106 protein-coding genes, 1 tRNA gene and 2 pseudogenes (1 of these 109 cut by a window edge) are annotated in these 111,766 nt (G+C 63.7%); 47 read left to right on the top strand and 62 right to left on the bottom strand.

Annotation, left to right across the window (positions count from 1 at the left end; all coding sequences use genetic code 11):
- Positions 1-748 precede the first annotated feature (748 nt).
- Positions 749-1,693, bottom strand: a complete 945-nt coding sequence (locus ACR65N_RS20810; protein WP_440458554.1) for a D-alanyl-D-alanine carboxypeptidase family protein — start codon at positions 1,691-1,693, stop codon at positions 749-751.
- 155 nt (positions 1,694-1,848) lie between these two features.
- On the opposite strand from ACR65N_RS20810, the gene ACR65N_RS20805 reads away from it, so the two are divergent.
- The 6 genes from ACR65N_RS20805 to ACR65N_RS20780 all read left to right on the top strand — a co-directional run bounded on the left by ACR65N_RS20805 (position 1,849) and on the right by ACR65N_RS20780 (position 10,369).
- Positions 1,849-2,100 carry an acyl carrier protein gene (locus ACR65N_RS20805; protein ID WP_430307934.1) on the top strand — a complete coding sequence of 84 codons (252 nt, stop codon included), beginning with the start codon at positions 1,849-1,851 and terminating at the stop codon, positions 2,098-2,100.
- On the top strand, positions 2,100-3,284 hold the full coding sequence (locus ACR65N_RS20800; RefSeq protein ID WP_440458574.1) for an acyl-CoA dehydrogenase family protein: 1,185 nt from the start codon (positions 2,100-2,102) through the stop codon (positions 3,282-3,284). Before ACR65N_RS20805 ends, ACR65N_RS20800 begins: the two co-directional genes overlap by 1 nt.
- A gap of 5 nt (positions 3,285-3,289) precedes the next feature.
- Positions 3,290-4,198 carry an amino acid--[acyl-carrier-protein] ligase gene (locus ACR65N_RS20795; protein ID WP_440458553.1) on the top strand — a complete coding sequence of 303 codons (909 nt, stop codon included), beginning with the start codon at positions 3,290-3,292 and terminating at the stop codon, positions 4,196-4,198.
- Between the two features lie 4 nt (positions 4,199-4,202).
- Entirely contained in the window at positions 4,203-5,189 is a 987-nt protein-coding gene (locus tag ACR65N_RS20790) for a DUF1839 family protein (protein WP_440458552.1), read from the top strand.
- Between the two features lie 2 nt (positions 5,190-5,191).
- Complete coding sequence (locus ACR65N_RS20785) at positions 5,192-7,660, top strand: glycoside hydrolase family 2 protein (RefSeq protein ID WP_440458573.1); 2,469 nt, start codon at positions 5,192-5,194, stop codon at positions 7,658-7,660.
- A 111-nt stretch (positions 7,661-7,771) separates the two neighbouring features.
- Entirely contained in the window at positions 7,772-10,369 is a 2,598-nt protein-coding gene (locus ACR65N_RS20780) for an aminotransferase class III-fold pyridoxal phosphate-dependent enzyme (protein ID WP_440458551.1), read from the top strand.
- Between the two features lie 128 nt (positions 10,370-10,497).
- Here the strand turns inward: ACR65N_RS20780 and ACR65N_RS20775 are convergent, their stop codons facing one another.
- The 3 genes from ACR65N_RS20775 to ACR65N_RS20765 are packed head-to-tail and all read right to left on the bottom strand — an operon-like array spanning position 10,498 to position 16,311.
- Positions 10,498-13,923: an error-prone DNA polymerase gene (locus ACR65N_RS20775; RefSeq protein ID WP_440458550.1), complete on the bottom strand. Its 3,426-nt coding sequence runs from the start codon at positions 13,921-13,923 to the stop codon at positions 10,498-10,500.
- Positions 13,920-15,431, bottom strand: coding sequence for a Y-family DNA polymerase (locus ACR65N_RS20770; RefSeq protein WP_440458572.1), 1,512 nt, complete (start codon positions 15,429-15,431; stop codon positions 13,920-13,922). The genes ACR65N_RS20775 and ACR65N_RS20770 overlap by 4 nt, the downstream gene beginning before the upstream one ends.
- Complete coding sequence (locus ACR65N_RS20765; protein WP_440458549.1) at positions 15,385-16,311, bottom strand: ImuA family protein; 927 nt, start codon at positions 16,309-16,311, stop codon at positions 15,385-15,387. Before ACR65N_RS20765 ends, ACR65N_RS20770 begins: the two co-directional genes overlap by 47 nt.
- Before the next feature lie 168 nt (positions 16,312-16,479).
- Here ACR65N_RS20765 and ACR65N_RS20760 point away from each other — a divergent pair, with 168 nt between their 5' ends.
- A complete protein-coding gene (locus ACR65N_RS20760) occupies positions 16,480-16,926 on the top strand; it encodes a metallopeptidase family protein (protein WP_430307928.1) in 447 nt (148 codons plus the stop codon).
- 41 nt (positions 16,927-16,967) lie between these two features.
- On the opposite strand, the gene ACR65N_RS20755 is transcribed toward ACR65N_RS20760, so the two are convergent.
- Positions 16,968-17,795, bottom strand: coding sequence for a helix-turn-helix transcriptional regulator (locus ACR65N_RS20755; protein WP_440458548.1), 828 nt, complete (start codon positions 17,793-17,795; stop codon positions 16,968-16,970).
- Between the two features lie 96 nt (positions 17,796-17,891).
- On the opposite strand from ACR65N_RS20755, the gene ACR65N_RS20750 reads away from it, so the two are divergent.
- Entirely contained in the window at positions 17,892-18,785 is an 894-nt protein-coding gene (locus ACR65N_RS20750) for an SDR family oxidoreductase (protein WP_440458547.1), read from the top strand.
- A gap of 96 nt (positions 18,786-18,881) precedes the next feature.
- Here ACR65N_RS20750 and ACR65N_RS20745 read toward each other — a convergent pair whose 3' ends face one another.
- A complete protein-coding gene (locus tag ACR65N_RS20745; RefSeq protein WP_430307925.1) occupies positions 18,882-19,088 on the bottom strand; it encodes a DUF1737 domain-containing protein in 207 nt (68 codons plus the stop codon).
- Entirely contained in the window at positions 19,085-19,990 is a 906-nt protein-coding gene (locus ACR65N_RS20740; RefSeq protein ID WP_440458546.1) for an HpcH/HpaI aldolase/citrate lyase family protein, read from the bottom strand. The genes ACR65N_RS20745 and ACR65N_RS20740 overlap by 4 nt, the downstream gene beginning before the upstream one ends.
- Positions 19,991-20,102: 112 nt before the next feature.
- Between ACR65N_RS20740 and ACR65N_RS20735 the strand changes: the two genes are divergently transcribed.
- From ACR65N_RS20735 to leuB, 3 genes are all read left to right on the top strand, one after another.
- A complete protein-coding gene (locus ACR65N_RS20735; RefSeq protein WP_440458545.1) occupies positions 20,103-20,351 on the top strand; it encodes a hypothetical protein in 249 nt (82 codons plus the stop codon).
- 128 nt (positions 20,352-20,479) lie between these two features.
- Positions 20,480-21,085, top strand: coding sequence for a 3-isopropylmalate dehydratase small subunit (gene leuD / locus ACR65N_RS20730; RefSeq protein ID WP_440458544.1), 606 nt, complete (start codon positions 20,480-20,482; stop codon positions 21,083-21,085).
- A 165-nt stretch (positions 21,086-21,250) separates the two neighbouring features.
- Positions 21,251-22,360, top strand: a complete 1,110-nt coding sequence (leuB, locus tag ACR65N_RS20725) for a 3-isopropylmalate dehydrogenase (RefSeq protein ID WP_440458543.1) — start codon at positions 21,251-21,253, stop codon at positions 22,358-22,360.
- Positions 22,361-22,469: 109 nt separating this feature from the next.
- Here the strand turns inward: leuB and ACR65N_RS20720 are convergent, their stop codons facing one another.
- The 3 genes from ACR65N_RS20720 to ACR65N_RS20710 form a co-directional block, all read right to left on the bottom strand.
- Entirely contained in the window at positions 22,470-24,362 is a 1,893-nt protein-coding gene (locus ACR65N_RS20720; RefSeq protein WP_440458542.1) for a polysaccharide biosynthesis protein, read from the bottom strand.
- An 81-nt stretch (positions 24,363-24,443) separates the two neighbouring features.
- Positions 24,444-25,376, bottom strand: coding sequence for a UDP-glucose 4-epimerase family protein (locus ACR65N_RS20715; protein ID WP_440458541.1), 933 nt, complete (start codon positions 25,374-25,376; stop codon positions 24,444-24,446).
- A gap of 11 nt (positions 25,377-25,387) precedes the next feature.
- Positions 25,388-26,449, bottom strand: coding sequence for an MraY family glycosyltransferase (locus ACR65N_RS20710; RefSeq protein WP_440458540.1), 1,062 nt, complete (start codon positions 26,447-26,449; stop codon positions 25,388-25,390).
- A gap of 383 nt (positions 26,450-26,832) precedes the next feature.
- Here ACR65N_RS20710 and ACR65N_RS20705 point away from each other — a divergent pair, with 383 nt between their 5' ends.
- The gene (locus ACR65N_RS20705; RefSeq protein ID WP_440458539.1) at positions 26,833-27,867 is read left to right on the top strand and encodes an aspartate-semialdehyde dehydrogenase; all 1,035 of its coding nucleotides are present in this window, start codon (positions 26,833-26,835) and stop codon (positions 27,865-27,867) included.
- A 195-nt stretch (positions 27,868-28,062) separates the two neighbouring features.
- Positions 28,063-28,875, top strand: a complete 813-nt coding sequence (locus ACR65N_RS20700) for a lytic murein transglycosylase (protein WP_430307916.1) — start codon at positions 28,063-28,065, stop codon at positions 28,873-28,875.
- A gap of 33 nt (positions 28,876-28,908) precedes the next feature.
- Here ACR65N_RS20700 and ACR65N_RS20695 read toward each other — a convergent pair whose 3' ends face one another.
- Both ACR65N_RS20695 and pdxY read right to left on the bottom strand, forming a co-directional pair.
- A complete protein-coding gene (locus ACR65N_RS20695; protein ID WP_440458538.1) occupies positions 28,909-29,550 on the bottom strand; it encodes a carbonic anhydrase in 642 nt (213 codons plus the stop codon).
- Between the two features lie 59 nt (positions 29,551-29,609).
- Positions 29,610-30,479, bottom strand: coding sequence for a pyridoxal kinase PdxY (gene pdxY, locus ACR65N_RS20690; protein WP_440458537.1), 870 nt, complete (start codon positions 30,477-30,479; stop codon positions 29,610-29,612).
- 151 nt (positions 30,480-30,630) lie between these two features.
- Here pdxY and ACR65N_RS20685 point away from each other — a divergent pair, with 151 nt between their 5' ends.
- Both ACR65N_RS20685 and ACR65N_RS20680 read left to right on the top strand, forming a co-directional pair.
- On the top strand, positions 30,631-35,376 hold the full coding sequence (locus ACR65N_RS20685) for an NAD-glutamate dehydrogenase (protein ID WP_440458536.1): 4,746 nt from the start codon (positions 30,631-30,633) through the stop codon (positions 35,374-35,376).
- 29 nt (positions 35,377-35,405) lie between these two features.
- On the top strand, positions 35,406-36,794 hold the full coding sequence (locus tag ACR65N_RS20680; RefSeq protein WP_440458535.1) for an MFS transporter: 1,389 nt from the start codon (positions 35,406-35,408) through the stop codon (positions 36,792-36,794).
- 29 nt (positions 36,795-36,823) lie between these two features.
- Here ACR65N_RS20680 and purH read toward each other — a convergent pair whose 3' ends face one another.
- The 4 genes from purH to htpX all read right to left on the bottom strand — a co-directional run bounded on the left by purH (position 36,824) and on the right by htpX (position 42,695).
- On the bottom strand, positions 36,824-38,440 hold the full coding sequence (gene purH, locus ACR65N_RS20675; protein ID WP_440458534.1) for a bifunctional phosphoribosylaminoimidazolecarboxamide formyltransferase/IMP cyclohydrolase: 1,617 nt from the start codon (positions 38,438-38,440) through the stop codon (positions 36,824-36,826).
- 95 nt (positions 38,441-38,535) lie between these two features.
- The gene (locus ACR65N_RS20670) at positions 38,536-40,224 is read right to left on the bottom strand and encodes a heparinase II/III family protein (RefSeq protein ID WP_440458533.1); all 1,689 of its coding nucleotides are present in this window, start codon (positions 40,222-40,224) and stop codon (positions 38,536-38,538) included.
- A 105-nt stretch (positions 40,225-40,329) separates the two neighbouring features.
- On the bottom strand, positions 40,330-41,745 hold the full coding sequence (locus tag ACR65N_RS20665) for an RsmB/NOP family class I SAM-dependent RNA methyltransferase (protein ID WP_440458571.1): 1,416 nt from the start codon (positions 41,743-41,745) through the stop codon (positions 40,330-40,332).
- Positions 41,736-42,695 carry a zinc metalloprotease HtpX gene (gene htpX, locus ACR65N_RS20660; protein ID WP_440458532.1) on the bottom strand — a complete coding sequence of 320 codons (960 nt, stop codon included), beginning with the start codon at positions 42,693-42,695 and terminating at the stop codon, positions 41,736-41,738. Before htpX ends, ACR65N_RS20665 begins: the two co-directional genes overlap by 10 nt.
- 114 nt (positions 42,696-42,809) lie before the next feature.
- Between htpX and ACR65N_RS20655 the strand changes: the two genes are divergently transcribed.
- Positions 42,810-43,040: a DUF1674 domain-containing protein gene (locus tag ACR65N_RS20655; RefSeq protein WP_440458570.1), complete on the top strand. Its 231-nt coding sequence runs from the start codon at positions 42,810-42,812 to the stop codon at positions 43,038-43,040.
- On the opposite strand, the gene ACR65N_RS20650 is transcribed toward ACR65N_RS20655, so the two are convergent.
- Both ACR65N_RS20650 and ACR65N_RS20645 read right to left on the bottom strand, forming a co-directional pair.
- The gene (locus ACR65N_RS20650; RefSeq protein ID WP_440458531.1) at positions 43,037-43,435 is read right to left on the bottom strand and encodes a hypothetical protein; all 399 of its coding nucleotides are present in this window, start codon (positions 43,433-43,435) and stop codon (positions 43,037-43,039) included. The genes ACR65N_RS20655 and ACR65N_RS20650 overlap by 4 nt on opposite strands.
- A gap of 134 nt (positions 43,436-43,569) precedes the next feature.
- The gene (locus ACR65N_RS20645) at positions 43,570-43,788 is read right to left on the bottom strand and encodes a hypothetical protein (protein WP_440458530.1); all 219 of its coding nucleotides are present in this window, start codon (positions 43,786-43,788) and stop codon (positions 43,570-43,572) included.
- Between the two features lie 289 nt (positions 43,789-44,077).
- Between ACR65N_RS20645 and ACR65N_RS20640 the strand changes: the two genes are divergently transcribed.
- Together ACR65N_RS20640 and ACR65N_RS20635 are read left to right on the top strand one after the other, a co-directional pair.
- A complete protein-coding gene (locus ACR65N_RS20640) occupies positions 44,078-46,228 on the top strand; it encodes an EAL domain-containing response regulator (RefSeq protein ID WP_440458529.1) in 2,151 nt (716 codons plus the stop codon).
- On the top strand, positions 46,225-48,723 hold the full coding sequence (locus tag ACR65N_RS20635) for an ATP-binding protein (RefSeq protein WP_440458528.1): 2,499 nt from the start codon (positions 46,225-46,227) through the stop codon (positions 48,721-48,723). Before ACR65N_RS20640 ends, ACR65N_RS20635 begins: the two co-directional genes overlap by 4 nt.
- 14 nt (positions 48,724-48,737) lie before the next feature.
- Here the strand turns inward: ACR65N_RS20635 and ACR65N_RS20630 are convergent, their stop codons facing one another.
- The gene (locus ACR65N_RS20630; protein ID WP_440458527.1) at positions 48,738-49,715 is read right to left on the bottom strand and encodes a crotonase/enoyl-CoA hydratase family protein; all 978 of its coding nucleotides are present in this window, start codon (positions 49,713-49,715) and stop codon (positions 48,738-48,740) included.
- Positions 49,716-49,897: 182 nt separating this feature from the next.
- Here ACR65N_RS20630 and ACR65N_RS20625 point away from each other — a divergent pair, with 182 nt between their 5' ends.
- On the top strand, positions 49,898-50,404 hold the full coding sequence (locus ACR65N_RS20625) for a ferritin-like domain-containing protein (RefSeq protein WP_430307903.1): 507 nt from the start codon (positions 49,898-49,900) through the stop codon (positions 50,402-50,404).
- A gap of 54 nt (positions 50,405-50,458) precedes the next feature.
- Complete coding sequence (locus ACR65N_RS20620; RefSeq protein WP_440458526.1) at positions 50,459-51,337, top strand: MBL fold metallo-hydrolase; 879 nt, start codon at positions 50,459-50,461, stop codon at positions 51,335-51,337.
- 78 nt (positions 51,338-51,415) lie between these two features.
- On the opposite strand, the gene ACR65N_RS20615 is transcribed toward ACR65N_RS20620, so the two are convergent.
- Positions 51,416-53,137 carry a catalase gene (locus ACR65N_RS20615; protein ID WP_440458525.1) on the bottom strand — a complete coding sequence of 574 codons (1,722 nt, stop codon included), beginning with the start codon at positions 53,135-53,137 and terminating at the stop codon, positions 51,416-51,418.
- A 196-nt stretch (positions 53,138-53,333) separates the two neighbouring features.
- Here ACR65N_RS20615 and ACR65N_RS20610 point away from each other — a divergent pair, with 196 nt between their 5' ends.
- A complete protein-coding gene (locus ACR65N_RS20610) occupies positions 53,334-54,683 on the top strand; it encodes an APC family permease (RefSeq protein ID WP_440458524.1) in 1,350 nt (449 codons plus the stop codon).
- A gap of 6 nt (positions 54,684-54,689) precedes the next feature.
- Here the strand turns inward: ACR65N_RS20610 and ACR65N_RS20605 are convergent, their stop codons facing one another.
- From ACR65N_RS20605 to ACR65N_RS20595, 3 genes are all read right to left on the bottom strand, one after another.
- Positions 54,690-55,685, bottom strand: a complete 996-nt coding sequence (locus tag ACR65N_RS20605; protein WP_440458523.1) for a P1 family peptidase — start codon at positions 55,683-55,685, stop codon at positions 54,690-54,692.
- 82 nt (positions 55,686-55,767) lie between these two features.
- Positions 55,768-57,309 (bottom strand): L-piperidine-6-carboxylate dehydrogenase, encoded by a 1,542-nt coding sequence (gene amaB / locus ACR65N_RS20600; protein WP_440458522.1) that lies wholly within the window; start codon positions 57,307-57,309, stop codon positions 55,768-55,770.
- 43 nt (positions 57,310-57,352) lie between these two features.
- Positions 57,353-58,636, bottom strand: a complete 1,284-nt coding sequence (locus ACR65N_RS20595) for an NAD(P)/FAD-dependent oxidoreductase (RefSeq protein WP_440458521.1) — start codon at positions 58,634-58,636, stop codon at positions 57,353-57,355.
- Positions 58,637-58,736: 100 nt separating this feature from the next.
- On the opposite strand from ACR65N_RS20595, the gene ACR65N_RS20590 reads away from it, so the two are divergent.
- Both ACR65N_RS20590 and ACR65N_RS20585 read left to right on the top strand, forming a co-directional pair.
- Positions 58,737-59,660: a LysR family transcriptional regulator gene (locus ACR65N_RS20590; RefSeq protein WP_440458569.1), complete on the top strand. Its 924-nt coding sequence runs from the start codon at positions 58,737-58,739 to the stop codon at positions 59,658-59,660.
- 56 nt (positions 59,661-59,716) lie between these two features.
- A complete protein-coding gene (locus ACR65N_RS20585) occupies positions 59,717-59,953 on the top strand; it encodes an Lrp/AsnC ligand binding domain-containing protein (RefSeq protein ID WP_430307896.1) in 237 nt (78 codons plus the stop codon).
- Positions 59,954-60,046: 93 nt separating this feature from the next.
- On the opposite strand, the gene ACR65N_RS20580 is transcribed toward ACR65N_RS20585, so the two are convergent.
- Positions 60,047-60,250: a hypothetical protein gene (locus ACR65N_RS20580; RefSeq protein WP_430307895.1), complete on the bottom strand. Its 204-nt coding sequence runs from the start codon at positions 60,248-60,250 to the stop codon at positions 60,047-60,049.
- A gap of 516 nt (positions 60,251-60,766) precedes the next feature.
- Here ACR65N_RS20580 and ACR65N_RS20575 point away from each other — a divergent pair.
- Complete coding sequence (locus ACR65N_RS20575) at positions 60,767-61,078, top strand: (2Fe-2S)-binding protein (protein ID WP_440458520.1); 312 nt, start codon at positions 60,767-60,769, stop codon at positions 61,076-61,078.
- Complete coding sequence (gene bfr / locus ACR65N_RS20570; protein WP_430307893.1) at positions 61,044-61,529, top strand: bacterioferritin; 486 nt, start codon at positions 61,044-61,046, stop codon at positions 61,527-61,529. The genes ACR65N_RS20575 and bfr overlap by 35 nt, the downstream gene beginning before the upstream one ends.
- Positions 61,530-61,608: 79 nt before the next feature.
- On the opposite strand, the gene ACR65N_RS20565 is transcribed toward bfr, so the two are convergent.
- The 14 genes from ACR65N_RS20565 to rplU form a co-directional block, all read right to left on the bottom strand.
- Positions 61,609-62,145 (bottom strand): RNA pyrophosphohydrolase, encoded by a 537-nt coding sequence (locus ACR65N_RS20565; protein ID WP_440458519.1) that lies wholly within the window; start codon positions 62,143-62,145, stop codon positions 61,609-61,611.
- A gap of 11 nt (positions 62,146-62,156) precedes the next feature.
- Entirely contained in the window at positions 62,157-63,356 is a 1,200-nt protein-coding gene (locus ACR65N_RS20560; RefSeq protein ID WP_440458518.1) for a divergent polysaccharide deacetylase family protein, read from the bottom strand.
- 78 nt (positions 63,357-63,434) lie between these two features.
- A complete protein-coding gene (locus ACR65N_RS20555) occupies positions 63,435-64,766 on the bottom strand; it encodes a S41 family peptidase (protein ID WP_430307890.1) in 1,332 nt (443 codons plus the stop codon).
- Positions 64,756-66,180 (bottom strand): murein hydrolase activator EnvC family protein, encoded by a 1,425-nt coding sequence (locus ACR65N_RS20550; protein ID WP_440458517.1) that lies wholly within the window; start codon positions 66,178-66,180, stop codon positions 64,756-64,758. The genes ACR65N_RS20555 and ACR65N_RS20550 overlap by 11 nt, the downstream gene beginning before the upstream one ends.
- Positions 66,181-66,280: 100 nt before the next feature.
- On the bottom strand, positions 66,281-66,763 hold the full coding sequence (rlmH, locus tag ACR65N_RS20545; RefSeq protein WP_440458516.1) for a 23S rRNA (pseudouridine(1915)-N(3))-methyltransferase RlmH: 483 nt from the start codon (positions 66,761-66,763) through the stop codon (positions 66,281-66,283).
- Positions 66,764-66,874: 111 nt separating this feature from the next.
- Positions 66,875-67,315 (bottom strand): ribosome silencing factor, encoded by a 441-nt coding sequence (rsfS, locus tag ACR65N_RS20540; RefSeq protein WP_430307951.1) that lies wholly within the window; start codon positions 67,313-67,315, stop codon positions 66,875-66,877.
- Between the two features lie 57 nt (positions 67,316-67,372).
- The gene (locus ACR65N_RS20535; RefSeq protein ID WP_440458568.1) at positions 67,373-68,017 is read right to left on the bottom strand and encodes a nicotinate-nucleotide adenylyltransferase; all 645 of its coding nucleotides are present in this window, start codon (positions 68,015-68,017) and stop codon (positions 67,373-67,375) included.
- 39 nt (positions 68,018-68,056) lie between these two features.
- A complete protein-coding gene (locus ACR65N_RS20530; protein ID WP_440458567.1) occupies positions 68,057-69,349 on the bottom strand; it encodes a glutamate-5-semialdehyde dehydrogenase in 1,293 nt (430 codons plus the stop codon).
- Positions 69,350-69,353: 4 nt separating this feature from the next.
- Positions 69,354-70,535: a glutamate 5-kinase gene (proB, locus tag ACR65N_RS20525; RefSeq protein ID WP_440458515.1), complete on the bottom strand. Its 1,182-nt coding sequence runs from the start codon at positions 70,533-70,535 to the stop codon at positions 69,354-69,356.
- 1 nt (position 70,536) lies between these two features.
- Positions 70,537-71,586: a GTPase ObgE gene (gene obgE, locus ACR65N_RS20520; protein ID WP_440458514.1), complete on the bottom strand. Its 1,050-nt coding sequence runs from the start codon at positions 71,584-71,586 to the stop codon at positions 70,537-70,539.
- A 177-nt stretch (positions 71,587-71,763) separates the two neighbouring features.
- A complete protein-coding gene (locus ACR65N_RS20515; RefSeq protein ID WP_440458513.1) occupies positions 71,764-72,339 on the bottom strand; it encodes a GNAT family N-acetyltransferase in 576 nt (191 codons plus the stop codon).
- Positions 72,336-72,971, bottom strand: coding sequence for a GNAT family N-acetyltransferase (locus ACR65N_RS20510; RefSeq protein ID WP_440458512.1), 636 nt, complete (start codon positions 72,969-72,971; stop codon positions 72,336-72,338). Before ACR65N_RS20510 ends, ACR65N_RS20515 begins: the two co-directional genes overlap by 4 nt.
- Before the next feature lie 128 nt (positions 72,972-73,099).
- The gene (gene rpmA, locus ACR65N_RS20505; RefSeq protein ID WP_133318160.1) at positions 73,100-73,369 is read right to left on the bottom strand and encodes a 50S ribosomal protein L27; all 270 of its coding nucleotides are present in this window, start codon (positions 73,367-73,369) and stop codon (positions 73,100-73,102) included.
- Between the two features lie 32 nt (positions 73,370-73,401).
- Positions 73,402-73,713 (bottom strand): 50S ribosomal protein L21, encoded by a 312-nt coding sequence (gene rplU / locus ACR65N_RS20500; protein WP_430307883.1) that lies wholly within the window; start codon positions 73,711-73,713, stop codon positions 73,402-73,404.
- A gap of 305 nt (positions 73,714-74,018) precedes the next feature.
- On the opposite strand from rplU, the gene ACR65N_RS20495 reads away from it, so the two are divergent.
- Positions 74,019-74,108, top strand: a tRNA-Ser gene (locus ACR65N_RS20495).
- A 104-nt stretch (positions 74,109-74,212) separates the two neighbouring features.
- Here the strand turns inward: ACR65N_RS20495 and ACR65N_RS20490 are convergent.
- The 4 genes from ACR65N_RS20490 to ACR65N_RS20475 are packed head-to-tail and all read right to left on the bottom strand — an operon-like array spanning position 74,213 to position 76,123.
- The gene (locus ACR65N_RS20490; RefSeq protein WP_440458511.1) at positions 74,213-75,106 is read right to left on the bottom strand and encodes a VOC family protein; all 894 of its coding nucleotides are present in this window, start codon (positions 75,104-75,106) and stop codon (positions 74,213-74,215) included.
- Positions 75,069-75,476: a DoxX family protein gene (locus ACR65N_RS20485; RefSeq protein ID WP_440458510.1), complete on the bottom strand. Its 408-nt coding sequence runs from the start codon at positions 75,474-75,476 to the stop codon at positions 75,069-75,071. The genes ACR65N_RS20490 and ACR65N_RS20485 overlap by 38 nt, the downstream gene beginning before the upstream one ends.
- 30 nt (positions 75,477-75,506) lie before the next feature.
- Positions 75,507-75,866: an FMN-dependent NADH-azoreductase gene (locus ACR65N_RS20480; protein ID WP_440458509.1), complete on the bottom strand. Its 360-nt coding sequence runs from the start codon at positions 75,864-75,866 to the stop codon at positions 75,507-75,509.
- 23 nt (positions 75,867-75,889) lie between these two features.
- Positions 75,890-76,123 (bottom strand): NAD(P)H-dependent oxidoreductase, encoded by a 234-nt coding sequence (locus ACR65N_RS20475; RefSeq protein ID WP_440458508.1) that lies wholly within the window; start codon positions 76,121-76,123, stop codon positions 75,890-75,892.
- A gap of 91 nt (positions 76,124-76,214) precedes the next feature.
- Here ACR65N_RS20475 and ACR65N_RS20470 point away from each other — a divergent pair, with 91 nt between their 5' ends.
- The 8 genes from ACR65N_RS20470 to ACR65N_RS20435 all read left to right on the top strand — a co-directional run bounded on the left by ACR65N_RS20470 (position 76,215) and on the right by ACR65N_RS20435 (position 81,790).
- Positions 76,215-76,586 carry a winged helix-turn-helix transcriptional regulator gene (locus ACR65N_RS20470; protein ID WP_440458507.1) on the top strand — a complete coding sequence of 124 codons (372 nt, stop codon included), beginning with the start codon at positions 76,215-76,217 and terminating at the stop codon, positions 76,584-76,586.
- A 568-nt stretch (positions 76,587-77,154) separates the two neighbouring features.
- Positions 77,155-77,526 carry a copper resistance CopC family protein gene (locus ACR65N_RS20465; protein ID WP_440458506.1) on the top strand — a complete coding sequence of 124 codons (372 nt, stop codon included), beginning with the start codon at positions 77,155-77,157 and terminating at the stop codon, positions 77,524-77,526.
- On the top strand, positions 77,457-78,131 hold the full coding sequence (locus ACR65N_RS20460; protein WP_495065921.1) for a hypothetical protein: 675 nt from the start codon (positions 77,457-77,459) through the stop codon (positions 78,129-78,131). Before ACR65N_RS20465 ends, ACR65N_RS20460 begins: the two co-directional genes overlap by 70 nt.
- Positions 78,013-78,399, top strand: coding sequence for a CopD family protein (locus ACR65N_RS20455; protein WP_440458505.1), 387 nt, complete (start codon positions 78,013-78,015; stop codon positions 78,397-78,399). Before ACR65N_RS20460 ends, ACR65N_RS20455 begins: the two co-directional genes overlap by 119 nt.
- Positions 78,400-78,470: 71 nt before the next feature.
- Positions 78,471-78,971 (top strand): DUF305 domain-containing protein, encoded by a 501-nt coding sequence (locus ACR65N_RS20450; protein WP_440458504.1) that lies wholly within the window; start codon positions 78,471-78,473, stop codon positions 78,969-78,971.
- 17 nt (positions 78,972-78,988) lie between these two features.
- Positions 78,989-80,446 (top strand): YncE family protein, encoded by a 1,458-nt coding sequence (locus ACR65N_RS20445; protein WP_440458503.1) that lies wholly within the window; start codon positions 78,989-78,991, stop codon positions 80,444-80,446.
- Between the two features lie 52 nt (positions 80,447-80,498).
- Complete coding sequence (locus ACR65N_RS20440; RefSeq protein ID WP_440458502.1) at positions 80,499-81,026, top strand: RNA polymerase sigma factor; 528 nt, start codon at positions 80,499-80,501, stop codon at positions 81,024-81,026.
- Positions 81,023-81,790: an anti-sigma factor family protein gene (locus ACR65N_RS20435; protein ID WP_440458501.1), complete on the top strand. Its 768-nt coding sequence runs from the start codon at positions 81,023-81,025 to the stop codon at positions 81,788-81,790. Before ACR65N_RS20440 ends, ACR65N_RS20435 begins: the two co-directional genes overlap by 4 nt.
- 241 nt (positions 81,791-82,031) lie before the next feature.
- Here ACR65N_RS20435 and ACR65N_RS20430 read toward each other — a convergent pair whose 3' ends face one another.
- The 4 genes and pseudogenes from ACR65N_RS20430 to ACR65N_RS20415 all read right to left on the bottom strand — a co-directional run bounded on the left by ACR65N_RS20430 (position 82,032) and on the right by ACR65N_RS20415 (position 84,913).
- The gene (locus ACR65N_RS20430; protein ID WP_440458500.1) at positions 82,032-82,493 is read right to left on the bottom strand and encodes a hypothetical protein; all 462 of its coding nucleotides are present in this window, start codon (positions 82,491-82,493) and stop codon (positions 82,032-82,034) included.
- 24 nt (positions 82,494-82,517) lie between these two features.
- Positions 82,518-83,309 carry an SDR family NAD(P)-dependent oxidoreductase gene (locus tag ACR65N_RS20425; RefSeq protein ID WP_440458499.1) on the bottom strand — a complete coding sequence of 264 codons (792 nt, stop codon included), beginning with the start codon at positions 83,307-83,309 and terminating at the stop codon, positions 82,518-82,520.
- Between the two features lie 11 nt (positions 83,310-83,320).
- Positions 83,321-83,812, bottom strand: a pseudogene (locus ACR65N_RS20420) (isochorismatase family protein); the annotation flags it as partial.
- A 171-nt stretch (positions 83,813-83,983) separates the two neighbouring features.
- Positions 83,984-84,913 (bottom strand): alpha/beta fold hydrolase, encoded by a 930-nt coding sequence (locus tag ACR65N_RS20415; RefSeq protein WP_440458498.1) that lies wholly within the window; start codon positions 84,911-84,913, stop codon positions 83,984-83,986.
- A 474-nt stretch (positions 84,914-85,387) separates the two neighbouring features.
- Here ACR65N_RS20415 and ACR65N_RS20410 point away from each other — a divergent pair, with 474 nt between their 5' ends.
- The gene (locus ACR65N_RS20410) at positions 85,388-86,077 is read left to right on the top strand and encodes a helix-turn-helix domain-containing protein (protein ID WP_440458497.1); all 690 of its coding nucleotides are present in this window, start codon (positions 85,388-85,390) and stop codon (positions 86,075-86,077) included.
- Between the two features lie 73 nt (positions 86,078-86,150).
- Here the strand turns inward: ACR65N_RS20410 and ACR65N_RS20405 are convergent, their stop codons facing one another.
- The 7 genes from ACR65N_RS20405 to ACR65N_RS20375 all read right to left on the bottom strand — a co-directional run bounded on the left by ACR65N_RS20405 (position 86,151) and on the right by ACR65N_RS20375 (position 93,634).
- Positions 86,151-87,749: an MFS transporter gene (locus tag ACR65N_RS20405; RefSeq protein ID WP_440458496.1), complete on the bottom strand. Its 1,599-nt coding sequence runs from the start codon at positions 87,747-87,749 to the stop codon at positions 86,151-86,153.
- Positions 87,746-88,189, bottom strand: coding sequence for a DoxX family protein (locus tag ACR65N_RS20400; protein ID WP_440458495.1), 444 nt, complete (start codon positions 88,187-88,189; stop codon positions 87,746-87,748). The genes ACR65N_RS20405 and ACR65N_RS20400 overlap by 4 nt, the downstream gene beginning before the upstream one ends.
- Before the next feature lie 164 nt (positions 88,190-88,353).
- A complete protein-coding gene (locus ACR65N_RS20395) occupies positions 88,354-90,336 on the bottom strand; it encodes an amidohydrolase (protein ID WP_440458494.1) in 1,983 nt (660 codons plus the stop codon).
- Positions 90,336-90,623: a XapX domain-containing protein gene (locus ACR65N_RS20390; RefSeq protein ID WP_440458493.1), complete on the bottom strand. Its 288-nt coding sequence runs from the start codon at positions 90,621-90,623 to the stop codon at positions 90,336-90,338. The genes ACR65N_RS20395 and ACR65N_RS20390 overlap by 1 nt, the downstream gene beginning before the upstream one ends.
- 60 nt (positions 90,624-90,683) lie before the next feature.
- A complete protein-coding gene (locus ACR65N_RS20385) occupies positions 90,684-91,373 on the bottom strand; it encodes a hydrolase (protein ID WP_440458492.1) in 690 nt (229 codons plus the stop codon).
- Positions 91,374-91,797: 424 nt separating this feature from the next.
- Complete coding sequence (locus ACR65N_RS20380; protein ID WP_440458566.1) at positions 91,798-92,517, bottom strand: alpha/beta hydrolase; 720 nt, start codon at positions 92,515-92,517, stop codon at positions 91,798-91,800.
- A gap of 184 nt (positions 92,518-92,701) precedes the next feature.
- Complete coding sequence (locus ACR65N_RS20375) at positions 92,702-93,634, bottom strand: VOC family protein (RefSeq protein WP_440458491.1); 933 nt, start codon at positions 93,632-93,634, stop codon at positions 92,702-92,704.
- 118 nt (positions 93,635-93,752) lie between these two features.
- Here ACR65N_RS20375 and ACR65N_RS20370 point away from each other — a divergent pair, with 118 nt between their 5' ends.
- A complete protein-coding gene (locus tag ACR65N_RS20370) occupies positions 93,753-94,652 on the top strand; it encodes a LysR family transcriptional regulator (protein WP_440458490.1) in 900 nt (299 codons plus the stop codon).
- 45 nt (positions 94,653-94,697) lie between these two features.
- Here the strand turns inward: ACR65N_RS20370 and ACR65N_RS20365 are convergent, their stop codons facing one another.
- From ACR65N_RS20365 to ACR65N_RS20350, 4 genes are all read right to left on the bottom strand, one after another.
- On the bottom strand, positions 94,698-95,375 hold the full coding sequence (locus ACR65N_RS20365) for a gamma-glutamylcyclotransferase (RefSeq protein ID WP_440458565.1): 678 nt from the start codon (positions 95,373-95,375) through the stop codon (positions 94,698-94,700).
- Positions 95,376-95,452: 77 nt separating this feature from the next.
- Positions 95,453-96,289 carry an alpha/beta fold hydrolase gene (locus tag ACR65N_RS20360; protein WP_440458489.1) on the bottom strand — a complete coding sequence of 279 codons (837 nt, stop codon included), beginning with the start codon at positions 96,287-96,289 and terminating at the stop codon, positions 95,453-95,455.
- A gap of 408 nt (positions 96,290-96,697) precedes the next feature.
- Positions 96,698-97,087 (bottom strand): limonene-1,2-epoxide hydrolase family protein, encoded by a 390-nt coding sequence (locus ACR65N_RS20355; protein ID WP_440458488.1) that lies wholly within the window; start codon positions 97,085-97,087, stop codon positions 96,698-96,700.
- A gap of 23 nt (positions 97,088-97,110) precedes the next feature.
- Positions 97,111-97,713, bottom strand: a complete 603-nt coding sequence (locus tag ACR65N_RS20350; RefSeq protein WP_440458487.1) for an NADPH-dependent F420 reductase — start codon at positions 97,711-97,713, stop codon at positions 97,111-97,113.
- 296 nt (positions 97,714-98,009) lie between these two features.
- Between ACR65N_RS20350 and ACR65N_RS20345 the strand changes: the two genes are divergently transcribed.
- Entirely contained in the window at positions 98,010-98,939 is a 930-nt protein-coding gene (locus ACR65N_RS20345; protein ID WP_440458486.1) for a LysR family transcriptional regulator, read from the top strand.
- A gap of 37 nt (positions 98,940-98,976) precedes the next feature.
- Here ACR65N_RS20345 and ACR65N_RS20340 read toward each other — a convergent pair whose 3' ends face one another.
- Positions 98,977-99,900, bottom strand: coding sequence for a LysR family transcriptional regulator (locus ACR65N_RS20340; protein ID WP_440458485.1), 924 nt, complete (start codon positions 99,898-99,900; stop codon positions 98,977-98,979).
- A 115-nt stretch (positions 99,901-100,015) separates the two neighbouring features.
- Here ACR65N_RS20340 and ACR65N_RS20335 point away from each other — a divergent pair, with 115 nt between their 5' ends.
- Positions 100,016-100,708, top strand: coding sequence for a type 1 glutamine amidotransferase domain-containing protein (locus tag ACR65N_RS20335; protein ID WP_440458484.1), 693 nt, complete (start codon positions 100,016-100,018; stop codon positions 100,706-100,708).
- Positions 100,709-100,778: 70 nt separating this feature from the next.
- Here ACR65N_RS20335 and ACR65N_RS20330 read toward each other — a convergent pair whose 3' ends face one another.
- Both ACR65N_RS20330 and ACR65N_RS20325 read right to left on the bottom strand, forming a co-directional pair.
- Entirely contained in the window at positions 100,779-102,476 is a 1,698-nt protein-coding gene (locus ACR65N_RS20330) for an FAD-dependent monooxygenase (RefSeq protein WP_440458483.1), read from the bottom strand.
- Positions 102,454-102,969, bottom strand: coding sequence for a MarR family winged helix-turn-helix transcriptional regulator (locus ACR65N_RS20325; RefSeq protein WP_440458482.1), 516 nt, complete (start codon positions 102,967-102,969; stop codon positions 102,454-102,456). Before ACR65N_RS20325 ends, ACR65N_RS20330 begins: the two co-directional genes overlap by 23 nt.
- 236 nt (positions 102,970-103,205) lie before the next feature.
- On the opposite strand from ACR65N_RS20325, the gene ACR65N_RS20320 reads away from it, so the two are divergent.
- Both ACR65N_RS20320 and ACR65N_RS20315 read left to right on the top strand, forming a co-directional pair.
- Complete coding sequence (locus ACR65N_RS20320) at positions 103,206-103,694, top strand: peptidase associated/transthyretin-like domain-containing protein (RefSeq protein ID WP_440458481.1); 489 nt, start codon at positions 103,206-103,208, stop codon at positions 103,692-103,694.
- A 9-nt stretch (positions 103,695-103,703) separates the two neighbouring features.
- Positions 103,704-104,312, top strand: a complete 609-nt coding sequence (locus tag ACR65N_RS20315; protein WP_440458480.1) for a ferric reductase-like transmembrane domain-containing protein — start codon at positions 103,704-103,706, stop codon at positions 104,310-104,312.
- 49 nt (positions 104,313-104,361) lie between these two features.
- Here ACR65N_RS20315 and ACR65N_RS20310 read toward each other — a convergent pair whose 3' ends face one another.
- Complete coding sequence (locus tag ACR65N_RS20310) at positions 104,362-104,865, bottom strand: inositol monophosphatase family protein (RefSeq protein WP_440458479.1); 504 nt, start codon at positions 104,863-104,865, stop codon at positions 104,362-104,364.
- Between the two features lie 48 nt (positions 104,866-104,913).
- On the opposite strand from ACR65N_RS20310, the pseudogene ACR65N_RS20305 reads away from it, so the two are divergent.
- The 3 genes and pseudogenes from ACR65N_RS20305 to ACR65N_RS20295 all read left to right on the top strand — a co-directional run.
- Positions 104,914-105,153 (top strand): annotated as a pseudogene (locus ACR65N_RS20305) (CobW C-terminal domain-containing protein); the annotation flags it as partial.
- Between the two features lie 44 nt (positions 105,154-105,197).
- Positions 105,198-106,436 (top strand): zinc metallochaperone AztD, encoded by a 1,239-nt coding sequence (aztD, locus tag ACR65N_RS20300; protein ID WP_440458478.1) that lies wholly within the window; start codon positions 105,198-105,200, stop codon positions 106,434-106,436.
- 24 nt (positions 106,437-106,460) lie between these two features.
- Positions 106,461-106,589 carry a hypothetical protein gene (locus ACR65N_RS20295; protein WP_440458477.1) on the top strand — a complete coding sequence of 43 codons (129 nt, stop codon included), beginning with the start codon at positions 106,461-106,463 and terminating at the stop codon, positions 106,587-106,589.
- Positions 106,590-106,730: 141 nt separating this feature from the next.
- Here the strand turns inward: ACR65N_RS20295 and ACR65N_RS20290 are convergent, their stop codons facing one another.
- Positions 106,731-107,639, bottom strand: coding sequence for a LysR substrate-binding domain-containing protein (locus ACR65N_RS20290; RefSeq protein WP_440458476.1), 909 nt, complete (start codon positions 107,637-107,639; stop codon positions 106,731-106,733).
- Between the two features lie 98 nt (positions 107,640-107,737).
- On the opposite strand from ACR65N_RS20290, the gene ACR65N_RS20285 reads away from it, so the two are divergent.
- The 4 genes in view from ACR65N_RS20285 to ACR65N_RS20270 are tightly spaced (at most 41 nt apart) and all read left to right on the top strand, a layout consistent with a single transcriptional unit that may run on beyond the window.
- Positions 107,738-108,919 carry a trans-sulfuration enzyme family protein gene (locus ACR65N_RS20285; protein WP_440458475.1) on the top strand — a complete coding sequence of 394 codons (1,182 nt, stop codon included), beginning with the start codon at positions 107,738-107,740 and terminating at the stop codon, positions 108,917-108,919.
- A 41-nt stretch (positions 108,920-108,960) separates the two neighbouring features.
- Complete coding sequence (locus ACR65N_RS20280) at positions 108,961-109,977, top strand: amino acid ABC transporter substrate-binding protein (RefSeq protein WP_440458474.1); 1,017 nt, start codon at positions 108,961-108,963, stop codon at positions 109,975-109,977.
- A 14-nt stretch (positions 109,978-109,991) separates the two neighbouring features.
- The gene (locus ACR65N_RS20275; protein WP_440458473.1) at positions 109,992-111,143 is read left to right on the top strand and encodes an amino acid ABC transporter permease; all 1,152 of its coding nucleotides are present in this window, start codon (positions 109,992-109,994) and stop codon (positions 111,141-111,143) included.
- Positions 111,140-111,766, top strand: the 5' portion of a protein-coding gene (locus tag ACR65N_RS20270; protein ID WP_440458472.1) for an amino acid ABC transporter permease. The gene runs 471 nt beyond the window's last position; only the first 627 of its 1,098 coding nucleotides appear in the window; its start codon is at positions 111,140-111,142; the stop codon falls past the right edge of the window. Before ACR65N_RS20275 ends, ACR65N_RS20270 begins: the two co-directional genes overlap by 4 nt.

The following is a 111,766-nucleotide window of genomic DNA, read 5'->3' as shown; positions in this document are numbered from 1 at the left end:
GGTGGCTGGTGGCTGGTGGCTGAAGGCTGAAGGCAGGTAGCGAATTCTTAGGCGTTGCATCAAGCTACCCGGCCACTGGCGTCACCCCACTGACGCTCATGAGCGTCATCCCGCCGATGCTGCGCAACGACGCCTAGTCAAGCAGCGGTGGAAGTGCGGACCAGCCGTCGCCCCAGCGGGTGCGGGAACGATTGGTGGCCGATACAGGCTGCTTCGCATGCCCTCCGCCGTCAACCTGGGGACGAGCCTCCCGCTCTACGCCGTCATCCTCGGGCCTGTCCCCGAGGATCTACTGCGCGTCGCTGTGTGTACAGACGCCGCGGACTGTTGCTCGTGGCTGACCCCAACCGTCCATGGTCCGCTGTCACGGATCCTCGGAACAGGCCCGAGGATGACGGAGTGTGCGGTTAAGGCTGGTGGCTGAAGGCAGGTAGCGAACTCGTAGGCGTTGTCATCAAGCTACCCCGGCCACTGGCGTCACCCAACTGACGCTCATGAGCGTCATCCCGCCGATGCTGCGCAACGACGACTAGTCAAGCAGCGGTGGAAGTGCGGGTCAGCCGTCGCCCCGGCGGCTGCGGGAATGATTGGTGGCAGATGCAGGCTGCTTCGCATGCCCTCCGCCGTCGACCTAGGGAGAAGCCTTCCGCTCTGACGCCGTCATCCTCGGGCCTGTCCCCGAGGATCTACCAGCGGTCGAATGTTTCCCTGAGTGTCAGCCTGACGATGCGCCGCATCGGGTGGGTGATCAATACAATCCGACCGCGCCAGATCTCACGCCGGCAGCACCGGTCGCGACCCCTGCACCGGCACCACCGGCTCCCATTCCCGCGCCTGCGCCAGCGCTGGCACCCCCACCCAGGTACTGGCGGAACAGCTGCACCATCTGCTGGTCGCGCGCCTTGTCGGTCGGATAACCCATCACCACGCCGACATAGCGCCGGCCGCCCTGACGCACCGAGGTCACGACATTGTAGCCCGAGGCGCTTGTATAGCCGGTCTTCAGCCCATCGACGCCGGGATAGAGGTCGAGCATGTAGTTGTGCCCCTTCAGCGGCTTGCCGCGGAACTGCGCCGTGCGGGTGGAAAACAGCGCGAACTGGCGCGGAAAATGATGCATCAGCGCCATGCCCAGCACCGCCATGTCGCGGGCGGTGGTGAGCTGTCCGTCGGCGGTAAGCCCCGTCGCATTGCGGAAGGTGGTGTTCGGCATCTGCAGCTGGCGGGCTTTGGCCGTCATCATCTTTGCAAACGCCTCTTCGCTGCCGCCAAGCCGCTCGCCCACGGCGATTGCCGCATCATTGGCCGACAGCACGATCATTCCGGTGATCGCCTCGCGCACGCTGACCGTGCCACCCGGCGCAACGCCGAGCTTGTAGGGCACCGTGCCCGCCGCACGCGCCGAGACCGGGATCTGCTCGTCGAGGCTGAGCCTGCCCTTCGCCAGCGCCTCGAAGGCGAGGTAGAGCGTCATCATCTTGGTGAGCGAGGCCGGCCGGTTGAGGACGTCGGCATGGTCGCCCTGGATGACCGTCCCGGTCGCTGCATCGACGAGGATCGTCGCCTGGCGCGCTTCGGCCATGCCGGCACCGGCAATCAGCAGGATCGCCACCAGCGTCGCAAGCTTCGGCACACCGATCATCTTCTTCATCCCCGTATAGCTTGAACCAGGACCGGCCAGTGCCATGCACATGGGGCGGTTTTTCGGCACGTCGCGAAGTCGGACGGGGCCTTCGCTCAAATTCGAACGAGTCCCGCTAAGACTTCTTCACCACCCTATTTAGCGCTTCCTTATGCTTTCTCGACTAAGGATTGTCCCGTCAACACGAATTACAGCGGGAGAGGCCGATGAGCGAAACCATACGCGAGATCCTGAGCAAGGTCGGCGGGCTGCCGGTACCGGTGAGCGACCTGGCGGATGATGCCGATCTCTACGCGGCAGGTCTTTCGTCCTTCGCCTCCGTGCAGGTAATGCTGGCGATCGAGGAGAAGTTTGACATCGAGTTTCCCGACAACCTCCTCAACCGCAAGTCTTTTGCCAGCATTGCCGCGATCGACACGACGGTCGGCCAGATCCTTAAGGCGCAAGAGGCGGCATGATGAGCCTCGTCGCCTTCGCCCCGCAGGCCGAGAGCCTGACACAAAGGGCACAGCGTGTCGCGGCAATCGCCGCACGCTCCGCCGATGATGTGGATCGCGCCGGACGTTTCCCGCGCGAGGCGGTGGAGGCGATGAAGGCAGAGCGGCTCCTCGGCATCCAGGTTCCCGCAAGCCATGGCGGCGAAAGCGCGACCCTGGTAGAGATCGCCGAGGTCTGCACCATCCTCGGACAGGCCTGCGCCGCCTCGGCCATGGTCTTTGCCATGCACCAGATCAAGGCATCGAGCCTCGTCGAGCACGGCGAGGAGAGCGCCTGGCACGGCGCCTTCATGCGCGACGTCGCCGAGCGCCAGCTGCTGCTCGCATCGGCAACCACCGAAGGCGGGATCGGCGGCAACCTGCGCAGTTCGATCTGCGCCATAGACATCGACGGCGACACCTGCCGGCTGGAAAAGGACGCCACCGTCATTTCCTATGCGACCGAGGCTGACGCCATCCTCATCACCTCGCGGGCACACGCGAATGCGGCTCCAAGCGACCAGGTGATGACGGTGTTCCTGAAGCACCAGTATACGCTGGAAAAGACCACCGACTGGGACACGATCGGCATGCGCGGCACCTGCTCGGAAGGTTTCCGGTTTCGGGGCGTAGCGCCTGCCGAGCAGATTTTCCAGAAGCCGTTTGCCGAGATTGCCGCCCAGAGCATGCTCGCCACCTCGCACCTGTTGTGGAGCGGCGTGTGGTACGGCATCGCCGCCGATGCGGTGGCCCGCGCCCAGAGCTTCGTCCGCGCCGCAGCGCGCAAATCGGCCGGCACCGTGCCGCCGGGTGCCGCCCATCTTGCGGAAGCCGTGAACCTGCTGCAGCTCGTGCGCGCCAACTTGCTGGCGGGGCTCAAGACCTATGCGGATGCCCGCACCAACCCCGACCGGCTGTCATCGATGGCGTTTGCGATCGCCATGAACAACGTCAAGATCGCCTCCTCCGAGACCATCCTCGACATCATCAATCGGGCGCTGATGGTGTGCGGCATCATGGGCTACAAGAATGGCACGCCGTTCTCACTTGGCCGCCACCTGCGCGACGCCCACTCGGCGCGGCTGATGATCTCCAACGACCGCATACTCGGCAATACAGCCACGATGCTCCTGGTGCAGAAACCAGAGATCAGCCTTTTGGGGTGACCACGATGGACATGCAGACCAGCTTTCTCGACCGCCTGTTCGACACGGGCCTTCTGATCGAAACCGGCGTCGACGGTCTTTACGGCCGCAGCGGCGAGTTCGAGGACGTCATCGCCGCCTTCGAGCGGTTGATCGACCGCTTCGGCGGACAAGACGGGGCCGAGGCCATGCGCTTTCCGCCCGGCATGAACCGCGCCTTCTTCGAGACCAGCGCCTACATGAAGAGTTTTCCGCAGCTCGCCGGCACCGTGCATTCGTTCTGCGGCAACGATCTCGACCATATGAGCCTGCTGAAGTGCATGGAGGTCGGCGAGGACTGGACCAAGGGCCAGGAAGCCACCGATATCGTGCTGACGCCGGCGGCCTGCTATCCGCTCTACCCGACGGTGGCGCGGCGGGGCGCCCTGCCGATGGGTGGCAGACTGTTCGATCTGCAGAGCTACTGCTTCCGCCACGAGCCTTCCAAGGATCCGGCCCGCCAGCAGCTGTTCCGCATGCGCGAATATGTCTGCATGGGCACCGAGGCTCACGTGACCGATTTCCGCCAGAGCTGGATGGATCGTGGCGTCGAGATGATGAAGCAGGTCGGCCTCGACGTGACGATCGACGTCGCCAACGATCCGTTCTTCGGTCGCGCCGGCAAGATGATGGCCAACAACCAGCGTGACCAGAACCTGAAGTTCGAGCTGCTGATCCCGATCACCTCGGTCGCCAACCCGACCGCCTGCATGAGCTTCAACTACCACCAGGACGCGTTCGGCACCAAATGGGGCCTCAACCTCGAAGACGGCAGCGTGGCGCATACCGCCTGCGTCGGTTTCGGGCTGGAGCGCATCGCGCTGGCGCTGTTCCACACCCACGGTCTGGACGTGAAGGAATGGCCAGAGGCAGTCCGCAAGGTGCTCTGGGGCTGAACACATGACACGCGTCTTCGACGGCCTTGAGCCGGCTAACCATGTATCGCACGACCTGCATGCCGGCGATCGCATCTGGCCGGAGACAAATTGCTACGTCGATCTGTGGATCGAGGTTCTGAAGGCACATGGCGTGGAGCCGCTTGCGATGCTGGGCTTCACCCTGACGCAGGCCTTCGAGGGCGACCAGTTCACCTTCTTCAAGGTGCCGCTGGAGGATCTGGAAAGCCTCTACGACATCCGTGTCACCGAACTGGCGATCTTTGACCGGGTCGAGGCGCATGTGGCGACCCAGATCGCCCGCGGCCGCCTGTGCCTGGTGGAGATGGACAGCTTCCACATGCCGGACACCCGCGGCGTTGCCTACCGCATCGAACACGGCAAGACCACCATCGGCATCAACCGTCTGGACCTTGACGCCGAGGAACTCGACTATTTCCACAATGGCGGCTTCTTCCGGCTGTCGGGCGAGGATTTTCGCGGCCTGCTGCAACTCGATGCCGGTGCCGACGCCCTGCCATTCCTGCCCTATGCAGAGTTCGCCAAATTCCCGGCCGAGCGGACGAGCCAGGCGCATCAGCGCCGGATGGCGGAGACCCTGCTAGGGCGGCATTTCGGCCGCCGTCCGGACGAAAATCCGGTTCGCGCCTTCGCTGGGGTGTTTCCCGAGCAGGCGCAGAGACTGGGGGAGCGTGACTTCGCCTTCTTCCACAAATACGCCTTCAACACGCTGCGACAGCTGGGTGCCAATTTCGAGCTTCTGGCGGCGCATCTCGCCTGGCTTGGCGAAGGGAACCGTTCTGCCCTCGCCACAGTGGAGGCGTTGAAGATCGCCGAAACGGCAAAAAGCGTGCAGTTCCAGCTGGCCCGGGCACTGACCCGCAAGAAATTCGAGGCTCTGGCGACCGCGATGGATCCGGCCATCGACGCTTGGGAGCGGTTGATGACGGAGCTTGAGAGCGCGTTGCAGGATTTGCGGGACGCGGCGTGACCCTGATTTCTGCCATCGGCGCGGACGTTGTGAGGCTCAGTGACGGCTGGACGGTATCGACCACGCCGCCCGGCCTTCATGCCGTTCCGCCCGATGATGACAGTGTGCGGGACGCGCTGCCGGCAATGGTGCCGGGAACGCTCGCCGGTGCCCTGGAGCGTGTCGGACTGTTCGACCGCACACGACCCGAAAGCCTCGAAAATCTGGATGCCTGGTACCGCGTGACGCTGAGTGAACCGCCGGGCGCGGCGATCCTGCGCTTCGAGGGACTGGCGACCATTGCCGAGGTTTTCCTCAACGGCGAACGGATCCTCGAAAGCCAAAGCATGTTCGAAAGCCATGATGTGCCGGTCGTGCTGACCGGCGCGGATCGACTGGTCATCTGTTTTCGCGCGATCGGACCGCATCTGGAGCGAAAGGGACCGCGTGCCCGCTGGCGGCCGAAGATGATGCGCAGCCAGGGTCTTCGCATGCTGCGCACCACGGCGCTGGGCTTCATGCCGGGCTGGTGTCCGGACGTGGTGGCGGTGGGTCCCTGGCGGCCGGTCTCGCTGATCCGGCCGGCTCCCTTTCGCATCGGTGATCTGGTTCTGCACAGCCGGCTCGACTCTGATGGAACCGGGCAGCTGTCACTGTCCTTCAGCACCGACCGCCTCCCGGACCAGCCGATGCTGCTTGCCTGCGCAGGCCGAACCGCGGAGCTGGAGCGTCATCCGGATGGCCGGTGGACGGCGGACTTGCGCCTGCCCGGCATCGCACCCTGGTGGCCGCTCAGCCATGGCACCCCGGCGCTGCATGCAGTGACGCTGACGATCGACGGGGTGGTGCACGACCTCGGGCGCACGGGCTTTCGCCGCATCGACATCGACCGCGGCAGGGACGGCCGCGATTTCGCGCTCATCGTCAACGGCGAGCGGATCTTCTGCCGCGGCGCCGTCTGGACGACGGCCGACATCGTCGACCTGCCCGGCACCCGCGCCGCCTACGAACCGCTGCTGCGCCAGGTCGCCGAGGCGGGCATGAACATGATCCGTGTCGGCGGGACGATGGCCTACGAGACCCGGGACTTCTTCGAGCTTTGCGACGAGCTGGGCATCCTCGTCTGGCAGGACCTGATGCTTGCCAATTTCGATTATTCGGTGGCCGACGAGCCGCTGATGATTCACGTGAAAACTGAGCTAAGCCAATTGCTTGCGCGCCACGCCGCCTCGCCGTCGCTGGCTATCCTCTGCGGCGGCAGCGAGATGCACCAGCAGGCCGCCATGCTCGGCCTGCCGGAGCGGATCTGGCGCACGGAGCTGACCCGTGACCTTCTGCCCGAGCTTTGCGCCGCCATGCTGCCGGGGCTTGCCTATGTCGAAAATTCGCCGAGCGGCGGCGCCCAGCCGTTTTTCCCCAGCGAGGGCGTTGCCCACTATTACGGCGTTGGCGCCTATCTGCGGCCATTGGAGGATGCCCGCCGGGCAAACCTACGGTTCGCGGCCGAGTGCCTTGCCTTCTCCAATGTTCCTGACACCGAAACCCTCGACGCGCATCTGCCGGTACCGGCCGTTCACGATCCGCGCTGGAAGGCGCGGGTGCCGCGCGACCCCGGCGCCAGCTGGGATTTCGAGGATGTGCGCGACCATTACCTGGCGCTGCTTTGCGGCGAGGATCCGGCGCGCCTGCGCCGCGAGGACGTCGCTCGCTACCTTGCCCTGTCGCGCGCCGCGAGTGCCGAGGTGATGGAGGCGACACTCGGCGAATGGCGGCGGCCGGGCTCGACCGCCAACGGCGCCCTGGTCTGGACGCTCAAGGATCTGCTGCCGGGCGCCGGATGGGGCCTGATTGATGCAACGGGGCGGCCGAAATCGGTATGGTATGCGCTGAAGCGGGCATTCCGACCGGTGCAGGTGCTGCTGTCGGACGAAGGCACCAATGGCCTCGACGTCCATGTGATCAACGAGACGGCAGTGCCAAAGAGCCTGGTGCTCGACCTCGCCTGCCTGCGCGACGGGCGCACCAGTGTCGTCTCCGGTCGCCGCGAACTGACGCTTGCACCACGCACCAGCCAGACGCTTGCCACCACCGACCTGTTCGGCGCTTTCTTCGACACGACCTACGCCTATCGGTTCGGCCCGCCGGCGCATGACGTGACCGTCGCATGGCTGAAAGATGCCGCAACCGGGGCCGTCCTTGCCGAGGCCTTCGACTTCCCCGCTGGCCGTACGGCAGCGCTCCACGATGCAGAGATAGAAGTGACGCTCGAACGACTGGATGCCGGCATCTGGGCGCTGGACCTCTTCACCGATCGCCTTGCCCAAAGCATATCCATCGCCTGCGATGGATACCGCAAAAGCGATGACGGCTTTCACCTGGCGCCGGGCATGAAGAAGCGGGTGGTGCTTGAGCCCATAGCGCAGAACGGAGCCGATCGCCTGCCCGAGGGCAGTGTCGCTAGCATCGGAAGCCGACGGAATATGCGGTTCTGATCGCGAATAGTTCCTGTTCCTCGGCCGAAGCGACGTCAGATTGTGTCGAGACTATGGACGCAGCCGGCTAACGCGCTACTCTCACAGGGAAATTCTTGAGCGGGGACTGAAATGGCCGACGTCGACACCGACGAGATGCAAGAGGTAGCCAAGCCGACGGCCTGGCCGGGTGCGGACGTCTTCCTTGCCGATCACTACGGTCTGTCCGGTGATCTGGAGCCGTTGGAAACAGATCCGCCGTCCTTCCTGCTGCGCTATGAGGAGGTGACGTGCCGGCTGCAATTCGGTCGTGAACCCGATGAGCTCGAACAGTTCCAGACGCGGACGGAGCTTCTCAGCCATATCCATGCCGAGTTCGGGCGGGTGCAGGCACCGCGACCGCTGGAGGCCATCGACGGCTCTTCGATCGTCTTCTATGAGGCGACTGCCGACCATGATGCCGGCTTTGCCATCGTCTATGCCCATCCGCCGGGCGAGGCGCCGAACCGTGGCGCCACCCGGGACACAGCAGCTCGCCAGCAGCTCGGCCTGTTTGCGGCGCGGCTCATTCGCGACCTGACGGCGGCGCAGGACGCTGTTGGCCGGGAGGAAGACGAAGAGGACGACGCCAGGGTGGAACAGCCGCCGCTGATCGCCGCAAGCGATCTGCGGCAGGCAGGCCCGGTCGTCGTCAGGCTGTTGCGCGACGTGTCCGATCCTGCAGTGCGTGATCCGATCGCAAAGGCGATGGTGACGGCGCTGCGCCAGGTCCAGCCGATCGGGGCCGATCTGCGCGTCCAGCTGATCCACCACCACCCGGCGGGCAGGGATCTTGTCGGTGAGGCTGAGGACGGCCCCTGGGCGCCGACCGGGTTTTCCGATCCGGCAGCCCTCGGTGATGGCTGGATCGTCGCCTCGCTTGCCGCACTCTGCGCCGATCTGGTCGACGAAGACGGTGACGGGGCGCTGGCGATCCTGCCGGCGGTTGCAGCCTTCCATGCCGAGCTGCCGCTGCAGGAGACCGAACTCAAGGCGCTCTGGCCGCTGACAATCGTCCAGATGGGCCTGAACCTGGCGGCGATCGAGCGCTGGGAAGCGATGGCGCCTGGTGAGGCGACAAGCCAAGCCCTGCTGCAGGCCAGACGGCTGTTCGAGGTGGCGCTTGGCGTGCACCCGGCCTTCATGCATGCGGCCATTCTGGACTGCCTCGACTGGCCGCTGGCCGATGAGCCAGCGCTTGAACGGCTGCTGCCGGAGATCGATCCGGACCTCATCCGGCTCGTCGATTTGTCGGCAACCAGCAGCCTGCTGACGGAAGGCAACTGGGAAGATCCGGAGGTCGACTGGCGACTGCTGGCGCGCATCGCCTGGGACACCAAGATGGGCGCAACGCGCTACGGCGAGTACCGGATGTCGCGCGCCTTTGCGGCCACCGGCCCGGAGGCCGACAATCTCGCTTTGCATGTCGATCTCTGCGTCCCGGCCGGAACCGTGGCAGTGGCACCGTTTGGCGGCATGGTGCGCCATACCGGCGGCAGGCTGTTGCTGACCGGCAAGGAGGCAAGCCTGCACCTGGAGGGTTTGGACACCATTCTGGCGGACGGAACGGCACTTTTTGCGGGAGACCGGCTGGGCGTGGTGGCGGGTGCCGACGGCTCGATCGGTGGCCTGCGCATCCGGCTCGGGCGGGAGGCGGAGCTTTTGCCGCCACTGTTTGCAACGCCGGCGACGGGCAGGCTGTGGAAGCGTCTGTCGCTGTCTCCGTCGCTGATCCTCGGGCTTGACGTCGATGCTCCGGAAGCCGGCAGCACCGCCTATGTCCGCGGCTGGCGGGAGCACGTGTTCGACCCGCTCGGTTTCGGATCCATCGATCTGTCGGGTGCCGCCGGGCTTCTGGGCCACGGCCACCCGGCGCTTGCCGAGGCGGCCTACCGGCAATGGCTGATGATCAACGGGCTTTCCGGCACGCCGGCGGAAATGGAATTCCAGGCAGCGCTGCAGCAGCGCATGCCGGGCGAGCTGGACACGATCATTGCCCTCACCGACGAGGGGCAGGCGCTGGAGCTGGCGGTGCAGCTGGGCGACAGGCTGTATCCGCAGGACGAGCCGCCGATCATCGCCGACGAGCGGCGCACCGGGTTTGGTCGCACGGGCGACGTGTACTGGGCCTTCGAGCGCGACGGTGTGGCGCCGGATATCGTTGTCACTGGCTCTCCTGTCGCCGACGAGCGGCTGGCAGCCGTCATTCTGCGCCGGTCGGTGCTGCCGGAAGATCTGCAACTGCCGCGGCCGGATGCGAGTGCGGTGGCCTGCCGTATCGGCACGGCGGTGATCGATGCGCTGGAGGAGCCCCAACTGCGGGAGGCCGCACGGCAAGCCTCCGCCGAATTCATGGAGCGGTTGCGGGAGCTTCAGGTGCGGGCATCGGACGCTTTCGTCATCGAGGGCGAGGGATTGTCGCTAGATCTCGTCTTCGAGGCCGGGGATACCCGTGCCGTGGCAGACGGGTTGGCCGGGCGCCGGGTTCTCGTTCAGTCCATCGCTGGCGATCGGTTGCGGCTGACCGGGCCGCTCTGCCTGTCGTTGGCCAGCATAGACCGGGTGGCGACTGCTCTGGCGCAGGTGCTTGGGCTTCCCGAGCCGGAGCCCGAGGAACCGCCCGAGGAACCGGACGCGGCGGACGAGCCGCCGACTGCACCGTCCGACGAAGTGTCTCCCGCCGTGGTCTGACGGCAGAGGCATAGGCGGACAACAACCGGTGCGTCGGGCGGATCGGCGGGCTCCGGCAGTCAAGCCTGGAGTGCCCGGAGATCGAATCGTGTTCCCGGCTTCCCGCCACATGTCGAGCATGGTTCGGCCTAGTGAAAATTGCGGCCCTTCGGCAGCACCCGGGCATTTTCCGTGAAGCCGGCCGAGCGGCTGGGTGGGCTCTGCAGCGCTGGAGGCGGTGGCGCCTCAGTCGGCGGTAAACTGGTGGGTACTGCACGGCCCTTCTGCCGCTCCTTGCGCTCGCGCGCATCGAACCCGCCTTTCAGAACCTCGTCGGCTCTTTCGCAAAGACCGAAGCGACGCTCGTCCTGCTGTAACAGCCCGAGCATCGGCGTCAGGTCCTCGATGTGATCGACGATGACGTGGATGACCTCGTTCTCGCGTTGCAGGAGGCCTCGGATGCGCACCAGGCGGGCGGCCATCACCACCGGCCGGTAGGCGGCAAACACCTTTGGCTTGACGATGGCGTTGGCGACGCCCGTCTCGTCCTCCAGCGTCATGAAGATCACCTTGGCGGTGCCCGGACGCTGGCGGATCAGCACCAGGCCGGCGATCTCCACCCTGCGGTTCTTCGGCGCCGTGCGCAGCGTTTCCGCCGTCACGATGCGTCGCGCCGCAAGCTCCTGACGCAGAAATGACAGGGGATGCGCCTTCAAGGACAGCGACAGGCTGCGGTAATCCTCGATCACCTGCTCGCCGGGCGGCATGTCCGGCAGGCTGACCGCCGGCTCCTTCTGCAGGTCGTCATGGCCCGCGCGTTCGAACAGCGGCAGGCTTTCCGTGGCATTGCGGACATCCAGCGCCCGCACCTCCCACAGTGCCTGGCGCCGGTCAATGCCCATCGACCGAAAGGCGTCGGCCTCCGCGAGCCGCTCGATCGCCGCCCGGTTGAGGCCCGACCGCAGCCAGAGCTCACGGATCGACCGGTAGCCTGAGCCGCGATGGGCCACCAGCTTGTCGCGGATCTCCTTCTCCGGCAGGCCCTTGATCAGCCGGAAGCCGAGACGCACCGACCGGTTGGAGCGGATGACGCCCCGCATCTGCCGATGCTGACCGGACATCGCCCGCGGGTTAAAGCCGCGCCCCGCCTCCAGCAGCGCATCCCAATCGGAATGATTGACATCGACGGGCAACACCTCGACCCCATGCTCGCGCGCATCGCGCACCAGCTGCGACGGGGCATAGAAACCCATCGGCTGGGCGTTCAGGATCGCTGCCAGAAAGACATCCGGATAGAGGGCCTTGAACCAGCAGGAGGCATAGACCAGCAGCGCGAACGAGGCGGCATGGCTTTCCGGAAAGCCGTATTCGCCGAACCCTTCGATCTGGCTGAAGCAGCGTTGCGCGAATTCCGGATCGTAACCCCGTTCGATCATCGTGTTGACCATCTTATCGCGGAAATGATGGATGGTGCCGGTGCGCCGGAAGGTCGCCATCGCTCGGCGCAGCATGTCGGCCTCGCTCGACGAGAACTTGGCGGCGGTGATGGCGATCTGCATCGCCTGCTCCTGGAACAGCGGCACGCCGAGCGTGCGCTCCAGCACCAGCTTCAACTCCTCGCTCGGATACTCGATCTTGACGCCGTTGCGTCGCTCCTCGCGCCGCTTGAGATAAGGATGCACCATATCGCCCTGGATCGGCCCGGGACGGACGATCGCCACCTCGATCACCAGGTCATAGAAGACCCGCGGGCGAAGGCGCGGCAGCATGCTCATCTGCGCCCGGCTCTCGATCTGGAAGACGCCCACCGTATCGGCCCGACAGATCATGTCGTAGACATCATCCCTATGGTCGGCGAGGATCGACGGCAGGGTCGCTTGCACCCCGTAATGCCGCTCCAGCAGGCGAAACGCCTTGGCAAGGCAGGTCAGCATGCCAAGCGCCAGGATATCCACCTTCAAGAGGCCGATGGTATCCAGATCGTCCTTGTTCCACTCGATCATGAAGCGATCGGGCATGGCCGTCGGCATGATCGGCACGATCTCGTCGAGACGATCGCGGGTGATGACGAAGCCGCCGACATGCTGCGTGAGATGGCGGGGAAAATCCATCAGCTGCTGGGCATAATCCAGCACCCGGCGGGTGAGCGGATCCTGGGTGTCGAGACCTGCCCCCTTTGCCTCACGTTCCGAAAGCCCCTCCGTCGACCAGCCCCAGACGGTGCTGGACAGCGCCGACTGCACGTCTTCCGACAGGCCGAAAGCCTTCGCCACCTCGCGGCCCGAGGAGCGGGTGCGGTAGCTGGTAACGGCTGCAGCGAGGCCCGCATGCTCTTTGCCGTAAGTGCGATAGATGAATTGGATCACCTCCTCGCGCCGCTCGTGCTCGAAATCCACGTCGATATCCGGCGGCTCGTCGCGCTCCGTCGACAGGAAGCGGGCAAACAGCAGCGAGGATTTGCGCGGATCGACATCGGTGATCCGCAGGCAGTAGCAGACGGTGGAATTAGCGGCCGAACCGCGCCCCTGACAGAGAATACCCTGGCTGCGGGCAAACTCCATGATGTTGCGCACCGTCAGGAAGTAGGCCGCGTATTCCTTCTGGCGGATCAGCTGCAGTTCCTCGACGATCTGCAGGCGCAGCTTTTCGGGAATATCGTTGCCGAGCCGCTCACGGGCACCGGCATAGGCCAGCCGCTCCAGCGTTTCGGACGGCGTCTCGCCGTCGACACGCTCCTCCGGGTAGTTGTGCTTCAGTTCGCGCACCGAAAACGTCAGCTTTTCGAAGAAGCGAACGGAATTTTCCACCGCTTCCGGATAGCGGCGGAAGATGCCGGCCATGCGCGAGGCGGCCTTCAGGTAGCGCTCGGCATTGGCGGCAAACCGGAAGCCGGCCTGCGGCACCGTCACGTGCTCGCGGATGGCGGTCACCACATCCGAGAGCGGCCGCCGTTCCGGATGGTGGTAGAGCGGCTGGTTGGTGGCGATCAGCGGCATGCGGCATTGCCGCGCCCATTGGGAGAAACTGGCAAAGGCGAGCGAATCCCGTCCGTCATACTCAGCCGACAGCGCCAGATAGCAGGCTTTTGAAAACCGCGCCCGCAGCCGGGCGAGAAGAGCCGGAAAGGCGTCTGCCGCCGCCTGGTCGTCGAGCAGGGTGCGGCCCGGCAGGACCGCCAGCATTATGTCATCCCCCCATTCCAGCAGGTCGTCGAGGAATAGCAGGCACTGGCCCTTCTCGCTGCGCAGGTTCCCCTGGCTCAGCAGCCGGCAGAGATGCCCCCAGCCCTGGCGGTTGCGGGGATAGGCCAAGACATCGGGCGTGCCGTCGGCAAACACCAGCCGGCAGCCCGGCTGCACCTTGAGATCGGCACCGTCCTCCAGATCGCGCAGCTGCGCATGGGCACGCACCACGCCCGCCACCGTGTTGCGGTCGGCGATGCCGAGGCCCGACAGCTCGCCGTGCCGCCGCAGCTCGGCCGCCGCCTGCACCATCTCCTCCGGATGCGAAGCGCCCTCAAGGAAGGAGAAGTTGGTGCGCGCGCCGATTTCGCAGAAGGGGGGCGGGGCCTTCATGCGAAGATGCCGTGCATGAACCAGCGCGGGCTGGCGAGCTGGTCGTAGAGACCCTGCCGGTAGACCCAGAAGCGCTGGCCACTTTCCGATTCCAGCCGGAAATAATCCCGGGTCGGGGCCGTCTCGCCGTCCAGCCACCATTCGGCAGCCAGCCGCTCCGGCCCCTCGGCGCGCAGAACCTTGTGGGTGAGCCGGCGCCAGCGGAAGCGGATCGGCGGCCCTTCCGGCACCTCCACGGCAAAGGTTTCCAGCGGCTCGGGATGCGAGAAGAGCCGCAAGGGGCGCTCCTGCACCGCAGGCATTGCAAGCGGGGCCGCCTCCGGCATGCGCCGGCGCTCGGTGACATGATCGAGCGCCGGCATCGCAAGCACCGCCCGCTCGGGAATATGGCTTTCGCGCAGCTGATAGGTCTGCAGGCAGTCCGGCCCCAGACGGGCCGACACCTGGTCGACGAAATCGCTCAGCGACAGATGCTTTCGGTCATCGCCGGTAAAATCGCCCTGCAGCGTCTCGAAGGGTTCGTCGCGCAGGACGTTGAGCCGCAGGATCTCGAAGCCGAAGCCGGCCTCCAGATCGTCGTGCAGCGCCTTCAGCCGTTCGGCGAACAGGCGGGCGATCCGCCCGGCATCGCGCAACGGCCGCGAGGCACCGGCCCCGATGCGAAAGACCTTCCCGTCGACCCGGAACAGCACCAGTTCGAACACCCGCCCGCCGGCGCCGCGCGCCTCAAGGCTCGGCTTCAGGGCCTCCGCCACCTGTTCGGCGAGCCCCAGAATATCCTCTTCCGCCTGGATCGGCTCGGCGAGCTTGCGCTCCGCCGACAGCGCCGCCACGGCCCGGCGCGGCGAGATCGCCTCCTCGTCGGCACCGGTGGCCTGATCGAGCCGCAGCAGCAAATGTGGCCCGAAGCGGCGGGCAAGCGGCGCACGCGGCGCCTCCAGGAGGTCACCCACCTGCTTCAGCCCGACCTTGCGCAGCGACTGCACGACGCTCTCCTCGATCCTGAGCGCGGCGACCGGCAGCGGTGCCAGCACGCTTTCGCGCGCCTCGTCGTCGATGATGCGGCTGCCGTCGAAACGTGCCACCGCCGAAGACAGGCCGGGCGAGCCGGAGATCACGCCGCGCACCTCGAGACCCATCTGCGTCAGGCGGGCACGGATTTCCTCCAAAAGCTCCGCCTCGCCGCCAAACAGATGGGCACAGCCGGTGATATCGAGAAACAATCCGTCGCGGCCTTCCAGCGCCACCAGCGGCGTGAAACGGTCGCACCAGTCGGCCAGCGCCTCCAGAAACCGTCGATCGGCCGCCTGATCCTCTTCCACGACGATGACGTTCGGGCACATCGCCCGTGCCTCCGCCAGTCCCTGCCCGCATTTGAGGCCGATCGCCTCCGCCTCGGCATCCAGCGCTGTAAGGCGCATGGCATTATCGCGGCGCCCGGCGCAGACGAAGGGAGCGTCGTCAGGACGCCCGGTCGAACGCCAGGATAGACCCCATCGCCGCCGCAGGATCCGGTCCGTCGACAGCCGCGGAAAGAACAGCGCCAGGATGCGCTGCCGGCTGCCGCGCAGACTGAGCGTGGTCTGGGCGATCGGCGATGAAAAATTGGCGGTCATGGGAATTCCACTCCAGATGCAGGGAGAGCGGAGCCGGATTGCGGCTCTTCTCCAAAGTCAGACGGAAGACCGAGGAGCCGATGCTGCCGCCGAGCATGGATCCATCGGGAAGACGTCGTTCGGACGAGATTGCCGGCTCGACGAGGAACCGGAAGAGCGCGCTGGACGCCTCTTCCTCGCCGGCATGTCTCAAAAGCAGAAGCGGCCGCCCCGCCGCCTTTGCCCTTAAGCTGAGCCGCCGGCTTTCCGTCAGGCCGAAAGCCTTCGGATTGCCGCGGATTTCGAGAAGGGTCGAGGAAAAGACGCCGCTGGCAAGGGCCGCCTCCGCCAGCCACAGCGCATCCTCCAGCCGGCCCGGCAGCGCATGGTAGAAACGCCGGATATCGAGCCCGAACCCCTTCAGCCCGACCGGATAGGCAAGCCCCGCTTCCAGATGCGCCACCCTGTCGGCGATCCACAGCACCGGAAGTGGCTCGCCCGGCGAAGCCTTATGGATGCGGGCGGCCAGTGCCAGGACGAAGCCGCTGGCCGAGCCGGCATTGCGGAACCCCGGGCTGCGGATCTCGGTGATGCCGTCGAGCGGCAGTCCGCCGTCGAGCGCCGCATCGAGCGGCTCCACCCCCAGTGGCAGCAAGGCCTGCTGATCGCGGTCCTTTGCTTCCAGCGCTTGCGCCTGCGCGGCAGCCAGGGCAGGAAGCGGTTTGCCTTCCAGACGGGCAATCGTTTCGCGCAGGGCAAAAACAGTCTCCTGCGCCAAGGCAGATCGTGCCATGACGTCAGCTCCACTCGATGTTCACTTTATGTTCTTATAGATTCCCGAGCTTCCCGAAAGAGTCAACAGGGACGGCCACCCGATTCTTGTGAGCGCGCGCCGGAGGCTTGAATCCGCACTCGAAAATTTTTGCCGAAAACCTTATATGGTCAGGAAAAAGGAGCAGACATGGCCCGTGCCGACCAGACCGATGATTGGCGGGATCGCCACGCCCCGACCATCAGCACGTTCGAATCGCTGGCGATCGAGGCCTATGGCTCATTGCCGGAGGAATTCCGTGCACTGACCGGCAATCTCACCATCGAAATCGAGGATTTTCCGGACGACGACATCTTCGAGGACATGGCGCTCGAGACCCCCTTCGATCTTCTCGGCCTGTTCGAAGGCCGCGGTATTTCCGAACGTTTCACTGTGGAAACCGGTGAACTGCCCAACCGTATCCGGCTCTACCGCCGGCCGATCCTCGATTACTGGGCCGAGAACGACGAGACGCTGGGCGATATCATCACCCATGTGCTGATCCACGAGATCGGCCACCATTTCGGCCTCAGCGACGACGACATGGAGCGCATTGAGGAAAGCGCCGAAGAGGCCACCGACCGCACCGGAGACTGACCCCACAGCCAGTCAATGCGCGCCGGGCATCAAGCCGGCATTCAAGGCGTGGCGTTGATGAGCGCGCGGAAGCGTTCGGCTTCGGCATCGGTTGCCGGATTGTAGACGATCATTCCGAGATCAGGACGGCCATCGATGGCGAAGCTCGAATATTCCAGTTCGATCGGCCCCAGGACCGAATGACGGATGCGCTTGGTGCCTTCTCCATAGCTGTTGACCGTGTTGTCGTTCCACAGTGCCGCGAAATCCGGGCTCCGGCTGCAGAGTTCATCCACCAGCTGCCGAACTTCCGACGAGGCACCGGCACGCGCCGCATCGGCCCTGAATGCACCAACGACGAAGCTTGCCACGCCATCCCAGTCGAGCTGTTTATCGCGGATGGACGGGTTGCAGAAAACCTGCCGCAGAATATTGCGCTCGCCGGGCGGCAGCTTGCCGTAATCCGTCAGGATGACGGCGGCGGCGCGGTTCCAGGCCAGCACGTCCCAGGTTGCCGTCTTCACCAGCGCCGGGCTCACCTCCAGCGCATCGATCAGCCGCTGAAGACGGGGCGTCACGCCGGTCGGTGCCTTGTATTTGACCTGCGGCGGATGGCCGAGGCTCAGCATGAACAGATGCTCGCGCTCCGGCTCGGTCAGCATCAGCCCCCGGGCGATGCGGTTCAGAACGTCGGCGGACGGCGCCCCGCCGCGCCCCTGTTCCAGCCAGGTGTACCAGGTGGCGCTGATATTGGCACGCTGCGCCACTTCCTCGCGCCGCAGACCCGGCGTGCGCCGGCGACTGGATGAAAACCCGAAACTCGCCGGATCCAGACGGCCGCGCAGGTCGCGCAGGTACCGGCCGAGCGGATTGTCTGCTTCTTTCAACATCACGGATCCTGTTAGCTGTTATACCAGGATAAGCTCACTACTTTAACAGGATAAACCCTAGGCCTAGAAACGCCGCGAAGCAACTAGGAGAAGATCATGCGTGTGTTTCTAACCGGCGCGACCGGGTTCATCGGCTCCCACATCATCCCGGAACTTCTTGGTGCCGGCCATCAGGTTCTCGGCATGACGCGCTCTGAACGGGGAGCCGCCGCACTGGAGGCCGCCGGCGCGGAGCCTCATTACGGCGATATCGACGATCTCGACAGCCTGCATCGCGGCGCCGCCGCATGCGACGGGATCATCCATACCGCCTTCGACCACGATTTTTCCAACTATGCGGCAAACTGCGCCCGCGACCGGCTGGTCATCGAGACGCTGGGCTCGGCAGTCGAGGGATCGAGCCGACCGCTGGTCATCACATCGGTGACGGGTGCTGGGACTGTCACGGCCGGAGAACCGGCCCTGGAGGATCATCTCGACGTGAACCATCCCAATCCGCGCATCGTCTCGGAACTGACGGTTCAGGCCTTGTCGGAGCGCGGCGTGAACGTTTCGAGCGTCCGCCTTTCGCAGATCCACGACACGGTGCGGCAGGGCCTCGTGACGGAGATGATCGCGCTCGCCCGCCGGACCGGCGTTTCCGCCTATATCGGCGAAGGGCTGAACACATGGTCAGCGGCTCACGTGTCCGACACCGTGCGGCTGTACAGGCTGGCGTTGGAAACGCCGAGCTCCGGTGCGCGCTATCACGCGATGGCGGAAAGCCGCATCACGTTGCGCGACATCGCTGCGTCCGTCGGCAAACGGCTCGACCTGCCGACTGTCTCCATTCCCCAAGGCGAGGCGCAGGCGCATTTCGGATGGCTGTCGGCTTTTGTCGCAAGAGACATGTCCGCATCGAGCGTCCTCACCCAGCAAAGACTGGGATGGACGCCGGTCGGCCCGGGTCTGCTGGAAGATATCGAAGCGCTCGAGAGCGAGGCCGCTTGACGGAGGCGGAGGCTTCGGACGGCCGGACGGCGGATGTCCGAAGCCTTGGTTGTCGGCCACCCCGAACGACGTGTCGCGCGGGGTGGATATCGACGATTACTGTTCGCCGAGCTTCATGCTCGGATCGTAATCCTTGCCCTCGACGGTCTTCACCACCGCCTGCCCGCAATACATCTTGTTTTCGGCCGCGTTGAAGCTGTGGCTCGGCGAGCCGTGCAGGTCCCAGCCCTTGTTCAGGGCATCGGTGACGCGGTGGCAGAACGCCGAATCATCGGGTCCGGTGAGGAAACGGTAGACTTTCATTGGTTGGCCTTTCTTTCTGCGATGCGGCGCGCCTGGGCGACCAGCGCTTCAGCCTGCACGAGGTGAAGACGCTCGACCATGCGGCCATGGAGGTTGATGACGTTGAGGGAGGCCGCTTCCGGCGCCGCAAAGGCGGCGATCACCGCCTCGGCTTCGGCGAGCGCTTCGGGCTCCGGACCGAAATGGCGGTTGGCCGCGTCGATCTGCGCCGGATGGATCAGCATCTTTCCATCGAAGCCCATGTCGCGGCCTTGGGCGCATTCGGCCTCGAAACCGTCCGCATCGCGAAAATCGTTGAACACGCTGTCGATGACGCCGAGCCCGTAGGCGCGCGCCGCAAGCACCACAGGCATCAACAGCGGCACCAGTGTCTGGCGCCCGGCGCGCGGCGGGATACCGGTCTCCTTGCGCAGGTCGTTGAGGCCGACGACGAAGGCATCGAGGCGCGGCGCGGCACCTGCCCGGGCCGCAGCCACGGATCCGGCATTGAGCACGCCGAGGGCGCTTTCCATCATCGCCCAGATGCGCAGATCAGAGGCGGCGCCGGCTCTATCCAGAAGCTCCTGGACAGCCTCCACATCGGCTGCGGTATCGACCTTGGGCAGCGCCACCGCATTCGGCGAAAGCTCCAGCATCAGGTCCAGATCCGCGCGACCGAACGCGCCGGCCAGCGGGTTGATACGGATCACCGCCTCCCTCTCGCGCAGCAGATTGTCGCGAAACAGCGCGCGCAGATTGTCCCGCGCCCGCTGCTTGTCATCGAGCGAAACGGAGTCTTCGAGGTCGAAGATCACGCCGTCGCAATCCAGCGCGTGGATCTTGTCGAGGGCCCGCTGATTGATGGAGGGGACACTGAGCAGCGAACGCCGCAGGGGCGTGACGGTCGGCAAGGGGATGGTCATCGCGACTTTGTGACAAGCTTTATGATGAGGCGCAATAGCGCAGCAAGGCAAAGCCTCTTGCAACATTCAAGAGAAAGGACCACATTTCCCACAGAAGAAAGGCACTCACATCATGCAAAACATTCGCGCGCTCTTCCTCGGCCTCATCGGCATCGCCGCAATCTCCGCCCTGGTGGTGCTGACAGCTTCGCTGACGCTGGCCTTTGCCGGCATGCTGGCTGTGTTCACCGTGGTGAAGGCGCTGACGCCGCGCCCCAAGCCGGTGCCGGTTCGTGCCAGGGCCAAGTGCGCCGGACATGGCGCCAAGCAGCAGGACATGCGCGTCTGGAACGACGGACGCGGCACGATCATCGATCTCTGAAGGTCTGACCTCCCTTTGCCAGGGCGCCGGCGCGACCGCCGGCGTACCGTTTGACGGCAATGTGGACTTCAATTTTCCGGGGATCTGGTCTATTGCAACTTCCGCAACACGTCTCGCGGAGGCAGATCATGGATAAATTCATCAAGCTCACCGGCGTTGCCGCGCCGCTTCCGGTCGTCAACATCGACACCGACATGATCATTCCGAAGGATTACCTGAAGACGATCAAGCGCACCGGTCTCGGAAAGGGCCTGTTCGCCGAAGCCCGCTACCTCGAAGACGGCACGCCCAATCCCGATTTCGTCCTCAACAAGCCCGCCTACCAGGGCGCCAAGATCCTGGTTGCCGGCGACAATTTCGGCTGCGGCTCGTCGCGAGAGCACGCACCCTGGGCGCTTCTCGACTTCGGCATCCGCTGCGTCATCTCCACCTCGTTCGCCGACATCTTCTACAACAACTGCTTCAAGAACGGCATCCTGCCGATCGTCGTCTCCAAGGACGACCTCGACAAGCTGATGGACGACGCTTCGCGCGGCGCTAATGCCGTTCTGTCGATCGACCTGGAAGCCCAGGAGATCAGCGGTCCGGACGGCGGCACGATCCGCTTCGACATCGATCCGAACCGCAAGCACATCATGCTGGAAGGCCTCGACGACATCGCAACGACGATGAAGAGCGACAGCGCGATCGCCACCTTCGAAAACAAGATGCAGACCGAGCGGCCCTGGCTCTGAACCACGCTGCCGGGGCGCCTGACGAGATCAGGCGCGCCACCGGTCCGACACAACCCGTTGCCGCCTCGTCCGCCGCAGGCGCGGACGTCAGGGTCTGGAGGACGCAAAGCCGCGACACGCGGTGCATGACGGCAAGCCTGCCGACGCTCAAGGATATCCAAGCACATGTCTCATTCGCTCTTCCTTCTTCCTGGTGACGGTATCGGCCCGGAAGCGATGGCCGAAGTCGTCAAGATCATCGACTACATGAACAGCGCCATGAATACCGGCTTCGTCACCGAACAGGGACTGGTCGGCGGATGCGCCTATGACGCGCACGGCGAGGCGATCTCCGAAGACGACATGGCCAAGGCGATGAAGGCCGATGCGGTACTGTTCGGCGCCGTCGGCGGCCCGAAATGGGATGCCGTGCCCTACGAGGTACGCCCCGAAGCCGGCCTCCTGCGCCTGCGCAAGGACCTCGAACTGTTCGCTAACCTTCGCCCGGCGATCTGCTATCCGGCGCTGGCCGACGCCTCGTCGCTGAAGCCGGAACTGGTCGAAGGCCTCGACATCCTGATCGTCCGCGAACTGACCGGCGGCGTCTACTTCGGCGAACCGAAGACGATCACCGATCTCGGCAACGGCCAGAAGCGCGCCGTCGATACGCAGGTCTACGACACCTACGAGATCGAGCGCATCTCGGGCGTTGCCTTCGAACTGGCGCGCACCCGCAAGAACGCCGTCTGCTCCATGGAAAAGCGCAACGTCATGAAGTCAGGCGTGCTGTGGAACCAGGTGGTGACCGAGACGCACAAGGCGAAATATGCCGACGTGAAGCTGGAGCACATGCTGGCCGATGCCGGCGGTATGCAGCTGGTTCGTGCGCCGAAACAGTTCGACGTCATCGTCACCGATAACCTGTTCGGCGACATGCTCTCGGACGTGGCGGCGATGCTGACCGGTTCGCTCGGCATGCTGCCATCCGCCTCACTCGGCGCACCCGACGGCAAGACCGGCAAGCGCAAGGCGCTCTATGAGCCGGTGCATGGCTCGGCGCCCGACATTGCCGGCCAGGGCATCGCCAATCCGATCGCGATGATCGCTTCTTTCGCCATGTGCCTTCGCTACTCGTTCAACATGGTGAGCGAGGCCGACCGCCTGGAGAAGGCGATCTCCGACGTTCTGGACAAGGGCCTGCGCACCGCCGACATCATGAGCGACGGCAAGACCCGGGTCGGCACGACCGAGATGGGCGATGCGATCCTTGCGCAATTCCAGGCGCTCTCCGCCTGAACCGAGCAGCCCAGAGATGACCATTGCGACGCCCCGCACTGCGGGGCGTTTTGCTGTGTGAGTGACTTGAGAGACTATCCGCGGCCGGCTCGCCGGGAGCCACAGGCAATCAGGTCTCGCCTTGTTCCGCCTGCGATCCCATGCCGATGAAGCCGAACAGCACGTTGCGTGCCGCCTGCTCGTCCGCCGCCGACACCGCATCCCGCAGATCCTTGCAGGCATCGACAATGTTGTGATGGGCGATCGCGGTCGAATCGGCGCGCAGGATTTTTGGATGCTGAGTCTGCAACGCGTTTGCCATGTCGTAGAAGAGTTCCTCGAACATCTTCTCGCCCGGGCGGCTGCCGGTGACCTGGATCTCGATGCCGCCCGTCGGATTTTCGGCATCACGCACGGTGAAGCCGGCAAGCCGGATCATGTTCTCGGCCAGATCGCCGATGCGCACCGGCTCGCCCATCTCGAGCAGGAAGATGTCGCCGCCATTCGACAGCGCGCTCGACTGGACGATCAGCTCGGCCGCTTCCTGAATCGACATGAAATAGCGGCGCATCTCGGGATTGGTGACGGTGACCGGACCGCCCTGGGCGATCTGCTGCTTGAAAAGCGGCACGACCGAGCCGTTGGAGCCGAGCACATTGCCGAAGCGGACGGCGCAGAAATGCTGGCTGCGGCCGAGCCGCTGTGCCTCCAGCGCCATCTGCCGGACGATCAGTTCCGCCCAGCGCTTGGTGGCGCCCATGACGTTGGTCGGCCGCACCGCCTTGTCGGAGGAGATCAGCACGAAGTCCGAGACGTTTTCCTCGAACGCCACCTTGGCGACGGTCATGGTACCGAAAATGTTGTTCTCGATGCCTTCCAGCGCATTGGCTTCCACCAGCGGCACATGCTTGTGGGCGGCCGCATGGTAGACGACCTGCACGCCCTGCCCGCGGATCGCCTCGCGCACCCGCGCCTCGTGGGTGATCGACCCCAGAACCGGCACGATCTCGCAGCGCGCGCCCTGCAGTTCGCGGTCGATCTTGTAGAGGGCGAACTCGTTTGCCTCAAAAAGCACGAGCCGCTTCGGCTTCCACTGGACGATCAGCCGGCAGAGTTCCGAGCCGATGGAACCGCCGGCACCGGTGACCATGATGACGCGGTCTTCGAGAATGCCGCCAAGCAGTTTCGGATCCGGCGGCACGAAGGAGCGGCCGAGCAGTTCGTCGATCTCGATCTCGCGGATCTGGTTGGCGAGGTACCGACCATCGACAAGGTCGCTGATATCCGGCACGGTACGGATCTTGACGCCAAGGCCGCTGATGCTGCCGATGACGCTCTGCCGGCGATCGGCGGAAATCGAAGACAGCGACAGGATGATTTCCTGCACGCCGTATTGCTCGATCAGCCGCGGCAGGTTGGCAGGATTGTAGACGCGGTAGCCGCCGACATCGCGCCCGTGGTGATCGGAATCCTCGTCGATCAGGCCAACGACGAAACGGTTACCCGCTCCCCGAAGCGCCGTCGCCAGCTGCACGGACGAGGTGCTCGCACCGTAGATGAACACCGGCTGCTCGTCGCGACGCATGCCCGTGCCGTGACTGAGAACCACCTTGGCGGCGAACCGCGAGCCGCCGATCAGCGCCGTGCCGATGGCGAAGTAGAAGAACGGCACCGACCGCGGAACGACGCCGCGCCCCGACATCTCCATCAGGAAGACGACGATGATCCAGATCATCGTGGCGATGCCCATGGCCCGCAGGATGGTCCAGATGGCGGTATCGGGCAGGTAGCGGATGACCGCGCGGTAAAGGCCGAGCCGGATGAAGATCGGAATGGCGATCACCGGAGCGATCAGCGACAGGACGACGCGCTCCTCGGTGATGACCGGCATCCATACGGCATAGCGCAGCGCGTAGCTTGCCCAGATGGCGACGATCAGCGCCAGCGCATCGAAGGCGACGAGGATGACGCGCTTCCAGAACCGTGGCAGGGTCTCGATCGTAGAGCGGAGCAGGTTGATCATGTCCTGCCGGACCTAAGCCATGTGCATGGGGCCGCCGAGGCTTTCCGCCACGGGCGCGCGTCTGGTGCGAATATACCCCGATCAACCAAGCAGGCGTTCCCCATCGACGGTCCGGCGCAGTCCCGCCTCGACCGAAATCGGCGGCGTCCAGCCCAGCAGTGCGTTGTTCTTGGCTATATCCACCTGGAGATTGCTAAGCAAGCGCTGGCTATGGGACTGCCGTCCGACGAGCGCCGCAAACCGGTGCATCAGGACGGGCGGGATCGGCAGGCCGTAACCCTTCCTCCCTTGCAGCCGCGCCAGCCTTGAAAACAGCGCCTGCGTCGACAGGTCTTCGCCGTCGCTGGCGAGAAAGGTCTGGCCGGCTGCCTGCGGATGGCGGGCGGCGACGATCAGCAGGTCGGCAAGGTTGTCGACGAAGACCAGCGAGCGGCGGTTGTCGCAGGCACCGAACGGCGACGGCAGGCCGCTGCCGGCCCAGCGCATCAGCAGCCGGAAATTGGCACCGACACCCGGTCCGTAGACGAGCGGCGGGCGGATGACGACGATCTCGAGCCCGGTCTCGCGGCCGAGCACCCGCAGCGCCGCTTCGGCTTCGGCCTTGGAGAGACCATAGGCATCCTGAGGATCTGGGGCATCGTCGGGTCCGAATGCCTGCCCCGGCGCCGTCATCTCGCCGTTGACCTTCACGGAACTGACGAAGACGAAGCGCCGCACGCCGGCACGTGCTGCCTGCCGGGCAAGGTTCAGCGTCGCCTCGACATTCATCTGCCGGAAGGCGGACATTGGATCAGTGGCGCTTTCGTGCATGACATGCACCCGGGCGGCCAGATGGATGACGCACTCGACGCCCGACAGGGCCGCCGACCAATCGGTTTGCTGCGAGATCGCGCCGATCGCGACATGGTCGGGACGTTGATCACGGCTGACGGGCCGGCACGGCAGGCCGCGCTCGTGCAGCATCCGGACCAGATGTCGTCCGACGAAGCCCGTCGATCCCGTGACCAGTATCATGCCCGCCTCGCCTAGTTTCTGCTGCGCGACAACAGCCGCCGATAGGTGTTGAACGAGGCCGGCTGCTGGTCCGGCAGGCCGGCTCCGCAGGCCAGCGCCGCGCCGATGACGCAGACATAGACGACGACCACCACGAGCCAGGCCCAAACTTCCTGCGGCAGGATGAAGGCGATCGGCAGGAGCACCAGCAGGTTGACCACCGCAAATCCGCTGCTGACCGGCCGCGCCCCGTTGAAGCGCCGCGACAGCCGCTGATAGGCATGCGAGCGGTGCGCCTGCGCGACATTCTCGCCCCGCAGCAGGCGAACCAGCAGCGTTACCGTCGCATCGCCGGCAAACAGGGCGGCAAGAACCAGCCATTGTGGCAGGCTGAGCCAGCCCGCGACCAGCGACAGCATGGCCGAGGCGAACAGGACGAAGCCGAGAAAGGTGCTGCCCGCATCGCCCATGAAGATCCGCGCCGGCGGCCAGTTGAAGACGAGGAAGCCGATGGTCGCGGCAGCCGTCGCCGCCATCATCCACCAGGTCCAGCCGCCGCTGACGCCGGGCACGGTGCCGAATGCGATCAGCATCGCCGACAGCAGCATCAGGATCGCCTGCTGCCCGGCAATGCCGTCTATGCCGTCCATGAAGTTGAAGAGGTTGATCCACCAGAGGCCGCCGATGAGCAGCAGCACGGCAGCGCCGAGATGGAAGACTGGCGGAAGGCCGCCGGCGAGAGCACCGGCTGCCCCGGTGGACCAGAGCAGCGCCGCAACGACCAGGGCCTGCACCGGCAGGCGCACCCGGGCCGGCAGCGGCCGGCGGTCGTCGATCAGGCCGACGAGAGCGATCACCAGGCCAAGTGCCAGGATCAGCAAGGAGACACCGTCCGCGCCCGGTAGCGACAGTCCCGCGACCAGCGCGCCGGCGACGATGCCGATCCCGCCGCCGGTCGGCGTCGGGCGCACATGCGACGAGCGCGCCTCCGGCGCCTGGACGAGGCCAAGCTGCGCCGCCCGGCGGATGAGGACGAAGACGCAGGCGCAACTGAGCACGGCGGCCGCAGCGATGATCACCAAGTTACCGGTCATGGGCGACGAAAGATCCTGTCTTTGCCAAGCTCGTAGTGTCTCGACAGGAGCTTGTCCAGCCGCTTACGCCCGCCTTTGGACCGGTCATTGCGCCGCCGGTGCTTGACAGTTCGGCGAAATCTTCTAAGGAGTTGCGGCGAAGGGAAGCAAGAATGTATCGCCGCGAACTCAACATCGCTGCTTCATTGGGATCGGCATCGAATGCCGGCCTCCGCCTCCTTGTGCGCGTGTCTTCCAAAACCAAGGCCAAAACGACGACGAAAACCGTCTGACGTCTCTGGCCTACCGCTCTCTCCCCGGTTCGGCTGGGGACAAGGAACGACGCGGGTTCGTCCGCTGTTCCCCCTCCACACCCGAGGAGAGAAGAGAAAGAGAGCAGTGAAATGGGTTTCAAGATTGCAGTCGTCGGCGCCACCGGTAACGTCGGCCGGGAAATGCTGAACATCCTCTCCGAACGCGGGTTCCCGGCAGATGAAGTCGTGGCCCTTGCATCTGCCCGTTCGCAGGGCACCGAAGTTTCGTTCGGCGACAAGATCCTGAAGGTTTCAAACCTCGAGCATTACGACTTTTCAGACACCGACATCTGCCTGATGTCGGCCGGCGGCACCATCTCGCAAAAGTGGTCCCCAAAGATCGGCGCCCAGGGCTGCGTCGTCATCGATAACTCCTCGGCCTGGCGCTACGACCAGGAAGTTCCGCTGATCGTTCCGGAAGTCAATGCCGACGCCATTACAGGCTTTGCCAAGAAGAACATCATCGCCAATCCGAATTGCTCGACTGCCCAGTTGGTCGTCGCCCTGAAGCCGCTGCACGATTTCGCCAAGATCAAGCGCGTCGTCGTGTCGACCTACCAGTCGGTGTCCGGCGCCGGCAAGGAAGGCATGGACGAACTGTTCACCCAGACGCGCGCCGTCTTCGTCGCCGATCCGGTGGAAGCCAAGAAGTTCACCAAGCGCATCGCCTTCAACGTCATCCCGCACATCGATAGCTTCATGGAAGACGGCTATACGAAGGAAGAGTGGAAGGTTCTGGCCGAGACCAAGAAGATGCTCGACCCGAAGATCCGCGTCACCTGCACCGCGGTTCGCGTGCCGGTGTTCATCGGCCACTCGGAATCGGTCAACATCGAGTTCGAGAACGAGATCACCGCTGACCAGGCGCGCGACATCCTGCGCGAAGCCCCGGGTTGCCTCGTCATCGACAAGCACGAGAACGGTGGCTACATCACTCCGATCGAATGCGCTGGCGAAGATGCCACTTACATCTCGCGTATTCGCGAGGACGCAACCGTCGAGAACGGCCTCAACATCTGGGTGGTTTCCGACAACCTGCGCAAGGGTGCAGCCCTGAACGCGATCCAGATCGCCGAGTTGCTGGTCAACCGCGGCCTCATCAAGCCGCGCAAGCAGGCCGCCTGATATCGGGCCGTCCGATACGATTTGGTAAGCATGATCGCGTAAAGCTCCGCCTGAGGGCGGGGCTTTCCGGGCCGCGGTTCACGATCATTTCATGAACGGCAAGGTTGTCGGCACCGGGATCGCCCGCCATAACCAGAACAGAAGCTGAGCCCGCCCTTTTGGAGCGGTCCGACACACATGCATGGGGTCCAAGGAATGTTGAAGAAGATCTTCGGCGGCGTCGTTACTGCCGTCATGATGTTGAGCGTCCAGCAGGCCCATGCCGCCGCCTGCGGCAATGACGGATCCGGCTTTGCCGCCTGGGTCGACGACTTCAAGCGTCAGGCACCCGCTAACGGCATCTCGCCCGCAGTGCTGCAGTCGGCCTTCGCCAACGTCCAGTACAACCGCCCGACCATCCGCGCCGACCGCGGCCAGAAGAGCTTCAAGCTTTCCTTCAGCGAATTCATGAAGAAGCGCGGCGGCCAGGCCATCATTTCCCGCGGCAAGAGCATGAAGGCGTCGAACGCCCAGCTGTTCTCCGCAATCGAGCGCCGCTATGGCGTGCCGGCTGGCCCGCTTCTGGCGATCTGGGGCATGGAGACTGGTTTCGGCAGCTTCATGGGCGACCAGCACACGCTGTCTGCCGTTGCCACCCTCTCCTACGACTGCCGCCGCTCGGCCTACTTCACCGAACAGCTGTATGCCGCCCTGAAGCTCGTCGGCCGCGGCGATCTTTCGACCTCCGCCAAGGGTGCCGCTCATGGCGAGATCGGCCAGACGCAGTTCCTGCCGTTGAACGTCATCCGCTACGGCGCCGATGGTGACGGCGACGGCCACATCGACCTCGTCCGTTCGCGCGCCGATGCACTGGCGTCGACCGCCAACTTCCTGGTCGGCCACGGCTGGCAGCGCGGCGCCGGCTATCAGCAGGGCCAGCCGAACTTTACGGCGATCCAGGGATGGAATGCCGCCAGCGTCTACCAGCAGGCGATTGCCTATATCGGCGGCGAGATCGACGGCAAGTAAGTCGTCAACGCCGCCGGAGCGGCGGCGAGAACGTCAGGCGGACGGGCGGATGAAATCGCCCGTCTTGCCATCCATGATCCACAGCTCGCCGGTCGAGATGTCGAACCAGCAGCCGTGCAGGCGCATGCGCCCCTTCTCTTCGAGGATCCGCACGCAAGGGAAGGTTCGCAGGTTGGCGAGCGAACCGCGGATCGAGACGCGCTCAAGCGCCGTCTGCCGTTCCGCCTGGGTCAGCACGTCGATGCTGGGGATCTGCTCGGCGATCGGGCGCAGCATGCCCATCCACTTGCCGATGAAATCACCCGGTGAAAGCGGCTCGTCCATCGGATCGAGCGCCGCCTGGATGCCGCCGCAGCGCCCGTGGCCCATCACCACGATGTCGCGTACCTTCAGCACCTGAACGGCATATTCGAGCGCTGCCGACGTCGCGTGATACTGGCCGTCCGGCTCGTAAGGCGGCACCAGATTTGCGACATTGCGCATGACGAAAAGCTCGCCGGGGCCTGCATCGAAGATGGTTTCTGGCGCCGCGCGGCTGTCGCAACAGGCAATGACCAGCGTATGCGGCTTCTGGCCGGTCTCGGCCAGTGAGCGGTAGCGTTCCCGCTCGCCGGTATAGCGGCCGCTCATGAAGTTGTCGTAGCCGGTGAGGAGAGAAGACGGAAATTCAGTCATGTTCTCTGATTAGCCTCGTGCTTGATGAATATCAACTGCGGGAGTTCGGCCGGGTCCGGTCAGCGGCGACCGGACCTCAGCGGATGCATGAGGTGGCGCATCTGCACCATCGCCATGGGCGTCGAAAGGCTCGAAGCATCGGTCTCAAGGGTCAGTTCGTCGCCGCCCCGGCGCGCCGTGCGGGCGAGCACCTCGAAGACGCTGGCGGTCGCCAGTTGCAGCGCCTTCTCCTCGTCCATGCCCGACAGAAGCCGGGCGAGGAAGACGGCTGCCAGCAGGTCGCCCAGGCCGTTCGGCGGATTGTCGATCAGCCGGTGCTCGGCCAGCAGCGCGTGACGTCCGGTGAGGTAGAGATTGCCGGTGCCACCAGCCATCATCGGCACCGCCGAGGTGACCAGCATTTTTGGCGGCCCGAGCGCGATCGCCGCCTCCATGACCGCCGCATTGCTGTCGAGATCGGCGCCCGATAGCCAGGCAAGCTCGAAGCGGTTCGGCGTGGCAAGTGTTGCAAGCGGCAGAAGCTCGGTGCGGATCGCCTCGGCCGTCGCCTCCGGCACGTAAAGGCCGGCCTCATCGCCCATCACCGGATCGCAGGCATAGAAGAGGTCCGGATCCCGCGCCCGCAGCGCCGAGATCAGCCGGGCTGCAGCGCGCGGCTGCGACGGGTGGCCGAAATAGCCAGTCAGCACCGCCTTCACCTCTCCGATCCAAGGCGCCCGGATGAGATCGTCGATCACCTGGTCGAACTGCTCCTCGGCAATCACCACGCGGGTCGACGGTCCATGGCCGGGATGCCAGGGGAGGATGACGGTGGGCAATGCCCAGACGGGATAGCCCATCGTCTCGAGGGCAAAGACGGCGGCGCGATTGCCGACGGAGCCACGCACGACATGGCTGGAAATGACGATGACGGCGCTGCCTTCGGACATCGAGCGGATCCTGGTTTTGCGGCCTGTGATCGATTCTTCACACGCGTCTGTCAACAAATGGAGTGAAAAAGCATGAGAAATTGCTCGAGCAAGAGCCATATTGCCGCCAAACCCATGCTAAAGATCAGAAAACCAATGCCGGGAGGAAAGAATGGCTGCCAAGCGGAATCCGAAGCGCGAGAAGCAGATCGAACTGGCGCAGGCCGCTCTTGCAGGAGATCAGGGGGCCACGCTCGATCCGCAGATCCTGTTCGGCAGGGCCAGCAATGACGATCTGGCGGCCTATACGCCGGAGATGCTGGCCGCCTCGACCCGCCACGCGAGCGGCGAGCTCGAGGCCTGGACCGGCGAGACCGCGCGCATCTCGGTAGCTGCCGTCGACTGCGTTGCGCCGAACGGCGCACCGGTTTCGATCCTCACCGTCATCGACCGCGACATGCCGTTCCTCTTCGATTCCGTGATGGGCGAAATCACCAGCACCTACCGCGACATCTCGCTGGCTGTGCATCCGATCCTCGACGTGCAGCCGGGCGCGCGCCCGACCCTTTATTCCTACGAGCGCAGCCAGGCCGCCGGCAGGCATGTCAGCCTGATCCAGGTGCATCTGTCGCCTCTCTCGGAAGACCAGGTGGCCGATCTCGTCGACAGGCTGCGCCAGGTGCTCGACAAGGTGCATTCGGCGATCAGCGACTGGAAGCCGATGCTGGAGCTTCTGGATGCGGCAATCGGCGAACTGCCGGCCGGCGGCGGCCGCCGCAAGACCGATCGCGACGAGGCGCTCGGCTTCCTCAGCTGGCTGCGCGACGGCAACTTCATCTTCCTTGGCATGCGCGAATACGTCTATTCCGGCGAGGGCGAGGCTGCGATCATCGAGCGCGGCCAGGGACGCGGCCTCGGCATCCTGTCCGATCCCGACGTGCGGGTGCTGCGCCAGGGCAAGGACGCCGTGACCACCACGCCGGAAATCCTGCAGTTCCTGCAGGGACCGGATTTCCTGATCGTCACCAAGGCCAATTTCAAATCCGTCGTCCACCGCCGCGCCTATATGGACTATGTCGGCGTCAAGCGCTTCGACAGCGCCGGCAGGGTGACCGGCGAACTTCGCATCGTCGGTCTTTTCACCGCCAGCGCCTATACACATACGGTGAGCGACATTCCGTTGCTGCGCGCCAAGGCCGCCCGCGTCGAGGATCACTTCGGCTTCGATCCGCTCAGCCATTCCGGACGCATGCTGCGCAACACGCTGGAAGCCTACCCGCGCGACGATCTCTTCCAGATCGATCCGGAGCTGCTCGTCCGCTACTGCGAGCAGATCATGGAGCTTGCCGAGCGGCCGCGGGTGCGCGCCCTTGCCCGCATCGACCACTTCGACCGCTTCGTCTCCGTGCTCGTCTACGTGCCGCGCGAAAACTACAATTCCATCGTCCGCGAAAAGATCGGTGCCTACCTTGCCGCGACGTTCGAGGGCCATGTCTCTGCCTATTACCCGGCGTTTCCCGAGGGCGGAAATGCCCGCGTCCACTTCATCATCGGACGGCGGGTCGGCAAAACGCCGCGCATCCCGCAGCAGCGGCTGGAGGATGCCATCCGCAGCATCGCCACCCCGTGGCAGGACCGGTTCTCGGCGCTTGCCGGCCCCGACAGCCCGGCGATCGAGACCACCTTCGCCTTCCAGGAGGCGTTTTCGCCGGAAGAGACCGCAACCGACCTGCCCGATATCCTCGCCTGCGCGGCCGGTGAGCCTATCCGCATTTCGCTCTACGAGCGTCAGGTCGAGCAGCGCTCCATCCTGTCGCTGAAGATCTTCCACGCCGACGATCATCTGGCCCTGTCGCGCCGCGTGCCGCTTCTCGAAAACCTCGGCTTCCAGGTGGTCAGCGAGCGGACCTTCGACCTGGTGCTGACCGGCAGTGGCAAGCGCATCGTGCTGCACGACATGGAACTCGAGCTGCCGGATCATCGCCTCATCGACATGGAGCGCGAGGCGCCGCTGGTCGAGGAAGCCTTCCTCGGCGCGTTTGCCGGCACGGTCGACAACGATCGCTTCAACCGCCTCGTGCTGCTGACAGGGCTGTCGGTGCGCGAAACGACGGTGCTGCGCGCCTATGCGCGCTATCTCCGCCAGACCGGAATCGTCTACTCGCAGTCGCACATTGCCGAGACGCTGGCCCGCTACCCGCAGATCAGCCGGCGGATCTTCGCCCTCTTCCGCGACGGGTTCGACCCGAAGCTCGGCGAGCGGCAGCGCGAACGCAAGCTGACCGAGCACCACCTGGCGATCGAGGAAGCGCTGGCGGCGGTTCCCAACCTCGACGACGACCGCACCTTCCGACGCTTCGTCAATGCCATCAATTCGACGCTTCGGACGAACTACTTCCAGACCGGCGAAGACGGCAGGCCGAAGCCGATGCTGGCCTTCAAGCTCGACCCGAAGCTTCTCGACGAACTGCCGCAGCCGCGGCCGTTCCGCGAGATCTTCGTCTATGGCACCGAGGTGGAAGGCGTCCACCTGCGCTTCGGCAAGGTGGCGCGCGGCGGGCTGCGCTGGTCCGACCGCGGTGAGGACTATCGGACCGAGGTGCTGGGCCTCGTCAAGGCGCAGCAGGTGAAGAACGCCGTCATCGTGCCGGTCGGCGCCAAGGGCGGCTTCTTCCCCAAGCGGCTGCCGTCCCCCGCCCAGCGCGATGCCTTCTTCCAGGCCGGCCGCGACGCCTACATCACCTTCATCCGCACGCTGCTGTCGATTACCGACAACATCGTCGGTGGCGAAATCGTCGGCCCGGCCGAAACGCTGCGGCTGGACGGCGACGATCCCTACTTCGTCGTTGCCGCCGACAAGGGCACGGCGACCTTCTCCGACACCGCCAACGGCCTGGCGCAGGAAGCCGGCTTCTGGCTGGACGACGCGTTTGCCTCCGGCGGCTCGGCCGGCTACGACCACAAGAAGATGGGCATCACGGCCCGCGGTGCCTGGGAAGCCGTCAAGCGGCACTTCCGTGAGATGAACGTCGACATCCAGACGACGCCGTTCTCCGTTGCCGGCGTCGGCGACATGTCCGGCGACGTGTTCGGCAACGGCATGCTGCTGTCGCGTCATATCCGGCTGATCGCCGCCTTCGATCACCGCGACATCATCATCGACCCGAACCCCGACACCAAGAAGAGCTTTGCCGAGCGCAGCCGGATGTTCAAGCTGCCGCGCTCCAGCTGGCAGGACTATGACCGCGCGACGCTCTCGGACGGCGGCATGATCATCTCGCGCGCGGAAAAGTCCGTGAAGCTGACGCCGCAGGCCAAGGCGGCGATCGACATCGACAAGGATGTCGCAACCCCGTTCGAGATCATGACGGCAATCCTCAAGAGCCCGGTCGACCTTCTGTGGTTCGGCGGCATCGGCACCTATATCAAGGCGCTGTCGGAAGCCGACGCAGAGGTCGGTGACCGTGCCAACGATCCGATCCGCATCACCGCACGCGAGGTGCGTGCCAAGGTGATCGGCGAGGGCGCCAACCTCGGCGTCACCCAGAAGGGCCGCATTGCCTTTGCCCTCAACGGCGGCCGGCTGAATTCCGATGCCATCGACAACTCGGCCGGCGTCAATTCGTCCGACGTCGAGGTCAACATCAAGATCGCGCTGAGCCCGGCGATGCAGGACGGCCGCCTGCCGCGCGACAAGCGCGACAAGCTGCTCGCCTCGATGACCGACGAGGTGGCGGCGCTGGTGCTGCGAAACAACTACCTGCAGTCGCTGGCGATTTCGCTGACCACAAGGCGCGGACTGCGCAACCGCGAGGAGCTGTCGCGGTTGATGACGGCGCTCGAAGTGCGCGGCGAACTGAACCGCAAGGTTGAGACGCTACCGGACGACGCCGAGATTGCCGAGCGCTACGCAGCCGGTCGGCCGCTGACCCGGCCGGAGGTCGGCGTGCTCTTGTCCTATGCCAAGATCGTCCTCTTCGATGCGATCGTCGCAAGCGACCTGCCCGACGATCCGTATTTCGACCAGTTCCTGTCGGCCTACTTCCCCAAGCAGATGCAGAAGGCCTATGCGACCGACATTGCCCAGCACCGGCTGCACCGGGAGATCGTCGCGACGATCCTGGCCAACGAGGCGATCAATCGCGGCGGCCCGGGCTTTACCCAGATGATGAGCGACATCAGCGGCCGCAGCCAGGTCGACGTGGTCAAGGCCGCCTTCATCGCCCGCGATGCCTACGACCTGCCGCGGCTGTGGGCAGCGGTCGATGGGCTCGACGGCCAGATGGACGGCGAGACACAGAACGGTCTCTACGAGCAGATCGGCGAGATCTTCATGGGCGCCACGATCTTCATCCTCCAGACGGGCATGACCGCCGTGCCGGTGGCCGATGCCGTGTCGCGTATCCGCGCCAGCATCAAGAGCCTGCGCGGCGCGATCACGCCAAGGACGATTGCCGAGGACGACCTGCCGGACGGAGTGCCGGCCTCGCTGGCGGCGGAGCTGGAGATCCTCCCCAACCTGGTCCTGGTGCCGGAAATCATGCTGATCTCTGAGCGCAGCGGTGCGCCCCTCGCCCGCGCGACCGAAGTCTATTTTCACGCCACGGAGACGTTCCGCGTCAACCGCTTCCTGGCGGCCGGGGAGCGCTTCAACGCCGCCGACCATTATGAGAACCTGGCGATCATCCGCGCCCTGCAGCAGATCGCAGCGGCCCGGCGCGACATCGTCACCACGGCGCTTGCGCAGCACGGCAAGGACCGCAAGCCGCTGGAAGCCTGGCTCGCCAGCGACCGCGTGCGGCTGAACCGGATCAGCAGCGAACTGCTGGGGCTCGGTGACGCCGCCGACACGACGCTGGCCCGGATGATGGTGGCGGCGAGCCTGTTTACCGACCTTGCCCAGGGCAGCGTTCGGTGATCCACTAGCGCGTCAACCGGAGGCGCGGCGTGTCGCAAGCAGGAGAGCAGGCGGGGCCCAAACCTCGACAGCGCGGAATCTGGGGCTGGATGCTGTTCGACTGGGCAGCCCAGCCCTTCTTCACCGTGGTCACCACCTTCGTCTTCGGACCGTACTTCGTCGCCCGGCTGACGGAGGATCCGGTCGCCGCACAGGCGATGTGGGGCAACATGGCGACGATCTCGTCGATCGTCATCGCCGTGATGTCGCCGGTCCTCGGCTCGATCGCCGATCAGTCCGGGCCGCGCAAGCCGTGGATCGCGGTGTTCGCCGCCATCAAGATCGGCGCGCTGTTCATGCTGTGGTTTGCGGCTCCCGGCTCCCCCATTCTGTGGCCGGTCATCTTCATGATCCTTGCCTCGATCGCTGCCGAATTTTCGATCGTCTTCAACGATTCGATGATGCCGCGGCTGGTATCGGCCGCCGATGTCGGGCGGGTTTCGAACACCGCCTGGGGCCTCGGCTATCTCGGGGGAATGATCGTGCTGATACTCGTCGTCGGCTTCCTCGCCTCCGATCCGCAAACCGGTGTGACGCTTTTCGGCCTGCCGCCGCTGTTCGGGCTGGATCCGGCACTCGGAGAGGACGCCCGTATCACTGGTCCGATGGCGGCGCTCTGGTACCTCGTCTTCATCCTGCCGATGTTCCTGTTCACCCCCGACGCCTCACCCGGAGTGCCTCTCCGCCCGGCCGTGTATCAGGGCCTGCGCGAGCTGCGCACCACGCTGTCGGAGCTGGTGCATCGCCGGCGATCCATCCTGCGCTTCCTGGTCGCGCGGATGCTCTACCAGGACGGCGTCAACGGCCTGCTGATCCTCGGCGGAACCTTCGCCGCCGGCATGTTCGGCTGGGTGACGCTGGAGATCGGCCTGTTCGGCATCCTGCTGAACGTGGTGGCAATCTTCGGCTGCCTCGTCGCCGGTCGCTTCGACCGGATCGCCGGCTCCAAGACGGTGATCATCATCAGCCTGGTGCTGCTGCTCGTGGCGACGCTCGGCATCGTCTCGACCGGGCCGGGCTATGTCTTCTTCGGGCTGCTGCCGCTGTCGGAGCTGGATGCCGGCGGGCTGTTCGGCACGGCGGCGGAGAAAGCCTACCTCGCCTTCGGCCTGCTGATCGGCCTGGCCTTCGGCCCGGTGCAGGCGTCGTCGCGATCCTTCCTAGCGCGCAGCGTCGCAATTGATGAGGCCGGCCGGTTCTTCGGCATCTACGCGCTGTCAGGCCGCGCCACCAGTTTCCTCGCGACGCTATCCTTCTCCGCTGTCACCTATGCGACGGGGTCAGCGCGGCTCGGCATGGCGACGCTGATCCTGTTCCTCGTCGCCGGCTTCCTGCTGCTCCTGCGAACCCCTTATCCGGCGGGCGGGGCAGAGCAGTAGGCCTATGACTGCCTACTGCCTGTTGCCACTCAGTGGCGGAAGTGGCGCATGCCGGTAAACACCATGGCCACGCCGTGCTCGTCGGCAGCGGCGATGACTTCCTCGTCACGCATCGATCCGCCCGGCTGGATAACGGCGGTGGCGCCGGCGGCGATCATCGACAACAGCCCGTCGGCGAACGGCAGGAAGGCTTCCGAGGCGACTGCCGAACCGCGCGTCATCGGCTCCGCCCAGCCCATGGCGCGTGCCGCTTCCTCGGCCTTCAGGCCGGCGATGCGGGCCGAATCGACGCGGCTCATCTGGCCGGCACCGATGCCGGCAGTCTGGCCGTTCTTGGCGTAGACGACGGCGTTGGACTTGACGTGCTTGCCGACCTTGAACGCAAACTTCATGTCGATCAGCTCCTGATCGGTCGGCGCACGCTTGGTCACGACGCGCAGATCGAGATCCTCGACCATGCCGTTGTCGCGCGTCTGCACCAGCAATCCGCCCGACACCGTCTTGGCGGTCAAGCCGCGCGAGCGGGGATCCGGCAGGCCGCCGGCGACCAGCAGGCGCAGGTTCTTCTTCGACGCGATGATGGCCTTGGCCTCGTCCGAGGCATCCGGCGCGATGATGACTTCGGTGAACAGCTTGACGATCTCTTCCGCCGTCGCCGCATCGAGCATCTGGTTGAGCGCGATGATGCCGCCGAAGGCCGAGGTGCTGTCGCAGGCAAGGGCTCGTTTGTAAGCCTCGACCAGCGAGCCGCCGATGGCCACGCCGCAGGGGTTGGCGTGCTTGATGATGGCGCAGGCCGGCCCGGCTTCGGACGGGAATTCCGCCACCAGCTCATAGGCCGCGTCGGTGTCGTTGATGTTGTTGTAGGACAGCTGCTTGCCCTGGATCAGGGTGGCCGTCGAGACGCCCGGCCGCTTGTCGCCGGTCAGGTAGAAGCCGGCCGACTGGTGCGGGTTCTCGCCGTAGCGCATCTCCTGCGACAGCATTCCGCCGACCGTCCGGTAGCGCGGCATCTCGATGTCGAGCGCTTCAGCGAACCAGTTGGAGATCATCGTGTCGTAGGCTGCCGTGCGGGCATAGGCCTTTGCCGCCAGCTTCTGGCGGAAGGCATAGGCGGTCTGGCCGTCGTCCGAGCGCAGCGCCTCGATCAACTGCGGATAGTCCTGGGCATCGGTGACGACGGTGACATAGGCATGGTTCTTGGCCGCCGCGCGGATCATCGCCGGGCCGCCGATGTCGATGTTCTCGACGGTCGTCGGGTAGTCGCCGCCGGCCGCCCGGACTTCTTCGAACGGATAGAGGTTGATGACGGCGAGATCGATGGCGCCGATGCCGTGTTCCTGCATCGCCGCCTGGTGATCGACGTCGTCACGGATGGCGAGCAGGCCGCCATGGACGTTCGGATGCAGGGTCTTGACGCGTCCGTCCATGATTTCCGGAAAGCCGGTGACGTCGGAAACGTCGGTCACCTGAAGGCCCGCCGCTGCGAGCGACTTGAAGGTGCCGCCGGTCGACAGCAGCCGCACGCCATGCTCGGCAAGCGCGCTCGCAAGCTCGACGATGCCGGTCTTGTCGGACACCGACAGGAGCGCGGTGCGGATTTTCACCTTGTCGGGAGCGGGGATCATTTTCGAGACGACGGCCATCGGGGAACTCCGTGCTGGGAATGCGCCCCTGTTGGCGGGCGCCGGATGCGGGCCGCGTTAGCACAGCTTGGCGCCGGAGGAAATCGCTAAGGGCGCTACACCTGCTGCTTCAGCATCCAGCGCAGGTCGGTCGTCTCCGGAAGCGAGATCTCGATCAGCAGCTGTTCGCTCGGCCGCATGCCGGAGACGTCGGCGAAAAACACGTCCTCGCCGATCTGCACGTGCTGGCCGGGCGCCGAGAAGAGCCAGGTCTCGCCATCCGGCGCCTCGAGAGAAACGCTGTCGACATCGACCCGCGTCAGGGTGACCGACGGGTGGATATGGAAGCGCGCGGTTGCCGTCACCCGCTGTCCCTGGGGTCCATCGGCGTCTGCGTCCGGCACGAAGAAATGATCGTAGCCCTTGATCTTGTTGCCCTTCGCCGCAAGGCCGATCTCCCGCTGGTGGAGATAGCCGAAGGGCCGCACGTATCCATCATGGGCGGCGCGCAGCCAGTCGTTGCCATAGGCGTCCTCCCAGCGTTCGGAGACCAGCACGTCGACCGCCTCCAGCATCAGCGGCCCGATCAGCGCCGACGGCGTGACGCGTGCCGAGGATGTCTCGCCGAGCGTGACGGTGGAGTGCGCGGCGGTCGCCCGCGACAGCTGGCGATAGGTGCGTCCGGCAAAGGTCGGCGCCCCGGAATTGACGATGAAGCGGCTGCGCCCGGCGGAAAACTCGAAGGACAGGCAGCCGGCATGCGCGCTGCGCGACAGTTCGGCCGACAGTGGCTGTCCAGTATCGACGAGCAGCGTAGTGTCGCCGGCGGTCAGGCGATGGTAGTGGCTGTGCGGCAGGGCCTTGAACGGCTTTCCGCCGGTCTCGTCGTAGCGCAGCACCGACATCAGCTCGGTGGCCGGCGTCGCGCTGGCACCGTTGAACAGGGCGAGATCGCCGTCCTGGTGGCGGAAGAAGCGCAGCGCTGGGAAGATCCGGTCGATCGTCGGGATCAGCTTGGCCGGCACGTCATGGCCGAGATTGACGTAGGTCTGGCGCAGCGGCAGCAGATCGAGCAACAGGTCAAGCGCCGCCCGCGGATTGCGCGACACGTGCCCGCCATCGGCGAGGATCTGCGCCTCGAGTTCGCGGTCCAGCCGCTGGCCCTCGCGCCGCACGAGCTTTTCCGGCGACGGCATGGCAAGCGACGCCATGGCCAGCGCGATGCGGATCCGCAGCCGTGCCTCGCCCATCGGCAGGCAGTCGATCGCCCGGCGCAGGTAGCGCCGCTGGAAGGCCAGGCAGCGCATGAAGCGACGGTAGAAGCCGGCCTCGGCGCCATGCAGCACGACGGGCGAGTGCGAGAGCCAAGCGATCATCCGTTCGGCGGCCACATGCGGCTCCCAGCCGTGGCCCGACAGCCGGCGACCGTGCACCTGCATCCACGATGCCATCAGCGTTCGCGCCTGGGCGCGCGCCTCGTTTGTCCGCAGCGCCCGCATATGCCGCAGCCAGGCGAACGAATGCAGACGCTCGGCGAAGGCCCGCGACGGCAGCTGCTGCAGGAATGGGGATTCATCGCCGGCATCGAAGAGCCTGCCGGCAAGCCGGAAACGTCCGGACATGATCTCTTCCGCGACGAAGCTGTCGACAGCCCTGAGGTCGGTCGGAGCGACGACCAGCCGGTCAGGCGCCTGGAGACCGATCTTGCCGGCGAGCATGCGCACCGGCATCAGCCGACGGCAGAGGCGCCTGCGCGTCTCCGTCAGTCCCAGAGCAACAAATCGACGGCGCTCGGCCAGCTGCATGTTCGATACCGGAAATCTGGATGGACGCCTCCCGCGCCCAGCCATCCGGCTCGGCGCGCTGTCCATGACAAGATCCGAATTTGCGCTGTTATGGTGAATAAAGTCTTAGCGGCGGCGCAGCACGCAGGCGAAGAAGCCGTCCATGCCGCCGGCATAGCCGTCGCCCGGCGGCAGCATCGCCGGCGTGGTGCGGAACTCGCCGGCTGCGTTGATCGCCTGTTCCAGCCCCGGCCAGTCTCCGGAACGGATCGACACGCGCTCGACCGACGGATCTTCCGCCACCAGACGGGCCACGAGCTCCTCGCCTTCCAGGGGATCGAGCGAGCAGTTTGAAAACACGATCAGGCCACCGGGCCTTACGAGCGTCACGGCATGGCGCAGCATGCGCGCCTGGAGGCCCGCGAGCTTTTCAATGTCAGAGATGCCCTTGGTCCACAGCACGTCCGGATGGCGGCGGGTGGTGCCGGTGGACGAGCAAGGCGCATCGAGGAGGACGCCGTCCAGGAGTTCTTCCGGCCGGTAGTCGAAAAGGTCCGTCTCGAGGATCTCGACGTCGAGATCGAGCCGGGCGAGGTTTTCCCGCAGCCGCACCGTACGGTTGGCGGATTGTTCGATGGCGACGACCTTAGCGCCCATCGCCGCGAGCTGCGCCGTCTTGCCACCCGGTGCGGCGCAGAGATCGGCGATCCGCTTTCCGGCAATGTCGCCGAACAGCTGCGCGGGAATGGCGGCGGCGGCATCCTGGACCCACCAGGCGCCCTCGTCGAAGCCGTCGAGCGACGGGATCTTGCCGTCGAAGGCGGCAAGCCTGAGGCTGCCGGTCGGCAGGATCTTTGCCTTCAGCCGCTCCGCCCAGACCTCGCGATCCGCCTTTACCGTCAGATCGATGGGAGCCGGCGTCAGCTGCGCCTCGGCGATCTTGAACGCGTCGTCCGCGCCATAAGCCTTGTCCAGCCGCTTGCGGTACCAGTCCGGAACCGGCGAGATCTTCGAAGACTGTTCGAGGATGACGTCGCGCTCGCGCTCCAGGCGCCGCAGGATGGCGTTGACCAGCTTGGCGAAACGACGGTTGCGCGGATCGCGATTGGCCTGCTCGACGGCAAGATCGACGGCCGCATGCGCCGGAATGTCGAGATAGAGGATCTGCGCGGCGCCGATCAGCAGCACGTGCTGCAGCGCCCGCGCCCCGGCAGGCAGTGGCGTATCGAGAAGCGAGGCGATGGCGGCCTCTATGCGCGGCATGTGCCGCAGCGTGGCGTTCAGGATCGCCCGGGTCAGCGCCCGGTCGGCATCGCTGAGCACCTTATAGGCGGGATTGCCGTGGCCGGCATCCAGCATTCCGTCGAGCGGCGTACGCTTGTCGACGACGGCGGCGAGGATCTTCGCGGCTGCCAGCCGTACGTCGAGACCAGGCTTTTCGGCGAACGGCGAAGTTCCCGGAGCCGATTGCGGGCGATCCGCCTGCCGCGATGGTTTCGGACGGTTGTTGTTGTTCTTCTTGTCGTCAGCCTTCAAGACCAGGGACCCTTGCGCGGTTCGTCGTTCGAACGCTCCGACCCGGTGGTGGGCACGGAGCGCGATCTGCGGCTGGGTCTAGCAGCGGAAAAGCTGGCCGTCGAGGCTGCGCCGGAATGCGATGCCATGGAATGCAGGGCGGCAATCCGGTTTTCGGTGTTCGGGTGGGTGGAGAACAGATTGTCCATCCGCTCGCCCGACAGCGGATTGATGATGAACATGTGCGCGGTCGCTGGATTGCGCTCGGCATCCGGATTGTGGATCACCTGCGCCGCGCCGGCGATCTTGCCGAGCGCCGAGGCGAGCCACAGCGGATTGCCGCAGATCTCGGCGCCGCGCCGGTCGGCCGAGTATTCGCGCGTCCGGCTGATCGCCATCTGCACCAGCATCGCGGCAAGCGGCGCGACGATCATCGCCACCAGCACGCCGATGAAGCCGAGCGGATTGTTGTTCTCGCGGTTGCCGCCGAAGAAGAAGGCAAAGTTGCCGAGCATCGAGATCGCACCGGCAAGCGTGGCGGTGATCGTCATGGTGAGCGTGTCTCGGTTCTGGATATGCGCAAGCTCGTGGGCCATGACACCGGCGACCTCTTCCGGCGTCAGCCGCTCGAGTAAACCGGTCGAGGCTGCGACCGCGGCGTTCTGCGGATTGCGCCCGGTGGCGAAGGCATTCGGCTGCGGGCTTTCGTAGACATAGACGCGCGGCATCGGCAGGCCGGCATTGGCCGACAGGTCGCGGATCATGTGGAAGAATTCCGGCGCATTTCGCCCGTCCACCTCTTGCGCCCGGTAGGCCGACAGCACCATCTTGTCGGAATTCCAGTAGGAAAACAGGTTCATGCCGGCGGCGATGAGGAAGGCGATCATCATGCCGCCGCGGCCACCGATGAGGAAGCCGACGCCCATGAACAGGGCGGTCATGAAGGCCAGGAGCATGGCGGTGCGGATCATGTTCATCGTCATTTCCCTAAAAATGCAGCAGCGGCGCTGGTCCCGACACTGCGATATGCCTAGGATGTGGTCAATTCACGGGCTCTTTTCAATATGACCGACAAGCAGGACGAGCAGGCCATGCAGAAGCCGGACAACGACAATCACGAGACGGCAGCGACGGCTGACGCACCGGTCGAACCCGTGGCGAAGGTTCTGACGCCGGCCGCACAGCGGGCGCTTCGGGAAGCCGAGGAGCGTCGCGCGAGCGAGAGAGGGCCGGAACTGCCGGCAGAGCTTGGCGGCCGCGGCGGCGCCGACCCGGCGCGCTTCGGCGACTGGGAGATCAACGGCAGGGCGATCGACTTCTAGAGGTGTTCGGGAGCTTCGGCTTCCGGCGGCTCTGAGCGGACCGACTCGGCTTCGTTCTGCGCGATCCATGTCTGGAGTGCGGCAATGACCGAAAGCCGCAGGCTTGCGCCACGCGCCAGTGCCCGCGTCAGCGATGCGTGGCCGCGCTCGAACCCCATCTCGAGCATTGCCTCGGCAGGCGTGATCCGCCGCGCGATGATGATCCGCTCGATGCGCTGGACGGTCTGCGGCAGCAGATAGCGACCGTTGGCGATCGGCGGCACGTGGCCCACCCCCACATCCGGCTGCCCTTCCTCCGTCACCTGCCGCAGGAATTCCGAACGCTCGGCGGCAGTCGCCCGCGCCCAATGCTTGAGGAGCTTGTCGAGAGGAGTGCGGTCGCGCTGCTTGGCCATCCGGGATCCGATTCTGTCTAGCCCGCATGTAGCCGATCGACGCCATTACCGCGACGGAAAATCGACAGCCGGGCGTATGGCGGCGTGCTGCGGCAGATTGAAGGGTCAGGATGAAGCAAGCTTCCGGAGAGGCTCTATTTGTCCGGCTCGTCCGGCAGTGGCTTCAGCATCTGCTTCAGCTGGTCCGGGTGTTTGACGCCGAAAAGGTACCAGTCCACCAGTGAACGGGCGACCAGCGCAGCCTCCGGTGTTTCCACCCCGATGCCGCGTTCGACGCAGACCTCCTCAAGAACCTGTCGCAGGAATGCCAGGTCGTTGGCGTCCAGTGTGTCGTAGGATGAGAATGCCATCATCCCTTTTTCCCCGTGCCCTCACGCAGGAAAGCCTAGGTGGTATATTAGGAACCGTCAAAGCAAAGCTGGACGGCGTCTCGTCTCTTTTCCAAGGTGTGATGAGACTGCAACGCAGGCGGCATCCGGGCCGGTGTCCGATTATGAATCGCCCGCCTTCTACGTTTTAGCGCTTTCTTAATGTATGCGCCCCTATTCTGGCAGAGAACGTGTCCGGCCAGGCGCGCATAGACGAGGCATCCATGCTTGCCACGCATGCGGACGCCAGTGCCGAAATGATATCGGATCAGGGATGCCCTTAATTGTTATACTCGACGATCAGGAGACCAACCGTCGCATTTTCGAGAGGTTAGCATCCTCGGTCGAAGATGGGATCGCGATCAGGATCTTCGGTGATCCGACCGTGGCCCTGCGGGCGTTCGAAGAGGGCGTCGTCCCCGATCTTATCGTTACCGACTACAAGATGCCTGTCATGGACGGCGAGGGTTTTATCCGCGCCCTGCGGGCACTGCCCGGTTTTTCGGAAATCCCGGTAATGGTGATTACCGTCTACGAGGAGCGCAGCTTCCGCATGCGCGCGCTGGAAGCCGGCGCGACCGATTTCCTGCAAAGCCCTGTCGATCACCAGGAATTCGTCGTCCGCGCCCGCAATCTCCTGAAGATGCGCAAGCAGCAGCAATTGCTGGAGAACCGCGCCGAGGATCTCGCCAAGGAACTGGCGACCAGCGAACAGTCACGCGAGGCGGCCCTTCGCGATTCCAGCGAGCGCCTGGCGCAGGTCATCGATACGGTGCCGGCCATGGTCAGCGCCAGCGACTGCAACAACCGCATCCTGTTTGCCAATGCCTTCGTCGGCACCTTCTTCGGCTGCGATCCTGCCGAGCTGGTCGGCAAGACCGGCGACCTGCTGGTCGATGCGGAGCAGGCCGGCCCGAACCGGACGCTGGACCGCAAGGTGATCCGCGGCGGTGAGGCGTTGAAGAGCTTCGAGAGGACGCTGACCGATGCCAAGGGCGAGAAGCGCGTCCTGCTGACCACCAAGAGCCCCCTGCGCGACGGCAACGAGGCGATCGTCGGCGTGCTGACCAGCGCGCTGGACATTACCGAACGCAAGCGCGCCGAAGAGCACCTGCTGCACGCCGCGCGCCACGACGAACTGACGGACCTGCCGAACCGCAACTATCTCTACGACCGGCTGCGCCGCGAAGTGGCCCGTGCCCGCCGTGGTGACCGGTCGTTCGCGCTGCATTTCATCGACGTCGACGAATTCAAGAGCATCAACGACCTGCTGGGTCACGATGCGGGCGACGCATTCCTCAGGGAAGCGGCGCGCCGGCTGTCGGCCATCGTCGGGCCGGGCGATATGCTGGCGCGGCTTGGTGCCGACGAATTCGCCATCCTGCAGATCCTCAACCAGCCGGGCGACGCAGCCGGCGACCTCGCCCAGCGCATCATCGATGAGCTTGGGGTGCCCTTCAGTCATCTGGACCGCCAGGCATCGTGCGGCGCGAGCGTCGGCGTCACCTTCTACCCGATCGACGGCACCGACGTGACGCAACTGGTGAAGAATGCAGATCTCGCCGTTCAGCAGGCAAAGAACGGCGGCGGCAACCAGTTCCGCCTCTACGACGCCAACATGACCGACCGCATCCGCAACAACGCCTTCCTCGACGGCGAGCTGCGCACGGCGATCGACCAGCAGCAGTTTGTCCTGCACTACCAGCCGCAGATCTCCGCAACCACCGGCGAGATGGTCGGTGCCGAAGCGCTTCTGCGCTGGATGCATCCCGAGCGGGGCATGGTCGCGCCCGGCGAATTCCTGCTGAGGGCCGAAGAAAACGGACTGATCGTGCCGATCAACGAGTGGGTGCTGCATGAGGCCTGCCGCGAAGCGAAAACCTGGCAGCGGCTCGGGCTCGGCCATCTGCGGATCGGCGTCAACCTCTCGCCGGTGCAGTTCCGCCGGGTGAACGTCGCCGCCCTGGTTGTCCGCGCCCTCGATGCGTCCGGCCTCGATCCGCATTGCCTCGACATCGAGATCACCGAAAACATCGTCATGGAAGACACCGACGCGGTGGTCTCGTCGCTCAAGCACATCGCCGAACTCGGCGTCGGCATTTCGGTCGATGATTTCGGCACCGGCTATTCGTCCCTGAACTACATCAAGCAGTTCCCGATCGACCGCATCAAGATCGATCAGTGCTTCATCCGCAACATGGTAGCGGATCCGAGCGACCATACGATCGTCCGAACCGTCGCCCATCTCGGCCACAGTCTCGGCCTGACTGTGGTCGCGGAAGGCGTCGAGACGGAAGAGCAGGCGAACCTGCTGAAGGCCGACGGATGCGACGTGATGCAGGGCTACCTGTACGGCCGCCCGATGCCGGCCAGCGACCTGATCGCGCTTGCCCTGCCCGGCGGCAGGCTCGAGCGCATCGCATGACAAAATCGCGAGCCTTCCCCTTCGACAGGCTGTTCGAGCGGCCGTTCTCGGCGTCGCTGAAGGACATGCGCGCGCTGCTGCGCGACCGCCCGGACACAGAACACGAGCTGACGGCCAACCGGTTGATCCTGTCTTCGGCGATCCTCATCTACCTGGTGGTTGCCCGCGCCGCCGGCTCCGAGGCTGCCGCCGCGGCCCTCAGCGTCGCGACCATTCCCGTGCTGCTGTTCGAGATGTTCGCGGCCGGCCTGTTCATCCATATCCTCTGCTATCCCGGCGTCTCCCCGATCCGGCGCGTCGCCGGGATCATCGCCGACGTCAGCATGTTCTCGTACGGACTGCACGCCAGTGGCGAAGCAGGCGCGGCGCTGTTCCTCGTCTACTTCTGGGCGGTGCTCGGCAACGGTTTCCGGTTCGGCGTCGTCTACCTGGCAATCTCCGCATTTGCCGCGGTGGGCGGCTTCCTCCTCGTCTACCGGACGACAGACTTCTGGCAGGAGCAGCCAACCGTGGCGCTTGGTCTCGTCGGGGCGCTGATCGTCATACCCGCCTATTCGGCCAAGCTCATCCGCAAGCTGTCGCAGGCCAAGCGCGAGGCCGAGGAGGCAAGCCAGGCGAAAAGCCTGTTCCTCGCCAGCATGAGCCACGAGTTGCGCACCCCGCTGAATGCCATCATCGGTCTCAGCGATATGCTGACGCAGATGAAGCTGCATCCGGAACATCGCGACATGGTGCGCACCATCGGCCGCTCCGGCCGCTCCCTGCTGTCGCTGATCGAGGCCGTTCTCGACCTCTCCCGCATCGAAGCCGGACAGACGACGGTTCGGACCGAAAAGGTCGACCTGCCGCTGCTTCTGGGTGATGTGCGGTCGATGATCGGCGTCAATGCCGAGCGCAAGCAGTTGCGCATCACCCTGCACATGGAAAGCGGTACGCCACGCTTCGTGATGACGGATCGCCGGCACCTGGAAGAGATCCTGCTCAACCTCGCCAGCAATGCGGTCAAGTTCACCGAAACCGGACATGTACGCATAGAGCTATCCTACGACCGGACGGAGACGGGCGACATGCTGCGTGTCGAAGTCGCCGATACCGGCATCGGTATCGACGCTTCCGCGCATGCCCGGATTTTCGATCGCTTCACTCAGGCCGACGGCACGATCCTCGATCGTTTTGGCGGAACCGGCCTTGGTCTGGCAATCGTCAGGCAGCTGGTGCGGGCCATGGGTGGCGACATCGGCGTCAACAGCGCGCCGGGCGAAGGCAGCACCTTCTACTTCCACCTGCCGACGGAAGCCGTCGACGAAGATCTGGTTCCCGACGTCAGGCTGCCGCCATTCGTGTTCATCGGCGAGACCGCCGGCCTGCCGGAGAGCCTGCGCCGGATCGCGCTTCCCGCAGCGACGGCCGACGACGCCGTCGGAGCGGTGAGAACACTGCATGCGGAAACCGGGCAGCGGCCGCTCGTCTTCATCGACGCTCAGACGCCTGGTCTGTCGCCGGCCAAGGCCGCCAGGACGCTTCTCGAGTCGCTGGACAGATGCGGCGAGCCGGTGCTCGTGCTGTTCAACCGCGACGAGGAAGACATCCGCCTGCTGCCGGCCATGCGCGACCTGTTCTTCTGCGTCATCGGCAGCGATGACCCTTCACGCTTCGCCAACATTGCCGCACTCCTGTCGCGTGGCGACGGCGATGCCGAAGGTGCTGCCATTCCGGCCGATCCCGCACAATCCTGGCGGATCCTCATAGCCGACGACAACAAGACGAACCAGATGGTGCTCGGCAAGGTGCTGGAGATGGCCGGGCATCGCCACGAGATTGTCGAGGACGGCGAGGCTGCCGTCGAGCGGATGCTGAAGGGCGATCTCGACCTGGTGCTGATGGACGTCAACATGCCGGTCATGAACGGTATCGAGGCAACGAAATTCTACCGCTTCGCATCGCTGGGAAGTCGGCAGATCCCTGTCATCGCAGTGACGGCCGACGCAACCGAGGAGGCGGCCCGCCGCTGCCTGGAAGCCGGCATGGCGGCCTGCGTCACCAAGCCGGTCGAGCCGCGCTATCTCCTGGAGGTGATCGGCTCGATCCTTGCGGATATGGTGCCGGAACAGGCCGACGAGATCCCGGCTGCAGACGACGACGCGCCGAAGGACCATCCGGTCATCGATCCCGCCACCTGCGACGCGCTGGAAAAGCTCGGCGGCTCGGAGTTCGTTGATGCGCTGCTCATCCAGTTCGCCGAGGATTCCGTCACCGCCTTGAAGGCGCTAGCCGACGCGGTTGCCGAGGAGAACGTTCAGGAATTCCGGAATTCGGCGCATGCGCTGCGAAGTGCGGCGGCCAATGTCGGCGCCATGCGAATCTACCAGATGTGCCTGGACTGGCGGGAGATCAATGATCCCCAGCTTGCCAACGAGGGCGAGCGACACGTCCATCACCTGCGCGACGAATTTCAGAAATTCCGCTCGGTGATCTCCGAACGCCGCGCATCCTGATCAGCTGCCGCGCCTCACCGGGCGCCGGCAGTTCTGCCCGCTTCCAGCCGCTTCGTCTGCGCCAGGCGCAGGCGGTCGATCTTGCGCAGGTCCGCATCTTCCAGCTGCATGGCCGCTTCCACCCAGAGGTCGACGACGTCGATCAGCTCCTGGTGGGTCAGCGGATTGACGCGCCGCTTCACCTCGCGCAGCGTCCGGTAGATCATATGCTTGCGCGAATGGCGGGTGATGAATTCCCGCACCGCCGCCTCGCCCTGCCCGTCCTCGACGACGAGATCGACCAGGCCCATCTCGAAGAGATCGTCGGCGCTGTAGATCTGCCCGCCCATGATCATCTTCGTGGCGCGCGTCGGATCGAGTCGGCGCGACAGGAAGCTGTAGGCGCCCATGCCGGGAAACAGGTTGAACAGGATTTCAGGCAAGCCGAACTTGGTGCTCTTCTCGGCGATGATGAGATCCGACGCCATGGCCGCCTCGAAGCCGCCGCCCAGCGCATCGCCCTGAACCAGCGAGATCAGCACGATCGGCAGATCGAGGCTCATCGACGAGGAATAGACGAGATCGACGCAATCAAGCGCATAGCGGCGCAGGCCCTCGCGGTCGCGGCTGCGGATGTGCTGGGCAAAGTAGCCGAGGTCGCCGCCGAGGTTGAAGATCTTCGGCATCTTCGAGCCGTTCACCAGGTAGAGGAGCGGCAGCCCGTCGTCGGCACGGTCGAACAGCGACTGGATCTGGCCGCGCAGGCGGCTGAGATCGGCCAGCAGGCCAGGCGTGTAGCTCGGTGCCTCGACCGGATTCATGAAGTACCAGAGGGTGCGCAGCGCCGGATCGACCCGCACCTCGAGATTGTCGTAGTGCGTTGCGGCAAAACGAAGCTCGATCGGCAGCGTGATATCGACCGATGCCTCTGCCCGCTGCGCATCCTGCGCGACGCCGGCCGGAGGCGGCGTCCCCCGGTGTGCGAGATGCGTATACTCGGATGCGTCCGCCATGAGCGACCCCTTGATTGGATGAGGCATCCTAGCAGACAAGCCGCGTCTGCGAAGCATCACGGTTAACAAATCCTTAAACTTGCTTAACGGCGATGGTTAATCCGCCCCTCCCCGAGACTCAGCAGAGAAGGAACTCTGCAGATCCTTGGTGGTTAGTCAGCCCGAGCCAACAGGAGGACAACATGGCAGACGCACGCAGCATCTTCGTCACCGGACTGAAAAATGCCCACGCTATGGAGAACCAGGCACTCTCGATCATGAAGCCGCAGGTCTCGCGAATCGAGAACTACCCGGAAGTGGCAACCCGGCTGGAGCAGCACATCCGCGAGACGGAAGGTCAGATCGCCCGCCTCGAGCAGATCCTGACGTCGATCTCGGAAAGCCCGTCGGCGATGAAGGACATGGCTCTGTCGATGGGCGGTTCGATGGCGGCGATCGGCCACAGCGTCGCGGGCGACGAGATCATCAAGAACTCGATCGCCAACTTCGCCTTCGAGAATTACGAGATCGCCGCCTACAAGTCGCTGCTGACGGTGGCCGAACTGGGTGGCTTTGCCAGTGCGACCTCGGCGCTCCAGGCCAACCTCGACGAGGAGATCGCCATGGCCCGCTGGATCGACGACAACCTGCGCAGCGTCACCATGAAGTTCGCCTCGCTGAAGGAAGCCGGCGCCACCGCCAAGATCTGACGCAGGGGCGTCCGGTACGGACGGACGCCCGGGAACGAGTGAGGACTTGAACCGATGGTAAACCAGATCCCGCTGCACCAGGCCGATCTTGCACCTGTCCAGGAGGCCGCCGACGGCACCCGCAAGATCCTGCCCGATCTCAGCTACAGGCGCCTGGCGCTGGTCAACGTCGTCTTCGTCGGCACGCCGTCCGGCGCCGGCGACTGGGTGCTCATTGACGCGGGCCTGCCGACCTCGGCGGAGACGATCGCCACCTGTGCCGAGAAGCGCTTCGGCCGGCGGCCAGCCGCCATCGTCATGACGCATGCGCATTTCGATCATGCCGGGTCCGTCAAGACATTGGCGCAGCAGTGGGACGTGCCGGTCTACGCCCATCCGCTGGAAGTGCCGTATCTTAACGGCACCTCCTACTACCCGCCGGCCGATCCGACCGTCGGCGGCGGCGTGATGTCGCTCCTGTCGCCGCTCTTCCCGCGCTCGCCCGTCGATCTGGGGCCGCGCGTCAGGCCGCTGCCGTTCGACGGTTCGATCCCGCACATGCCCGGCTGGCGGTGGATCCATACGCCTGGCCACGCGCCGGGACACGTATCGTTCTGGCGCGAGAGCGACCGGACATTGATCGTCGGCGACGCCTTCGTCACCACCGGTCAGGAATCGGCCTACGAGGTGGCAATGCAGACGCCGGAGATGCATGGGCCTCCACGCTACCTGACACCGGACTGGGACGAGGCTGAAAAATCCGTCGCGGCGCTTGCGGCACTGGAGCCGGAGCTGGTGATCACCGGCCATGGCCGACCCGCCAAGGGTGCGGGGATGCGCGCCGCGCTCCACCGCCTGGCGCAGGATTTTGTCGAGATCGCCGTGCCGAAGCATGGGCGCTATGTCGATGATCCGGCGCAGCCCTCCCGGCCCGACAACGACGCCTATCGCTGAGAGCGCCCCTACAGGCATGCAAAACAAGAGGCGGGCGGATGAAGATCCGCCCGCCTCCTGTCGTCGAGCCTTGAGCCTTTACTCGGCTGCCTGCTCGGTCATCGTATGGGTCGGCAGGCGGCCATTCAGCACGTCTTCGGCGCGCGCCTTGTGGTTCTTCACCGAGCTCGTCCACTGGCCCCAGACCGTTGGATCGATGGTGTCGCCATTGCTGCCAAGGTTTTGCAGGCGCCGCTGCTCGTCGTCCGTCAGCACCTGCTTGGGCAGCGGGCCGAGACCCTTCACGTCGGCTGCCGTGATGCCGAGCGTCTCGCCCACCCGGCGACCGTACTCGTCATGCACCAGGAAGAAGTGCCAGACCATCCGCTCCTGAACATCGCGCTGACACTGGCCGAGCAGATCGCCCATGTTGAAGATCAGGTCGTCCCGCTCCCAGTCCATCATCGTGCAGAAGCGACCGCGTGCCTGGACGTAGTCGTTGCGCCGCTCAAGCACGGCACGGGTCAGCGGACCGCGGATCTCCGGCGGGTTGTTCGGCTGCTCGCGCGGGCTTTCCTTCAGCCCGTCATGGATCGACGGCTCGTAGTTCACGTGCGGGTTCTGGCCGGGCGCCAGATCGCGCTGGAAGCTCATCTGGCCGCCGGACAGGTTGGTCGAGACCGTCGCGCTCTTCGGCTGGTTGACCGGCAGTTGCAGGTAGTTGGTGCCAACCCGGTGGCGCTGCGTATCCGAGTAGGAGAAGGTGCGGCCGACCAGCATCTTGTCGTCCGAGAAATCCAGGCCGTCGACCAGGACGCCGGTCCCCATGGCGATCTGTTCGTTCTCGTTGAAGAAGTCCTGGACATTGCGGTTGAGCGTCATGACGCCGACGTGGCGCAGCGGGAAGTCCTTTTCCGGCCAGATCTTGGTATCATCCAGCGGATCCCAGTCGAGTTCCGGATGATCGTGATCCTCCATGAGCTGCACGTACATGTCCCACTGGGGATAGTCGCCCTTCTCGATCGAGGTGAAGAGATCCTTCGATGCCGAGCCGAAATCCTGGCCCTGCACCTTGGCGGCCTCTTCGGCGGTCAGGCTGGCGAGGCCGGCGCGCGGGTGGAAGTGATACTTGACGAGGACCGTCTCGCCCTTGTCATTGACCATCTTGTAGGTGTTGACGCCGAACCCTTCCATGTGGCGATAGCTCGCCGGAATGCCGCGCGGGCTGAACAGATGCGTCAGCATGTGCATGGATTCGGGCGTCTGGCTCATGAAGTCGAAGATCCGGTTCGGCTCCTGGCGGAAGGTGACCGGATCCGGCTTCAGCGAATGGATGACGTCGGGAAACTTGATCGCATCGCGGATGAAGAACACCGCAAGATTGTTGCCGACGAGATCCCAGTTGCCGTCCTCGGTATAGAACTTGACGGCAAAGCCACGCGGATCCCGGGCGACTTCCGAGGAATCGCGGCCGCCGATGACCGTCGAGAAGCGGATGGCGAGCGGCGTCTTCTTGCCGGGCTGCTGGAACAGCTTGGCGCGGGTGTATTTGGAGGCCGGCTCGTCGCCGATCTTGCCCGTCGCTTCGAAATCGCCATAGCAGACGAATCCGCGCGCATGCACCACCCGTTCCGGGATGCGCTCGCGATCGAAATGGGTGATTTTCTCGAGGAACTGATAGTTCTCGAGCGTTGCCGGGCCGCGGCTGCCGACTGTTCGGGTCGACTGATTGTTGCTGATCGCATGGCCCTGTCGGTTGGTCAGTACGCGATCTTCGGTGCCGGGGCGCATGGTCCCGTCGGACTTCTTGATATCGTCCATATCCATCTCTTCCTTATTCCTGGATGGGGCCGCACCAGGAGCGCGCGCGACCGCCTTACGGCTAACCATGCAGACTGCCACTTGTTCCGGATGGGAGGCATCGAATTCGCACCGTTTCCCGTCAAGGTGGAACCCAGATAAGCTCCGCGCGTTCCGGCTCGATCACAGGAGGGAGGGGTTCATGCAGGAAGATCATATGGCTCAGAACCTGGGCCAGCAGCCGGAACTGAAACGGGTCATGGGACCGGGGCTGCTTCTGCTGTTCATCGTCGGCGATATTCTCGGCACCGGCATCTATGCGCTCACCGGCGAGGTGGCGGCAGAGGTGGGTGGCGTCGTCTGGCTACCCTTCCTGGTCGCTTTCGTCGTCGCTCTGCTGACCGCGTTCAGCTATCTCGAGCTGGTGACGAAGTATCCGCAGGCGGCTGGCGCAGCACTCTATACGCACAAGGCCTTCGGCATCCATTTCATAACCTTCCTGGTCGCTTTCGCGGTCATGTCTTCCGGCATCACCTCGGCATCCACTGCGTCGCGCGCGTTCGCCGCCAACTTCACGGCCTCCATCGGCTTGGAAGGTGGCGACTGGCTGGTGACCCTCGTCGCGCTCGCCTTCGTGGCGCTGGTCGGGCTCGTCAACTTCCGCGGCGTCGGAGAGAGCGTCAAGCTCAACGTCGTGCTGACCATCGTCGAACTCAGCGGTCTGCTGCTGATCATCGGCATAGGCTTCTGGGCGATTGCCGGCGGACAGGGCGATGTCTCGCGCGTCTGGACCTTCGAGACCACCGGTGACCGCAGCGTCATCTGGTCGGTGGTTGCGGCAACGACGCTCGCCTTCTTCGCCATGGTCGGCTTCGAAGATTCGGTGAACATGGCCGAGGAGTGCAAGGATCCGAGCCGCATCTTCCCCAAGGTGCTGCTCGGCGGCCTGGTGCTGACCGGCGTCATCTACGTGCTGGTATCCATTTCGGCGATCACCCTGGTGCCGGCATCCGAACTCGGCGAGGGCGAGACGCCGCTCCTGAAGGTGGTTCAGGCGGGCGCTCCCGGCTTCCCGATCGGCGTCTTCGGCCTCATCACCATGTTTGCCGTCGCCAATTCGGCGCTGATCAACATGATGATGGCAAGCCGGCTGATCTACGGCATGGCGCGCGAGAAGGTACTGCCGGCGATCCTCGGCAAGGTGCACAGCGAGCGACGCACGCCCTTCATCGCCATCGTCTTCACCACCTTGATCGCAGCGGCACTGATCACCTTTGCCGGTGGTGTTCCGGCGCTCGGCGGCACGACGGCGCTGCTGCTGCTCTGCGTCTTCACCATCGTCAACATCGCCGTGCTGGTGCTGCGCAAGGACAAGGTGGAGCACAAGCACTTCCGCACGCCGACAGTCGTGCCGGTGCTGGGGGCTCTCACCTGCGCATTTCTCGCCGGTCCGTGGACCGGTCGTGATCCGCAGCAGTACGTGATTGCCGGCATACTGCTGGCGCTCGGCGTCTTCCTATGGTTCGTCACCGTTCGGGTAATGAAGGCGGCAGCAGAGCCCGCTTGAGATGGATCAGGCCTGGCGATCGCGCCAGGCCGCTTGCGCCCCCTCCACCGGCAGCGACGTCGCTTCGAAGATGCCACGCGCCACGGCCCGCGCGAAGGTCAGCGTCGCCAGATGGCAAAGCTCCATGAACTCGACCGGCTCGCCTAACGGTCGCGCACCTGTTGCCGCGGCAAACACCGTATCGCCGTCGGCTGGCAGGTGGGCCGGCAGGATCGCCCGCGCCAGCCCGTCATGCGCCATGATCGACAGCCGGTGTGCCTGCGCCTTGGTGAGAATGGCGTCGGTGACGACGATGCCGATGGTCGTTGCCTTGAGGTTCACGCCCTTCAGCCGCAGAGCGACGTCGGCGGCGGTGAATTCAGGCGGCAGGCCGAGCCCGCCGAATTCTGCGCCCACTTCGAAGGGTGCGGCCCAGAAGCACCGGCTGTCGCCGATGGTGGCGGAGCCCAGCGCGTTGACGGCAACCAGCGCCGCCACCGTGTGACCCGCCGACGATAAGGCGCTGGCGGAACCGAGGCCACCTTTGAAGGTGGCGGTCGTCGCCCCTGTGCCTGCACCGACGGTGCCGAGTGAGAAGTTCTCCCTGCGCGCCGCCCGAAATGCCGCATAGCCCATGTCACGATAGGGAGAATGCAGGCCCCAATTCTTGTCGCCGCCATTCAGCAGGTCCATCAGGATCGCCTGCGGGACGATCGGCACCCGCGTCGAGCCTACATGCAGGCCGCGACCAATCTCGCGCAGGCCGGCCTGTACGCCGCCCGCCGCATCCAAACCGAAGGCCGAGCCGCCGGAAAGCACCAGCGCATCGACCCTCTCCACCGTCATCGCCGGGTCGAGAAGCGCCGTATCGCGGCCGCCCGGCGCGCCGCCGAGCACGATGCCCGACGCCATTGCCGGTTCGTCGAATACCACGACCGTAACACCCGATCCGAGCTGCAGGTCGGTGGCGTGACCAACGCTCAGGCCGGCGATATCGGTCAGCAGATTGAGGCGGGCAGTCATTGCGGATCCTCGGTCAGGCGATTCGAGGAGAGAGTAACGCCTCTCTCCTCCCCTGTCCCGCCGGGCAGATCCGTGATCGCGATCAGCCGATGTCGAACTTCACGCCCTGTGCCAGCGGCAGGGTGCGGCCGTAGTTCAGCGTGTTGGTAGCCCGGCGCATGTAGGCCTTCCAGGAATCGGAGCCGGACTCGCGACCGCCGCCGGTTTCCTTCTCGCCGCCGAAGGCACCGCCGATTTCGGCGCCCGAGGGGCCGATGTTGACGTTGGCAATCCCGCAGTCCGAGCCGATGGCCGAGATGAAGGCCTCGGCCTCCCGCATGTCGTTGGTGAAGATCGACGACGACAGGCCCTGCGGCACGCCGTTGTGCATCTCGATTGCTTTGTCGAACTCGGAATAGCGGATTACGTAGAGGATCGGCGCGAAGGTTTCTTCGACGACCGGGCCGCACTGCGTCGGCATCTCGACGATCGCCGGGCGTACGTAATAGGCATTGGAAGCCTCGTCCGACAGCACCCGCTCGCCGCCGGTGACCGAGCCGCCCTCGGCCTTGGCGGCATCCAGCGCCTTCTGCATGCCCTCGAAGGACGGCTGATCGATCAGCGGGCCGACGAGGTTGCCGTCAACCATCGGATTGCCGATGGTGACCGACTGGTAGGCGCTCTTCAGGCGCGGAACGAGCGTATCGTAGACGCTGTCATGGACGAACAGGCGGCGCAGCGACGTGCAGCGCTGGCCAGCGGTTCCCATCGCCGAGAAGGCGACGCCGCGCAGCGTGAGGTCGAGATCGGCAGTCGGCGTGACGATCGCGGCATTGTTGCCGCCAAGCTCGAGGATCGAGCGGGCGAAGCGCTTGGCAAGCCGCGGGCCGACGGCCCGGCCCATGGCCGTGGAGCCGGTGGCCGAAACCAGCGGCACCTTGGCATGATCGACCAGCACCTCGCCGATCTCGCGGCCGCCGATGATCACCGTCGACAGGTTCTCGGGTGCCACGCCACCTTCCGCGACGAAGCGCCTGACGGCCTTCTCGAAGACGGCCTGTGTGGCGAGCGCCGTGAGCGGCGTCTTTTCCGACGGCTTCCAGACGGTGGAATTGCCGCACACCAGAGCCAGGGCGGCATTCCACGACCAGACGGCGACCGGGAAATTGAAGGCCGAGATGATGCCGGTGACGCCGAGCGGATGCCAGGTCTCCATCATCCGATGGTCGGCGCGTTCGGTGGCGATGGTGAGGCCGTAGAGCTGGCGCGACAGACCGACGGCAAAATCGCAGATGTCGATCATTTCCTGGACTTCGCCGAGACCTTCCGAGGTGATCTTGCCGACTTCGATGGAGACGAGACGGCCAAGGTCAGCCTTTGCGGCGCGCAGTTCCTCGCCGAGCAGGCGGATCAGTTCGCCGCGCTTCGGTGCCGGCACCTTGCGCCATTCGAGAAATGCCTGGTGGGCGGCATCGATGGCCGAGGCGGCACCGTCCGCCGAGATCTCCGGCAGCTTGCCGATCTCGGTACCGGTAATCGGCGAACGGACGGCGAGCGTGCCGCCGGTGAACTGGCTTTCGGCAACGCCGAGCTTGGAAATGATGCTGTTGACCTCGGAAGCGAGGTCGAGAGTGGCGAGGGTCATGGTGGTCCTTCTCGTCTTTTCGGAACCCGGTTGCGGCGCGCGGTCAGAACCGGTTGCCGGCCAGGTGGGCGATCTGAGCGCCCGCTTCGTAATAGGTTTCCTTCAGCGCCCGGAAGGCCGGTGTCTTCGGGTCGGTCAGCGGCAGCGGCAGGTCCTCTTCGGCAAGCTGCCCCAGGACATGCTGCGCCAGAACCTTGCCGAACACCGTGCCGGGCGCAATTCCGCGACCGTTATAGCCGGAAAAACCGACGACGCGATCGGCGAACTTGTGGAAGCGCGGCAGGGCGTTGTCGGTCATGCCGATCTGCCCGTACCACTCGGCTTCGAACTCCACGTCGCCGAGTTGCGGAAAGAGCTTTTTTAGCGCCCGCCGTGCCCAGCCCTTGTGGATGGCCGTGCCGGTGCCGCGCAGCGCGCCGACCGATCCGAACACCAGGCGGCCCTGGCGATCCATGCGGAACGACGACAGGATTTCCCTTGTATCCCAGCAGCCCTCGCGCTCCGGCAGGATCGAGCGGCGCAGGTTGTCGGAAAGCGGCACGGTTGCGAGGTTGAAGTAGGGCAGGTAGACCTGCTCGTTGCGCACGGCAGCGAACGGACCTGTCGTATAGGCGTCGGTTGCGACGATGACCCAGTCGGCGGTCACGCTGCCGGCGCCCGTCGACACGGCATGGCGGCCGCCGTCAGTTCTCCAGGCCGTCACCGGGCTTCCCGTGTAGATGAGCACGCCGGCCTTAAGGGCCGCCTGCGCCAGACCCCGCGCATAGGCGAGCGGCTGCAGCGTTCCCGCCCGGCGATCGAGAAGCGCGCCGCGATAGCCGCGTGCGCCGACCCGGCGTGCGGTTTCCGCAGCATCCAGCACCTCGACAGGCGCTCCGCGCTTGCCCCACTGGCGGCCGCGTTCCTCGATTTCCTTGAGACCGTCATCGCCGACAGCGCAGTGCAGCGTGCCGCTGCGGGTCAGCTCGCAATCGATCGCGTGCCGGTCGATCAGCGCCATCACCGCCTGCGGGCCGTTGCCGAGAATGTCCAGCAGGCGCTCGCCATGCACGGCACCAAGTTCGCCCGGCAGATCGTCCGGCATCACCCACATGCCGGCATTGATGAGCCCGACATTGCGCCCGGCTCCACCGAAGCCGATGTCCTTGGCCTCCAGCAGAACCACCGAACGACCGGCTTCCGCCAGATGCAGGGCTGCCGAGAGGCCGGTATAGCCACCGCCAATCACCACGACGTCGGCGGTCTGGCTGCCGCTCAGCGGGACCGTCGCAGGCGACGGCGGCGCAGTCTTTTCCCACAGGCCGTGGGAGCGAGGATCGTTGTACATGATGGATGTCCGAATGCGCCGATACCCGACCTTTACAGCCGCGGCCGATCAGTGAATATCGAATTCTTCTCAACAGTTCATTCTCCGGAGGAATGACGTGATCCTGCCGCCCCGGCGCTTCCTGCCCTCCTTCTCGCTCCTGTCCGCCTTCGAGGCTGCGGCGCGCACCGGCAGCGTGACCGCCGCCGCCAGCGAACTCGGCCTAACCCAGAGCGCCGTCAGCCGGCAGATCGCCGCACTGGAGAAACAGATCGGCGTGGTGCTTTTCCTGCGCGAACGCCAGACCATCCGCCTGACCATCGCCGGCGACAGCTACGCGCGGGAGGTCCGCGAGGCGCTGCGACGGATCTCCAACGCATCGCTCAACCTGCGCGCCAACCCCTCCGGCGGCACGCTGAACCTTGCCATCCTGCCGTTCTTCGGCAGCCGCTGGCTGATACCGCGCATGCCGCGCTTGCTGGACCAGCATCCGGGAATGGTGGTGAACCTGATCACCCGGCTGGAACCATTCGACTTCCGCTTCGACACGCTGGATGCGGCCCTGCATTTCGGTGCAGCGCGCTGGCCGGGCGCGGTCCTGACACCACTGATGGACGAGGATGTGATCCCTGCCTGCAGCCCCGACTTTAGCGCGCGTCACGATCTTCGCACCGCGCAAGACCTGCTGAAGGCGCCGCTGCTTCACCTCAACACCCGCCCCGACGCCTGGGAGAACTGGTTCCGCAGCCAGGAAACCGGTTTCGAGGCCCTGCACGGCATGCTTTTCGACCAGTTCGTCACCATGCTGGAGGCAGCATCTGCCGGGCTTGGGATCGCGCTCCTGCCGCGCTTCCTGATTGCCCGGGAGCTCGACGAGGGGAGGCTCGTGGCAGCCGTTGCGGCAGCGCCGCTGCCAACCGGACGCTACTTTCTCGCCTGTCCGCCGGAGCGCGCCTCCTATCCGCCGCTCGCCGCCTTCCGCGCCTGGATGCTGGCGGAGATCGCCGATGAACGACTTGCGCCAGCCGATGGCATCGGCCAATAGTCGCTGAGGTTCATTGCGACCGCCGGAGCGTGGTCGGAGCAACGGGAACACACGCCATGAAGCCGATTTTCGTCCAGCTGCGCTGCGCGCCGGGCAAGACCTATGAGGTGGCGGACGCCATCTACAAGACGGAACTGGTCTCCGAACTCTATTCCACCAGTGGCGACTGGGACCTTCTCCTGAAGATCTACCTGCCGGAAGGCAGCGAGATCGGCCACTTCGTCAACGAGAAGATCGCCGCCATCCCGGGCATCGAGCGTTCACTGACGACCCTGACCTTCACCGCCTTTTGAACCAGACGCCGTCCGCCTATCGCCAACGTGCATAGGAAAACCGCCCGCGCCGAATAGCGGGGCGGTTGTGGCGTTCAAGCAATTATTGGAAATTCAGGCGGCGGCGCCGCGCAAGGCGGCATCGCTCTGCGCCCGGACGTGATTGCGGATGGCGAGACGCACTTCGTCAGCCGACGAAAAACGCTGCTCATCCAGCTCGATGACGTGGAATTTGACGGCGATGAACTTCAGCCGATCCTGATCGGGGACGACGATACCGACGGGCTCGCCGCCGTATTCGATAACCTGCTTTTGCATGGTCATACTCCTGATGTGGCTGCCATCGGCAGCTATGACGAGTGAGACTGTTCAGATCCTGGAAAAGGTGAATGTCACATTCGACAGCACGGGGCGGAAATGGGGCCCGTGCGTTTCACATCATGCGCCACCCGAGAAAGGGTAGTGCGGAACAGATAAGCCATGTCACTCTCCCTCAATGGTGATTGCGCTTCTGGACGAAGCAGCTTGGCTGGCCCGTCCATGGTTGCAGAACATAGTCGAGTCGCACGGCCTGATCAATCAGGAAAACCGTATAGCTAGAATTTTTTTCTGTTTGATGACAGGATTGAGGCTTATGCGTGAAATCCTGTTCGCATCAGCGACAATCATAGGGCGATCAGCGGCACTGCCATCTTTTCGGAGTGAGGCCCCGCTGGCGGACGAGTGTGGAGGCCTTCAGCGCCCCTGCTCCGCTTCCTGCGGAAATTTCTTGACATCCCGCATCCATTTTTTCAAAAAGAAGATACTGAACGTCATGTTTGATGGCTAATACGCATGCTAGTTTGCAGTTGCAATTACATCACCGACAGGGAAATCAGGGATGTCATCAATGGCCTCCTTGACGAGGACTGTTGGCAGCTGATCGTACCGTCGAAGGTCTATCATGCCATGCAGAAGCGTGGCCGGTGCTGCGGCTGCTTCCCGAACGTTGTCGACCTGATTATCCGCACGACTGAAGAGTATCATGCCTCGCGCCACTCGACTGAGGCCGAGGTCGTCGATTATATGTCCCGCCTGAGACAATTCCACGACGAACGCAGGAGAGCGGACATTGAAAGGCGACACAAGAGTCATCGAGCGGCTTAACGAGGCCCTTTTCCTCGAATTGGGCGCGGTGAACCAGTACTGGCTGCATTATCGCCTGCTGGAAGACTGGGGCTACACCAAGCTGGCCAAGAAGGAACGGGCCGAATCGATCGAGGAAATGCAGCACGCCGACAAGCTCGTCGCGCGCATCATCTTCCTCGAAGGTCATCCGAACCTGCAGACGCTCGCGCCGCTGCGCATCGGCCAGACGGTCCGCGAAGTGCTGGAAGCAGATCTGGCCGGTGAATACGATGCGCGTACCGCCTACAAGGCTTCCCGCGACATCTGTCACGAGGCGGGCGACTACGTATCGATGAAGCTGTTTGAACAGCTGCTGATGGACGAGGAAGGTCATATCGACTTCCTCGAAACCCAGATCGAGCTGCTGGGCAAGCTGGGCGACGAAAAGTACGGCCTGCTGAACGCAGAATCCGCCGACAGCGCCGAGTAATCTGTCAGCCAAACGAAAGACCCCTCGACGCATCCGCATCGAGGGGTTTTTCTTGTTCAAAGATCGGGGAGCTGGAACCTCAGGAACCACTTTCCGTCGGCGCAAGGTGCCGGAAAGCGCGGACGACCTCTTCATAGGCCGGCCGCTTGAAGGCGACGATCAGCGACGGAAGCTCGGCCATCGGCTTCCAGTCCCAGGCGTCAAATTCCTGGTGCTGACCGCTTGGCGGGTTCTCGATATTGATCTCGCTTTCGTCGCCCTCGAAGCGGAAGGCGAACCAGCGCTGCGTCTGGCCGCGGTACCTGCCCTTGAGGCCGATGCCGATCATGTGCTGCGGAAGATCGTAATTGATCCAGTCCGGCGCTTCCGCCAAAAGCGAGACCGACCGCATGCCGGTCTCCTCGAACAGTTCGCGATAGGCCGCCGCGCGCGGATCCTCGCCCTTGTCGATCCCGCCCTGCGGCATCTGCCAGAGCTGCGGAGAACCGTCCGACTCGCTGTTGCCGGTGGACAGCCGCCGCCCGACCCACACTAGGCCCTCGCGGTTGAGGACCATGATGCCGACGCAGGGGCGGTAGGGCAGATCGCCCGCACTGATGTTAGCCTTGTTGCTCAAACCTCTGCCCCTTACTGTTGAGTTTCGGCGGAAGCGAGCGCCGAGACGCCGACAATTTCGACGCCGCGACCTTCCGCCTTTTCAATCCACTCTGCGACCGCCTCGACCGTCTCGTCAAAGGCGGAACCGACGCCGATCGCCATGCCCTTGCGCTGGGCGATCCGCTCCAGATCGTCGAGCTTGCGCAGGATGGCCTGGCGATCCACCTGCGCATCGATCGCCACATCGCCGAAGGCGCGCGGCAGGTCGACCGCCTTGCCCACCTGCTCGGTCAGCGAGCGCGCCGACGAGCCGTCATCGAGGAACAGCAGGCCGCGGTCCGAAATATCCCGAAGCACCGGCTCGAGCGCGTCGGCATCCGTCAGATAGCGACCGCCGAGATAGTTGACGATGCCGGTGTAGTTGGTGATCCGGCCCATAGCCTCATGCAGACGCTTCAGGTTTTCCGCCTCGCCGCGGCTGGTGGTCAGCGTCAGCGGCCCCGGATCGTTGTCCGGATAGTCGAACGGCTCCATCGGCACCTGCATCAGCAGTTCATGACCGGCACGCCGCGCCTCCTGCATCCATCGCTGCAGGCTGTTGCCGCTGGCGGCAAAGGCAAGCGTGACGCTGCCGGGAAGTTTCTCGATGGCTTTCTGGGTTCCGGTCTGGCTGAGGCCAAGCCCGCCGATGACGATAGCGATGCGGCTGCCGCGCGCGCCGGACCACGGCCGGCCATACTGGTCCATCGGTCGCAGACCGTCCGGCGCCCTAACCGGCAATCTGCCAAACGGCGTCTCTTCCAGGAGGTCCTCGTTCGGCATTGCCGCCATGCGCGGATCCTGGCCGTTGCGCTGCGCATCGATGATCAGCGGACCCTGGCCGTCGCGCGGCTTCGGAGAGAACTTGGTGACGACGGAGCCGTCGTCGAGCACCGTGCGGTCGACATTGGCGCCGCTCTGCGACGTCGCCCGCATCGCGTCTTCCGGGGCAGCCGGAGCGGGCCTGGCAGGTGCTGGTGCTGTCTGGGGCAAGGCTGCGGGCGGAACGGCGAGCGTCACCTCGACGGGCGGCGCCGTCTCCAGTCCTCCGGACCGCATGGCATAGAAGGAAAGCCCAAGCACCCCGCCGGCTGCCACAAGACCCGCCAGAACGGCAAAAGACGGCCGGCGCGAGCGCCGGTCCTTCGGTTTCCTGTTCTGTCCGAGCGGAGCGTGAAGATCAGTCCCCAATAGATCCGTCCGCCTGTCTTTCAGAAGTGGTCTGGGCATCCGCCGGCGCCTTGAGAGCGGACGGATGCCGATATCCGATCAGGGCTTGGCGGCGGCAGCAGCCTTGTCGGGCTGCGGCGGGAAGGACGCGTCGGTCTTCGTGCCGTGCAGCAGATCCATGGCGTAGGTGAGCTGGAGGTCATCCTTGGCTTCCGGCGGGACATAAGCGCTGGAACCCGAACCTTCGTCCGTCTCGCTTTGGCCCTGGATGTGGCCCGGCAGGCTGGATTCGCCTTCCGCCCGGACCTTGCCCTGCAGTTCTTCCGGCAGCGGCTGTTCGACCTTGACGTCCGGCGTGATGCCGGTGCCCTGGATCGACTTGCCCGACGGCGTGTAATAGAGCGCCGTCGTCAGGCGCAGCGCGCCTGCTTCGCCGAGCGGGATGATCGTCTGCACCGAACCCTTGCCGAACGAGCGCGTACCGACGACCGTGGCGCGCTTCAGGTCCTGCAGCGCACCGGCGACGATTTCCGAAGCCGAGGCCGAACCGCCATTGACCAGCACGATGACCGGCTTGCCATCCGTCAGATCGCCGGGGCCCGCATTGAAGCGGCGGGTCTCTTCCGGGTTGCGGCCGCGGGTGGAGACCACCTCGCCACGATCGAGGAAGGCATCCGACACGTTGATCGCCTGGTCGAGGAGGCCGCCCGGGTTGAGCCGCAGGTCAAGCACGTAGCCCTTCAGCTTGTCGGCCGGCACATCGGCCTTGATCTTCTTGATTGCCTTTTCGAGGTCGTCATAGGTCTTCTCGGTGAACGAGATGACACGCAGGTAACCGACGTCGCCACCTTCGACACGCGACTTCACGGCACGCACCGCGATGATGTCGCGGGTGACGGTGATATCGATCGGCTTATCGGCGCCCTTGCGCAGGATGGTAAGCTTGATCGGCGTGTTGACGGCGCCGCGCATCCGCTCGACAGCGTCTTCGAGCTTAAGTCCGCGGACCGGTTTGCCGTCGATGTCGGAGATGAAGTCACCGGCGAGAACGCCGGCGCGCGAGGCGGGCGTGTCGTCGATCGGCGTGATGACCTTGACCAGCTCGTTTTCCATCGTCACTTCGATCCCAAGACCGCCGAACTCACCCTTGGTCTGGGTGCGCATGTCGGCTGCGTCCTTGGAATTCATGTAGCTCGAATGCGGGTCGAGCGAGCTCAGCATGCCGTTGATGGCATTCTCGACGAGCTTCTGCTCGTCCGGCGGCGTCACGTACTGGGCGCGTACCCGCTCGAAGACATCGCCGAAGATCGAAAGTTCGCGATAGGTCGAGGATCCGGCTGCCTGGGCAGGCACGCCGGCGGAATACACGACGCTCATGGCCGTGGCCCCGAGCAGTGCACCAACGATGACAAGAGAAGCCCTACGAATCATTTCGTGCCCTTCCAGTTTCTTTTGCGGTCCACCACGGCTTCGAATCGATCGGGGTGCCGTCCTTTCGGAATTCAATGTAAAGCGTCGGGCGATCCGTTTCCAGCGCCAAGGCCGTCGCGCTCGCCACTCTTTTCTCACCCATGGCAGCGACCGGTTCGCCTGAGAAGACGAACTTTCCCTGCCGGACATTCACCCTGTCCATCCCCGTCAAGACGACGTGGTAGCCGTCGCCGACGTTGAGGATCACCATCTGGCCATAGCTGCGAAAGGCACCGGCGAAAACGACAAGTCCGTCCGCGGGCGCGGTCACGACAGCATCGGCGCCGGTGGCAAGCGTAATGCCCCGCGCCGTATGGCCTGTACCGTCCGCGTCACCGTAGCTGCGCAAGAGTTCGCCTTCCGCAGGATAGGTCAGTTTCTGCCTCAGGCTTGAAAACGCGTATGCGGGCGCAATGCGGTTTTTGTCGGGCACCCCGCTCTCCGCAAGCTGCCTCGCCTTCTCCCGTTCTTCGGCCGTAAGTTGTTGACGTCGTTCCTCTTCGGCGCGGGCCCGTTGCATCGCCTCACGCACCGAGGAGATCTCACTTTCCAGTGACTGGATGAGACCTTCGAGGTTCGTGGCGCGGCCCGCCAGCTCCTCCGAACGACGCCGCTCGGCCACCAGGTCGCCGGCATTGGCAAGGTTCTGCTTGTCGTTCTCGACGAGCAGCAGATCCATCCGCCGATCCTCTTCGAGGCTGGCGGTCATGGCGTTGGAGGCTTTCTCCCGCTCTGCCGCGACATCCTTCTGCAGATCGCCCAGCGCGTGCAGGTCGGAAAGCAGACGGTCGGCTTCGGCGCGCATGCCGGGCACGACGGCACCCAGCACGATGGCGCTGCGCACCGACCCGAGCGCGTCCTCCGGCGTTACCAGCAAAGCCGGCGGCGGATTGCGGCCCATGCGCTGCAGCGCCGCCAGCACTTCGGCAAGCACGCCGCGACGCTCGTGCAGCGAGGCGCGGATCTTGTCTTCCTTCAGCCCGAGCTCCGCCAGCCGCGTTTCACTCGTCCGGACCTGCGCTTCCAGCTGTTTGCGGCGTGCCGCAGATTCGATCAGCGCCTGGCGAAGGGACGCGTTGCTCTTGTCGAGTTCGGCAATCGCCTGTTCGATGGCCCTGGCCTTGTCGCCGGAAACGGTGAGGGTTTTCGACAGTTGTTCGAGCTCGCCGCGCGTTTGGTCGCGCTTGCGTTCCAGCTCGTCGACGGGGTTCGGAGCGGGGGGCACCGCATCGGCCTGCAGCGCCTGCTCGCCTGCCGCATCGGACACTTGCGCGAGGGCTGTAATCGGCGAAAAGGCGTGCGGCAGCGGCACGATGCCGCCAAGCATCGCCAGCAGCAGAGATCCGCCCGCTATGCGTCTAATCCGCGCCCGCATGGAATTTCAAACCCGTCCTAATGCTGCAAGTCTAAGCTGATTTGCCGGGGGATGCCAGAAACACATGCCAGAAACATCCGAGTGTCGCTGACCTCGGCTTTCAGACCCGGTGATAGGGATGTCCTGAGAGGATGGTGACCGCCCTGTAGAGCTGCTCGGCGATGAGGATGCGCACCAGTTGGTGCGGCCAGGTCATCGACCCGAGGTTGACCACTGCATCGGCCCGCTCATACAGCGCCGGATCAAGCCCGTCCGCACCGCCGATGGCGATCGTCAACTCGCGCTTGCCCTGGTCGCGGTACCGTCCGAGGAGATTTGCGAAGGCGGGACTGTCGAGCGCCTTGCCCCGCTCGTCGAGCAGGATCAGGATCGCTCCTTCTCCGAGGCTTTTCTCCAGCATCGCCGCCTCCTCGCGCTTGCGCGTGTCGGCAGCCGAGGCCCGGCTTTCAGCGATCTCCGTGACCCGCGCAAGTTCCAGGCTCACCGCAGGGCCGGCTTTGGCGAAGCGGTCGAGATAACGGGAGGCGAGCTCTTTCTCAGGTCCGGTTTTCAGCCGTCCCACGGCGAAAAGGCCAATCCGCATGATCCATCACCGCCTGACTGGAAGCCGCACTTTAGGTGTCGCGACTGGGGCATGCCCAGCCGCTTCAAGCGGCCATCGGCACTGCGGCATCAGGATCGCCTGAGGGAGCCGCTAGTGCAGTGTTCCTTCCTCGTCGGGAGCTGCCCACATCTTTTCGATGTTGTAGAACTCCCGGATTTCCGGGCGGAACACATGGATGATGATGTCACCACTGTCAATCAGCACCCAATCACCCGTATCGAGGCCTTCGACGCGGGCGCTGCCATGGCCCTCGTCCTTGAGGTCCGACAGGAGGTGTTCGGAGATTGCCGACACATGCCTGCTCGATCGCCCGGACACTACGACCATGTAGTCTCCCAGCGCCGATTTTCCGGCAATGTCGATGGTGACGATGTCTTCGGCTTTTGAGTCCTCGAGGCTCGCGAGGACCAGTTCAAGAGTGCGGGCAGCAGCATCGGCGCCGCGTTCCAGGCTCTTCGGGAGGAGGTATGACGCCCTCCCCTTGGCGTGAACTGTTGTCAGGGTTGTTCCTTTCTTCCAAGAACAGAACAGGCACGAAACGAATCTGCCGTAGCGACGATCCGCACCATTTAAGGTGGCATCGAATGGTTAATCTTTCAAGGGAAACCGCTGCTGGTCCGGGCTGGTTTGCGCTGGTTCCGGATGCAGCTCCCGGGACTGGCTTCGCAGTGCCGTCGAACTGAATGAGGAGCGGGGCCCGTGGATGAAGGTCCACACCGGCGGCCGGCGCATCGCCAGCGATCGTGCGGCATTCTCATCGACGCGGGCGAACCACAAGGCCCGGGCCGCCGGCGACGACAGGAAGGATAGCGTGGCGCCCGGCCGGTCGATGACGACGATCGGCACCAGATCGGCGATCTCTCGCCATTTCTGCCACTGATGAAATGTCTTCAGGCTGTCTGCGCCCATGATCCAGACGAACCGTACGCCGCGATTGCGCGCCACCACGTGCGCCAGCGTGTGTGCCGTATAGCTTGTCTGGAGGCGCTCCTCAAAGGCTGTCACCTTGATGCGCGGATCGCGCGCCAGATCTTCACTGAGCGCGATCCGCTCGGCGAGCGGCAACAGAACTGAGCGGCTCTTCAGCGGGTTGCCGGGCGTGACCATCCACCAGAGCTGGTCAAGCCCCAGCCGCTTGAGGGCGATCTCTGCCACCAGCAGGTGGCCGGGATGCGGCGGATTGAAGGAACCGCCGAACAGGCCGACGACCATGCCCTGTTCGACATGCGGCATGGCAACGTAACGGTTGAGCTCCCTCCCGGCCGTCACGCGTCAGGGCCGCGTCTGGCCGGTGCCGTGCACCCGGTACTTGAAGGAGGTAAGCTGTTCGACGCCCACCGGACCACGGGCATGCATCTTGCCGGTGGAAATGCCGATCTCGCCGCCCATGCCGAACTCGCCGCCATCGGCGAACTGGGTCGAGGCGTTGTGGAGAAGGATGGCGGAATCGATCTCGTTGAAGAACCGGGCCACCACTGCGGGATCCTCGGCGATCACCGCCTCCGTATGGCTGGAGGAATAGGTGTTGATATGGTCGATCGCACCGGCGATGCCGTCGACCAGCGTCACCGAAATGATGGCTTCGAGATACTCGGTGCGCCAGTCGTCCTCGGTCGCGGGAAGAAGCCCGGAAACCTGCGCGCGAACCTCGTCCGAGGCACGGATCTCGCAGCCGGCGACCGCCAGTGCCGCAAGCATCGGCTGCAAGTGCGTTGCCGCCGCCTGCCGATCGACCAGCAGCGTTTCGGCAGCGCCGCAGATCCCCGTCCGCCGCATCTTGGCGTTGACGACAATCTGTACTGCCATATCGAGATCGGCCGAGGCATCCACGTAGATATGGCAGAGCCCTTCGAGATGGGCAAATACCGGCACCCTCGCCTCAGACTGCACGCGCGCGACAAGGCTCTTGCCGCCGCGCGGCACGATGACGTCGATCGCCCCATCAAGGCCAGAGAGCATGGCACCCACGGCGGCGCGGTCTGCCACCGGAACCATCTGGATCGCCTCTTCCGGCAGACCGGCCTGGGCGAGGCCTGTGCACAGGCAGCGATGGATCGCCTGCGATGAGAACAGCGAGTCCGACCCGCCGCGCAGGATCACAGCATTGCCCGCCTTCAGGCAGAGCGCTCCGGCATCGGCCGTAACATTCGGCCGGCTCTCGTAGATGACGCCGATGACGCCGAGCGGCGTGCGCACCCGCTCGATCTTCAGCCCGTTGGGACGGTCCCATGCGGCGATCACGTCGCCGACCGGATCCGGCAGCCGGGCTATCGCCCGCAGCCCATCGGCCATCTCGTCAATGCGCTGGCTGGTTAGCGTCAATCGGTCGATGAAGGACAGTTGAAGACCCTTGCCCTCGACATTGCGCAGATCGCGCGCGTTGGCGGCAAGGATCTCTTCTTTACCGGCAATGATGGCGCCGGCAGCCGCATTCAGGGCCGCATCTTTCACGGCGGCCGGCTGCACGGCCAGAAACCGCGCCGCCTGCCTTGCCTTTCGACCCACATCCAGCATCAGTTGATGGATGTCAGCCGGAGTTTGGGTGTCGGCTTCGCGCTTGAGCATCGGCTCAGACATGGGCGGCGCCCTCCTCGATCTCTTCCTGCTTCATCCGTTGGGAGGGGATGGCGCCGGTGATCACCAGGTCGTCACGGTGCACCATTGCAGCCCGTCCCGGATATCCCAGGACGTCGGCGATCTCCACCGACTTGCGTCCGGCGATCGCCTTGGCCTCGTCGACATCGTAGCTCGCCAGGCCACGGGCAATTTCGCGCCCCTGCGAACCGACGATCACCACCGTATCGCCGCGACTGAATTGACCTCCGACCGAACGGACACCCGCCGGCAGCAGACTTTTGCCGCTCGCCAGCGCCTGCTCGGCACCGGCATCGACGACCAGTTCCCCGGCCGCCTGCAACTGGCCGGCGATCCATGTCTTGCGGGCGGTGACCGGCGTACCGGACGGCGCAAACCAGGAGGACCGGGCGCCGGCGTCAACGGCCGTCAGCGGATGCTGCGTCTTGCCCGAGGCAATGATCATCGCGCAACCGGCACCGGTGGCGATCTTGCCGGCATCGATCTTGGTTCGCATGCCGCCACGCGACAGTTCCGACGACGCACCGCCGGCCATCGCCTCGATATCGGGCGTGATGCTGTCGATCGTCTCGAGGAACTGGGCCTCAGGATCGAGATGCGGAGGCGCCGTGTAGAGCCCGTCGATATCCGAAAGCAGCACCAGCAGGTCTGCACCGGTCATCGTTGCGACACGCGCCGCCAGCCGGTCGTTATCGCCATAGCGGATTTCCGAGGTAGCGACAGTGTCGTTCTCGTTGATGATCGGCACCGCGCCGAGCTTCAGCAACTGGCTGATGGTGGCGCGTGCATTGAGGTAGCGGCGCCGCTCTTCCGTATCGCCGAGCGTCAGCAGGATCTGCCCCGCAACGATGGCGTCGCGCGACAGGCTCTGCGACCAGGCGCGGGCAAGCGCGATCTGGCCAACGGCGGCCGCCGCCTGGCTTTCCTCAAGCTTCAGTGCTCCAGCCGGCAGGCCGAGCACCGTTCGACCCAGCGCAATCGCGCCCGAGGAGACCACCAGCACGTCGATCTTTTCGGCGCGCAGAGCCGAGATATCGGCACAGACCGAATTCAGCCAGTCCGTCTTCAGGCCCGTCTTGCGGTCCACCAGCAGCGCCGAGCCGATCTTGATCACGATCCGCCGGTGCTGCATCAGAGACTTGCGCGACAGGCCCATGTCAGTCCTCGCTTCTATCTTCGTCGACCCGGCTGCTGCGATCGGGAAGTGCGGTCTCTGAATTCGCCGCAACAATGATGTCCCGCAGGGCTCGCTGCACTTCCAGCATGCCCTTGTTGATGGCGGCGGAAATCATCATCGGCGGACGGCCGCAGGCCTTCTGCAGCTCCTTCGCCTTCTTCTTCAGGGTCTCTTCGTCAAGGACGTCGATCTGCGACAGCGCGACGATCTCCGGCTTGTCCTTCAGTCCGCCGCCATAGGCCTCGAGCTCGCGCTTGACCGTGGTATAGGCCTTGCCGACATGCTCTTCCTGGGCAGAAACCAGGTGCAGGAGGACGCGCGTGCGCTCCACATGGCCGAGGAACCGGTCGCCGATGCCGACACCCTCATGCGCACCTTCGATGAGACCCGGAATGTCGGCAAGCACGAACTCCCGCCCGTCGATGGTGGCGACGCCGAGGTTCGGATGCAGCGTCGTGAACGGATAGTTGGCGATCTTCGGCCGCGCCCGGGTAACGGTCGCAAGGAAGGTCGACTTGCCGGCATTCGGCAGACCGACGAGGCCTGCATCGGCAATCAGCTTCAGCCGCAGCCAGAGCGTCTTTTCCTCGCCTTCGAGGCCGGGATTGGCCCAGTCTGGCGCCTGGTTCGTCGAGGACTTGAAATGCGTGTTGCCGAACCCGCCATTGCCGCCTGCTGCAAGCCGGAAGCGCTGGCCTTCCTTGGTGATGTCGACGATCAGCGTCTCGTTGTCTTCCTCGAAGATCTGCGTGCCCACCGGCACCTTCAGCGTGACGGAGGCACCGTTGGCGCCGGTGCGGTTGCGGCCCATGCCGTGCACCCCGGTGGCCGCCTTGAAATGCTGCTGGAACCGGAAATCGATCAGCGTGTTCAGGCCGTTGACGGCCTCGACCCAGACGTCGCCGCCGCGGCCTCCATCGCCGCCGTCCGGTCCGCCGAACTCGATGAACTTTTCGCGGCGGAAGGATACCGCGCCGGCACCACCGTCGCCGGAGCGGATATAGACTTTTGCCTCGTCGAGAAACTTCATGGGTTCTGCCGTCTTTGGTGCGGTTGATCTTGCCGCGGAAGCGATTGCTGCCGAGGCTTTTGGTATCGTCGCTTCGCCCGAAGGTCAAAGCTTATCATGGCTTTTTGCTGGCTCCGCAGCTGCCAGATGGAAGCCGTGGAAGACCGGGGCCGGCGGGCGGCCCCGGTCGACAGCATGTTACGGCAGGCGCAAGGCGGATGCCGTAAGCCGCGTCTCGATGTGCGCCACCATGGCATTGCGGGCCATGCTGTAGATGTCGGTGCAGCCGAGAACCGTGAAGCCGAGCTTTTCCTGGATGCGCAGCGACGCCGGATTATCGGCAAACACGCCCGAGTGAAGCACCGCCCCCGGCAGCCGGCCGAAGAACGACGCCAGTGCTGCCGCGACCGCCTCGCTCATCAGCCCCCGGCCCCAGTGGGAGCGACCGAGCCAATAGCCGAGATGCCATTGCCCGTGCCGAAGCTCAAGATTGACGGTGCCGACATGCTCGCCGCCATCGGTAATCGCCAGCGGCCAGCGCGGCCCCTTCGACGCCTGCAGACTTTTCAGCCAGTCGGTCGCATCGTCGAGACCATAAGGCACCGGCACCCGGGCAAGCATGCGCGTCACCTGCCAGTCGCCGAGCGACGCGGCGATCGCGGCCGCGTCGCGCGCCTGGTGCGGTCGAAGAACAAGCCGACGGGTCTCGATGACCGGGCAAGGACCGGGATCGTCTACAGACCGGAGCGGGCGGGCGAGGAGATCGGCGCTCATCGCATGTCTCCCCAGCTCTTCAGCGACATCCAGGTCTTGCGGTCGAGCCGGAACCATTCGACAGGCACCATGCCGCCAAGCGCCAGGCAGCCGATCATCCCCGAGCCCTGGAACTGGAAACCGCACTTCTGGATGACCCGCCTGGAGGCAACGTTGGTGACCCGGCAGCGGGCATCGATCTGGTCGATGTCGCGGGTCCGGAACGCCATGTCGATCAGCGCATGCGCCGCTTCCGTCGCGTAGCCCTGGTTCCAGTGAGGCTCGCCGAGCCAGTAGCCGATCTCCAGTGTCGTGTAGTCCTCGGGGTGCGGCTCAAGCCCGCAGCAGCCGAGGAAGGCGCCGTTGTCGCCGCGGGTAATGGCATAGACGCACTTGCCGATCTCGCCGGTTTTCGTACGTCGTACGAAGTCCGCCGCATCTTTCGCCGTATAGGGATGCGGCATGCGCGACACCATGGTGGCGATATTGGCGTTGTTGGCGAGATGGGAAAGGGCGTCGATGTCTTCTTCGTGGGGGGCGCGCAGGACCAGTCTCTGCGACAACAGGACGGGGCAATCGCTGCGTAACAGCTGCGGCCTCAACCGCTCCTCGGGCGACCGGCTCTGGTCACTCCGTAATAATTCGCCGTACATGTTCAGTCTCCTTCGCGAGGTAAAGAAAAAGGGGAGGTGGGTGGCGCCCCATCTCCCCTTTTCTTTGACTGAACCTTTGAACGTTCAACCGGGTCGATGAGACGCCGGTTGCATAACGCTTGCCGGCTTTATTCTGCGGCTTCCGCTTTCGGCATCACGGACACGTAGACGCGGCCGTTAGCCTTCGTACGGTAGTTCACGTTGCCTGCGGTCAGTGCGAAAATCGTGTGGTCCTTGCCGAGGCCGACATTGGCGCCCGGATGCCACTGCGTTCCGCGCTGACGCACGATAATGTTGCCCGGAATGACGACTTCGCCACCGAACTTCTTCACGCCGAGGCGCTTGGAATTGGAATCGCGACCGTTACGCGACGAACCGCCAGCTTTTTTATGTGCCATGGGAGTTCTCCTTTAAACCTTCGAAACCCGAGTTAAGCCAAGATGTCGGTGATGCGGACAACCGTGTGGTGCTGGCGATGACCGCGAATCCGCTTGGAATTCTGGCGGCGACGCTTCTTGAAGGACAGGACCTTCTTGCCACGGTTATGCTCGACGACTTCGGCCTTGACGATCGCGCCGGCTACGAAGGGTGCACCGAACTTGGCATCGGCGCCAACGCCGACGACCAGGATCTCGTTGAATTCGACAACTGCGCCAGCTTCGGCTTCCAGCTTTTCGATGGTCAGCACGTCGTTGGCGGCCACGCGGTACTGCTTACCGCCGGTCTTGATGACTGCGAACATTATTTATCCTTTCATGTTCGTTCCGGCTCTTCCCGACCCAAGGGGCAGGCGGCCGTCTTTTTATCAGTCGATGTTGAGCAGGAAGGCGGGACGGATGGCCCTGCCGGTCTGCCGGTGAAACGCGGCGCCTAGGCACCCGCCGTCATCCATGCACGGAGTGACCCATGCCGGAACGCGTGGGGGATAAGCCAGCCCCTCCAGGCTGTCAAGGAAAAAGACTTGGATCTCCTTGATTTCGCTCTTGCCACCCACCCCTTTCATCGCTATGAGACAGCCCGCGCCGACAAAGCGCCGACCAGCGAAGCGGAGAGGTGGCTGAGTGGTCGAAAGCACCGCACTCGAAATGCGGCATACGGGCAACCGTATCGTGGGTTCGAATCCCACCCTCTCCGCCATTGATCGTGAACAGACACGATAGCTCGACCAGTTAGGCCAGTACGGTCAATCGCTTTGCCGACCTCTATTCAACGCAATTCGTTCTTACGCCGCCCCGGGTCCGTTAGGCGCGCACGAGCCTCAGTTCGATACCCGACGGGTCTTGCAACACATGCGCGACACCGAGAGATCTTGCCGAAGGGTTCGCATTTACGGCGGCACTGAGCCCCTCCATCGTCTCGAAACGCAGTTCGAAATAACGCATCCTCGCCATGCCCTGCGGGTGAACCGGCGCGCCGATACCTTGCCAGGTGTTGATGGCTATGCGGTGCTTGAAGGCGCCGCCGGCACCGAAGTCGGCAACCTGCATCGGCGGCCACCATCTTGCCAGTTCGAAGCCAAGCCCCGTGTAGAAGTCGCGTGACCGTTCGAGGTCCGCGACATAGAGGTGGATGTGGCCGACCTTCGTTGCCGGATGGGCCGCCTCCAGTTCCGAGCCGGGCTTGTAGGACTGATATATTTCTTGGAGGTCGAGAGGGTAGGAGCCGGGGCGCTCGATGCCGTCGGTGCCGATAAAAGCCAGCCTGTTTCCCACAGGCCTGACGGTGCGGAACCGTTCGGGTGTTTCCAAAGTGACCTCGATGTTGATGCCGTCAGGATCGTCCAGATAGATCGCCTTGGAGAAGGTGTGGTCGGTCGGTGAGCACGGATAGCGAAGGTCGGAGAAACGCTTCAGCAAACGGGCGAAATCACGCTGGTCAGGCGTATGGATTGCTAGATGGTAGAGGCCGCTGTGACCCTGTCTGACCGGCTCGGTCGCCCCGCCGTGCAGGACGATCAAGATTTCTTTCTCGGTGCCCAGCTCAATGCTGTCACCAAAGGTTCGACGGGTAAAGCCGAAGAGGCTTTCCCAGAAGCGTGCCGTCGTCTCAACATTCCTGACCTCCAGGTGAACTGGGCCGAAGGTAATCAGATCATGATCAGCCACGTTGCCTCCTGCGAGACTTGAAGCGGGCAAGCGCGCCGCGCTGGAGAAAGATCAGCAGAGCGATGAGCGCGGCAATGACCACGGTATGAACCCAGTCGATATGAAGGACTGTGACCTGCGCCAGGAGCGCTCCCAGGTCGACGACCAGCATGAGAATGGCGCCGAAGACGGAGACGCTGGGGATCAGAACCGCGATGCCTGCGATCAGTTCAAGCGCGGCGGTGAAATATCGGAACCACTGGCCAAGGCCGACCGCATCGAACTCGGCGACCATTGCCTCGCGCCCGCTCAGCTTCATGAGCGCGAAGAGAATGAAGGCAAGCCCCAGAACGATGCGGAGAGCCCAAGTCAGGTAGAAGACGGGCCGGCTCGGACGGCCGGCGAGCAATGCTGTTTCCATAAAAGCGTTCTTTCTTGAAAGAGAGCGGGTTCAGGCGGTCAGTCTGTCAATTGCCGTGCGCGCTCCAGCCACAGCTTCGGCCCGCGCCTGCGGCGCCGCATTCAGGCCTTCCGCCACCACGAGTTCAGGCGCGATGCCGATAAAGCCGAACATGGTCCGAAGCAGGGTTTCGGCATGCTCCGCGGAGGCGGCGGCAGTCCCCGGCGCGTAGACGCCACCTCGGGAAAGAGCGACGACGACGCGTTTGCCCTTCGCCAGGCCTTCAACGCCGCCGGCGGAGGGCCTGAATGTGGTACCGGGTATTATGATGCGGTCGAGCCATGCCTTGAGCTGCGTAGAGACCGTGAAATTGTACATCGGTGCGCCAATGACGACGACGTCGGCTTCCATAAATTTCCTGAAGCATGCAGTCGCTATCGTCGCGGATCGTCTGGGCAATGCTGTTCAAAGGACCCCGCCATCTTCGACGCCGGGTGCGCGGTCGGAAGCGTCGCGACCGTCAGATGCGGAATGGCCGCAACCGCCAGATCGCGGTAGGTGACATGCGTATCCTGATCTGCCGTAAGCCGCTCGACGATGAGAGCAGAAAGCTCCCTCGAAACCGAGCGTGCGCCGAGGATGCTGGCATCGATGTGGAGAAGTTTCATTCGGTAACCCTAGTTCTCTTGTGTAACTAGGCGTTATGTTAGATGGGCTGTAGACCTGCGCAAGAATGCACATTTTTGATACCGAGGTTACATGGCTGTGCCCGATCCCACCTTAAACCTGTCGCCTGCGTGTCTAAAGGTCTCGCAGGTTCTTGGCCGTGTCGGAGACAAGTGGAGCGTCCTCACGGTCATGACGCTCAAGCGGCGCTCCTATCGCTTCAACGAGCTGAGACGCGAAATCGAAGGCATATCGCAACGAATGCTCACCCTGACGCTGCGCAATCTCGAACGGGACGGCCTGGTGAAGCGCACGGTCACACCGTCGATACCGCCTCGGGTCGATTATGAACTGACCGAGCTGGGGAACTCCCTTTCCGGCGCCGTGCAGGCTCTCGGAACATGGGCGGCGGAAAACGCGAAACAGATCGATGAGGCCCGGTCCAGGTCGGGTGCTGATGGCTGACCTGAGGCAAGCATGGAATGGAAAGATGGAAATCCTTGAACGGAGGCTTGCATCGGCGGGTGCCTTCGTGACGGGCTCAGGCTTCACGCTGCCTACATCGTCATCGCTTCATCGGTGCACCGATGGCTTCTCACACCTCTGGCTCGGCCGTGCCATCCCAGAACCGGCTGCGTCGAGCACTGCTTCAACGGCAAGGTATTATCCGAAGATGGCGCTGCCAACCAGGCACTCCCCGGGGTTATTATGTTGGCTATAGTTTCCGCTTCGGTCCGGATGTGGTCCAATACTTCACCCTCGCAGGCGGCCGTAAGCTCGTCTACCCGAGTGTGATGAGGTGTCACCATTCATATGGACGGCTTCATCTTGATCGCCGACGCTCGTCACAGGGCTCTAGAAAAAGCATGGCATCCACAGGAGCCCGACATCATCGGCAGCAAGTCTCCGACGTCAGGATCTTGGGATGCGGGGCGCGCCTAGAACCTCGGACGGTAAAATCCGCGAGCAGCGGAATAAAATTCCTCAGCCAATGTCCACTGAGATGTTCCGGCACCCGCTGAGAGGAAACGCTATGCGCAACCAGTCCCTTTCCCTCCTCGTCATCGTTTTAACGCTCCTCGGCCTTGCTTCCACGGCGTCAGCCCATACGCTGCTCGTCAGTTCCGATCCACCAGATGGCTCTTCACTTCAGGCCTCGCCCGCGACCATTACGATCAGGTTCTCAGAAGGCCTCGAACCGCCCTTCTCGCACCTCACATTGAAGAACCAAACCGGGGAAGACATTTCCCTGAGGGGACAGAGCGTGATCGGCGACGATGGCTCCTTGTACACTGCGTCCCCCCTGAAGCCTCTTTCTCCTGGCTCCTATGAAGTGTGTTGGGACGTGCTGTCGAAGGACGGCCACAAGACGTCGGGCTCTGTGAGCTTCCAGTTTTCACCGTGACACCGCACCAGGCTCTCGTGGCCGATCGCTTCCTCCTCGACACGGCGCTTTGCCGCGTGTGGGGCGGCGGAGGGTTCGCGATGCTTACACCGAAATCGATACGAGAGCGGCTGCTGACAAAGATGCGCCTGCCGCTTCTTGCCTGCGCCATCGTCGGGGTGGCCGCCGCAGCCGCGGCCCTGCCCTTGCAGGCAGCTGAACTCGCATCGGGCTGGACGTCCGTCGCTCAGGCCGGCCTGCTCGCGACCGTTACGCTCCAGACGGACGTCGGCATCTCGACGGTGGTCGAGGCTGCCGACGCCGCTGCGCTTGCCGCCGCCGCCCTGAGCGGCCGCCACCGTGTTGCTGTCTGCTGTGCCTTTCTGGCTGTCTGCGTGACGGCCACCAGAGGTCATGCCGCTGCCCATTTAGGTCCGGAGGGAGACTTACGAATGGCGATAGCCGCCGTCCACGTGGCCTTTGGCAACGGCATGGCTCGGTGCGCTCATGCCGTTCATCCTGCTGGTGCAGTTGTCGAAGGCACCGGCATTACGATCCGAGGCTATAATGGCCATGCGGCGCTTCTCCCGTCTTGGCCACGGCGCCGTCGCGCTGGTCCTGCTTAGCGGCGCTGCCAACACTTGGTTTATCCTCGGGCGCGCACCCCTCGACTGGCATTCTTCCTATCAATTCGAGATGGCACTGAAGATCGCGGCCGCACTGACGATGACATTTCTCGCCCTCGCCAACCGCTACCTTGTCTTACCACTGAACCGGACGCACGGGCTGATTGTCCGCAAGCTTCTCATCACCGACGCAGGCGCAGAGCTCGCGCTCGGCTTCGTTGCCCTTGCGCTGGTTGCCACATTCGGGCTGGGCGATCCCACATCCTGAAAAATTGTCCGTCAGCGGGAATAGACCTGCTGCGAGGTTGTCTACTCCTACAGAAACAGAGGAAGGCGCAGATGATCATCTTTCGCAACACCCGACCATCCGTGGTCGCCGCCGTAATCCTGGCAGGCATTACCGCCTCGGCCGTTTCCGCCCATGATCATCTGCAGAATGCCTCTGCGCAGCATGATCATCCGGACGCCGTCGAAATCGGTGCGGAAGCCGCCTATCTCGCGCATAACGATGCTGCCATGGACAAGATGATGGCGGACATGGAGGTCAAGCCGACGGGCAACGTCGACCGTGACTTCGTGTTGATGATGACGCCCCACCACCAGGGCGCAATCGACATGGCCCGCGCAGTTCTCAAATACGGAAAGAACGAGCAGCTCAGGCGTATCGCGCAGGAGATCATCGTTGACCAGCAACAGGAGATTGCAGCGATGAAGCTTGCGATCGGCGACACCCTCCCTCCTTCCGGTCCCGCCCCGACGCAAGTCGCCCCGGAAACCGCTCCCGCCAGATCCATGCCCAGCCAAGTGATGCCGGGGATGGATCCGAACATGAAGATGTAACTTCAAAGGACATCACAATGAACATCCGCAAGTCTTTTGCCGCCAGCCTTCTGGCGGGCAGCATGCTATTGCCTTTCTCCGCACTTGCAGGGCAGGTGCCCGTCGCCGCATCTGATCCCGACATCGCGATCAGCAGCAAGGACCGCATCTACGCAGCTGAACAGTTTTCGAACACCGTCTCCGTCACCGACCCTTCTACCAACAAGCTTCTCGGCGTCATCAAGCTCGGTGATCCCCAGCCGGGCAATCTTTCGCCACTATACAGAGGTCAGGTGCTCGTCCACGGCATGGGCTTCTCGCCCGACCACAAGACGCTGGCGGTGGTCTCGATCGGCTCTAACTCGGTAAGTTTCATCGATACTGCCACCAATGCCGTGGAGCACACGACCTATATCGGCCGCTCGCCCCATGAGCCGTTCTTCACGCCGGATGGGAGGGACGTCTGGGTCACCGTTCGCGGCGAAGACTATATCTCGGTCATCGACGCCCGCACCTTCGAGGAGAAGGCGCAGATCAAGGTGCCCGGCGGGCCCGGCATGCAGATCTTCTCGCCGGACGGCAAGCTCGGCTACATCTGCTCGTCCTTCAATCCGGAAACAGTGGTCGTGAATGTCGCCGATCACCAGATCGTCGGCCATGTGAAGCAGGCAAGCCCGTTCTGCCCGAACATCGCCGCATCGCCGGATGGCCGCCAGGTTTGGTTTACGCTGAAGGATGTCGGCAAGACGCAGGTCTTCAATGCGCAGGCACCTTTCGATCTGATCAAGACCATCGACACCGGCCCGATCACCAACCACGTCAATCTCGTGACCAACAAGAACGGCAGCTTCGCCTATGTCACCGTCGGTGGCCTCAACGAGGTGAAAGTCTTCCGGACGGATGACTTCGAGCAGGTCGCGACGATCCCGGTCGGCAACCTGCCGCACGGCATTTGGCCGTCGGGTGACGGCACCCGCGTCTATGTCGGACTGGAGAATGCGGACGAGTTCGCCGTCATCGACACGCTGACCAACAAGGTCATCGCTAACATCCCGATCGGCCAGGCACCGCAGGCTGTCGCCTATGTGCCGAACGCGGTACCGGAAGGAGATGGCCTGGCGAACCTGGTGCCGCTGGGCAAGGCGGGCGAAGCCGCACACCTGACGCTGTCGGCAAAGAGCGGAAAGGACAACACGCCCTCCACGGTCACTCTGTTCGAGCAGGGACTGACCCAGGTCCTACAGGCCTCTGTTACGGGACTGGAGCCGAAGAAGATGTACGTGCTGGCGCTGTCCGACAAGGCTGACGGCAGCGGCTCGTTGGAAGGTTTGTCGAACTTCATGACGAACCCGGCAGGCTCGGCTCTTGTGAACGCGGTGGGTCCTATCCGGCAGATTGTGCAGGCAAAGCACAAGGACGAGCGTCGCTATCTCGTGGTAGCCTCGGTCGAAGACGGCAAGCCGGGCCGGATCCTGCAGGTGCAGTCAGTAAATTGACCCTTTAGGACAGCCCGTATCACAACGGGCTGTCCTCCCAGGAGTTCTTGAAATGGATGATCTGCTTGCTCAGGTAGAACCGATGATCCCCGCACTGCGGCGTTACGCTCGTGGCCTGATCAGGGATCAGGAAGGGGCAGATGATATCGTTCAGGACTGCCTCGAACGGGTCGTTCTCAACTGGAGCCGGCGCCGCGATGAAAATCCGCGACCCTGGGTGTTCTCCATCCTGCACAATCTGGCTGTCAACAGACTGCGCCAGGAGGCCAGGCGTGGTAGTTCCGTGCCCATCGAGGACGCGCCCGAAGCCTTGGGCGCCGGGGCTGCAACGCAGGAGGAAACCGTGTACGGGCACGAGGTGATGGCGGCGATCGACCGCCTGCCCCCGGATCATCGCAGCATTCTGCTGCTTATCTCGGTCGAAGATCTCTCCTACGCCGAGGCTGCGAAGGTGCTGGAAATACCGCTGGGCACCGTGATGTCGCGACTGTCGCGTGCGCGGGAACAGTTGAGGACCATCCTCGAGGGGAGACCGACGGAAACGTCAGCCGGCGGCGCGTATATCAGGAGGGTGAAATGACCATGAAGCCGATCACCGAAGACGACATTCAGGCCTATGTTGACGACGTTCTCGATGCCGAGCGACACCGTGACGTTTCCGATTATCTTCTGACGAATTCCGAGGCTGCAGCACGCGTATCATCCGACCGGACCCATGCGAAGGCGTTGCGCGCCGCGTTGGATCCTGTGGCTCGAGAGCCCGTGCCGTCGAGGCTCAACCTCCAGACCATCGTCGCGGCGCGCCTGCCGGCCCGCCGGCCACACGCGTTTCGCCTCGCTGCGGCTGCCGTCTTGCTGCTGGCGGTTGGCGCCACGGGCGGCTGGATGATGAAGGGTTACGCACTTCCTCCCACGGAAGGCGTTGCAGCACTGGCGCAAGAAGCCTCCGCCAGCTACGGAGCTTTCGCCGGCGACCGCCTGCGTCCCGTCGAGGTGAGAGCCGATGGAAGCGACACGCTTCAGCAGTTTGCTGCGATGACGCTCGGACGCGTTGCCGCCATCCCCGACCTGACCAAGGCTGGCTACCGCCTGATGGGCGGTCGTGTGATTCCGACGGCGCATGGTAACGGCTTCATGCTGATGTATGACGACGACAGGGGCAGCCGGCTTGTCATGCTGACCCGTCGAATGGCGGTCGACCAGAACAAGCCGATGGTCGCCAGCAAGAATGGCGATGTGCAGGGCTGGAGTTGGGCGAAGAACGGCATGGGCTTCAGCCTCGTCGGATCGATCCCTCACGAGGACCTCCACCCGATCGCCGACGTGGCGCGCGCGCAGATTTAGTCGAGGAGTTCGCGCATCTGCTGAACCATGCGACGACTGTTTCCATATCCGCGGCAACCCAGCGTGATGGGAGAGCCTCGAAATGCATGGGAGGCCATTTAACCGGCTTGAGTGGATGGCAGAAAATGCTGCTTCATCCTACCTTGCCGCTCACGGTGAACCAGAGACCGTTGACGATCTAGAACAGCATGATTGCGTAGGGCGCGCATCTCATGACCCGCACGCATCTGGAACCTGAAATCTACGAGAGGTTGTCTCGGTAGAAAAGCAAGACCACGGCCAGAGCTGTCGTCCCGACCGCTGTCAGGATAAGCGCCTGTCTGGACGAATCCCGATCTCGATACAACAAGGCGGCCGCCAAGGTGCAGAACGACCAGAGAACCGTGACAAGGACCAGCAGCCAGGAATACAAAAACGGCCCAAGATTGTAGCCTCCTCCGCCGATCGAAGGTTTAGAGGTTGTATCGATCTGAGCGCCAATTAAGATGAGCATCGGCAAGGCGAGCGCCGACAACCATACTTCTATCGTCTTGTTTTCATTATCAGTCACCGGGTTCGCTGCGGCCGTTCCGTCAGGTTCGCTGTTCTTCCGTTCTGATGTTCGTACGGCAGAAAGCTGGTCGGTTCGATTACCTTCGGCGGCCCCATGCGCCGAAAAACGCGGAAGGAGCCGAAGACAATGTCTCACGGCTTTTATCAGCATATTCTGGCGCCTCAGACTGGGGTTTCAGAGCGTGTCGATGACACCGCCGTCGACACGGACGGACGCTCCGGTCGTGGCCGAAGCAAAGGGCGAGGCAAGATATGTGACCAGATTCGCCACCTCTTCCACGCTCGCTGCACGCTGGATAATCGAGGTTGACCGGTGCTGTCTCACGAAGGCGGCGGCTACCTCCTCGATCGGCAACCCGGATTTCGACTGCTCTTCCGCGAGCATGGCTTCGACACCCTCGGAAAGCGTGGGACCCGGTAATACCGAGTTTACGGTGACGCCCGTACCTGCCATTCGCTTGGCAAGGCCTCTGGCGACCGCAACGTCTGCGATCTTCGTGACGCCGTAGTGGATCATCTCCACAGGGATGTTGAAGCCCGACTCGGAAGAAAGGAAGATTACCCGCCCCCAGTCACAATCCCGCATACCCGGTAGGTAGGCTCTCGCAAGCCTGACGCCCGACATGACGTTCACCTGCCAGTGACGGTCCCACACCTCGTCCGCCGCCTCGAAGAAATCGACAGGCTGGAAGACGCCTGCGTTGTTGATCAGGATATCGACACGTGGGACACGGGCGACCAGCGTGGTGCACCCCTCCGAGGTCGAAACGTCTGCGGCTATCCCGGTAACGGACGTGGATGATAGTTCGGCACCAAGCCGCCTGACAGCGTCCGCGGTCTTCGTTTCGGATCTACCGTTGATTACCACCGTGGCACCCGACTTCCCTAGCTGACGCGCGATGGCATAGCCGATGCCTTCGGTCGATCCCGTCACGAGGGCAGTTTTTCCTGCAAGGTCGATCTTCATATTGGCTCCCGTCAGTGACCCACGACTGTGAAGAGGATTTCCGAGAATCCAGGTACTGTGTCCTCGCGGTTCCAGTCCCGCTGGACCTCGCAGATTACCTGCACCCACGATACGGGTTTCGCGCCGACTTGCACAAGCCGCTTCACCTCGAGATCGTGCGGCTTTTGTGAGGTGCCACCGACACAGTCGACAACAGGGTAGACCTCGAAGCCCTCGCTGATCGCGTCGAGCGCCGGATGCACCAGGCACACTTCGGTCCAAAGCGCCGCCATGATGAGCTTAGGGCGTTCCGTAGCCTTCACCGCCCTGTTGAAGTCCTCGTCCTCCAGGCATGATCGACGTGCGGTCGATCGCTTCAAGTCACCAAGACATCGGTGATCTGATGGGTGGTTGGCTGGTTGCGGCCGGTGTTGACGTTCACCGTCGGAAGCACCACCGGCATCTCGTAAAGCTTGGCGATCCTGGCCAGGGCTGTGATGTTCGCGACCAGTTCTCGCTTCGGTCTGGAAGCGATGGACGACACCTGGACGGGCTGGAAGTCGATGATGACGATGGCGGCGTTTCGCGGGATCAGCAGATTGTCTTTGATTGGGTCTCGCGGTTTGGCGAGTGACGTCTTGGCGCGCTCCTTTTGCGTGGGGCGGCGACCTCGCCCGAGGTCGACCGCATTCGCTTCAGTCCTGCGCGGGCTGCCTGTCGAGGAAGGCGCGAATGGCAGCGACGGTCGCCTCAGGCTGCTCTTCCATCAGCCAGTGTCCGGATGCGGGGATCACCACCTGACGGACATCGTCAGCGGCGAAGCGCATCACGAAGGCCATGGTTGTTCCGAAGGAGTGGTCGCCGCCGACCGCGAGTACCGGCATCTCCAGACGACCCTTTTCGAGCGCCGCCCGGTTGTCGATCGCGTCTTGGTCGAATGCGGCAAACTGCATGAAGCCTGCATGCATACGTCCGGGCCTGGAATAGAGGTCCGCATAATGAACACGCGAGGCTTCGGTGAAGCGCGACGGGTCTGCCGAAAACTCGTTCCAGAAGCGATCGAGGTAGATCCGTTCCCGACCCGCCACCAGTCGCTCCATGTCAGGTCCGCCGAAACGGAAATGCCACAGCAACGGGTTCTTCAAGACTTCTTCCCATGGGCCGATCCCGGGGACCGGAGCGTCCATGACAACCAGCCGTTTGGTTCGATCGGGATGCGCCTTTGCGAAAGCGTAGGCAACCATGTTTCCGATGTCGTGACCAACGACATCTGCCTGCTTGATGTTGAGCGCGTCGAGAACGCCCGCGATATCTTCGGCCTGGTTGACCTTCCGGAAGCCTTCGGTGGCGACGGCCGACAATCCCATTCCACGGAGATCGGGAACGATCACCGTGTGGTCGCGCATCAGGTCCTCGGCCAGCGGCACCCACATGTCGCCGGTATCGCCATACCCGTGGATCAGGATGACCGCAGGCCCTTTTCCGCCGGACCGAACGTGGATCGTCGTGCCGTTGGTCTTGATTTCCTGTGCCTCGAACGTTGCCGGAAAGTCCAGGTCGACGGCCCATGAGGGACTGCAAAGCGCGGCGAACGCGCCGGTCGCCAGGAGAAGTCGTTTCATCATCGTGCCTCCAGTTGCCCTGGCATGGTGAGAAGAGCGAGGTGCTGAGGCTTGAACCTTTCAGGCGTCCGTAGTCGGAAACATGCGTCCGCTGACCAGCTTCGTGTCGCGACGGAGGTATTGGATAAAGGACAGCAGAAACCTTCAAATCAGCCCGGAGGCCGAGCTTTACTTGACGTCCACCTCAACTACAGTGGGCAAACTTGGCAGGGGAATAACGCCAAATCCGGATGTGGGCAGGCAGATTTGCATTCCGACGCAGCGTTCAGGCAAAGCTTTGTCAGCCACTTCAGGGCGGATGAAATCACGCAACTTCTGACCGCCGGCCCCAGAAAGACCCGTCTTCTGGTTTCGCGGATTAGACGCGACACGCCTGGACACGGACCCGCTGCCCTCCCTCCTCCTCTGGACCACGGCCTTGGGACCACGTTCGCGGTTCTTTTGCAACTTCGCGAGCAGACCCACAGAGAGCTCTACATGGACGGCAAATGCGTCCACCGTGGCTCCTATGCGGCGCGCAGCACGAGCATCGTCAATCACGCCGAAAAGCCCGTGGCGAACCTGCTCAGTCCTTTCGACAACCTGATATTCGTTGTCTCGCAGAAAACCCTCGACGAACTTGCCTACGAACGAGGCAGTCCGAGGATCGGCCAGCTCCACTGCAAGCTCGGTGGCGTGTTCGACGAAACCGTCTGGCACCTCGGCAACGCCCTGCTTCCTGCTCTGGAGCGTCCTCATGAGATCGGCACGATCTACGCCGAGCAGGTAATGCTCGCGGCCAATACGTATTTTGCCCAGGCCTTCGGCGGCTTTCGCCCGAAAAGCGAAAAACTCGGCATGCTCGCCCCATGGCAACTCCGTCGCGCCACGGACGCTATGGTGTCCCTGGCGGCTGACGAGGTCTCTCTGAAAGACCTTGCCGCATTATGCGGACTCTCGGTGAGCTATTTCGTACGGGCCTTCAAGCAGTCGACCGGTGACCCGCCGTACCGATGGATACTGCGCCACCGGGTCGAGCGATCCAAGTCCCTGCTCGCGCAAACCGACTCTGCCATCGCCGAGATCGCGGTCATGTGCGGCTTTGCCGACCAGAGCCATTTTACGCGGATGTTCAAATCCTTCGTAGGCGTGACCCCGGCGGCATGGCGGCGAGCCGCGAGATTCTAGCCTGGGAGCCGCGGCCTGCTTCGAACGGCATGGTGTCCAGGGCGCCAAAGCCGCCCTGTCTGTTGCATCCCGCTCAAGCCGCTCCCGGCCTGTTGATCGTGAGGAAATGGCGAACGACGGGTTTTTCTGCGCCCGTGTGGTAGGCGAGAACCTTGCCCTGCAGGTCGGCGTCGGCATTCGACACGCGCTTGTGCTGGCGAAGGTGCTCAGCCCAGGATTCCACCATGAACCACTCGACGATTTTTTCCGGATCCGCGGAATCTTCGGTGATACCCCAACCATAAGCGCCATCGCGGCGGCGTTCATGAGAGAGGTGGGCAATGGCGCGCAGGAAGGCTGAGCGATGCTCTTTCTCGACCCTGTACTCGATCAGGATGAGAACCGGACCGCGGTCATGGGCAACAGGTTCGGCGACCAGCGGCTCTGGCCAGTGGTTGGACGGAACCATGTCTGCGTCTCCAGCCGGAAGCTTGACCCGGTGCATGATCAACCCCGCAATGAGCAAGCCGAATGCACCGATAAGCAAGGTCGTCTGTATTCCAACCGCTTCGCCAACCGCACCCCAGCCGAGGCTGCCGGCAGTCATCGCGCCGTTGAAGACCGTCAGATAGACGGCAAGGCCGCGACCGCGCACCCAGTTTGGAAGCACCGACTGCGCTGCACCATTAAGCGTCGTCAGTGCGGTGATCCAGGCACCGCCGAGAAAGAGAAGAGCGACAAAGGCCACGATCTTCGGCGGGGCGAGAGAGAGGATGCCCATGACGGCCGCTGTGACCAGTGCTGCGCCGAGAAGCAGACCGTCCGAGGTAAGGCGTTCGCGTAGCTTTGGCATGACGAGTGCGCCGCCGATCGCGCCTGCGCCGACCGCACCAAGCAGGATGCCGTAGAAGCTGGCATCACCACCGAGCAATTGTCGCGCAACGAGCGGAAGAAGAGCCCAGACCGCACTGGCAAATGCGAAGAAGACTGCAGCCCGCAGAAGCACGACATGCAACGGCCTGCTTGAGCGCGTATAGCGGAGACCAGCGCGGAACGCACCGAAGAAGTTCTCTTGAAGTGCATCATTGGCATTCTTGGCGCGCGGCCACCAGACCAGCGCGGCGATGACGAAGAGATAGCTTGCGACGTCCGCGCCGTAGGTGATGCCGGCCCCGAAGGCAGCCAGAAGAAGCCCTCCGGCGGCAGGTCCGATAGAGCGGGCAATGTTGATGCCGAGCGAGTTGAGCGCAACGGCGCTTTTGACATCCTCCCGCTTTACCAGTTCCGGGACGATCGCCTGCCAGGTGGGTCCCATCAGCGCGGCACCAATACCGCCAAGGAAGGTCAGGCCGATCAGGGCGCTGACTGACAGCATTCCGGTGTGAGACAGGACCATGAGCGAGATACTCACCGATGCGAGCAGCAACTGGACCGCGATCAGGAATTTGCGGCGATCCAGGATGTCGGTCAGAACGCCGGATGGAATGGCGAGCAGGAAGATGGGAAGAGTTCCCGCAGCCTGAACCATGGCGACTGCCGCCGGCGATGCCGAAAGGTCGGTCATCAGCCAGGAGCTGGCAACATCGCGCATAAAGCTTCCGGTGTTGCCGAGAACCGTTGCAATCCACAGGACCGCGAAGACGGGCTGTGCGAGAGGGGCAAAAGTGCCCCCGGAGGTTTTTGTCGCACTCATTTGCCTGCCCCCTTGGTGAGATCGAATGCGGCGACGAAGACAAACGCGCCCGCCAGACCGAGGTGTTCGAAGAAGGCGTTGGTCGCCATCATGCGGTCCATGCCGGGCGCCATTTCCCAGAAGCGAAGGGCAAGAAGAGTTGCGAAAAGCGTAAACCCTGCCAGCGCCAGTGCGCCTGCCCACCGCAGGAAGCCCGAAACCACCATCGCCGAGGCTGCAAGCTCGAAGGCGATGACGGTGACTGCAAAGACGGCGGCCGGGTGGAGACCAAAATGATCCATCTCGGCAAGCGCGCCATTGAAGTCGAAGATCTTGGTGAGCGGCCCCTGGATATATGCCGCGCAGAGAGCGAGCAGCGAGAGCGTTCGCGCGACAGGAGAGCTGACGACATGGGCCAGGGCACTCAGGGCTGGATTCGATCGTGCGGATGGTTGGGTCATATCTGCTCCTTGATGATCGCCGATCTGATCGGGCGTGGTGTTTGATGGAGCGATATTGGCTGGCTATCGACCACCCAGCAATTGCATCAATAATTGCTATATAGTTGCGGTTTCTGTAACCGTGAGAAACTCGGGCGGTAGAGCCGCCCGAGTTGGCGTGGGTTCTAAACCGCCCAGCAGGAGCAGCCGAGAGCGCCGAAGAAGCCCTTCAGATCGGCGATCGGCAGCTTCGATGTCCAGGCTCCCGCATGGTCGTGACCATGCACGCCGCAATCGATCGCGCAGCCGCAGGTCGAGATCGCCGTGCGGCGCAGCGAGCGGGCACCTGCACCCTCAGGTTCGCCCCATGCTGCATAACCGCCGAACTTGCGCACCGGCGACCAGTCGGGCATTGCCGGGGGTACGTCGTTTTCGTCGAGTGTTTTGAAGTCACCCGCTCCAAAGACGATCTTGCCGCCGACCATGGTCAGTTCCGAAGTCAGGAACGAGATTTCGTCCTCTGCGCAGGCGAAGAAATCCTTGTCCGGCACGATGAGATCGGCGAACTGGCCCTTCTCGATACGGCCCTTCTTGCCTTCCTCGTTGGAGAACCATGTCACCTTTTCGGTCCACATCCGCAGCGCCGTCTCGCGGTCGAGGCAGTTGGCGCGTGGGTAGAGCTGCATGCCGCCCACGGTCTTGCCGGTCACCATCCAGGACAGCGAGACCCAGGGATTGTAGGAGGCCACGCGGGTGGCATCCGTGCCGGCCGATACATGGACGCCCTTGTCCAGCATCCTGGCGATTGGCGGGGTGGCTTCGGCAACGCCGTGGCCGTAACGCTCGGCAAAATATTCGCCCTGATAGGCCATGCGATGCTGCGTGGCGATACCGCCGCCGAGCGCTGCAATACGGTCGATCGAACGGTCGGAGATGGTTTCCGCGTGATCGAAGAACCAGTTCAGGCCTTCGAGCGGAATATCCTTGTTGACCTTCTCGAAGACGTCGAGCGCGCGCGAGATCGTCTCGTCATAGGTCGCGTGCAAACGCCACGGCCAACGGTTCTCGGCCAGAACCCGCACCACTTCCTCGAGTTCGCCCTCCATTTCCGGGGCCATTTCCGGGCGAGGTTGACGGAAGTCCTCGAAGTCGGCTGCGGAAAAGACAAGCATCTCCCCTGCCCCGTTGTGACGGAAATAGTCGTTGCCCTGCTTGTATTTGACGGACGACGTCCAGTTGAGGAAATCCTCCTTTTCCTGCTTGGGTTTCTGGGTGAACAGGTTGTAGGCAAGCCGGACCGTCATCTGGCCTTCGTCTGACAATTTCTGGATGACTTCGTAATCGTCCGGATAGTTCTGGAAACCACCGCCGGCATCGATGACGCCAGTAATGCCCAGGCGGTTCAGTTCGCGCATGAAATGACGGGTCGAGTTGACCTGGTAGTCGATGGGAAGCTTCGGCCCCTTCGCGAGCGTCGAATACAGAATTCCAGCGTTCGGCCTGGCGAGCAGCAGACCCGTTGGATTGCCGTTGGCATCGCGGGTAATCTCGCCACCGGGCGGATTGGGCGTATCGCGCGTGTAACCCACGGCGCGAAGCGCCGCGCCGTTCAACAGCGCCCGGTCATAGAGGTGCAGCAGGAAGACCGGCGTATCAGGTGCGATCGCGTTGATCTCCTCGATCGTCGGCAGGCGCTTTTCGGCGAACTGATGCTCCGTGAAACCGCCAACGACGCGCACCCATTGAGGGGCCGGCGTGATCGCCACCTGCCGCTTGAGCATATCCATCGCGTCTGCCAGTGAGCGGACGCCGTCCCAGCGCAGCTCCATGTTGTAATTGAGCCCACCGCGAATGACGTGGGTATGATTGTCGATCAGGCCGGGCAGAACGCGCTTTCCCTTGAGATCGATGATCTTCGTGTCGGCTCCTGCCAGAGCCATGATGTCGCTATCGGCGCCGACCTCCAGAAACAGTCCGTCCTTGACGGCAACGGCGGTTGCGGTCGGCCTGGTGCGGTCAAGGGTCGTGAAGCGTCCGTTATGGAGGATCAGATCTGGATGCATGGTGTCTACTCCGGTCTGGTTGGGATCGGCGGCATGAGCCCGCGAGAAGAGGTTGGAGATTGCCAGGCTTGAGGCTGCTCCGATGAAGGTCCGACGCGTCGTCATCAGCTCCGCTCCTGCGCCTTCGTTTCCGTGCGGCGGGCAATCTCGGCAGGCTTGGCACCCTTCGGCAAATGGCCGAACATATGTGGCTTCACCTGGTGAAGCCAGGAAACGGTTGCAGCCTCCTTGCTCCAAAACGACTTGGCAAGCGGAATGATCTGTTCGCCGACGAGAATGCCCAGCAGGCCGACAAGCGCGATGACCGGCGGCGCCGGCGAGCGAACATTGAGCAGGCTGTAGACGATGCCGACGAGCAATCCGGCGCCGAGAGACAGAAGATAGATTTTCATGGGAAACCTCCTGGAGAGATGGAAGCCGCTCCGATGAACGATCGGAGCGGTCTATCAGGCTTACTTTGCAGGGTTCGGGCCGATGCGCTTGCCATGCGTGACGCGTTCCTGGCCGCCATGGACGTGCGTCACCGCGTAATCGATGCCCATGCCGTAGGCGCCGGAATGTTCCTTCACCAGGGCGGTCACCGCATCGTAGGTTTCCTTCCGAGCCCAGTCGCGCTGCCATTCGAGCAGAACCTGCTGCCAGGTGACGGGAATGACGCCAGCCTGGACCATGCGGTCCATCGCGTATTTGTGGGCATCGGATGAGGTGCCGCCGGATGCATCGGCGACCATGTAGATCTCGTAGTCGGGAACGTCATGAAGAGCGGAGAGCGCGAAGGTCGTGTTGCAGACTTCCGTCCAGAGGCCGGAGACGACGATCTTCTTGCGGCCGGCCGCTGCATTCCTGGCGAGCGCATCACGGACGTTCTGGTCATCCCACGAGTTCATCGAAGTCCGCTCGAGGATGTCATTGTCCGGATAGACTGCCAGAAGTTCCGGAAAGGTGTTGCCGGAGAAGCTCTCGGTTTCGACGGTGGTGATGGTCGTCGGAATGTTGAAGATCTTGGCGGCCTTGGCGAGTCCGACGACGTTGTTCTTCAAGGTCTGGCGATCGATGGACTGGACGCCAAATGCCATCTGCGGCTGCTGGTCGATGAAAATGAGCTGGCTGTTGGCGGGGGTCAGGACTTCGAGCTTGGACATTGTCAGTTCCTCTCTGGCTGTTTGGACCGCGTCGATGCGGCAGGTTGGTCGAGCAGCCGGAAACTATGTCCTGGCGCGCGTGAAGGGCGGCGTGTGGCAGGTCCGAACTCGATGTCTCGTCAACACCTTGTCTCGACTGCTGACATGAAACCTAGAGCACTTTTGCACCTCATAGAATTGCAACATTAATTCTCATTGCATTGCAGTTTCGGCAATTATCGCGGCATTGTTCATGTCTCTGCGAGTGACCATTTCGTGAGGGTCAGTTCCGGATCGATCGCTGCGAAACTCACCACAACGGGCACTGCTGGTCTTGTTCAAATCAGCTGTCTGCAGCTCGAGCGGTGGCGAGTTTGGCGGATGATCATTTGCGCCGTACCCGCCGACCGACACCCGAAGACGAACCGGATGAACCCGCAGGCTGTCAGACCGCGGCGCGCTCGTCAGACACGCTCATCACTGCGTCGGAGATCACCTCGGCCACCGCTGCCGGCACTGAAAGCAACGACATGTGGCTCGCTTGAAGCTCGGTTGTCCTTGCCTTCATTTTGACGGCGAGCTGACGTTGCAACTCGACGTTGACCGCACGGTCCTCGCTGGAGACGACGTAGAATGTCGGTCTGTCCGACCAGGCCGTTTGGGTCACCTTGTCATTGAAGGTTGGCAGGCCAAGCGGCGTCTGCACGGCGGCAAGAAGTCTCGCCTCGCTTTCTGGAAGGTCCTGAGCGACGTTGGTGATCCAGCTTTCGACACTCATCATCAGCTTGCCGTTGCCGATATCGGTGACGCCGCCGAGGCCCGGAGGGGCTTCGTGAGCACCCACCTGATCACCGGTTGATTGTCCAGTGTCCGGGGCGAAGGCAGCGACGTAGACCAGGGCTTTCACCTTCGGATCGGTACCAGCTTCCGTGATGACGGTACCGCCCCAGCTATGGCCGACCAGCACGACCGGTCCCTTGATTGCATCGAGCACCAACTGCGTGGCAGCAACGTCATCGGCCAGCGAGGTGGTCGGGTTCTGGACCGCGACGACATCAATGCCCTTCCCCAGAAGCAACCGGATGACCCGGCGCCAGCTGGAACCGTCGGCCCATGCACCGTGAACGAGAACAGCGGTGGCTTTGTGCGATGAAGACATTTCCATGATCAATCTCCTTGATCGTTTGAGGCGTGCTGGCCTTCAGGCGCTCGGCCGTCAGAGCTACAGCGAGAAAATTCGGGAAAGACGCGGGGAACGTGCCGCTCGGCGGCCAGCCTCCGGCGGTCGGCTGCCCAGTGCAGGCAGCCGTGTCCAAGGACGGGTTCGTCGTTCGGGCTAGAGGGTCTCTCTATGCAGCGAGCGGCTCGAGATTTGCCTCGATCTCATCGCGGAAGTTTTCATAGCGGCTCGGCAGTTTCAGTGCCTCACCGAGATGCGCCGTGTCTTCATCCCGGTTGAACCCGGGTTCATTGGTGGCGATCTCGAACAGGATGCCGCCCGGCGTGCGGAAATAGATCGCCCAGAAGTAATCGCGGTCGATCACCGGGGTCACCTGGTAGCCCGTATCCATCAGCGCCTTGCGCACCTCGAGCTGCTTTTCCCGATTGTCGACCGCAAAAGCGATGTGATGAACGGAGCCGGCGCCCTGCCGGGCAAATGGCGTCTTTGGCAGGGCAGCCAGGTCGATCGTATCGGCACCATTGCCGCCGGGAATGATGAACCGGGTGACATCGCCTTCCGTCGCGGCCCGCTCATACCCCATGAAGCCGAGAAGCTCTGCGGTGGCAGCCGTCTCGTGCAGGTTGAAGCGCGCTCCGGAAAAGCCGCGGATGGCAACATCCTCGGGCACGCCTTCCCCGGTCCAGGCGGAACGGGTGTCGTCAGCCGTTTCGACCAGAGCGAACCCGTCGCCGTCAGGACCATCGAACCGCAGGCGGTTGGCGCCAAACACGGTATCGCTGGCGATCCCGCCGACGCCTTGCGCCACAAAGCGATCCTTCCAGAAGGAAAGCGCACCCTTGGGAACCGCAAATTGCGTTTCGCCAACTTCGCCGACGCCCGGACGGTTTGGCATCATGTTCGGGAAGGGAAAATAGGTCATGACCGTGCCGGGCGTGCCGTCTTCATCACCGTAATAGAGATGGTAGACGCTCGGATCGTCGAAGTTGACGGTCTTCTTCACGCGGCGAAGGCCGAGCGTTTCGGTGAAGAACCTGTTGTTCTGCCGTGCATCAGACGCCATGGAGGTGATGTGATGCAGTCCTTTGATATCCTTGATCATGGCCTTTGTCTTTCTGCGCTGTCGTTGCGTTTCGTTGGACATAGATTTAGCCAGGTTGATCGCGCTGCAGAATTGCAATATTGCTGTCGAATGAATTGCTCTCGGTGAAACAATTGAGATGAACGACTACAAAGTCCTGAAAACCTTCCTGCTGGCTGCCGAGAAACGCAATTTCGCGCAGGTCGCGCGCGAACTGAACATGACGGCCGCCGCCGTGACGCGCGCAATCGCGGCATTGGAGGATGACCTCGGTGTTCAGCTTTTCGTTCGAACCACACGACAGGTATCGCTGACGACGGATGGTGCGGTTTTCGCCGCTCAGATCCAGCCGGCGGTGGAGGCGCTCGAAAGCGCCCGCAAGGATGTCCGCAACGCCCACAAGGCCGACCAGGGCCGTCTGAGGATCAGCGCGCCGACCTGGTTCGGCAAGGCGGTGCTGCAACCGATCTTGTCCGGCTTCCGCGAGCTCTACCCGAAGATGAGCTTCGAGATTTCGCTGTCGGACGGTCTCGTGAACATTGTCGATGACGATTATGACCTGGCGATCCGCATCTCCTCCCAGCCATCGGACAAGTTCACGATCTGGCGCAAGATCCGCGTCGTCCCGCGCATTCTCGTTGCAGCACCAGGAAGCCGGTTCGTCGACATGCAGCATCCAAGCGAACTGAAGCCTGCCGACTGCCTTGCCTATAGCGGTGAGAGCCGGCAGGAGAACTGGGTTCTGTCGGACGGCGGGGCGAGCATGACAATCCCGGCCGGACAGGCGTTCAGTGCCAATAGTGGCGAGGTTCTCGCTGGTATGGCCGCCGATGGCGCCGGTGTCGCGATGCTGCCGGGATTTCACATTTCAGAGCACCTGAGGACAGGACGGCTGGTTCACATCCTGCCGGGTTGGGCGCCGCCGGATCTCTGGTTGACGCTCTACTATCCGCCATACCAGGCGCTGCCGCCCCGCATTGCCTCATTCTCAAAGTTCTTCGAAGAACAGGTGGCGTCGCATATGGTCATGCTCGATTGAGACGGCCTCCGAAAGCCTGCCACGAGCACTTGATGGAGCCCGATCTCATGCCCTTTTGCGCGCGATGATGTCCGCGGCGACCAGGGCTTGCAGGCGCCACAAATTGCGGTCGCGTATACCCTCCGCCTGAAGGTCGACGATCGTCTTGTGAAGATACTCGGCGCAGGAGCCTCCCTGGCCGCAGGCCGCTGCGATCAGTGAGGATGCCTGTTCTGCAGGCAGCGGACTGGTCAGACCGAGCCGCTTGGTGCTCGCCCAGAAGGTGAGCGCCCTGCGGGTGCCATGTTCGGTCCGGACGGACAGCCACCGCACCATGTCCTTCACCTCCCGATATTTGATCTCGCGCGCAACGAGCGCGCGTAGATCTTGACGCCGCCGCTCGGCCGAAAGCTCGAACACGATCCCGTCGCATTGACCGCCGCGCTCCAGCGCCATCATCAAGCCCGGCGCGTCGCTGGTTGCCCGCCACCGCTCGATTCTGAGGGAAAAGGACCTGTGCCATCCGTAAGCCGTGGCACGGTGCCGACCGACCGGCTCAAACTCCGGGTTCCAGATCAGCGAACCATAGGCGAAGATCAGCAGGGGATCGTTACCCGCCTCGCCTTCGATGCGGTCGACGATCGCATCCAGCTCCTTGTCGGACAGCGGCGTCCAGCCCGGCTCGGGTCCATCGTCACGGATGTCCCTGATCGTCAGGGCAACAAGCTCGCAGGTCAGCTGCATCATGGTCTCAAACGTTGAAGCAAGGATCAAGGATGGCCGCGACAGTCACCTGTCGCGGCCATCCGCCTTGGGGAGGTTTAGCTTTGAATGAAGGTCAGCAGGTCCGCATTCAAGACATCTGCATGGGTTGTCAGCATGCCGTGCGGATAGCCGGGATAGACCTTCAGCGTGCCGTTCTTGACGAGCTTGACGGACAGCTTCCCGGCATTTTCGATGGGAACAACCTGGTCGTCGTCGCCATGCATCACCAGAACCGGAACAGTGATCGCCTTCAAGTCTTCCGTCTGGTCTGTCTCGGAAAATGCCTTGATACCATCGTAGTGAGCCTTGGCGCTGCCCATCATGCCCTGCCGCCACCAATTCTGGATGACGCCGGGATAGACCGTCGCATCGGGCCGATTGAACCCATAGAAGGGGCCTGTCGGGAAATCGATGAACAACTGCGCGCGGTTCTCGGCAACGCCTTGGCGGATACCATCGAAAACTTCCATCGGCAGGCCACCAGGGTTGGACGCCGTCTTCAGCATCAGCGGCGGCACGGCGCTGACCAGTACTGCCTTGGCGACGCGCCCGGATGGCTGACCGTGCTTGGCCACATAGCGTGCAACCTCGCCGCCACCGGTGGAATGGCCGATGTGGACGACGTTCCTGAGATCGAGCGCCTCGACGACGGCAAAGGCGTCCGCAGCGTAGTGGTCCATGTCGTGACCGTCCGATACCTGGGCAGAGCGGCCGTGACCACGACGGTCATGGGCAATGACGCGATAACCCTTGGCGACGAAGAACAGCATCTGCGCATCCCAGTCGTCTGACGAGAGCGGCCAGCCATGATGGAACATGATCGGTTGAGCGTCCTTCGAACCCCAATCCTTGTAGAAGATTTGAACGCCGTCGTTTGTCGTGATCGTGCCCATCGTCCTGGTTCCTTCATCAGGGTTTGCGGCAGCGGATGCTGCTTGCGCGAAAGTGGTCGGAAATACGATTGCTGTGGCCGCTGCAGCTCCAGAGAGCAGGACGGTGCGGCGGCTCAGGGGGTAGGAATTCTCGGTCATGGTGCCTCTCCTGCTATGTTCATCAGGTGCCATCAGGTGACGTTGTGTCCGTCTGATAGGGAGATAGTCGCAGCTGAACCCCCGAACCGCAATTGCATTGATCCTCCGCATTCCATTGCGCTCACTGCAACAATGGCGTTGTTACTTGGGCGAGCGCGTGACGCCGTCGCACAGCATGGATAGCCAGACGATCGAGGTAAGGATTCAGCGCTGAACCCCGCTCTCTCGGGACAGAAGGATCCATCCGGATGGGCGGCGCCTGCTTGCTCGTTACCTCGTCAGCCCAGCGAGCTGCCTGTCGAAGTCAGCCGGATCAAAGTAGTCGCGCCACACCTTGATAGAGCCGTCTTCGATGGTGAGCGTTCCCATGACCGGCAGCGTGATCATGCCGCCGCTCGCATGCCTGAAGATATCCACCCGCTCATTGAGTACGACATTGCCCGTTGCTGCAATGTGGGTCACGGCCCAGTCGACGGTGAAGGACGTCCCGACGCCGAAGTCATGGTGGAACTTGCGGACATTTTCCCGGCCGACGATATCGGGGAACGGCACATTGTCGTAGAGGACATCGTCGGCAAGCAATGCCAGTGCGTCGTCAATGCGGTTGGCGGTCCAGTGACCGAAGAAGGAATTCGCGATCGAGATTGGATCGTTGGCCATGGCTTGATCTCCAGCGGCGGGCTTCAGGCGAATTTCACGAAGTTGATCGCCGGCAGCGCCCCGCCGGGAAATTGTGTGAGCTTTCCACCGATCGAGATCGGGCCGAGATCAATCCCCGCAAATCCGAGCCTGCCGATCAGCGCCGCCACGTCCGCCTTGGCCGCTGCATCATCGCCGGAATAGAACAACACGCGCGCTCCGCCTTCCGCGCGCGGGTCTGCCGCGACGAGAGCCGGAGACAGGTGGTTGAAGGCCTTCACCACGCGTGCGCCAGGCACGAGACCGGTCACGATCTCCGTCGACAGACGCCCGTTCAGCTCCGCCGGCTTGAACAGCGGTGCTTCGATCGGGTTGTTCGCATCAATGACAATCCGGCCATCCCAATGAGGCAAGCCCGACAGGGCGGCCTGAAGCTTCGACCAAGGCACGGCAATGAGGACGATGTCGGCCCGCGCTGCTGCCTGGATCGATCCGGCCGAAATGTATGGTTCGAGCTCAGCAGCCAGGCCGGAGAGGCTCTCCGGGCCACGGCTATTGGCGATCGTCGCTGCGATGCCGTTGCGTGCAAGCGCTCTTGCGAAGGCTGCGCCTATGTTGCCGGCGCCGATGATACCGATACTTGTCATGGTGGTTCTCCTTTTCAGTTCTGGTTAGGGGCAAGATCCAGGCGGACTGCCATCGACCGTGAGCGTGGCGCCGGTGATGTAGCCGGCGTCCGGACCGACGGGGAACGCGACAGCGAGGTTCTTCAGCGTCTCCGCGAAGACCCCTTCTTCAGCATCCATGCCCGTTGATGGCACCGGGCTGAATGACATCCGTCCTCACTCCGCTTCCGTTCATGGAGTGAAGATGGATCGTTTATTGCTTCTTGATTAGCGGTGAATCCGCGGTATGACCTTCAAGCAAAGCTTGAAGGCGCCCCATGGACAGTCTCTCCAACTTGCATTCCTTCGTACGAAGCGCCGAGCTTGGCGGGTTCTCCGCCGCGGCTCGACATCTCGGTCTCACACCCGCCGCGGTCAGCCGCAATGTCGCGGCACTGGAGGCTGCTCTTGGCACGCGCCTCTTCCAGCGCAGTACGCGCAGCCTGACAATGACGGAGGCCGGGGAACGCCTGCTGCTCTCTGTTCGCGACAGCCTGGAAAATCTCCAGACGGCGATGGCCGAGGCGTCCAGCGACAGCCACCAGCCCGCCGGCGTCTTGAAGATCAGTATGGGGCCGACCTTCGGCATAGCCTATATTCTGCCAATGCTGCCGGAGTTCATGACGCGGTATCCGCTGATCCGTCCGGAATGGATGTTCGAGAACCGGCCGGTGGATCTGGTCGCGGAAGGCTATGACGCCGCGATCGGCGGCGGCTTCGATCTCGCCCAGGGCATCGTGTCGCGTACGCTTGCGCCCGCGCATCTCGTCGCGGTCGCCTCGCCTGCCTACATGCGCATGCGGCCGACACCGGCGGATCCCGCCGGGCTGACCGGTCTGGACGGCATCGTCATGAGGTCGTTGCGCACCGGTCGCATTACCCAGCGCCAGATGCGCAATGTCGATGGGCTTGAGCAGTCGGTCGACCTCAAGCAGACGCTGGTGGTCAACGATCCCGCCGCCATGCGGGCGGCGGCGCTGCTCGGGCTTGGCGTCACGATGATCGCCAAGCCGGACGCCCTGCCCTATCTGGAGCGAGGAGAACTCATCCGGCTTCTGCCAGGATGGTGGGCAGATGCTGGCCCTATCTCGATCTACTACGCCAACCGGACCATGCTTCCCTCAAAGACCCGCGTGTTCGTCGACTTCATCGCCGAAGCGTTTCAGCGGGAAAGATATGCCGAGCGTTTTGCTGGAAGTCTGGGTTAGATGGACCTCGTTGCCGCCGCCGCATGTGCAGCCGCAATTATGCCTGATCCGCTGACAGAGGAAGATCATGCTCCTTCGCCACGTCGGCGATCAAGGAGCGCAGCCATCGATGTGCCGGGTCGCTGCGGTAGCGGACATGCCAGGCAAGCTCGACCGGAAACGTACCCAGATCGACCGGTGCCGGCAGCACCTTCAACCTTTCGTCCCGCGCCAGGCGCTGGCAGATCAGGCGTGGCAAAGTCGCGCAGTAATCGCTGACGGCGACCATCTCCGGGACGGCCAGAAAATGCGTCACCGAGACGGCAACGTCACGCTTCAGTCCCTGCTGCTGAAGCGCCTGATGCAGGCCCGCCCGCATCCGACCGGGCGGAAGCACGTTGACGTGCTTCATGTGTTCATACTGCTCCTGCGACAGGCTGTCACCGACCTCCGGATGATCCTTGCGCACCACGCAGGCCAGCCCATCGTCCATGAGATGCTGCACGACCATATTGTCAGGAGGATCGACGATCCTGCCAAGCACCATCTCTGTTGCGCCTGAAACGGCGCCAGTTTCGACCAGGTCGTTGCCGAAGGGGGTGAGGCGCAGCCTGATCCCCGGCGCAAGCTCCCGCAGCCGCGCGACGATCAACGGCATCAGCACGAATTCGACATAGCTGTTGGGCGCGATGGTAAACTGCCGGGTTGCCAGCGCGGGATCGAATGTCTGCTGGCCACCAATCGCCTCGTCGAGGCTCGAAAGTGCTGTACGAACGACCGGCGCAAGCTCTTCGGCCATCTGCGTCGGCCTCATGCCGTAGCGCTCGCGGATGAACAGCGGATCGCGCAGCGTCTCGCGAAGACGATTGAGGGCATTGGAGAGAGCCGGCTGCGTCATCCCCAGTCGCTCGGCCGCGCGCGTGACATTGCGCTCGTCCATCATGGTCAGGAAGACAGGCAGCAGGTTCAGATCGTACTTCATCGAGCCATATTGCCAAGCGCATATCTGAAATCAAGAAGATAAATTTCAGAAATACAACGCCGACAGGCATGATCACTTCATCCGAACAGTCGGACAGATCGAAAGGATCAGCCAAATGAACATCCTGATGGTTCTCACCTCGCATGACCAGCTTGGAGACACGGGCCGCAAGACCGGCTTCTGGCTGGAGGAGTTTGCCGCCCCCTACTACGCCTTCCTCGAAGCCGGCGCCCATGTCACCGTCGCATCGCCGAAGGGTGGGCAGCCGCCGCTCGACCCGAAGAGCGACGAGCCAGGCTTCCAGACGGAGCAGACGCGGCGCTTTCATGCCGATCCTGCAGCACAGGCTGTGCTCGCTTCAACCGTGCCGCTCGCTTCGATTTCGCCTGATGATTTTGACGCTGTCTTCTATCCCGGCGGCCATGGTCCTCTGTGGGATCTGGCGGAAGACAAGAGCTCGATCGCGCTGATCGAAGCCCTGTACCAGTCGGGCAAGCCGGTCGCCTTCGTCTGCCACGCCCCGGGCGTCTTGCGCCACGTCAAGGCGATCGACGGAAGCCCTCTGGTTCAGGGCAAGCAAGTCACCGGCTTCAAGAATACGGAAGAAGACGGCGTCGGCCTGACAAACGTCGTGCCTTTCCTCGTCGAGGACATGCTGAAGCAGAACGGCGGCGTCTATTCCAGCGGCGCGGACTGGTCCTCCTACGCGCTCCAGGACGGCCTGCTGATCACCGGCCAGAACCCCGGCTCGTCCGTCGAGACCGCCGGCATTCTGATAAGCACGCTTCGTGCAGATCAGGCCGCCTGAGGGCGGTCCCGGAGGGCGCCGTCCCAGAGCCGGCGCCCTCCTTCACCTCGCAGTTCCGCTGCTCCCAGAATCACACCGATGCAGCCGCCGAGCCGAACGTCTTCTCGCAATATGCACGCAAGCTGTCGGGCCGATCTGCAGTCCCGCGATAAGCTATGTGCCCGTCCGGCCGGATGAGAACCAGCGCGGCAGCGCTGAGGCCGTAGGCGGAGTGTGCTTCGTTATCGAGGTCCGACAGAGAAACCGGGTCGTGTTCGGAAGCTACAGCCGCTCCGAGAACCAACCTGGGGCGCACGAAGGGCCAATCCTTCACCTCTATGCGGGCAGCCCGCAGTGCGCTGATGGCATCGGCGTCTCGCCCGTCGAAGGCGAGAAGCGTCCAGCCCCAACTTTGGCCGTCGGGATTGTAGAGATGGTCGAACAAGGTCGTCGAGGTTCCATCCGGCGCAATGAGCTTGGCATCCGGCGCCCGATCACCCGCCTTCGGCGCGACCTGCCCGACCAGATCTGCAAGACCGGTCAGATGATCCTCGTTCAGCGGGCTCTCCGGATAGGCCACGGACAATTGTTGGAGATCGTCGCTGCCCTGGATCAGCGCGCCGATGTCCGGCAGGAAGCGCGCGGCGAGATCAAAGGCCGCGTCCTTGATGGTTCCGCGATACACGCTGTTCTCGAAGCCGCGGACCTGCTGTCCGTCGAGCCGACGATGCTCGCCACCACGTTCGGCACCGTAGGAATCCAGTAGGATCGGCGCACCGCGGCCGTTCAGCGCCATGGCCAGCCGCCAGGCGATGCCCACTGCATCGTGGAGGCCGGAATTCATGCCCTGCCCGCCGGCCGGCAGCGACTCGTGGCCGGCGTCGCCGACGAGGAACACCCGGCCCTTGGAGTAATGCTCTGCAGCGCCATGCTGGAATCGGCTGTGGGTCAGCCAGATCGGGTCGGTGATGGTCAGAGACGGATCTCCTGTCACCTCCCGCGCGATCGCCTGCATCTCTTCGAGCGTCGGGTCACGGTCGGGAATACCCGTGTCGTCGGACAGGAAGAATAGACGATGATAGCCTTCCCAGACCGGCAGCACGCCGCAAAAGCCGCGGTGGTAGTAGAAGAACCACAAATGGTCGAAGTCTGTCGAGCGGCGCCAGCTCAGCTTGGCATCGAGCTGCCGGTTGATCACGTGAGGCAGTTTCTCGAGCTCGAAATCGAGCCCCAGCTCCTTCCGCACAAAGCCCGCATGGCCATCGGCGCCGATGAGGTAGCGGCATCGCAGTCGCTCGGTCGCCCCTTCCAGATGATGGTCATCATCGTCGCTGACGGTCGCGATCGTCACCAGAACGCCCTCCGCATCCTGCTCGAAGGCAACGACCTTGCGGCCGCGCTCAACCTTGCCCCCTGCATCTTCGATCTGTTGCGATAGCGCGGTCTCGATCACATCCTGACCGCTGTAGAGAACAGGTCCGTAAGGGCTTTTCACGTCGGCGATCTTGACCGGGTTCACCGGGCGTCCGTTCAGAAGCGTGTTTACCTGCGTGATGCGATAGGACTTCTCCGCAAGTGCGTCGCGGACGCCGATGCTCGCCAGCAACTCCTGCGGTCGTGCCCACAGATTGTTGGCACGAGAGTGCGGCTTCGGGTGACGCCTCTGCTCGAATAGACGAAATGCAATGCCGTGATGGGCAAGGGCACAGGCTGTGGTGAGGCCGATCGGTCCGGCGCCGATGATGATGACGTCGGTATCGAAGCCGTCAGGCTTGGGTGCCATGGTCATGTCGTTCCTCTTTCTGTGGACTGGACGGGTCGGCGTCTGCCGCGCTGAAGGTTTCGTCGATGACGTCGTTCAGGTCCCTCAGAAGCGCGATGGCGGCGGCGAGACGCTCGCTGCCGATCCGATCGAGGATCCGGCTATCGAGCGGAAGCACTGCGGCTTCAGTCTGGCTGAGTGCTGCGCGGCCCGCAGGGGTCAGGACGACAAGCTTTGCGCGCCGATGATGCGGGTTGGCTTCAAACCGGACAAAGCCCCGTTCGACGAGCAGGTCGGCGACACGCTGAACTGCCTGCCGGGTCAGCCCCATGTTGCGGGCGATGTGGGCAACGGGCAGCGGCACCGGCGAGTAGCCGAGCGCGCCAAGCACCTGCCACCAAGCGGTGGTCAGCCCCAGTGGCTGGAAGAGCGCATTGCCCGCGTCCACCAGCCGGCCGTTCGTCTCGAAGACGGCGAGCACGAGCTGGCGGACATTTCTCTGTGCGTCTGGAGAGATCATGACAACCTCACGTCTATTGGACAACATGCTGTCAATTCGCTTTGCAGGTTTCGGTTCCATGCCAGCGCGCCATTTCCCCGCAGCCCTGCCTCGTTGAACGCGCCTCGGGACGCGAGCGCGGCCGCCCTCCCATCACGAAACCGTGCCGTGTTGTGTTCGCCGCCACGATTGGTCGCCAGCCGAAAAAGCGGTAGGTTTGAACGCAGTTCATCGCTGAACTCGAGAAGGAGATCAGTATGTCTGACATCGAATTCGAACGCCGAGCATTGCTTGTCGCGGGCGGCGCCTTCGCGCTCGCCGGGTATACAGGCCTTGCGATGCCAGCACGCGCCGCAGATCTCGCCGCGACGCCGACGATGCGCGGCGGCGCCAACAACTACATGCCCGGCGCCAAGATCGTCGAGCGTATCGGCAGCGGCGGCTTCTGGATGTCGGGCACAGTGCGCCGCGCTGGAGACGGTGCGCCGCTGCCGGGCCAGCGCATTCAGATCTGGGCCCATACGACCGAAGGCAGTGAACGCGACTTGCGCAGCCACGGCGCAACGCTGACCGACGCCAATGGCGCGTTCCGGCTCGAAATGCCGCAGATAGTGCCGGCACTCGGTCAAGCACATGCGCACCTCGCCTATGACAGCGGTGAATACGACACCGTGTTCCTCCGCCCCTTGCTGCCAAGTCCGAAGGTGACGAGCCTGGAGGCGCATTTCATCCTGCAGCCGGTCTGACCCGACTTGATGCGCATGGCCCGCGCATTGCTGATCTGGATCGGCCTCGCGCTGGCGCTCGTCTTGCCGCTCAGCCACGCCGCGACGAGCGAATATCTGGCCTGGCGCGACCCGGTCTATATAGCCTCCGGCTTTGCGGGCGTCTTTGCTCTGTGCCTCCTGCTGGTGCAGCCCCTGCTCGCGCTCGGCTGGCTGCCCGGTCTGCATCTCATTCGGAGCCGCCGCGTTCACCAAAGAGTAGGCGTGGTCTTGGTCGCGGCCGTTGTCGTCCACGTCGCTGGCCTGTGGATCACCAGCCCTCCCGACATCATCGACGCGCTCCTGTTGCGCTCACCGACTCCGTTTTCCGTGTGGGGGGTCGCCGCCATGTGGGCGCTGTTTGCGGCCGCGCTACTGTCTTTGCTGCGGCGTCGCCTTTCGCCGAGTTCCTGGCGCGTCGGCCACACAAGCCTCGTCAGTCTCGTCGTGGTTGGCGGCTCAGTCCACGCAATGCTGATCGAGGGGACCATGAACACGACGTCGAAGGCCGTGCTTTGCGGTCTCGCCATGATAGCAACCCTGGCCGCCGTAGTAATCCCGTGGCTGCGTGCAAGAAGGCGCGCGCCGGCCAAGGAATGACTTTCTGAACCCCACGAGGATCCTCGTTGACTTCGATCAGGCCACGGTCTCAATCGACGGAGAGCGCTTCCTGAACGGCTTTCCAGGACGTTCTATCTGGCGCAACCAACAGATGGCCATTCTCAAGGGTCGGTCTGTAGGCGTCGCCGGTCAGCGTTGATGCATAACCACCCGCTTCCGTGTGGATCAGCACTCCGGCGGCATGATCCCAGGGCTTCAGGCTTTCGTTGAGACCGAAGCTCATCGCACCCGTCGCCAGCATCCGATATTCCCAGGCCGAACAGCGCCATGTCGTGACACGCAGGAACTTCAGGACGCGCGGCGCCAGTTCGGCGCGTCGTTCCGGCTTGAACATGTGCAACGGGATGAAACCATGCATTTCGTCGATCGGCATCGGCGCCGCTACAGCAAGCCGCGTTGCTCCTCCATCGGCCGCGACGTGCCATGCACCCTGGCCCGGCCGGGCCACGAGGAAATCCCCGAGGACCGGGTAATGGATGATGCCGGCAATGGTTTTTCCGCCGGCGACGATGGCGAGAATGCTGCCGAACATCGGCGTGCCGTGGGCGAAATGCCAGGTGCCGTCGACGGGATGCAGGAGACGGTTCAGGATTTCGGCCTCGACCTGCTGCGGATGAAGGGGATCATCTCCTTCGCCGGAGACGAAGAGCGCTTCGTCGTCCAGGCCGTCCACATGCTTCTCGAAGGCGACCACCAGCGCGCCTGAAAGAAGAATGAGGCCCGTGTCACGCGGCTCGTCTTCATCGGACGCAATCTGCCCCGGGACATCATCAGCGACGGCTTCCGGAAATGCCGCGCTGTTCGACAGGCGGCCGAGTAGGTCCACTCGCCGCACTCAGATCTCAACATGAAGAAAGGTACTCCATGAGACTGTCTCTCGCCCGAAACCGTCTGCTCGCCGCAGTCGCCGTCAGCATGGTTTTGGCCGCAGCTGGCGCGGCCGCCGAGGATGATCACGTGAGCAAGGAGGCATGGCACCTCTTCGTCGCCGACCACACCAACCCCGTGGTCCGCGCCTTCGATTTCGAAACGGGCAAGGAGCTGGGTCGGTACGACGTGAAGGGCGCGGCGGCCCTGACCGCCAGTGCCTCGGGCCAGACCGTGTTTGCCACGCAGTCGGACCACGACATCGTCCACATCCTCAAGACCGGCATCAACCTCTCCGACCACGGTGATCACCGCGATCTCAAGGTGTCGGACGTCGGACTGCTGCCGGTGACGTTCGAAGGCAAGCGGCCGTTCCACGTCGTCCCGCACGACGACCATGCCATCCTCTTCTACGATCGCGGCGGCAAGGCCGACATCATCGACGAAGCGGCATTGCTCGAAGGCAAGGCTGAAGTGAGGACGGTCGACACGACGAAGCCGCATCATGGCGTCGCCGTGACGATGGGCCGCCATGTGCTGGTTTCCGTTCCGAACACCGAAACTGAGACCAGGCCGGACGAGTTGCCGCCGCGCGTCGGATTGCGGGTGATTGACGAGAAGGGCGAACAGGTTGGTGACATGGCGACATGCACCGATCTTCACGGCGAAGCCACCTCGGCGCGGCTTGTCGCCTTCGGCTGCAAGGAGGGCGTTCTGATTGCCCGTCCCGGCGGGACCGACGGGCCAAAGCTGGAGATGCTCGCCTATCCCGCCGACCTGCCGAAGGCGTCAACCGGAACGTTGCTCGGCGGCAAGGCCATGCAGTTCTTCCTTGGCAACTACGGCGAGGACAAGGTTGTGCTGATCGATCCGGACAGCGACGAGCACTTCAAGCTCATCGAGCTGCCGACGCGCCGCGTCGATTTCCAGCTCGACCCGGCGAACCCGCGCAACGCCTACATCCTGACAGAGGATGGCGACCTGCACGTGCTTGACGTCATCAACGGCAAGATCGTCCGCAAGACCAGGGTCACGGAGCCGTACAGCAAGGACGGCCACTGGCGTGATCCGCGCCCGCGTCTCGCCGTTGCCGATGGTGACATCGCCATCACCGACCCGCGTCATTCGCTGGTTCGGGTCTTCGATGCCGACACTCTGGCAGAGGTCCGCACCATCGCTGTCGAAGGACAGCCTTTCTCAATCGTCGCCGTCGGCGGCTCTGGCGCCTCGCATTGACGTAAACGCGGGTCCGGAACTGCTGTGGCGGGTCCGGACCCGCAGTCGGCCCAGGCAACGATGATGCAGCACGCAGCCCACGCGGACGATCTGAAGCTGACGAGGAACCAGAAGCTGGTGCTGTCCGTGCTGCAGTCGTGCGGCAGCCGCTGAGGGTCTATACGATCCTCGGTCGGCTGCGGACGATGGGCTCAAGGCACCGCTCCATCTGCTGGAGACGGGGTGCATTCATTGGTCGAAAAGCATGAATACCTTCGGCGTTCCGCTTGTTCGTGTGCCGGCCTGCTGGAACGCTCATGCAACGGCCACCCGGTGGCGCGTGTTGCGCACCTCGAAGAGGGCCGCGACGAAAGCCCGCACGAGCCGGGCCTTCTGGACGTCAGGCCTGAACAGAAGATAGCTCTTGAAGTAGACGGCCGGCTCGAAGGGCCGAAAAACCAGGCCGCGCTCTGAAAATCCATCGATCGACAGCGGGTTGACGATCCCGACCCCGACACCTTCGAGCGACAATGCGCAGGCGGTGATGGCGAACGGCGTCTCGATGACGAGATTGGGTCTTGCGCCTGCCTCACGGCAGAGCGCGTCGAATTTCAGCCGCGCCCGATCCTCTGGAGACAGCGCCACATAATCCACGCCATCGAAATCGGCGGGGCCGATGATCTTCTTCGCCGCAAGCGGGTGGCCGGGCGGAATGGCGCAGAGCGCTGGGAAGCTGCCAAACACCTGATGCTCGACGCCGGAAAGATCGACCTCATCGGCAGCCAGTCCCAGGTCGTATTCTCCATCAACGACATGGTTGCGCACGGCGGCCGATGTCATGATGCTGAGCGTTATGATCGCCGACGGGAAGCTCTCCCTGAAGCGGCGTACGGCGCGCGGGACGATCGTCGAGCCTGCGGCGGCGAGGCTTGCGACGCGGATGTGCCCGGAGCCGAAGTCGCGGATACGCGCGGCCGACGAACGCAACCTGTCGAGACCGCGGAAGCTCGTCTCCACGTCGCGGTAGAAGATATCGGCTTCGGGCGTCGGAACCAGCCTGCCCTTCACGCGATCGAAAAGCGGAAAACCGACAGTCGCTTCCAGCTCTCCGATGAGCCGGCTGACAGCGGGTTGCGTGACGCCCATCAGTTCCGCTGCCCTTGACGCCGTTCCCGAGATGATGATGGCCCTGAAGGCTTCGATCTGTCGGAAGTTCAATGCCATGTCCTATCAGGTTTACGCATGGACCTAGACGTTCTGGTCAATTGTCCTTCTACCATGGCCATGACAGGTTTTCTCTCGAAATCGAATGAGGGAATACCATGCGCGACCGGACGCTCTGCGTTAAACGACCTGAAGTCTCCCATGCAGGCTTCGCCAGCCTCGCCACCGCCACCTATCGGGCCTCCACCATCGTCTTCGACAGTGCGGAAGCCTATGCCAATCGTTCCAAGCGCGGCCCGGACGGCTACACCTACGGACTTCACGGCACGCCGACGTCCCGCACGCTCGAGGCCTCGATTACCGCTTTGGAACAGGGACTTCGAACGGTCCTGGTGCCATCCGGCCAAGCCGCCATCACGGTTGTCTTTCTGTCGGTGCTGATGCCCGGCGACACGGTCCTCATCCCCGACAGCGCCTACCCGCCGGTCGCCGGCTTCTGCGAAAACTACCTGAAGCCGCGCGGCATCTCCTACCGCATCTATGATCCGATGATCGGCTCGGGCATCGCCAGCCTCATCGACGAGACCGTCAAGCTGATCTGGACGGAATCGCCCGGCTCCACGACCATGGAGATCCAAGATATCCCCGCCATCGTCGCGGCTGCAAAAGCGCGCGGCGTCCTGACCGGCTGCGACAACACCTGGGCAACGCCGCTCTATTTCAAGCCGCTGGCCAACGACATGGACTTCTCGTCGATGGCGCTGACGAAATATGTCGGCGGCCATTCCGACCTGTTGATGGGATCGATCGCGGTCAAGGACATCACGCTCCACAAGAAGCTGAAGGACACCATGCGGATGATCGGCATGGGGGTTTCGCCGGACGACTGCGCGCTGGCGCTTCGCGGCATGGAAACCATGGGCGTCCGCATGGCCCATTCCGGTCGGGTCGCCTTGGACTTCGCCAGGAAGATTGCGGATCGCGTTGCGCCGGAACTGGTGCTGCACCCCGCCCTCCCCGGAGCCGCCGGCCACGCATTCTTCCAGCGCGACTTTGCCGGTGCGAGCGGCGTCTTCAGCCTGGTCATCCCCCCGCACGCGGAGGCCGCCCTCCCCGACCTTTTGACGGCGGCGCAGACCTTCTCGATCGGCGCCTCCTGGGGCGGCACCCACAGCCTGCTTGCGCCCATGACCATCACCCGCGTGACCGACCCTGATGCCCATGCCGGCACGATCCTGAGGATCAATGTCGGTCTGGAGGATGAAGACGATCTCTGGGCCGACCTCGAGCCGATCGTCGAGGCGATCGCGACAGCGCCCGCCGTGGCGAAGACTGCCTGAACGACACCACCAAACAATCAATAACAAAGGGAACGACGAACATGAAGAACTGGAAATTCGGCCTTGCGGCGCTGGCCGCCGCGCTGACTGCCACTGGGGCACATGCAGGACCAACGCTCGACAAGGTGAAGGAGAGAGGTCGCATCGTCTGCGGCGCAAGTCAGGGTACTGTCGGCTTCGGTTCGCCAGACGACAAGGGCCACTGGACCGGCCTCGATGTCGAAACCTGCCGTGCCGTTGCGGTGGCCGTCTTTGGTGACAAGGACAAGGTGGAGTTCGTCCCCTTGAGCGGTCAGCAGCGCATTCCGGCTCTGCAGACCGGCGAAATCGACATTTTGCCCCGCACCCTCACATGGACACTGCAGCGCGACGCGAACGGCATCAATTTCACCACGCCGACCTATTATGAGTTTACCGGGTTTATGGTCGCCAAGGCCTCCGGCGTCACCAAGGTTGAGGAGATGACGGGCGCGTCCGTCTGCGTTCAGACGGGCTCCACCACCGAGGTCGTCGTCAACGACGTCTCAAGCAAGCTGAACCTGAAGCTCAATCCCGTTGTGTTCGACAACGTCGCCGCAACCCGCCAGGCCTTCTTCTCCGGTCGCTGCGACGCCCTCATCACCGATGCAGCGGCCCTTGCTTCCGTTCGCGCCACGCAGTCGGACAAGCCCGACGACTACATCATTTTCCCGGCCACCAAGTATATGGATGCCCTGACGCCGGCCGTGCGCCACGGCGACGACAACTGGATGGACATCGTGAACTGGTCGATCCAGGCGCTGCTCAATGCGGAGCTCTACGGCATCACGCAGGCCAATATCGACGGGATGATGACCTCGGACGACCCGCGGGTGAAGCGCTTCCTCGGCGTCGAACCCGGCAACGGCAAGGCGCTCGGGCTCGACGACAAGTTTGCCTACAACATCGTCAAGCAGCTTGGTAACTACGGCGAGATGTTCGACCGCAATCTGGGTGCCGGCAGTGCGCTCAAGATCGAGCGCGGTCCCAACAGGCTGTTTTCCGATGGTGGGCTGATGTTCCCGATGGCCTTGCAATAGGTCTGGAGCCGATCATGATCTCCGCTGTTCTCGACAACAGACGGTTCAGAAGCTGGGGTGGGCAGATCCTTCTGCTGGGCGGCTTTGCCGCCCTCCTCACCTGGCTTGTGAGCAACACCGTCACGAACCTCGATGCCCGCGGGATCAAGGTCGGCTTCGACTTCCTCTGGCGGCGTGCCAATTTTCCGATCTCCGAAAGCGTCCTGCCCTACGACCCTTCAGATACCTTCCTGTGGGCCTATGTGACGGGCGTCGGCAACACGCTGGTGATATCTTTTCTTGCGATTTTTCTGTCGACGGCGCTCGGCCTGCTGGTCGGGCTGGCGCGACGGTCGAAGCATCCGCTGCCCGCGGGCGTCGCCGGCGTCTTCGTCACCACCATGCGCAACATGCCGCTGATCGTCCACCTGCTGTTCTGGTACGCGCTTGCGACCGCGGCGCTGCCGGCACCGCGTGAAGCCTACAACCCGCTGCCCGGCGTCTTCCTGTCACTGCGAGGCTTCTACATTCCCGCGGTCGAACTGGACACCTTTGCCTGGTCCGTCGTCGGCCTCGTCATCGCCGGGACCTGGGGCGCCTGGCGCCTGCGTCCCCGCATCATCGGCACCGGCCACTGGCCTGACCGCCATCCCGTCCTGGCGCTTTCGGGGCTGGCGGCGGCCGTCGCCCTCGGCGCGGTGCTCTTTCTCCAGCCAGGTGCCGCCGTCAGCTTTCCCGAAATGCGCGGCTTCAACTTCACGGGCGGGCTGCGCCTTTCGCCGGAATTTGCGGCCCTCATGCTCGGCCTGGTGATCTACACCTCCGCCTTCATTGGCGAGATCATCCGCGGCGGCATCGACGCTGTCTCGATCGGACAATGGGAGGCCGGCCGCGCCATCGGACTGTCGGAGCGGCAGACGCTCACCAAGATCATCATCCCGCAGGCGCTGCGGATCATCATTCCCCCGATGACGTCGCAGTATCTCTCGACCGTCAAGAACACCACGCTCGCGCTTGCCGTCGGATATCCGGAGCTCGGCCTCGTCGTCGGCACGGTGATCAACCAGACCGGCCAGGCGATCGAGAGCATCGCGCTGCTGCTCGGCATCTTCCTGACCATCAGCATTGCCGTGTCGCTGTTCATGAACTGGTACAATGCGCATGTCGCATTGGTGGAGGCACGATGACCGTGATCGACATCGCCCCGACGGTTGCCCACATCGCACCGCCCGCTCCGCCAAGGCCACCGCGCAAGCCGATCCTACAGCTCTTCTTCGGTGACCTGGTGGCATCGGTTCTCACCGTCACCACAGCGGTCCTGCTGATCCTGATGATCCCGGCTCTGAACTGGGCCATCCTCGACGCGGTATGGACGACCAACGATCCTGCCACCTGTCGCAGCGGTGGCGCATGCTGGGCCTTCATCGCGGCAAAATTCCGCTTCATCATCTTCGGCGTCTATCCGCCGGACGAGCAGTGGCGGCCGCTTCTGGTCATGGGCCTGATCCTGGCGATGATCCTTGCCTCCCTGTCCCCGAAGCTCTGGGGCCAGAGACTGATCCTGGCCTGGATCGCATCCGTCGCCGTCATGCTCACCCTGATGTGGGGCGGCGTCCTCGGGATGACGCTGGTGCCGACCTCAAGCTGGGGCGGCCTGCCGGTGACGCTGCTGCTCGCCTTGCTGTCGCTCGGCCTTGGCTTCCCGTTCGCGGTCTTGCTGGCGCTCGGAAGACGCTCCTCGCTGCCGATCCCGCGCCTGCTGTCCCTGATGACGATCGAGCTGGTGCGCGGCCTGCCGCTGGTGGGGCTG

The organism is Rhizobium sp. SAFR-030, assembly GCF_059415005.1.
The sequence above is the reverse complement of the archived record's forward strand: the minus strand, read 5'-3'. Positions and strand labels throughout refer to the sequence as shown.

What these genes read in the sequence shown, in the direction of transcription:
- ACR65N_RS20625 (WP_430307903.1), top strand. Translation starts at nt 49,898, where the DNA reads ATGGCAGACGCACGCAGCATCTTCGTCACCGGACTGAAAAATGCCCAC.
- ACR65N_RS20575 (WP_440458520.1), top strand. Translation starts at nt 60,767, where the DNA reads ATGCTAGTTTGCAGTTGCAATTACATCACCGACAGGGAAATCAGGGAT.
- ACR65N_RS20485 (WP_440458510.1), bottom strand. Translation starts at nt 75,476, where the DNA reads ATGGAAACAGCATTGCTCGCCGGCCGTCCGAGCCGGCCCGTCTTCTAC.
- ACR65N_RS20635 (WP_440458528.1), top strand. Translation starts at nt 46,225, where the DNA reads ATGACAAAATCGCGAGCCTTCCCCTTCGACAGGCTGTTCGAGCGGCCG.
- ACR65N_RS20315 (WP_440458480.1), top strand. Translation starts at nt 103,704, where the DNA reads ATGCGCATGGCCCGCGCATTGCTGATCTGGATCGGCCTCGCGCTGGCG.
- ACR65N_RS20355 (WP_440458488.1), bottom strand. Translation starts at nt 97,087, where the DNA reads ATGGCCAACGATCCAATCTCGATCGCGAATTCCTTCTTCGGTCACTGG.
- ACR65N_RS20640 (WP_440458529.1), top strand. Translation starts at nt 44,078, where the DNA reads ATGCCCTTAATTGTTATACTCGACGATCAGGAGACCAACCGTCGCATT.
- ACR65N_RS20350 (WP_440458487.1), bottom strand. Translation starts at nt 97,713, where the DNA reads ATGACAAGTATCGGTATCATCGGCGCCGGCAACATAGGCGCAGCCTTC.
- ACR65N_RS20775 (WP_440458550.1), bottom strand. Translation starts at nt 13,923, where the DNA reads ATGAAGGCCCCGCCCCCCTTCTGCGAAATCGGCGCGCGCACCAACTTC.
- ACR65N_RS20790 (WP_440458552.1), top strand. Translation starts at nt 4,203, where the DNA reads ATGACACGCGTCTTCGACGGCCTTGAGCCGGCTAACCATGTATCGCAC.
- ACR65N_RS20685 (WP_440458536.1), top strand. Translation starts at nt 30,631, where the DNA reads ATGGCTGCCAAGCGGAATCCGAAGCGCGAGAAGCAGATCGAACTGGCG.
- ACR65N_RS20740 (WP_440458546.1), bottom strand. Translation starts at nt 19,990, where the DNA reads ATGACCATCCCCTTGCCGACCGTCACGCCCCTGCGGCGTTCGCTGCTC.
- ACR65N_RS20335 (WP_440458484.1), top strand. Translation starts at nt 100,016, where the DNA reads ATGAACATCCTGATGGTTCTCACCTCGCATGACCAGCTTGGAGACACG.
- ACR65N_RS20435 (WP_440458501.1), top strand. Translation starts at nt 81,023, where the DNA reads ATGACCATGAAGCCGATCACCGAAGACGACATTCAGGCCTATGTTGAC.
- ACR65N_RS20510 (WP_440458512.1), bottom strand. Translation starts at nt 72,971, where the DNA reads ATGTACGGCGAATTATTACGGAGTGACCAGAGCCGGTCGCCCGAGGAG.
- ACR65N_RS20515 (WP_440458513.1), bottom strand. Translation starts at nt 72,339, where the DNA reads ATGAGCGCCGATCTCCTCGCCCGCCCGCTCCGGTCTGTAGACGATCCC.
- ACR65N_RS20325 (WP_440458482.1), bottom strand. Translation starts at nt 102,969, where the DNA reads ATGATCTCTCCAGACGCACAGAGAAATGTCCGCCAGCTCGTGCTCGCC.
- leuB (WP_440458543.1), top strand. Translation starts at nt 21,251, where the DNA reads ATGTCTCATTCGCTCTTCCTTCTTCCTGGTGACGGTATCGGCCCGGAA.
- ACR65N_RS20700 (WP_430307916.1), top strand. Translation starts at nt 28,063, where the DNA reads ATGTTGAAGAAGATCTTCGGCGGCGTCGTTACTGCCGTCATGATGTTG.
- ACR65N_RS20365 (WP_440458565.1), bottom strand. Translation starts at nt 95,375, where the DNA reads ATGCAGCTGACCTGCGAGCTTGTTGCCCTGACGATCAGGGACATCCGT.
- pdxY (WP_440458537.1), bottom strand. Translation starts at nt 30,479, where the DNA reads ATGTCCGAAGGCAGCGCCGTCATCGTCATTTCCAGCCATGTCGTGCGT.
- rpmA (WP_133318160.1), bottom strand. Translation starts at nt 73,369, where the DNA reads ATGGCACATAAAAAAGCTGGCGGTTCGTCGCGTAACGGTCGCGATTCC.
- ACR65N_RS20465 (WP_440458506.1), top strand. Translation starts at nt 77,155, where the DNA reads ATGCGCAACCAGTCCCTTTCCCTCCTCGTCATCGTTTTAACGCTCCTC.
- ACR65N_RS20405 (WP_440458496.1), bottom strand. Translation starts at nt 87,749, where the DNA reads ATGAGTGCGACAAAAACCTCCGGGGGCACTTTTGCCCCTCTCGCACAG.
- ACR65N_RS20750 (WP_440458547.1), top strand. Translation starts at nt 17,892, where the DNA reads ATGCGTGTGTTTCTAACCGGCGCGACCGGGTTCATCGGCTCCCACATC.
- ACR65N_RS20425 (WP_440458499.1), bottom strand. Translation starts at nt 83,309, where the DNA reads ATGAAGATCGACCTTGCAGGAAAAACTGCCCTCGTGACGGGATCGACC.
- ACR65N_RS20280 (WP_440458474.1), top strand. Translation starts at nt 108,961, where the DNA reads ATGAAGAACTGGAAATTCGGCCTTGCGGCGCTGGCCGCCGCGCTGACT.
- ACR65N_RS20760 (WP_430307928.1), top strand. Translation starts at nt 16,480, where the DNA reads ATGGCCCGTGCCGACCAGACCGATGATTGGCGGGATCGCCACGCCCCG.
- ACR65N_RS20470 (WP_440458507.1), top strand. Translation starts at nt 76,215, where the DNA reads ATGGCTGTGCCCGATCCCACCTTAAACCTGTCGCCTGCGTGTCTAAAG.
- ACR65N_RS20655 (WP_440458570.1), top strand. Translation starts at nt 42,810, where the DNA reads ATGCAGAAGCCGGACAACGACAATCACGAGACGGCAGCGACGGCTGAC.
- ACR65N_RS20400 (WP_440458495.1), bottom strand. Translation starts at nt 88,189, where the DNA reads ATGACCCAACCATCCGCACGATCGAATCCAGCCCTGAGTGCCCTGGCC.
- ACR65N_RS20705 (WP_440458539.1), top strand. Translation starts at nt 26,833, where the DNA reads ATGGGTTTCAAGATTGCAGTCGTCGGCGCCACCGGTAACGTCGGCCGG.
- ACR65N_RS20395 (WP_440458494.1), bottom strand. Translation starts at nt 90,336, where the DNA reads ATGACGACGCGTCGGACCTTCATCGGAGCAGCCTCAAGCCTGGCAATC.
- ACR65N_RS20290 (WP_440458476.1), bottom strand. Translation starts at nt 107,639, where the DNA reads ATGGCATTGAACTTCCGACAGATCGAAGCCTTCAGGGCCATCATCATC.
- ACR65N_RS20445 (WP_440458503.1), top strand. Translation starts at nt 78,989, where the DNA reads ATGAACATCCGCAAGTCTTTTGCCGCCAGCCTTCTGGCGGGCAGCATG.
- ACR65N_RS20715 (WP_440458541.1), bottom strand. Translation starts at nt 25,376, where the DNA reads ATGATACTGGTCACGGGATCGACGGGCTTCGTCGGACGACATCTGGTC.
- ACR65N_RS20340 (WP_440458485.1), bottom strand. Translation starts at nt 99,900, where the DNA reads ATGAAGTACGATCTGAACCTGCTGCCTGTCTTCCTGACCATGATGGAC.
- ACR65N_RS20370 (WP_440458490.1), top strand. Translation starts at nt 93,753, where the DNA reads ATGAACGACTACAAAGTCCTGAAAACCTTCCTGCTGGCTGCCGAGAAA.
- ACR65N_RS20275 (WP_440458473.1), top strand. Translation starts at nt 109,992, where the DNA reads ATGATCTCCGCTGTTCTCGACAACAGACGGTTCAGAAGCTGGGGTGGG.
- ACR65N_RS20285 (WP_440458475.1), top strand. Translation starts at nt 107,738, where the DNA reads ATGCGCGACCGGACGCTCTGCGTTAAACGACCTGAAGTCTCCCATGCA.
- ACR65N_RS20580 (WP_430307895.1), bottom strand. Translation starts at nt 60,250, where the DNA reads ATGCAAAAGCAGGTTATCGAATACGGCGGCGAGCCCGTCGGTATCGTC.
- ACR65N_RS20710 (WP_440458540.1), bottom strand. Translation starts at nt 26,449, where the DNA reads ATGACCGGTAACTTGGTGATCATCGCTGCGGCCGCCGTGCTCAGTTGC.
- ACR65N_RS20360 (WP_440458489.1), bottom strand. Translation starts at nt 96,289, where the DNA reads ATGGGCACGATCACGACAAACGACGGCGTTCAAATCTTCTACAAGGAT.
- ACR65N_RS20610 (WP_440458524.1), top strand. Translation starts at nt 53,334, where the DNA reads ATGGCTCAGAACCTGGGCCAGCAGCCGGAACTGAAACGGGTCATGGGA.
- ACR65N_RS20455 (WP_440458505.1), top strand. Translation starts at nt 78,013, where the DNA reads ATGCCGTTCATCCTGCTGGTGCAGTTGTCGAAGGCACCGGCATTACGA.
- ACR65N_RS20720 (WP_440458542.1), bottom strand. Translation starts at nt 24,362, where the DNA reads ATGATCAACCTGCTCCGCTCTACGATCGAGACCCTGCCACGGTTCTGG.
- ACR65N_RS20330 (WP_440458483.1), bottom strand. Translation starts at nt 102,476, where the DNA reads ATGACCATGGCACCCAAGCCTGACGGCTTCGATACCGACGTCATCATC.
- rplU (WP_430307883.1), bottom strand. Translation starts at nt 73,713, where the DNA reads ATGTTCGCAGTCATCAAGACCGGCGGTAAGCAGTACCGCGTGGCCGCC.
- purH (WP_440458534.1), bottom strand. Translation starts at nt 38,440, where the DNA reads ATGGCCGTCGTCTCGAAAATGATCCCCGCTCCCGACAAGGTGAAAATC.
- ACR65N_RS20800 (WP_440458574.1), top strand. Translation starts at nt 2,100, where the DNA reads ATGAGCCTCGTCGCCTTCGCCCCGCAGGCCGAGAGCCTGACACAAAGG.
- ACR65N_RS20615 (WP_440458525.1), bottom strand. Translation starts at nt 53,137, where the DNA reads ATGGACGATATCAAGAAGTCCGACGGGACCATGCGCCCCGGCACCGAA.
- ACR65N_RS20650 (WP_440458531.1), bottom strand. Translation starts at nt 43,435, where the DNA reads ATGGCCAAGCAGCGCGACCGCACTCCTCTCGACAAGCTCCTCAAGCAT.
- ACR65N_RS20765 (WP_440458549.1), bottom strand. Translation starts at nt 16,311, where the DNA reads ATGGCACGATCTGCCTTGGCGCAGGAGACTGTTTTTGCCCTGCGCGAA.
- ACR65N_RS20410 (WP_440458497.1), top strand. Translation starts at nt 85,388, where the DNA reads ATGGACGGCAAATGCGTCCACCGTGGCTCCTATGCGGCGCGCAGCACG.
- amaB (WP_440458522.1), bottom strand. Translation starts at nt 57,309, where the DNA reads ATGACCCTCGCCACTCTCGACCTCGCTTCCGAGGTCAACAGCATCATT.
- ACR65N_RS20805 (WP_430307934.1), top strand. Translation starts at nt 1,849, where the DNA reads ATGAGCGAAACCATACGCGAGATCCTGAGCAAGGTCGGCGGGCTGCCG.
- ACR65N_RS20780 (WP_440458551.1), top strand. Translation starts at nt 7,772, where the DNA reads ATGGCCGACGTCGACACCGACGAGATGCAAGAGGTAGCCAAGCCGACG.
- ACR65N_RS20550 (WP_440458517.1), bottom strand. Translation starts at nt 66,180, where the DNA reads ATGCGGGCGCGGATTAGACGCATAGCGGGCGGATCTCTGCTGCTGGCG.
- obgE (WP_440458514.1), bottom strand. Translation starts at nt 71,586, where the DNA reads ATGAAGTTTCTCGACGAGGCAAAAGTCTATATCCGCTCCGGCGACGGT.
- ACR65N_RS20530 (WP_440458567.1), bottom strand. Translation starts at nt 69,349, where the DNA reads ATGCTCAAGCGCGAAGCCGACACCCAAACTCCGGCTGACATCCATCAA.
- proB (WP_440458515.1), bottom strand. Translation starts at nt 70,535, where the DNA reads ATGGGCCTGTCGCGCAAGTCTCTGATGCAGCACCGGCGGATCGTGATC.
- ACR65N_RS20385 (WP_440458492.1), bottom strand. Translation starts at nt 91,373, where the DNA reads ATGTCCAAGCTCGAAGTCCTGACCCCCGCCAACAGCCAGCTCATTTTC.
- ACR65N_RS20735 (WP_440458545.1), top strand. Translation starts at nt 20,103, where the DNA reads ATGCAAAACATTCGCGCGCTCTTCCTCGGCCTCATCGGCATCGCCGCA.
- ACR65N_RS20390 (WP_440458493.1), bottom strand. Translation starts at nt 90,623, where the DNA reads ATGAAAATCTATCTTCTGTCTCTCGGCGCCGGATTGCTCGTCGGCATC.
- ACR65N_RS20440 (WP_440458502.1), top strand. Translation starts at nt 80,499, where the DNA reads ATGGATGATCTGCTTGCTCAGGTAGAACCGATGATCCCCGCACTGCGG.
- leuD (WP_440458544.1), top strand. Translation starts at nt 20,480, where the DNA reads ATGGATAAATTCATCAAGCTCACCGGCGTTGCCGCGCCGCTTCCGGTC.
- ACR65N_RS20630 (WP_440458527.1), bottom strand. Translation starts at nt 49,715, where the DNA reads ATGGCGGACGCATCCGAGTATACGCATCTCGCACACCGGGGGACGCCG.
- ACR65N_RS20480 (WP_440458509.1), bottom strand. Translation starts at nt 75,866, where the DNA reads ATGGAAGCCGACGTCGTCGTCATTGGCGCACCGATGTACAATTTCACG.
- htpX (WP_440458532.1), bottom strand. Translation starts at nt 42,695, where the DNA reads ATGAACATGATCCGCACCGCCATGCTCCTGGCCTTCATGACCGCCCTG.
- rlmH (WP_440458516.1), bottom strand. Translation starts at nt 66,763, where the DNA reads ATGCGGATTGGCCTTTTCGCCGTGGGACGGCTGAAAACCGGACCTGAG.
- ACR65N_RS20795 (WP_440458553.1), top strand. Translation starts at nt 3,290, where the DNA reads ATGGACATGCAGACCAGCTTTCTCGACCGCCTGTTCGACACGGGCCTT.
- ACR65N_RS20605 (WP_440458523.1), bottom strand. Translation starts at nt 55,685, where the DNA reads ATGACTGCCCGCCTCAATCTGCTGACCGATATCGCCGGCCTGAGCGTT.
- ACR65N_RS20475 (WP_440458508.1), bottom strand. Translation starts at nt 76,123, where the DNA reads ATGAAACTTCTCCACATCGATGCCAGCATCCTCGGCGCACGCTCGGTT.
- ACR65N_RS20320 (WP_440458481.1), top strand. Translation starts at nt 103,206, where the DNA reads ATGTCTGACATCGAATTCGAACGCCGAGCATTGCTTGTCGCGGGCGGC.
- ACR65N_RS20310 (WP_440458479.1), bottom strand. Translation starts at nt 104,865, where the DNA reads ATGTTCGGCAGCATTCTCGCCATCGTCGCCGGCGGAAAAACCATTGCC.
- ACR65N_RS20555 (WP_430307890.1), bottom strand. Translation starts at nt 64,766, where the DNA reads ATGATTCGTAGGGCTTCTCTTGTCATCGTTGGTGCACTGCTCGGGGCC.
- ACR65N_RS20695 (WP_440458538.1), bottom strand. Translation starts at nt 29,550, where the DNA reads ATGACTGAATTTCCGTCTTCTCTCCTCACCGGCTACGACAACTTCATG.
- ACR65N_RS20595 (WP_440458521.1), bottom strand. Translation starts at nt 58,636, where the DNA reads ATGTACAACGATCCTCGCTCCCACGGCCTGTGGGAAAAGACTGCGCCG.
- ACR65N_RS20645 (WP_440458530.1), bottom strand. Translation starts at nt 43,788, where the DNA reads ATGATGGCATTCTCATCCTACGACACACTGGACGCCAACGACCTGGCA.
- ACR65N_RS20620 (WP_440458526.1), top strand. Translation starts at nt 50,459, where the DNA reads ATGGTAAACCAGATCCCGCTGCACCAGGCCGATCTTGCACCTGTCCAG.
- ACR65N_RS20810 (WP_440458554.1), bottom strand. Translation starts at nt 1,693, where the DNA reads ATGTGCATGGCACTGGCCGGTCCTGGTTCAAGCTATACGGGGATGAAG.
- aztD (WP_440458478.1), top strand. Translation starts at nt 105,198, where the DNA reads ATGAGACTGTCTCTCGCCCGAAACCGTCTGCTCGCCGCAGTCGCCGTC.
- ACR65N_RS20585 (WP_430307896.1), top strand. Translation starts at nt 59,717, where the DNA reads ATGAAGCCGATTTTCGTCCAGCTGCGCTGCGCGCCGGGCAAGACCTAT.
- ACR65N_RS20375 (WP_440458491.1), bottom strand. Translation starts at nt 93,634, where the DNA reads ATGATCAAGGATATCAAAGGACTGCATCACATCACCTCCATGGCGTCT.
- ACR65N_RS20450 (WP_440458504.1), top strand. Translation starts at nt 78,471, where the DNA reads ATGATCATCTTTCGCAACACCCGACCATCCGTGGTCGCCGCCGTAATC.
- ACR65N_RS20755 (WP_440458548.1), bottom strand. Translation starts at nt 17,795, where the DNA reads ATGTTGAAAGAAGCAGACAATCCGCTCGGCCGGTACCTGCGCGACCTG.
- ACR65N_RS20430 (WP_440458500.1), bottom strand. Translation starts at nt 82,493, where the DNA reads ATGCTGATAAAAGCCGTGAGACATTGTCTTCGGCTCCTTCCGCGTTTT.
- ACR65N_RS20670 (WP_440458533.1), bottom strand. Translation starts at nt 40,224, where the DNA reads ATGCAGCTGGCCGAGCGCCGTCGATTTGTTGCTCTGGGACTGACGGAG.
- ACR65N_RS20745 (WP_430307925.1), bottom strand. Translation starts at nt 19,088, where the DNA reads ATGAAAGTCTACCGTTTCCTCACCGGACCCGATGATTCGGCGTTCTGC.
- ACR65N_RS20380 (WP_440458566.1), bottom strand. Translation starts at nt 92,517, where the DNA reads ATGGAAATGTCTTCATCGCACAAAGCCACCGCTGTTCTCGTTCACGGT.
- ACR65N_RS20535 (WP_440458568.1), bottom strand. Translation starts at nt 68,017, where the DNA reads ATGCCGCATGTCGAACAGGGCATGGTCGTCGGCCTGTTCGGCGGTTCC.
- ACR65N_RS20415 (WP_440458498.1), bottom strand. Translation starts at nt 84,913, where the DNA reads ATGATGAAACGACTTCTCCTGGCGACCGGCGCGTTCGCCGCGCTTTGC.
- ACR65N_RS20345 (WP_440458486.1), top strand. Translation starts at nt 98,010, where the DNA reads ATGGACAGTCTCTCCAACTTGCATTCCTTCGTACGAAGCGCCGAGCTT.